Below are 115,343 nucleotides of genomic sequence, written 5' to 3' on the forward strand. Positions count from 1 at the left end.
ACGCCCGGTTACATTCCGAACCCGGAAGCTAAGCCTTACAGCGCCGATGGTACTGCAGGGGGGACCCTGTGGGAGAGTAGGACGCCGCCGAACAAATCTTACGAGGGTTGGTCCCTGAACTTCCGTTCAGGGACCAACCCTTTTTTGTTGTCCGTCACTTGACGTTCACGTTGCCTGCCGAGCATCGTCGGCATGGGAACTGCTGCACTGCTCAGGGCGGCCGGCGTCGGAGTCGGTGACGAGGTCGTCGTACCGGCCTTCGGCAACGTGGAGGTCGCGCAGGCCGTGACGCTCGCGGGAGCGCTGCCGGTGTTCGCCGACATAGATCCGGTGACGTACTGCCTGGACCCGGCTGCGGTCGAGGCGGAGCTGACTTCGCGGACCGCGGCGGTGGTGGTCGTCCACCGTTTCGGACGGTCCGCCGACATGGGGCAGTTGCACGCGCTCGGACAGCGGCGCGGGCTCCTGGTGCTGGAGCACGCGGAGTTGGACGCGTCGTCCCACGACGAGACGGCGCGGCGGCGGGAGCGGGCCGCGTATCTCGATGCGCGGCTGCGGGGGGTGCGGACGCCGGAGGGAGGCGCCGGCCACAGCTATCACCAGTACGTCGTGCGGGTGCCCGGGAACGGCCGGCCCGACCGGGATGCCTTCGCACGTGCCGTACGGGCGAAGGGAGTTGCCTGCCGGATACCCGTGCGGACACCCGTGCACCGGCTTCCCGATTTCCGGTGTTCCGTGTCGCTGCCGGAGACCGAGCGGGCCGCCGACGAGACGCTCGCTCTGCCCGTCGACGCCTCCCTGACCAAGCGGGACATGCACCGGATAGCGTCTGTGTGCAACGCGCTGGGAGGGCTGCTCGCGCCTGCCCTCTGAGCGTGGTTGGGAGCACGGCTCCCTTCGGGGTATGATCTATTCCGTTGCCGCGAGGGAAACCGAAGCGACGACAGGCCCCTATAGCTCAGTCGGTAGAGCGTCTCCATGGTAAGGAGAAGGTCAACGGTTCGATTCCGTTTGGGGGCTCGCGGAAAAGGCCCCGCCCATTGGGCGGGGCCTTTCTCATGCCCGGGGCGCGGTGGGAGTCAGTCCTGCTGGAGGCCCGGCACCCGCATCGCGAGGATCGCCATGTCGTCGGACGGCGCGTCCGAGGCGAAGCGTTCCACCGCGCGCATGATGCGGGCCGCGACCGCACCGGCCGTCAGGCCCGTACACGTGGTCAGCACCTCGGCCAGGCCGTCGTCGCCGAGCATCCTGGAACCCTCGCGGCGCTCGGTGACGCCGTCGGTGACGCACAGCAGGACGTCGCCCGGGTCGAGCGTCACCGTCTCCTCGTACAGCTCCAGGTCCTCCAGGACGCCGAGGAGCGGTTGCGGCTCGGCCGCCGGTTCGACCGTGCCGTCCTGACGGAGGCGGAGCGGCAGGGGGTGGCCGGCGCAGACCACCTTCAGCTCCGCGCTGCCGTCCTCCTGCGGGCGCATCTCGCCGTACAGGAGCGTGAGGAAGCGGCTGCGTTCCCCCTCGTCGAGGATCGCGGAGTTCAGGCGCTCCAGGACCGACGGGCCGCTGAGGCCCTCCCGGGCCAGCAGACGCAGTGCGTGCCGGGCGAGGCCGGTGACGGCCGCCGCGTTCGGGCCCGTGCCGCAGACGTCGCCGATGGCGAAGCCGTAGGCGCCGTCGCTGATCGGGAAGAGGTCGTAGAAGTCGCCGCCGACCTCGTTGCCCTCGCCGGCCGCGCGGTAGATGACCTCGACCTCGACGCCGTCGATCTGCGGCAGTTCCGGAGGCAGGAGGCTGCGCTGGAGCGACTGGCTGATGGCCGTGCGCTCGGAGTAGAGACGGGCGTTGTCCAGGGCCAGGGCGGCCCGGCGGGACAGGTCCTCGGCGAGCTCCAGGATCTCCTGACGGAAGTGCTCGTCGGTGGGCTTGCCGAGCGTCAGCATGCCGATGACGCGGTTGCGGGCCACCAGCGGGAGGACCACCGTCTCGCCGCCGACCGCGGAGGCCGTGGCGAGGGTCGGGCCGATGCCGGTGGTGACGTGCCGGGTCGGGCCGCCGCTCAGGCCGAGGCTGCGCATGGACGTGCGCAGGGCCGCCTGGTGGGCGACCTCCGCGGGCGCGGACCAGACGCGGGCGCCGGGGGTGGGTACCGGGTCCGGCGGGGGGATCTTCGACAGCAGCGACTTGATGCCGTCGATAAGCTCCTCGTCCTCGTGCAGGACGTAGGACAGGTCCGGGTCGGAGGACTGGTCGGCGATCGTGTAGACCGCGCACCAGGTGGCGAGCGTCGGGACCGTCATCTGGGCCATGAGGGCCAGGGTCTGGTCCCGGTCGAGGGTGCCGGCCAGCAGGTCGGAGGCCTCGACGAGGAAACTGAGGGAGCCGCGGCGCAGCCGTTCCAGTTCACCCAGGCGGGCGGACTCCACGGCCAGGGCGATGCGGTCCGCGGCGAACTGCAGGCGCAGCGCCTCCTCGTTGGAGTACCGGCCGGGAGCCTCGGCGGCGACGCCGAGGGAGCCGGTGAGGCGGCCCTCGACCTTGAGGGGCACGGTGACGACCGAGCGCATGCCGGTGCCGTTGAGGAGGGGGACCGCGCCGGGGACGGCCGTGAGGTCCTCGTGGACGGCCGGCATGCGGGCGGAGCCGTAGCGGCCGGAGCCGCCCTCGACGGGGACGCGCGCGAAGCGCTGGCGGGCCGAGGGCAGGCCGGTGGAGGCACGGACCTCCAGTTCCGTCTCGTCGTCGGTGGCGAGCAGCAGGAAGGCGGAGTCGCCGTCGAGCATGTCGCGGGCGCGCTCCACCGTGCGCTGCAGCAGGCTGTCGAGGTCGTCCGGGGCGGGGGAGCCGATGAAGACCTCGAACGGGTCGGTGCTCTGGCCCTCGGAGCCGCCCGAGGTGTCCGTGGCTGGGCCGCGGAGCGGGGTCTGCAGAACCGCCCGTTCGTGGTCGCGCACCAGGAGACAGACGGTTGACGGTTCGCCGTCGGTGTCCCGGACGCGCAGGTGGGAGGCGTACACGGGGATGACGCGGCCGTGGGCGCCCCGGATGCCGTAGCTGCCCTCCCAGCGGGAGAGCTGGAGGGCGTCGGCGATGCCGGTGCCGGTGCCGGGGGTGTGCGGCCAGGCGGCGAGGTCGGTGAGGGGCTTGCCGGTGACCTGCTCCGCGGTGTAGCCGAACAGTTCCTCCGCGTCCTCGTTCCAGGCGGTGATGGAGCCGGCGCGGTCGATCTGGACGACGGCGACGCGGACCCGGGTGTCGGCGAGCGGCAGCAGGTGGGCGGGCAGGGCGGGGCCGGCGGCGCGGGCGCCGACCGGGCGGTCGGGGAGGTCGAGCTGGAACCAGACGGTCTTGTGGGTGGGCGTGTAGTCGACGCCCCAGTGGCCGGCCAGGGCGGCGCAGAGCTGGAGGCCGCGTCCGCCCTCGCGGTCGGGGCTGCCCATGTCGACAGGGGAGCCCTGGAGGGGGATCTCACGCTCGGGATACCGGTCGGCCACCTCGATCCGCACGCTGTCGTCGCTGCGCAGGCAGAGCAGGTCGGCGGAGGTGCCGGCGTGCACCACGGCGTTGGTGACCAGCTCGCTGGTGAGCACCACGGCGTCGTCGACGATGTCGCCGAAGCCCCAGCCCTGGAGGGTGTCACGGACGAAGGAACGGGCGCTCGCGACGGATCGTCCGACGGGCTCGAAGCTGGCGGCCGCGCGCGCGGTGATCACAGAACTCCTCGACCGGTTCTCGACGGGCATGGCTCCCTGGCCGGCCGGCTCCTGCCGCTGGTGCGGCAGGCCGTCCGCCGGCCGTGGGTCCGGGGGCTGTTCCCCAGGGATCAGTCCGGTGGTCATGTTGTGCGGCCGCCCCTCCGATGCCCGCTCGTCTTCGTGCCACCGCCCAGGCCGGACGCGCCGGCGTGGCTGGACAGCCGCATGCAAGGTTACTTACCTTCGCGGTCCGGGCGGAGGCCGGTCTGCGGTGTTTCCGTCCGAGGTGTTCGCCGTCCGGCGGGTGTGCGGACGATGTGCGAAGCTGCCGAACTGTTATGGCCTGGTTCCGCGAGGGTGAAACACTGGGCAGGCTGGTAGCGAAGGTCCGGGGAGGCAGTGTGGCGTCGGGGCCGGGTGGGCAGCAGCCCCCTGGCGGCGCCCCGGAACGTCGGGCACGGCGTCCCGGTCCGACAGGACCAGCGATTCCGACGGGAAAAGCAACAAGGAGCAACGGGAGCACCCTGGACGGTGCGACCGGGCACAGCGGTAATGGTCGACCCCTGCGGGAGGGACACAGTGGAGTCTGGCGCAGCGACGCGGAGCACGAAGACGACGCGCGCGAAAGGCGGACAGTCCCTGAGCAAGGCGGGGAAGGCCCGGGGCGGCACCGTGACGGTGGAGGCGGCGGCCGTGAACCGTCTGCTGGGCGCCCTGGTGGCGATGCGGGACGGAAACTTCCGCAAGCGCCTCACGGTGACCGGCGACGGCGTGATGGCGGAGATCGCGGCGGTCTTCAACGAGGTCGCCGACCGCAATCTGCACCTCACGGGCGAGCTGGCGCGGGTGCGCCGCATGGTGGGGCGTGAGGGCAAGCTCACGGAGCGGCTGGAGACGGGGCCCTCGGAGGGCTCCTGGGCGGCCGCGATCGATCACTCCAACGCCCTGGTGGACGACCTCGTACGGCCGGTCTCCGAGGTGAGCCGGGTGCTGTCGGCGGTGGCGGAGGGTGATCTGTCGCCGCGGATGGAGCTGCGGACGCAGGCGCCGGAGGGGACCGGGCATCCGCTGCGGGGCGAGTTCCTGAAGGTCGCGCGGACCGTGAACAACCTGGTCGACCAGCTGTCGACGTTCACCGACGAGGTCACGCGCGTGGCCAGCGAGGTGGGCACCGAGGGCAAGCTGGGCGGCCAGGCCCAGGTACGGGGCATGTCCGGGTCCTGGAAGGACCTGACGGACTCCGTGAACACGATGGCGGAGCGGCTGACGGCCCAGGTGCGCGACATCGCGCTGGTGACGACGGCCGTGGCGCGCGGCGACCTGTCCCGCAAGGTCACCGTGCACGTCGAGGGGGAGATGCTGGAGCTGAAGAACACCGTCAACACGATGGTGGACCAGCTCTCCGCGTTCTCCTCCGAGGTGACCCGCGTCGCGCGCGAGGTGGGCACCGAGGGCGCCCTGGGCGGCCAGGCGCAGGTGCCGGGCGTGGACGGCGTGTGGAAGGAGCTCACCGACTCCGTCAACACCATGGCCGGCAATCTCACCGCGCAGGTGCGCGGGATCGCCGAGGTGACGACGGCGGTCGCCAACGGCGACCTGTCGCGCAAGGTGACGGTGCCGGCGCGCGGCGAGGTCGCGCAGCTCGCCGAGACGATCAACCAGATGACCGAGACGCTGCGGATCTTCGCGGACGAGGTCACCCGAGTCGCCAACGAGGTCGGCGCCGAGGGGCGCCTGGGCGGCCAGGCCAACGTGCCGGGCGCGGCGGGGACGTGGAAGGACCTGACGGACTCCGTCAACACGGTCTTCCGGAACCTCACCACTCAGGTGAGGGACATCGCGGCGGTCACCACGGCGGTCGCCAACGGCGACCTGTCGCAGAAGGTCACCGTGGACGTGGCCGGCGAGATGCTGGAGCTGAAGAACACCGTCAACACGATGGTCGACCAGCTCTCGGCGTTCGGCGCCGAGGTCACGCGGGTGGCGCGGGAGATCGGCGTCGAGGGCGAGCTGGGCGGTCAGGCGCAGGTGCCGGGCGCGGCGGGGACGTGGAAGGACCTGACGGATTCCGTCAACACGGCGTTCCGCAACCTCACCGGACAGGTGAGGAACATCGCCCAGGTGACGACGGCGGTGGCCAACGGCGACCTGTCGCAGAAGGTCACGGTGGACGTCTCCGGCGAGATGCTCCAGCTGAAGAACACCGTCAACACGATGGTGGACCAGCTGTCGAGCTTCGCCGACCAGGTCACGCGGATGGCCCGGGACGTGGGCACCGAGGGACGGCTGGGCGGTCAGGCGCAGGTGCCCGGGGTGTCCGGCACCTGGAAGGAGCTCACCGACTCCGTCAACTCGATGGCCGGCAACCTCACCTCCCAGGTGCGGAACATCGCCCAGGTCACCACGGCGGTGGCGCGCGGTGACCTGTCGCAGAAGATCGACGTCGACGCGCGCGGCGAGATCCTCGAGCTGAAGAACACCATCAACACGATGGTCGACCAGCTGTCGTCGTTCGCCGACCAGGTGACCCGGGTGGCCCGTGAGGTGGGCACCGAGGGACGGCTGGGCGGTCAGGCGCAGGTGCCCGGCGTCGCCGGCGTGTGGCGGGACCTGACGGACTCCGTGAACGGCATGGCGTCCAACCTGACCGGCCAGGTGCGCAACATCGCGCAGGTGGCGACGGCGGTGGCGCGCGGTGACCTGTCGCAGAAGATCACCGTCGACGCGCGCGGGGAGATCCTCGAGCTCAAGAACACGCTGAACACGATGGTGGACCAGCTGTCGTCGTTCGCGGAGGAGGTCACCCGGGTGGCCCGTGAGGTGGGCACCGAGGGCATCCTGGGCGGCCAGGCCGAGGTCCAGGGCGTCTCCGGCACCTGGAAGGACCTCACGCAGTCCGTGAACGGCATGGCGAACAACCTGACCCTTCAGGTGCGGAACATCGCCGAGGTCACCACGGCGGTCGCCAAGGGCGACCTGTCCAAGAAGATCACCGTCGACGCCAAGGGCGAGATCCTGGCGCTGGTGACCACCGTCAACACGATGGTGGACCAGCTGTCGTCGTTCGCGGAGCAGGTGACCCGGGTGGCCCGTGAGGTGGGCACCGAGGGCATCCTGGGCGGCCAGGCGCACGTGCCGGGTGTCACGGGAATCTGGAAGGACCTGAGCGACAACGTCAACCTGATGGCGAAGAACCTCACCACCCAGGTGCGGAACATCTCCCAGGTGTCCGCGGCCGTCGCCAACGGCGACCTGACGCGGCAGGTCAGCATCGAGGCGCGCGGTGAGGTGGCGCAGCTCGCGGACACCATCAACACGATGGTGAAGACGCTGAGCGCGTTCGCCGAGCAGGTCACCAAGGTGGCCCGCGAGGTGGGCACGGACGGCATCCTCGGCGGTCAGGCGCACGTGCCGGGTGTGGCGGGCACGTGGAAGGACCTCACCGAGTCGGTGAACCAGATGGCGTCGAACCTGACCGGTCAGGTGCGGAACATCGCCATGGTCACCACGGCCATCGCCAAGGGCGACCTCACCAAGAAGATCGACATCGACGCGCGCGGGGAGATCCTCGAGCTGAAGACGACCATCAACACGATGGTGGACCAGCTGTCGTCGTTCGCCGAGGAGGTCACGCGGGTGGCCCGCGAGGTGGGCACCGAGGGCCAGCTGGGCGGCCAGGCGCGGGTGCGGGACGTGGACGGCACCTGGCGGGACCTGACGGAGTCGGTGAACGAGATGGCCGGGAACCTCACCCGGCAGGTGCGCGCCATCGCGCGCGTGGCGACCGCGGTGACCCGCGGCGACCTGAACCTGAAGATCGACGTGGACGCGTCCGGGGAGATCCAGGAGCTCCAGGACTACATCAACAAGATGATCGCCAACCTGCGCGACACCACGATCGCCAACAAGGAGCAGGACTGGCTGAAGGGCAACCTGGCCCGCATCTCCGCGCTGATGCAGGGCCGGCGCGACCTGGAGGACGTCGCCTCGCTGATCATGAGCGAGCTGACGCCGGTGGTGTCCGCGCAGCACGGCGCGTTCTTCCTCGCCATGCCGCTGGTGGACGGCGAGGACCTGGCCGCGGCGGACGACGACCAGTTCGAGCTGCGGATGCTCGGGTCGTACGGCTACTCGATGGGGTCCATGCCGACGTCGTTCCAGCCCGGTGAGGGGCTGATCGGCACGGCCGCGATGGAGAAGCGCACGATCCTGGTGGACAAGGCGCCCAGCGGCTACCTGAAGATCTCCTCGGGGCTCGGGGAGGCGCCGCCGGCCCAGGTGATCGTGCTGCCGGTGGTGTTCGAGGGGAAGGTGCTCGGCGTCGTCGAGCTGGCGTCGTTCACACCGTTCACGGCGATCCAGAAGGACTTCCTCAACCAGATCGCCGAGATGATCGCGACCAGCGTCAACACCATCTCGGTCAACACCAAGACCGAGCGGCTGCTGCGGCAGTCCCAGGAGCTGACCGAGCAACTGCGGGAGCGGTCGGCGGAGTTGGAGCAGCGGCAGAAGGCGCTCCAGGCGTCCAACGCCGAACTGGAGGAGAAGGCCGAGCTGCTGGCCCGGCAGAACCGCGACATCGAGGTGAAGAACACCGAGATCGAGGAGGCGCGGCAGGTCCTGGAGGAGCGCGCCGAGCAGCTCGCGGTGTCCATGCGCTACAAGAGCGAGTTCCTGGCGAACATGTCGCACGAGCTGCGCACGCCGCTCAACTCCCTGCTGATCCTCGCCAAGCTGCTCGCGGACAACGCGGAGGGCAACCTCTCCCCGAAGCAGGTGGAGTTCGCCGAGACCATCCACGGCGCCGGGTCCGACCTGCTGCAGCTCATCAACGACATCCTCGACCTGTCGAAGGTCGAGGCGGGCAAGATGGACGTCTCCCCGACGCGCATCGCGCTGGTGCAGCTCGTGGACTACGTGGAGGCCACGTTCCGGCCGCTGACCGCGGAGAAGGGCCTGGACCTGTCCGTGCGGATCTCGCCGGAGCTGCCGGCCACCCTGCACACCGACGAGCAGCGGCTGCTGCAGGTTCTGCGGAACCTGCTGTCCAACGCGGTGAAGTTCACCGACTCCGGATCGGTCGAGCTGGTCATGCGGCCCGCCCGGGACGACGTCCCGCAGGCCATCAGGGAGCAGCTCCTGGAGGCCGGTTCGCTGACCGACCCGGACGCGGACCTGATCGCGTTCTCGGTGAGCGACACGGGCATCGGCATCGCGGCCAGCAAGATGCGGGTGATCTTCGAGGCGTTCAAGCAGGCCGACGGCACCACCAGCCGCAAGTACGGCGGCACGGGCCTGGGGCTGTCCATCTCGCGGGAGATCGCGCAGCTGCTCGGCGGTGAGATCCACGCGCAGAGCGAGCCGGGCCGCGGTTCGACGTTCACCCTGTACCTGCCGCTGCACCCGAGCGAGCTGCCGCCCAACGGCTACCAGCAGCCGCCCATGCCGGCGCTGGAGGCGGGGGACCTGGTGGCGTCGGCCGAGCTGACCGCGCCGGAGGCCGGGACCCCGGCGGAGGCGACCTCGTACCGGGAGACGCAGGACGGCCCGGCGGCGCTGTTCCGGCGCCGGCGCCGGGTCTCGCTCCAGCAGGACCAGCGGCCCCCCGCGGAGCTGGAGGAGTGGCCGGCCGTGGAACAGGAGCCGCAGGCGGCGCGGACCCCGCGCCGGGGCATCCGCTTCGGCGGGCAGAAGGTGCTGATCGTCGACGACGACATCCGCAACGTCTTCGCGCTGACCAGCGTCCTGGAGCAGCACGGCCTGTCCGTGCTGTACGCGGAGAACGGCCGCGAGGGCATCGAGGTGCTGGAACAGCACGACGACGTGGCGGTCGTGCTGATGGACATCATGATGCCCGAGATGGACGGGTACGCGACGACCACGGCGATCCGGCGGATGCCGCAGTTCGCCGGGCTCCCGATCATCGCGCTCACCGCGAAGGCGATGAAGGGCGACCGGGAGAAGGCCATCGAGTCGGGGGCCTCCGACTACGTGACCAAGCCGGTCGACCCCGATCACCTGCTGACGGTGATGGAGCAGTGGATGAGGGGGGAGTGAGACCGGTGGCCGAGCGGCGTGCGAAGGTGAGGAGAAGCCGCAGGGAACGTGTGGAGCGGTCGACGCGTCGTGCGCGAAGTCGTGTAGAAGTGTGGTTTCGGGGAACCTTCTGGTCTCGCGCGGCGTTTCCGCTACGTGCACAGTGACATCGCGGTGACAGGGTGTGGCGACAGGCGGGGTGCGGCTACGATGACCGGCACGAGGACGGGCGGCGCAAGGGAGTCGTCCCCTGGGACGGCACCCACCGGTGCTGTGTCAGGTCCTGTGGACAGGGAGGGCCCCAAGCCGGGGCGAGGAGGGCGGGCCATGGTGCAGAAGGCCAAGATCCTCCTGGTCGATGACCGGCCGGAGAATCTGCTGGCGCTGGAGGCGATCCTTTCGGCGCTCGATCAGACGCTGGTGCGGGCATCGTCCGGGGAGGAAGCGCTCAAAGCACTGCTCACGGACGATTTCGCGGTCATTCTGCTGGACGTCCAGATGCCGGGCATGGACGGTTTCGAGACCGCCGCCCACATCAAGCGGCGGGAGCGGACCCGGGACATCCCGATCATCTTCCTCACCGCGATCAACCACGGCCCGCACCACACGTTCCGGGGGTACGCGGCGGGCGCGGTGGACTACATCTCCAAGCCGTTCGACCCGTGGGTGCTGCGCGCGAAGGTCTCGGTCTTCGTCGAGCTGTACATGAAGAACTGCCAGCTGCGGGAGCAGGCGTCGCTGCTGCGGCTCCAGCTCGAGGGCAGCGAGAAGGACACGGGGGAGCCGAAGGAGTCCGCCGGACTGCTCGCCGAGCTGTCGGCGCGGCTCGCCGCCGTCGAGGAGCAGGCCGAGGCGCTCACCAAGCAGCTGAACGACGAGTCGACCGACGCGGCCGCGGTCGCCACGGCGGCCCATCTGGAGCGCAAGCTCACGGGATTGCGGCGGGCGCTGGACGCCCTCGACCCCGGGGCCGGGACCGCGTCGTCGATGTCCTCGCAGAACTGACCCCGCCCGCCCGGTCCTTGCCCGCCCCCGAGGGCCGTCCCGGTTCTGAGAGCGTGTCAACTCCGAGTTCCGAGGGCACCACGCGTCAGTTTCACGCCTCGAAGCGGGCGACACGAACGGGTGAAGCATCCGCCACGCGTGTCACGTGCCGTCTCCCCCGGTAACCTCACACCATGGCCTCACGTCCCTCCGCAGCCAAGAAGCCGCCCGCGAAGAAGGCGGCCGCTTCCGCGAAGGCTCCGGCGAAGAAGGCCGCCGTCAAGAAAGCCCCGGCGAAGAAGGCGCCCGCCAGGAAGGCACCCGCCAGGAAGGCGCCGGCGAAGAAGCCCGCTCCCGCCCCGAATCCGACCGGCGCCGTCTACCGGCTCGTCCGCGCCCTGTGGCTGGGTCTCGCGCACGCCGTCGGCGCGGTGTTCCGCGGCGTAGGGCAGGGCGCCAGGAACCTCGACCCGGCCCACCGCAAGGACGGGCTCGCGCTGTTGCTGCTCGGCATCGCGCTGATCGTCGCCGCCGGCACCTGGGCCGACCTCCAGGGGCCCGTCGGCGACCTGGTGGAGATCCTGGTCACCGGCGCGTTCGGACGGCTCGACCTGCTGGTGCCGATCCTCGTCGCCGTCGTCGCCGTACGGTTCATCCGCCACCCGGAGAAGCCCGAGGCCAACGGGCGGATCGTCATCGGCCTGTCCGCGCTCGTCATCGGCGTCCTGGGCCAGATCCACATCGCCTGCGGCTCACCCGCGCGCGCCGACGGCACGCAGGCCATAAGGGACGCCGGCGGCCTCATCGGCTGGGGCGCGGCCGCGCCGCTGTCGTCCACCATGACCGACGTCCTGGCCGTGCCCCTGCTGGTGCTGCTCACGATCTTCGGCCTGCTGGTGGTCACGGCCACCCCGGTGAACGCGATCCCGCAGCGGCTGCGCCAGCTCGGCGTGCGGCTGGGCCTGGTGCACGAGCCGGAGCCGGCGGAGTTCGGTGAGGACGACGAGCGCTACGAGGAGCAGTGGCGCGAGGCGCTGCCGCAGAGCCGCCGCAGGCGCCGCCCGGCGCCCCAGGAGTACGACCCCGAGCACGCGGAGGAGGAGGCGCCGTCCCGGCACCGGCGCCGCCCCCGCCGGTCCGCGGTGCCGCAGCCCGACGCCGGCCGGCCCATGGACGCCGTGGACGTGGCCGCCGCCGCGGCCGCCGCGCTCGACGGCGCCGTGCTGCACGGCATGCCGCCCTCGCCGGTCGTCGCCGACCTCACCCAGGGCGTCAGCACCGGCGACGACTACGAGCCGACCACGCCGACCCCGGTCCCGGCCGCCCGTCCGCAGCAGGACACGCCCAGGAAGGGCACGTCGCGGCGGAACGCGCCCGCCGAGGACGAGGGGGCCCAGCAGCGGGAGCGGCCGCCCGCGGGCGTGCTCGACATGACCAAGGCGCCGCCGCGCGAACCCCGCGACCTGCCGGCGCGCGCCGAGCAGTTGCAGCTCTCCGGCGACATCACCTACTCCCTGCCCTCCCTCGACCTGCTGCACCGGGGCGGTCCGGGCAAGGCGCGCAGCGCCGCCAACGACGCCATAGTGGAGGCGCTGCGGAAGGTGTTCACCGAGTTCAAGGTGGACGCCGACGTCACCGGCTTCACCCGCGGCCCGACGGTCACCCGGTACGTCGTCGAGCTCGGCCCGGCCGTCAAGGTCGAGCGGGTCACCGCCCTCACCAAGAACATCGCGTACGCCGTCGCCAGCCCGGACGTGCGGATCATCAGCCCGATCCCCGGCAAGTCCGCGGTGGGCATCGAGATCCCCAACACCGACCGGGAGATGGTGAACCTCGGCGACGTGCTGCGGCTCGCGGAGTCCGCCGAGGACGACGACCCGATGCTGGTCGCCTTCGGCAAGGACGTCGAGGGCGGGTACGTCATGGACTCGCTGGCGAAGATGCCGCACATGCTGGTCGCCGGCGCCACCGGATCCGGCAAGTCGTCCTGCATCAACTGCCTGATCACCTCGATCATGATGCGGGCGACCCCGGAGGACGTCCGGATGATCCTGGTCGACCCCAAGCGCGTCGAGCTGACCGCGTACGAGGGCATCCCGCACCTGATCACGCCGATCATCACCAACCCCAAGCGGGCGGCCGAGGCGCTGCAGTGGGTCGTGCGCGAGATGGACCTGCGCTACGACGACCTGGCCGCCTACGGCTTCCGGCACATCGACGACTTCAACCGCGCGGTGCGCGAGGGCAAGGTCGAGCCGCCCGAGGGCAGCGAGCGCGAGCTGCAGCCGTACCCGTACCTGCTGGTGATCGTGGACGAGCTGGCCGACCTGATGATGGTCGCCCCGCGCGACGTCGAGGACGCCATCGTGCGCATCACCCAGCTCGCGCGCGCCGCCGGCATCCACCTGGTGCTGGCCACCCAGCGGCCCTCGGTCGACGTCGTCACCGGTCTGATCAAGGCGAACGTGCCCTCCCGGCTGGCGTTCGCCACCTCCTCGCTCGCCGACTCGCGGGTCATCCTCGACCAGGCCGGCGCGGAGAAGCTGATCGGCAAGGGCGACGGGCTGTTCCTGCCCATGGGCGCGAACAAACCCGTCCGCATGCAGGGCGCGTTCGTGACCGAGGAGGAGGTCGCGGCCGTCGTCCGGCACTGCAAGGAGCAGATGGCGCCCGTCTTCCGGGACGACGTCGTCGTCGGCACCAAGCAGAAGAAGGAGATCGACGAGGACATCGGCGACGACCTCGACCTGCTGTGCCAGGCCGCCGAGCTGGTCGTCTCCACCCAGTTCGGGTCGACGTCGATGCTCCAGCGCAAGCTGCGCGTCGGCTTCGCCAAGGCCGGCCGGCTGATGGACCTCATGGAGTCCCGGAACATCGTCGGACCGAGCGAGGGTTCGAAGGCGCGTGACGTTCTTGTGAAACCCGATGAGCTGGACGGCGTGCTCGCGCTGATCCGCGGGGAGTCTGAAGGGTAAGCGGCGGGAACACGGTCGTCATGCCGGGTCATCCGGCCGGGCGATCGTGACCCTTCCGTAAGCGGTCATCGGGCAACCGTTTCCCGTCGGCACACGTCAAGTTGGACGAAGTGTCGGACAGCAGGCCGACCATCGGAATGTCGGGCCATTCCGATGGCGTACATATACGAACGCCCGGTTGCCCCATCCCGCCGTACCCCACCTAGACTGAACCTCCAGCACAGGCGGCTACACGCTCGAAAGGCGCCCCCGTGTCCATCGGCAACTCCCCTGAAGACGAGCGTCCGTTCGAAGACGTTTCCGAGGAAGACCGCCCTTCCGTCTCGGTCGGCCGTGCGCTGCGGCAGGCGCGCATCGCCGCAGGGCTCACCGTCGACGACGTCAGTACCGCCACCCGTGTCCGGATCGCCATCGTCCACGCCATCGAGCGCGACGACTTCGCGCCCTGCGGCGGTGACGTGTACGCACGCGGGCACATCCGCACACTGGCCAAGGCCGTGCGGCTCGACCCCGCCCCGCTGCTCGCCCGGTACGAGGCCGAGCACGGCGGCGGCCGCCCGGCCCCCACCCCGGCCGCGCCCCTCTTCGAGGCGGAACGCATCCGTCCCGAGCGGCGCGGACCCAACTGGACCGCCGCCATGGTCGCCGCGATCGTGGTCGTGATCGGCTTTGTCGGCTTCACGATGGTCACCGGCGACGACGGCGACAAGGCGAACGTCGCCGGCGACACCGAGCCCGCCGCGTCGCCCACGCCCAGCGCCACCACCAGGACCGCGAAGCCCGTCGTGCCCGCGCCGGAGCCGTCGGACAGCGCCATCGCCGCCGCGCCGCAGGACAAGGTGACCGTCAAGGTCGTCGCCGCCGACGGGCCGAGCTGGATCTCCGCCAAGGACCACAACGGCAAGGTGCTCTTCGCGGAACTGCTCAAGGAGGGCGAGGACAAGACCTTCCAGGACAGTTCCCGGATCGACCTGGTCCTCGGCGACGCCGGCGCTCTCGACCTGTTCGTGAACGGCAAGAAGATCGAGGACGACTGGCAGCCGGGCGCGGTGGAGCGCCTCACCTACACCAAGGGCGACCCGCAGGCCGGGTGACCGGCGTCCGGAGACGCGATCACCACGGGGTTGGCCGGTCCGGCCAACCCCGTCGACATGGGGCGTCGCCGGGACGAAGTAGTCTTGAGCCCATGCCTGAACGCCGTACCGTCGCACTGGTCACCCTTGGCTGCGCCCGTAACGAGGTGGACTCGGAGGAGCTCGCAGGCCGTTTGGAGGCGGACGGCTGGCAGCTCGTGGAGGACGCCGAGGACGCGGACGTCGCCGTCGTCAACACCTGTGGCTTCGTCGAGGCCGCCAAGAAGGACTCCGTCGACGCCCTCCTCGAGGCCAACGACCTCAAGGGACACGGGAGAACCCAGGCCGTCGTCGCCGTGGGCTGCATGGCCGAGCGGTACGGCAAGGAGCTCGCCGACGCCCTCCCCGAGGCCGACGGCGTGCTCGGCTTCGACGACTACGCGGACATCTCCGACCGTCTGCAGACCATTCTGAACGGCGGCATCCACGCCTCGCACACCCCGCGCGACCGGCGCAAGCTGCTGCCCATCAGCCCGGCCGAGCGGCAGGAGTCCGCCGCCGCCGTCGCGCTGCCCGGGCACGGCCCGGTCGACCTGCCCGACGGCCTCGCCCCGGCCTCGGGTCCCCGCGCGCCCCTGCGCCGCCGTCTGGACGGCTCCCCGGTCGCGTCGGTGAAGCTGGCCTCCGGCTGCGACCGGCGTTGCTCCTTCTGCGCCATTCCGTCCTTCCGCGGCTCCTTCATCTCCCGCCGCCCCAGCGACGTCCTCAACGAGACGCGGTGGCTGGCCGAGCAGGGCGTGAAGGAGATCATGCTGGTCTCCGAGAACAACACCTCCTACGGCAAGGACCTCGGCGACATCCGCCTGCTGGAGTCCCTGCTGCCCGAACTGGCCGAGGTCGACGGCCTGGAGCGGGTGCGCGTCAGCTACCTCCAGCCGGCCGAGATGCGGCCCGGCCTGATCGACGTGCTGACCTCCACCCCGAAGGTCGCCCCCTACTTCGACCTGTCCTTCCAGCACTCCGCGCCGGACGTGCTGCGCGCCATGCGCCGCTTCGGCGACACCGACCGCTTCCTGGAACTGCTCGACACCATCCGGAGCAAGGCGCCCCAGGCCGGCGTGCGCTCCAACTTCATCGTCGGCTTCCCGGGCGAGTCCGCGTCCGACCTCGCCGAGCTGGAGCGGTTCCTGAACCACGCCCGGCTCGACGCCATCGGTGTGTTCGGCTACTCCGACGAGGAGGGCACCGAGGCGGCCGGCTACGACGGCAAGCTGGACGAGGACGTGGTCGCCGAGCGCCTGGCCCGCGTCTCCGGGCTGGCCGAGGAACTCGTCTCGCAGCGCGCGGAGGAGCGGGTCGGCGAGACCGTGCACGTCCTGGTGGAGTCCGTCGACGAGGAGGAGGGCGTGTACGGCCGTGCCGCGCACCAGGCTCCCGAAACGGACGGCCAGGTGCTGCTCACGAGCGGCGAGGGACTGAGTGTCGGCCGTATGGTCGAGGCGAAGGTGGTCGGCACGGAGGGTGTCGACCTGGTGGCCGAGCCGCTCTTCGAGGGCTCGCCCACGCGCATCGAGGAGGCGGGCAGATGACGGGTGCCCCGGCATCGGCGGCAGGTGGCCCCTCCGGCGCGAGGAGGTCGGAGGGCCCCGCGTCCGGGGGCCCGGCACCGGCGTCCGGCCGCACCCTCGCGCGGGAGGCCAGGGACACGGCTCCGGACGCTTCCGGGAACGGGCCGGCACGGGGAGACGCGTCGACTCCGGCGGATACCCGCGCGCACGCCGAAGCGGCGGCTCCGTCCGCCTCGACGGCCCCCGGGGACGCAGGGAGCGCCGGGACCACCGTGGCGCAGGGCGCCACACGGGCCCCGCGCGGCGGCAAGATCGCCGCGGCGGCCGTCGACCAGGCCAGCGTCTGGAACATCGCCAACCTGCTGACCATGCTCCGGCTGCTGCTGGTGCCGGCGTTCGTCATGCTGATGCTCGCCGACGGCGGCTACGACCCCGCGTGGCGCTCGCTGGCATGGGCGGCCTTCGCCGTCGCCATGATCACCGACCTGTTCGACGGGCATCTGGCGCGCACCTACAACCTGGTCACCGACTTCGGGAAGATCGCCGACCCCATCGCCGACAAGGCCATCATGGGTGCGGCGCTGATCTGTCTGTCCGCGCTGGGCGACCTGCCGTGGTGGGTCACGGGCGTGATCCTCGGCCGGGAACTCGGGATCACCCTGCTGCGTTTCCTGGTCATCCGTTACGGGGTCATCCCGGCCAGCCGGGGCGGCAAGCTCAAGACCCTCACCCAGGGCGTGGCCGTGGGCATGTACGTGCTCGCGCTGACCGGGTGGCTGGCGACGCTGCGCTGGTGGGTGATGGCCGCGGCGGTGGTGCTGACCGTGGTGACCGGACTCGACTATGTGAAACAGGCCATTGTGCTCCGCAGGCAGGGAATCGCCGAGCGCAAGGCGGCGTTGGAGGAGACGGAAGCGTGAGTTCAACGGCCACCGAGGTGGTGCGACTACTCACCGTGAACGGCGGGACGCTCGCGGTCGCCGAGTCGCTGACCGGTGGCCTGGTGGCGGCGGAGATCACCTCCGTCCCCGGGGCGTCCAAGGTCTTCAGAGGTTCGGTGACGGCCTACGCCACCGACCTCAAGCACCGGCTGCTGGGCGTGGACGACACTCTGCTGGCCCAGCGCGGAGCGGTGGATCCGCAGGTGGCGGCCCAGATGGCGGCCGGCGTGCGCACCGCGCTCGGCGCCGACTGGGGCATCGCCACCACCGGGGTGGCCGGCCCCGGCCCCCAGGACGGGCAGGCCGTCGGCACGGTCTACGTGGCCGTCGACGGCCCCTCCGCGGGGAGCGCCGGTTCCGTCGTTGGCGGAAAAGTGCGCCATCTGCGGTTGAACGGCGGCCGCGCGGAAATTCGTATGGAGAGTGTACGGAGCGTACTCGCACTGCTCCTCGCGGAGCTTGCGGACGAACAGACCGGGAATGAGCGGGCACAGGATACGGAACGGAACGGGGGGTTTTGATGTTTGCAGCCCTGAGTGAACACGACATCGCTCCCCGCACGGCCGCGGCGCGAGGCGGTACGGTGGGGCGAGAAGGATGCGGCTACGCGGTCCGAGGAGGGAGCCACCGATGATTCTGCTCCGTCGCCTGCTGGGTGACGTGCTGCGTCGGCAGCGCCAGCGCCAGGGCCGTACTCTGCGCGAAGTCTCCTCGTCCGCCCGAGTTTCGCTCGGCTATCTCTCCGAGGTGGAGCGGGGGCAGAAGGAGGCTTCCTCCGAGCTGCTCTCCGCGATCTGCGACGCGTTGGACGTACGGATGTCCGAGCTCATGCGGGAAGTGAGCGACGAACTCGCTCTCGCCGAGCTGGCCCAGTCTGCTGCAGCGACCCCCAGCGAGCCCGTGCCCACGTCGGTTCGTCCGATGCTGGGTTCCGTGTCGGTGACCGGTGTGCCACCGGAACGGGTGACCATCAAGGCGCCCGCCGAGGCGGTGGACGTCGTCGCCGCCTGAGCCCGGCGCTCTGCGCGGTGTGAAGGTGTGAGATGCCCCGGTGGGGGCTCCCCGGAGGATTCCGGAGGGGCGCCGCCGGGGTTTTCGCATGCCTGAGGGGGCTCACGGGCGTCGCCGTCCTGCGTTTGCCGGTGCGGCGGCGGGCCGTCATCGTGGAGACGGAGGCGGGGACCAGCCACGGAGGTGCGGATGTACGTCGTGAAGAGCCCGTTGTCCGACGAGAACCTGAAGACCGTCTCGGAGGCACTGCAGGGCGCCCTGGTCGATCTGGTCGACCTCTCCCTGGTGGCCAAGCAGATCCACTGGAACGTGGTCGGACCGCGCTTCCGTTCCGTCCACCTCCAGCTCGACGAGGTCGTGGCCACCGCGCGCGGTCACTCCGACACGGTGGCCGAGCGCGCCGCGGCACTGGGCGTCTCGCCCGACGGGCGGGCCGCGACGGTGGCCGTCGGCAGCGGGATCGGCGTCACGCCCGAGGGCTGGGTCGACGACGCGGCGGCGGTGAGCGCGCTGGTGGACGCGCTGGGCGCGGTGATCGCCCGCATGCGGGAGCGGATCGCGGCGACCGAGGAGCCCGACCCGGTGAGCCAGGACATCTTCATCACCATCACCGCGGACCTCGAGAAGCACCACTGGATGTTCCAGGCCGCGAACGGATGACACGGCCGTGGACGCCGGCACAGCCCCTGCGCGGCCGGCCGGGCGAGGGGTGTGCCGGTGTGCCGCCGTGGGCTTCACGGTGCTGTGGTGGTGGGCGGCGGCACGGCTGCTGCTCACGTCCGACGCCGGCGCCCTGGAAGGGGCGGTCGCAGCCGGCGGGTGGGGGCTGAGCGTGCTTCCGGTGCACTGCCTGCCCAAGGCGCGTGCGGAAGGCGCGCTCGCCGCGGGGCGGTGGCGGCGGGCCTGGGGCGCGGGACGCTCCCGGGGCTCGTGACGCGTGTGTGGCTGTGTCGGTCACCCGGCGGGACCCTCGGCGGCCTCGGGTGCGGGGCGGAACCCCGGTCGGCAGGTGGGGCGTTCGCGGGGCTCCCGGTGACGGGGCGACCCCCGCGGAGTCGCGTTGGTCGGCGGGCGGGGCTCCGACGGTCGGTCCGGGGTGCGGGCGCCGCCTGTGGGGTGACCCCGGTCAGCGGGCAGGGCTCCGGCGGGTGCCTGGGGGTGCGGGGGCAGGGGCCGGTCCCGGCTGACAGGTGGGGCACCAGTACGTGGGGCGTTCACGTGAGCCGTCGCCCTGCTCGGCCACGCGGACCGGGGTGCCGCAGCGCAGACAGGGGCGGCGGGCGCGGCCGTACACGTAGAGGTCCTGGCCGCGTCGGCCCGTGGTGTTGCGGACGGGGCGGTCGCGGTTGAACTCCAGCAGCTTCCTGGCCAGTTCCGGGAGGCCCGCCATCCGGTCGGCGGGCAGCTCCCCCACGGGGAGCCAGGGGGTGACGTGGAGCAGGAAGCACAGCTCGCTCTTGAACACGTTGCCGATGCCCGCGAGGTTCCGCTGGTCCAGCAGGGCCTCGCCGAGCTCGCGGCCGGGGTCCTTCCCGAGGTTGGCGAGCGCGAGGTCGGGATCCCAGTCGGGGCCCAGCAGATCGGGGCCGAGGTGGCCGACCGCGCGTTCTTCCTCGTCCTCGGTGCGGATCAGTTCCAGCACCGGGAGCCGGTAGCCGACGGCCGTGCGTCCGGCGTTGGCGAGGACGGCGCGGATCTGGTGCGCCGGGCCGCCGTTCCAGCGCTGCCCGGGTGCGTAGACCCGCCAGGAGCCGTCCATCCGCAGATGCGAGTGCAGGGTCAGACCGCCCTCGATCCGGGTCAGCAGGTGCTTGCCGCGGGCGGTGACCTCCAGCACCGAGCGGCCGGTGAGGTCCGACGTGGCGAACCGGGGCACGCGCAGATCGCTGCGGACCAGGACTCTGCCCGCGAGGGCGTCGTGCAACCGTCGCGCGGCCTGCCAGACCGTGTCTCCTTCAGGCATGCGTCCAAGGGTGTCACGTCCGGGCAGGCCGCGGTCAGGCGCGCAGGCGCAGCCCCCTGGGCGTGGCCACGAAGCCCGCGGTCTCCAGCAGGGCGCCCAGCGGGGAGGTCAGGGCGGGGGCGCCGTTGACGCGCTCCACGGTGACCGTGCCGAGCGAGCCCGCGCGGGCGGCGTTCGCGAGCGCCTCGGCGGCGACCGGCAGCCGCGGGTCGTCGGCCGGGCCGGCGCCGGGACCGGCGGGCCAGGCCAGCAGGGTCTTGCCGCCGCGCTCCATGTAGAGCGTCAGCTCGCCGTCCACCAGCACCACCAGGGAGCCCGCCTTGCGGCCCGGCTTGTGGCTCGCGCCGTCCGGCGGCTCCGGCCAGCCCAGCGCCGCCCCGTAGGCGTTGGCCGGGTCGGCGGCGGCGAGCACGACGGCACGGGAGGCGCGGTCCGGTCCCGTACGGCGGCCGGCGAACGGGACGTACGAGGGGCCGCCGCCGTTCCGCCAGGGCTGGGGGGAGCCCTGTGCGGCGAGGTCGCGCGGCGAGACGTACTCACCGGGCCGCGAGGGCAGGTACGGCCTGTCGTCCCGGCCCGGCGCGATCCCGTAGGGGCCGGCCCCCGTGCCGAACGGAGCGGACGCGTCCAGGGCCGTCCGCCCCTCGTCGCGCTCCCGGGCGTCGGCCGCCGCGCGGAGGCGGTCCACGGCGCCGTCCATCGCGAACTGGGCGGCGCCGAGGCCCTCCACGACGTAGCCGCGCCGGGCCTGCCCCGTCTCCTCGAAGGCGGACAGCACGCGGTACACCGCCGAGAAGCCGCCCTCGACGCCCTCGGCGGCGACGGCGCCACGGGTCACCACGCCGTGCCGGTCCAGCAGCGTGCGCGCCAGCGCGTGGGCGCGGACCGTGGTGTCGCCCTCCCGGCCGGGCAGCAGGGACCAGCGGCCGGCGACGGTGGGCGGGCCCGTGCGGGAGGCGCTGCGGGCGGCCGCCGTGAGGGAGCCGTAACGTCCGCGCGGCACCGCGCGCTTGGCGCGGTGGGCGGTGGACCCCGCGGTGCGGCCGGAGCCGAGCAGGGCGCGCAGGGGATTCAACGTGTCGTTGGTGAGCCGTCCGGACCAGGCGAGGTCCCACAGGGCGTCGGCCAGCTGCACGTCGCTCGCCTCGGGGTGCGTGGTGGCGCGGACCTGGTCGGCGATCTGCCGGAAGAAGAGGCCGTAGCCGCCGGACAGGGCGGCGAGGACGGACTCGTGCAGCGCGGTCGTCTCCAGCGGGTGCGGGGGAGGGAGCAGGAGCGGGGCCGCGTCCGCCAGATACAGGGAGACCCAACCGTCCTTGCCCGGCAGCGAACCGGCGCCGGCCCAGATCACCTCTCCGGCCGCGGTGAGCTCGTCGAGCATGGCCGGGGTGTAGTCCGCCACCCGGGACGGCAGGACCAGCTTCTCCAGGGCGGAGGCGGGCACGGACGCGCCCTGCACCTGTTCGACGGCCCGCAGGAGTCCGTCGATGCCGCGCAGGGAGTGGCCCTTGCCGATGTGCTGCCACTGGGGGAGGAACTGGGCCAGCGCGGCGGGCGGCACCGGCTCCAGCTCGTGCCGCAGCGCGGCCAGGGAGCGGCGGCGCAGCCGGCGCAGCACGGCCGCGTCGCACCACTCCTGTCCGATCCCGGCCGGGTGGAACTCGCCCTGGACGACCCGGCCGGCCGCCGCGAGCCGCTGCAGCGCGCCCTCGGTGACGGCCACGCCCAGTCCGAAGCGGGCCGCCGCCGTGGCCGACGTGAAGGGGCCGTGGGTGCGCGCGTACCGCGCGAGGAGGTCGCCCAGGGGGTCCTTGACGGGTTCGGTGAACGCCTCGGGCACGCCGACCGGCAGCGCCGTGCCCAGCGCGTCGCGCAACCGGCCCGCGTCCTCGACGGCCGCCCAGTGGTCCTCGCCCGCGATGCGCACCCGGATGGCGCGTCTCGCGGAGGCCAGCTCCTGCGCCCACGACGGCTCGGCGCTCCGCTCGGCCAGCTCGGCGTCGGTCAGCGGGCCGAGCAGGCGCAGCAGGTCGGCGACGCTCTCCGCGTCCTTCGCGCGCCGGTCCTCGGTGAGCCACTGCAGCTCGCGCTCCAGCCCGGTGAGCACCTCGGCGTCCAGCAGCTCGCGCAGCTCCGCCCGGCCGAGCAGTTCCGCGAGCAGCCGGGAGTCCAGCGACAGGGCGGCGGCCCGGCGCTCGGCGAGCGGGGAGTCGCCCTCGTAGAGGAACTGGGCGACGTACCCGAACAGCAGGGAGCGGGCGAAGGGGGACGGCTCCGGGGTGGTGACCTCGACCAGCCGCACCTTGCGGGACTCCAGGTCGCCCATCAGCTCGACCAGACCGGGGACGTCGAACACGTCCTGGAGGCATTCCCGGACCGCCTCGAGGACGATCGGGAACGAGCCGAACTCGCCGGCCACCTGGAGCAGCTGGGAGGCGCGCTGGCGCTGCTGCCACAGCGGGGTGCGCCGGCCCGGGCTGCGGCGCGGCAGCAGCAGCGCGCGGGCGGCGCACTCGCGGAACCGGGAGGCGAACAGGGCCGAGCCGCCGACCTGGTCGGTGACGACCTGGTCGACCTCGCCCTTGTCGAAGACGACGTCGGCGGCGCCCACGGGGGCCTGGTCCGCGTCGTACGCGGCGCCGGTCTTCGACGGCTCCTGGTCGAGCAGGTCCAGGCCCATCAGGTCGGCGTCCGGGAGGCGCAGCACGATGCCGTCGTCGGCGTGCATCACCTGGGCGTCCATGCCGTACCGCTCGGAGAGGCGGGCGCCGAGCGCGAGCGCCCACGGGGCGTGCACCTGGGCGCCGAACGGGGAGTGCACGACGACGCGCCAGTCGCCCAGTTCGTCGCGGAAACGCTCGACCACGATGGTGCGGTCGTCCGGGATGTGGCCGCACGCCTCGCGCTGCTCCGCCAGGTACGACAGCACGTTGTCCGCGGCCCAGGCGTCCAGCCCCGCCGCCAGCAGCCGCAGCCGGGCGTCCTCGTCGGACAGCGAGCCCACTTCGCGCAGGAACGCGCCCAGCGCGCGGCCCAGCTCCAGCGGCCGGCCCAGCTGGTCGCCCTTCCAGAACGGCAGCCGGCCCGGCACACCCGGCGCGGGGGAGACCAGGACGCGGTCGCGTGTGATGTCCTCGATGCGCCACGAACTGGTGCCGAGCGTGAAGACGTCGCCCACGCGCGATTCGTAGACCATCTCCTCGTCCAGCTCGCCGACCCGGCCCCCGCCCTTCTTGGGGTCGGCGCCCGCCAGGAACACGCCGAACAGGCCGCGGTCGGGAATCGTGCCGCCCGAGGTGACGGCCAGGCGCTGGGCGCCGGGGCGGCCGGTGATCTCGCCGGTGACCCGGTCCCACACCACGCGCGGGCGCAGCTCCGCGAAGGCGTCCGACGGGTAGCGGCCGGCGAGCATGTCCAGCACGGACGTGAACGCGGACTCCGGCAGCGAGGCGAACGGGGCCGCCCGGCGGACCACCGCCAGCAGGTCGTCGAACTGCCAGGTGTCCATCGCCGTCATCGCCACGAGCTGCTGCGCCAGGACGTCCAGCGGGTTCGACGGGACGCGCAGGGACTCGATCGCCCCCGTGCGCATCCGCTCCGTGACGACGGCGGCCTGCACCAGGTCTCCCCGGTACTTCGGGAACACCACGCCCGTGGACACCGCGCCCACCTGATGGCCCGCGCGGCCCACGCGCTGGAGTCCGGACGCCACCGACGGCGGCGACTCGACCTGCACCACCAGGTCGACGGCGCCCATGTCGATGCCCAGCTCCAGGCTGGACGTGGCGACCACCGCGGGCAGCCGGCCCGCCTTCAGGTCCTCCTCCACCTGGGCGCGCTGCTCCTTGGACACCGAGCCGTGGTGCGCCCGCGCGATGACCGCCGGCGCGCCCTGGGCGGCTCCGGAACCGCCCATCAGCTCGGCGGGGGAGTGGTGCTCGGGCGGAGGCTCGCCGGTGGCCCGCTCGTACGCGATCTCGTTGAGCCGGTTGCACAGGCGCTCGGCGAGCCGGCGGGAGTTCGCGAACACGATGGTCGAGCGGTGCGACTGCACCAGGTCGGTGATCCGCTCCTCGACATGCGGCCAGATCGACGGCCGCTCCGCGCCCTCCGGACTCTCCGGGACCGGGGAGCCGCCCAGCTCGCCCAGGTCCTCGACCGGCACCACCACGGACAGGTCGAACTCCTTGCCCGACTCCGGCTGCACGATCTTCGTCGTGCGGCGCGGGGACAGGAAGCGCGCCACCTCGTCCACCGGGCGCACCGTCGCCGACAGGCCGATGCGGCGGGCCGGCTGCGGCAGCAGCTCGTCCAGCCGCTCCAGGGACAGCGCCAGGTGGGCGCCGCGCTTGGTGCCCGCGACCGCGTGCACCTCGTCGAGGATCACCGTCTCCACGCCCGCGAGCGCGTCGCGCGTGGCGGACGTCAGCATCAGGAACAGCGACTCGGGCGTGGTGATCAGGATGTCCGGCGGCCGCCTGGCGAGGGAACGGCGCTCGGCGGGCGGGGTGTCGCCCGAGCGGATGCCGACCTTCACCTCCGGCTCGGGCATCCCCAGACGCACGGCCTCCTGCCGGATGCCGGTCAGGGGGCTGCGCAGATTGCGCTCGACGTCGACGGCGAGCGCCTTGAGCGGGGAGACGTACAGCACCCGGCAGCGCTTCTTGGGGTCGGCCGGAGGGGGCGTCGAGGCGAGCTGGTCCAGGGCGGCGAGGAACGCGGCCAGCGTCTTGCCGGATCCCGTGGGGGCCACCACCAGCACGTCCGAGCCCGCGCCGATGGCCTGCCAGGCGCCGGCCTGGGCGGCGGTGGGCGCGGAGAAGGCCCCCGTGAACCAGGCACGGGTCGCCGGGGAGAAACCGTCCAGGGCTCGGCGCGGATCGCTGACCATGCGTCCATCGTGCACCCGGCCACTGACAATCGGGCCGGTCCGGGGCACCGGACGGGCCGCGTGACAATGACGGTATGGCGGAATCGCGCGGGGAACGGGCGCGGCACTGGCGGTACGAGGAACTGCCCGGTGTCGACCTGCTGCGTGCCCGCTACATCCGCAAGTCGTTCGTCCGGCACACCCACGAACACTTCGTGATCGCCGCCATCGCCGACGGCGTCGAGGTCTTCCACCACGGCGGCACCGACCAGTACGCGGGCGTCGGCGCCCTCGCCCTGGTCAACCCCGACACGCCTCACACCGGCCGGGCGGGCGTTCCCGAGGGCTGGCAGTACGGGGCCGTCTACCCCTCGCCGGACGTGGTGGCCGCGATCGCCGCCGAGACCACCACCCTGCGCGGCACCCCGGGTTTCGTCACGCCGGTCCTCGAGGACCCCTACACGGTCCGGCTCGTCCACCGCGTGCTCCGGGCCACCGACGAGGGCAACGCGCTCGCCGCCGACACCCTGCTGCGGGTCGTGGTGACCCGGCTGCTGCGGCTGAACGGCGGCGCCCTGCCCCGGCGTGAGGTCCGCACGGCCGGCGCCCGGACCGCGGCACGCGCGCGTGCCGTGCTCGAGGAGCGCATGGCCGCCCCGCCCACCCTGGAGCAGCTCGCCGCCGACCTCGGCACCAGCCCGTTCGCCCTGCTGCGCGCCTTCCGCGACTCCTACGGCATGCCCCCGCACACCTGGCTCACCGACGCGCGCGTACGGAGGGCCCGGCGGCTGCTGGACGCCGGGACGACACCGTCCGAGGCGGCCGTCACCGTGGGCTTCACCGACCAGCCGCACCTCAACCGGCACTTCGGCCGCATCGTCGGCGTCCCGCCGGGCGCCTACCAGCGCGAGCGCAAGAACGTACAAGACGCGCGCGGCGGCCTTTCCGTAGCGTCCGGGGCGTGGCAGCGGAACGGACAGCACAGCACACGGACATACGGTCCGACATCGGAGGGAACGCACCTCCTGAGGCGGGAGGCAACGCACTCCCCGAGGGCGGAGGGAAGCCGGACGGCGCCGTCGTGCGGGACGCCCTCGGTGTCGGGGTCGCCGTCGGACTCTCCGGGTTCGCCTTCGGCGTGACCGCGGCGGGCAACGGGCTCAGCCTGCTCCAGACCTGCGCGCTCAGCCTGCTGGTGTTCACCGGCGCCTCCCAGTTCGCCCTGGTGGGAGCGCTGGCAGCGGGCGGCGGAGCCGTCACGGCCGCCGCGGGCGCGTTCTTCCTGGGCGTGCGCAACGCCTTCTACGGGCTGCGGCTGTCGCAGCTGCTGGCGCTGCCCCGCGCGGTGCGGCCGTTCGCCGCGCAGTGGGTGATCGACGAGACCGCCGCCGTCTCGCTCGCCCAGCCCACCCGGCGCAGCGCCCGCATCGGCTTCCTGGTCACCGGGCTCAGCCTCTACATCCTGTGGAACCTCACGACACTGCTCGGCGCGCTGGGCGCGGACGCCATCGGGGACACCGACGCGTGGGGCCTGGACGCGGCCGGACCCGCCGTTTTCCTGGCGTTGCTCGCGCCCATGCTGCGGACCGGCGCCGGGCGGGCCGCCGCCGCGCTCGCCGTGCTGCTGGGGCTCGGCCTGCTGCCCGTCCTGCCCGCCGGCGTCCCGGTCCTGGTGGCCGCGCTCGCGGCACCGGTCGTCCTGTGGGCGCACGGCCGCAGGAACGCGTCGCGCGACCACATGAGGGAGGAGGAGCGGTGACCATCTGGCTCGCGATCGGCCTGACCGTCGTCGGCTGCTACGCCGTGAAGCTCGCCGGGCTGCTGGTGCCCGCCGGGGCCCTCGAACGGCCCCTCGTGCGCCGGCTCGCCGCGCTGCTGCCCGTCGCCCTGCTCGCCGCCCTCACGGCCCAGCAGGCCTTCGCGGACGGACGTGCCCTGGTGCTGGACGCGCGGGCCGCCGGTCTGGCGGCCGCCGCCGTGGCGCTCCTGCTGCGTGCGCCGTTCCTGCTCGTGGTGGCGGCGGCCGTGCTCGTGACGGCGGGGGTGCGGGCCCTGGGCGGGTGAGGCGAGGCGGCCTCGTCCGGTCCTCTCGCGGGCTGCCGTGCGCCTCAGGCGAGGGGGCGGCCGTACGCGGCCAGGGTGCGCAGTGCCTCGATCGTCGCGATGGGGCGGGACTCCGCGAGGGCGCCCGGGGCGGGTTCGGAAGCGTCCGGGGACCGGCGGACGGGCCAGCCTCCGTCGTCCTGCTGCCCGGCCGCGAGGCAGTCCAGGGAACGATCCATCTCCGCGTCGGTGAACCACGCGCGCGCCAGTGAGTCCGGCGTCCGCGCGTAGTCGTGCGGGAAGCGGCGGTCGCCCGGGGTGCGGCCGGGGGCGCCCCGTTGCGCGCCGGGGCCGTCCGGGTCGAGCTCCACCAGCCGCTCCCGGCGCACCAGGCGGCCCAGCCGCTCGGCGGCGCCCTCCGCGCGGGCGCGGTCCGGGGCGTGGTCGAGGAAGAGCACGGCGGCCTCCACCTCGTCGGAGCGTGCCGTCTCCAGCGACTCCACGGCCTGCCGGCAGAAGTGGGTCGCGCGGAACAGCCACGGGTGCCACACCTCGTTGCGGTGCAGCAGCCCCACCACCGGCGCGGTGGCCGGCAGCGAGCCGGGCGCGTCGGCCGGATCGTCGCCGCTCCCGGCCGGGCGAACGCACGGGAGCGCACCGTCCGCCGTCGAGACGGACGTCAGATAGCGGCACACGTCCTCCGCGCGGCGCGCGTCGCAGCGTCCCACCGCGTCGAGCACGCGCAGCGCGCGTGCGATGTGGGCGGGCAGGCTGGCCGGTCCGCGCAGGGCGGGCTCCAGCGCGTGACCGTAGCCGCCGTCGTCGTTCCGGTACGCCGCCAGCGCCGTCTCCACGGGGCCTGCGGCGCCGTCGCGGAAGTGGTGGGCGAACAGGCGCTGCTCCAGGACGCGCGCGGTGAGCCACACGAAGCGCTCCGCGCGCGCGAGCGCGCCCTGCGACGAGGGTGTCGGGGTGAGCGGTACGGCTGCGGTGTCGGCCATGGCACCGACCGTAGGGGCACCACGGAGTCCCGCAGGGCCCGTGGGCCGGTGGCACCCTCGCAGGCGGGATACTGGGAGGCATGCGGTTGACGGTTTTCTGGGAGCGCATGACGGAGTACTTCGGCGCGGGCTACGCCGACACCTTCGCGCGCGACCATGTCATGTCCGAACTCGGCGGACGGACCGTCCACGAGGCGCTGGCGGCCGGCTGGGACGCCAAGGACGTCTGGCAGGTGGTCTGCTCCGTGATGGGCGTCCCCCGGGAACTGCGCTGATCGTCACATAGATCCCACGGGAGCGGACAGGTGTCGCGGCCGTGGGTGAGACTTGGGCCGTGGCAGCCACCGACGAGACCGGGCCCGCGGGCCAGAACACGACCGTGCCCGGCGCACCCCCGCCCACAGGCCCGCCGGCGGACCCCGCACCCCGGCCGAGCGCCCGCATGCCGCGGTGGCTGCCGCGCGCCATGGTGCTCGCGCTCGCCCTGGTCGCCGTGTTCCAGCTCGGCAGTTGGGCCTTCCACCAGCTCACCGGGCTGCTCATCAACATCCTGATCGCCTTCTTCCTGGCGCTCGCCGTGGAACCCGCGGTGAGCTGGATGGCCGCGCGCGGTGTGCGGCGGGGTCTCGGCACCTTCCTCGTCCTCCTGGGCGTCCTGGTCGTGGGGGCGGGGTTCGTCACGCTGCTCGGCTCGATGCTCGCGGAGCAGATCATCACGATCGTCGAGGACTTCCCGCAGTACCTCGACTCGGTGATCAACTGGGTCAACGCCCACTTCCACACCGAACTGCGGCGCGTCGACATCCAGGAGAACCTGCTGAGGTCCGACTGGCTGCGCAATTACGTGCAGAACAGCGCCACCGGCGTGCTGGACGTGTCCGCCCAGGTGCTCGGCGGGCTCTTCCGGCTGCTGACCATCGGCCTGTTCTCGTTCTACTTCGCCGCCGACGGGCCCCGGCTGCGCCGCACCATCTGCTCCGTCCTGCCGCCGGCCCGGCAGACCGAGGTGCTGCGCGCCTGGGAGATCGCCGTGAACAAGACGGGCGGCTATCTCTACTCGCGCGGTCTGATGGCCCTCGTCTCGGGCCTCGCGCACTACGTCCTGCTCGAGTTCCTCGACGTGCCCTACGCCCCCGTGCTGGCGGTGTGGGTGGGGCTGGTGTCGCAGTTCATCCCCACCATCGGCACATATCTGGCCGGTGCGCTGCCCATGCTGATCGCCTTCGCGGTCGCGCCCTGGTACGCGGTGTGGGTGCTGGTGTTCGTGGTGGTCTACCAGCAGTTCGAGAACTACGTGCTGCAGCCCAAGCTGACCGCCCGGACCGTCGACATCCACCCGGCGGTCGCCTTCGGCTCCGTCATCGCGGGCACCGCCCTGCTCGGCGCCGTGGGCGCCCTGATCGCCATCCCCGCCGTCGCCACGCTCCAGGCGTTCCTCGGCGCGTACGTGAAGCGGTACGACGTCACCGACGACCCGAGGGTCCTCGGCCACCGCGGCTCCGGCGGCCCGGGCGCCCTCGGCCGCCGCGTCCGGGGCCTGTGGGCACAGCGGCGCCCGGAACCGGCCGGTGCCGGGCCGAGCGGTGCCGGGACGGCCGGTGCGGGCGCGCCCGGCTCCGGCACGACCGGCAGGGGGGACGGCGGGACGGCCGGGGCGTGAGGGCCCGGGGCTTCCGGCACCGCGGGGCGGGCCCCGGCGACGAGGGGGTCCGGGGGCTCGGGGGTCCGGTGGTTCGGCTTGACACAAAAATCGAACATCTATTCTTATGAAGGAGCCGGTGAGGCTCAACTCCGGGCGTTCTGTCCCCGTCGGGGCGGATATGGGCCCGGGTTATCCACAGGCCGGACGTGCGTCGGGGCGCGTTGTCAGTGGCAGGCGTTAGCGTCTTTGACGTGAAGCGATCGACTCAAGCAAATCGGGTGGAACCCATGGCAGGAACCGACCGCGAGAAGGCGCTCGACGCCGCGCTCGCACAGATTGAACGGCAATTCGGCAAGGGCGCGGTCATGCGCATGGGCGAGCGGTCGAAGGAGCCCATCGAGGTCATCCCGACCGGATCGACCGCGCTCGACGTGGCCCTCGGCGTCGGCGGTCTGCCGCGCGGCCGCGTGGTGGAGATCTACGGACCGGAGTCCTCCGGCAAGACGACCCTGACCCTGCACGCGGTGGCGAACGCGCAGAAGGCCGGCGGCCAGGTCGCGTTCGTGGACGCGGAGCACGCCCTCGACCCCGAGTACGCGAAGAAGCTCGGCGTCGACATCGACAACCTCATCCTGTCCCAGCCGGACAACGGCGAGCAGGCCCTGGAGATCGTGGACATGCTGGTCCGCTCCGGAGCCCTCGACCTCATCGTCATCGACTCCGTCGCGGCGCTCGTCCCCCGCGCGGAGATCGAGGGCGAGATGGGCGACAGCCACGTGGGTCTGCAGGCCCGTCTGATGAGCCAGGCCCTGCGGAAGATCACCAGCGCGCTCAACCAGTCCAAGACCACCGCGATCTTCATCAACCAGCTCCGCGAGAAGATCGGAGTGATGTTCGGCTCCCCGGAGACCACGACCGGTGGCCGCGCGCTGAAGTTCTACGCCTCCGTGCGTATCGACATCCGCCGCATCGAGACCCTCAAGGACGGCACCGAGGCGGTCGGCAACCGCACCCGCTGCAAGGTCGTCAAGAACAAGGTCGCGCCGCCCTTCAAGCAGGCCGAGTTCGACATCCTCTACGGCCAGGGCATCAGCCGCGAGGGCGGTCTGATCGACATGGGCGTGGAGCACGGCTTCGTCCGCAAGGCCGGCGCCTGGTACACCTACGAGGGCGACCAGCTCGGCCAGGGCAAGGAGAACGCCCGCAACTTCCTGAAGGACAACCCCGACCTCGCCAACGAGATCGAGAAGAAGATCAAGGAGAAGCTGGGCGTGGGCGTCCGGCCCGAGGAGACCCCCGCCGAGGCGGGCGCGGACGCCGCGGGCGCCGCTCCGGCCGAGCCCGCGGCGGTACCGGCCCCGGCGGCCAAGGGCTCCAAGTCCAAGGCCCCGGCGGCCAAGAGCTGACCCGTGACCCGGCGAACCGACTGGGCCGAGTACGAGTACGACGCTCCCGGTGTCCCACGGGGGAGGGACACCGTGGGCGGCGAGGACCCGGCCGTCGGCGGTGACACGGCGTACGGCGACGGCGCGGACCCCGGCCACCCGGACGCGGACGGTGGCGGCGGTCGTACGGCACGGACGGGTGGCTCGCGTGACGGCGGGCCGCACGGTGCACGCGGACGCCGGCGCCGCTCCTTCGGCGAGGCGGCCGCGGCGGACGGAGGCGCCTCCGCATCGGTGAGGGCAGAGCGGGAGGAACCTCCGGGGGACCCGGTGGAGCGGGCGCGGGCGATCTGCCTGCGGCTGCTCACCGGGACCCCGCGCACCCGCAAGCAGCTCGCCGACGCCCTCCGCAAGCGGGAGATCCCCGACGAGGCCGCCGAGGAGGTGCTGTCCCGGTTCGAGGAGGTCGGACTGATCAACGACAGCGCCTTCGCGGACGCCTGGGTGGAGTCCCGGCACCACGGCCGCGGGCTGGCCCGGCGCGCCCTCGCGCGTGAGCTGCGCACCAAGGGCGTGGACCCCGCGCTGGTCGACGAGGCCGTCTCCCGGCTCGACTCCGAGCAGGAGGAGGAGACCGCCCGCGAACTGGTCGCGCGCAAGCTGCGCGCCACCCGCGGACTCGACCGCGACAAGCGGATACGCCGCCTCGCCGGCATGCTCGCCCGCAAGGGCTATCCGGAGGGCCTCGCCCTGCGCGTGGTCCGCCAGGCGCTGGAGGAGGAGGGCGAGGCCACCGAGTTCCTCGGTGACGAGGGGTACTGAGCGGGCAGCCGGAGACGGGTGCTCCGCCTGCGCGGCTGCCGGTGTCACCAGTGGTGCGGACGCCCGCCAGGCCTGGAAGCCGCCGCTCAACGGCACCGTGTTCAGCCGCACCACGCCCAGCGCACCCTCGCTCCAGGCGCCCCCGCCCTCAGCGCACCCCAACGCGCCGGGGCGCTCACGCCCAGACCAAGGCCCGCCCCCAGCAGGCGCCCCACCTCACCGAGACCCCGCCCTCGCGTCCTCCCTGGCCTTCGCCCCCGCATCGCCCGGGTCTCCCGCGTCCCTCGACTCCGCCGAGACCGCCGGTCCGCCGAGGGCCGCCTCCGCCGCCGCGTACATGTCCGCCGGGCGGACCCCGCTCAGCGCCGTGACGAGGTGTCCGTCGGGGCGGACGAGCAGGACCGTGTGGGCCGCCGCGCCCGGATAGCTCTCGGTGACCAGCAGTTCCGCGCGGTGCGGCAGCGCGGAGACGGCGGCCGCCAGCCGCGGCATGATCCCGGCGGACACCCAGTGCCGGCGTTCCCACACCCCGGTGCCCGGCGCGACCAGCACCACCAGCAGGGCACTCCGCCCGAGCCGGTCCCGTAGCCGGACGAAGGTGCCGTCCTCGGCGGTGACGACCACGTCCGTGACCGCCGCCCCCGGCGCCGTGCCGACCGGCGCCTCGCCCTCCAGAGGGCCGGGCGCGAGCGGCGAGTCGGCGTACGTGCCGGGCGCGCCCAGCGCGCCCCGCCCGAGGTGACCGTCCATCAGGAGCGTGTCGAGGCCGCGCGAGGAGCCGGGGACGTAGGCGCGCAGCCCTCCGCCGCCGCGCAGCAGCGGCAGTGCCTGGTCGGCGGCGCGCAGCCGGGAGGCGACGATGGCGCGACGCTCGGTCTGATAGCTGTCGAGCAGCGCGTCGTGCGGGCCGTGGTGCCAGGCCAGGGCCAGTTTCCAGGCGAGGTTGTCGGCGTCGCGCAGCCCTTCGTCCAGCCCGTGCGTGCCCAGCGCGCCGAGCAGGTGCGCCGCGTCCCCGGCGAGGAAGACGCGGTCGGCCCGCCAGCGCCGGGCCAGCCGGTGGTGGACGGTGTGCACCCCGGTGTCGAGCAGTTCGTACGGCGGCACCGAGCCGCCGTTCCAGCCGGCCAGGGTCTCCCGGATGCGGGTGAGCAGCATCTCGGGGGTGACCAGGTCCTTGCCGGGCGGCAGCAGCCAGTCCAGCCGCCACACCCCGTCCGGCAACGGGCGTGCGGTGATCTCGCCGGCGAAGGGGCCGGACGTGCGCCACGGCGGCGAGCGGTGCAGCAGCGCCTCGTCCTGCCAGGGGAGTTCGGTGCGCAGGGCGGCGACGGCGTGACGTTCGACCGCGGTGCGGCCGGGGAAGCGGATGTCCTGGAGTTTGCGCACGGTGGAGCGCGGGCCGTCGCAGCCGACCAGGTAACTGCCGCGCCACCAGGTGCCGGAGGAGCCCCGGGTGCGGGCGGTGACGCCGGAGCGTTCCTGCTCTATGGTGTCCAGCCGGCTGTCGGCGACGATCTCGACGAGCCGTTCGTTCTCCAGCACCGCGCGCAGCGCGCCGGTCAGGACGTGCTGGGCGATGTGCAGGGGAGCGGCCTCAGCGTCCTGGAAGGCGACCTCGCCCGTCACCTGCTTGCGCCGCATCGACCGCCATCCGGCCCAACGGAAGCCCGCGTGGCCGAGGGACAGGCCGGTCAGCCGCTCCATCAGCGCGGCGGTGTCCTCACGCAGCACGACGGTGCGGGCGGGACGGGGTTCGTCCTTGCCCGGCCCCTCGTCGAGGACCACGCACGGCACGTCCTGACGCGCCAGCGCCAGCGCCAGCGTGAGCCCGACGGGCCCCGCTCCGACGACGATCACCGGGTCCACGGCGCGGCGCCCCCTGCTCGGAATGACGTCGGGGAGGACGTGGGGGAACAGGGAGATGGAGCAGGGTGCACGATCACAGAACGTATGCAACCCATTGCCGGTGCTTGCGTCAAGTGACCGAAGGGCAGTGGCGATCATGAGCCGCTGCGGAAGCGGTCCCGGCACATGACAGTTCCTCACGTGGGTCCGGGGCGCACCGCTCACCCGTCACGGTGATGACGGCCGGTCACCGGCACGACTGTGGCCCGCCGTTCCCGGCGGGCCACAGTCGTGTCACGGGCGGACGCGCGTCAGACGCCGTCGGTCTTGTGCGGACCGCCGACCTCGGCCGCGTTGATGTCGTCCACGTCGTCGACGCCGAGCACCGCACCCGTACCGCGCTTGCTGCGTCGCAGCCGTGCCTCGAGCCAGGAGGCGAAGGAGGTCAGGGCGAAGTTGAGCGCGATGAAGAGCACGGCGACCACGGTGAAGCTGGCGATCACGTTGGCGCCGTAGTAGCCGCTCATCGTGTTGGCCGAGGCGAGGAGCTCGGGGAAGGTGAGGACGGCGCCGCCCAGGGCGGTGTCCTTCACGATGACGACGAGCTGGCTGACGATGGCCGGGAGCATCGCGGTGACCGCCTGCGGCAGCAGGACCAGCCGCATGAGCTGGTTCTTGCGCAGGCCGATCGCCATCGCGGCCTCGGACTGGCCCTTGGGCAGGGACAGGATGCCGGCGCGCACGATCTCCGCGAGGACGGAGGCGTTGTAGAGGACCAGACCCGTGACAACCGCGTACAGCGGACGGTCGTCGGAACTGACGTTGGTGTACTCGGCGAACAGCGCCAGGCCGAAGATCATCAGGACCAGCACGGGGATGGCGCGGAAGAACTCCACCACGACACCGGCGGGGATCCGGACCCAGGCGTGGTCGGACAGGCGGGCGATGCCGAGGACCGCGCCGAGCGGCAGTGCGATGACCACCGCGAGGACGGCGGCCTTCAGCGTGTTCTGCAGACCCGGCCAGATGTACGTGGTCCAGGCCTCGGTGCCGGTGAAGAACGGCTTCCACAGGGCCCACTCGAGCTGGCCCTTGTCGTTGAGGGTGCTGAACACCCACCAGAGGAGGGCGGCGAGAGCGACCAGGAACACCGCCGTGAAGATGATGTTCCGCCGCTTGGCGCGGGGGCCCTGGGCGTCGTAGAGAACGGAGCTCATCGCTTCACCGCCACCTTCTTGCCCACCCAGCCGAGGAACAGGCCGGTCGGCAGCGTCAGAACCACGAAACCGAACGCGATGACCGCGGAGATCAGCAGCAGCTGCGCCTCGTTCTCGATCATCTCCTTCATCAGCAGCGCCGCCTCGGCGACGCCGATGGCGGCGGCCACCGTGGTGTTCTTGATGAGCGCGATGAGGACGTTCGCCAGCGGCCCGACGGACGAACGGAACGCCTGGGGCAGCACCACGAGACCCAGCACCTGGTTGAAGCTGAGGCCGAGCGCGCGGGCGGCCTCGGCCTGGCCGACCGGCACGGTGTTGATGCCGGAGCGCAGCGCCTCGCACACGAAGGCCGAGGTGTACAGGATCAGACCGAGGACGGCGAGCCGGAAGTTGATCGTTTCGAAGTCGTCCGCGCCGAGCGTGGCGCCCAGGGTCTGGTTCAGGCCGAGCGACGTGAACAGGATGATGACCGTCAGCGGGATGTTCCGCACGATGTTCACGTACGCGGTCCCGAAGCCGCGCATCAGCGGCACCGGGCCGACGCGCATGGCGGCCAGCAGGGTGCCCCAGATCAGGGAGCCGACGGCGGAGAGCACAGCGAGCTGCACCGTCGTCCAGAAGGCCCCCAGCAGGTCGTAATCTTCAAGAAAGTCGAACACGATCTCCCGCGCTTCCGCGTGTAGGGATGCATGCCCCGGTGCGCCGCCCCGCATCGGGGGCGGCGCACTCCGTCAGGCGCTGCCTCAGCTCTTGATGTCGCCGATCTTCGGCGCGGGCTCGTACTTGTAGTTGGCCGGGCCGAAGTTCTCCTTCACGGCCGTCTCCCAGCTACCGTCGGAGACCATCTCCTCAAGGGCCTTGTTGATCTTGTCCTTGAGGTCGCTGCCCTTCTTGACGCCGATGCCGTAGTTCTCGTTCGTCAGCTTGAAGCCGCCGAGCTTGAACTTGCCCTTGAACTGGTCCTGGGCGGCGTAGCCGGCGAGGATCGAGTCGTCCGTGGTCAGCGCGTCCACGGCGCCGTTCTGCAGACCGGGCAGGCACGCCGAGTAGGTCGGGTACGGCTGGAGCTGGGCCTTGGGCGCCAGCTTCTCCTTGATGTTCTGCGCCGAGGTGGAGCCGGTGACGGAGCAGAGCTTGGCGTTGTTCAGGTCCTCGGGCGACTTGATCTTGTCGTCGTCGGCGCGGAGCAGCACGTCCTGGTGGGCGAGCAGGTACGGACCGGCGAAGTCGACCTTCTCCTGGCGCTCAGGGGTGATCGAGTAGGTGGCGGCGATGAAGTCGACGTCGCCACGCTGCAGCATGGTCTCGCGGTCGGCGCTCTTCGACTCCTTCCACTCGATCTGGTCCTCCTCGTAACCGAGCTTCTCGGCGACGTAGGTGGCGACGTCCACGTCGAAGCCCTCGTAGCCCTGCGGGGTCTTCTGGCCGAGGCCCGGCTGGTCGAACTTGATGCCGATCGTGATCTTGTCCTTGCCGCCGTCCGAGGACGACGACCCGCCGTCCCCGTCGCCGCCGCCGCACGCGGTGGCGGTCAGGGCGAGGGCGAACACGGTGGCCGAGGCGGCGGTGACCTTGCGGAGCTTCATGGTGCACATCCTTTGACTGGTGAAGTGATGCGGCCCGGTCAATGTCCGGTGACGCAGGTCGGCAGGGACGCGGCGGTGTGCCTCAGTGGTGCAGGATCTTCGACAGGAAGTCCTTGGCACGGTCGCTGCGCGGGTTGCTGAAGAACTGGTCCGGCGTCGCCTGCTCGACGATGCGGCCGTCCGCCATGAACACCACACGGTTCGCGGCCGAACGCGCGAAGCCCATCTCGTGGGTGACGACGATCATGGTCATGCCGTCACGGGCGAGCTGCTGCATGACCTCGAGAACCTCGTTGATCATCTCGGGGTCGAGAGCCGACGTCGGCTCGTCGAAGAGCATGACCTTGGGTTCCATCGCCAGGGCCCGCGCGATGGCGACGCGCTGCTGCTGACCACCGGAGAGCTGTGCGGGGTACTTCTCGGCCTGCGCGCCCACGCCGACCCGGTCGAGGAGGGCACGCGCCCGCTCCTCGGCCTCCTTCTTGTCCTTCTTCCGGACCTTGACCTGGCCGAGCGTCACGTTCTCGAGCACGGTCTTGTGCGCGAAGAGATTGAAGGACTGGAAGACCATCCCCACATCGGCACGGAGCCGCGCCAGCGCCTTGCCCTCGTCGGGCAGGGGCTTGCCGTCGATCGTGATCGAGCCGGAGTCGATCGTCTCCAGACGGTTGATGGTGCGGCACAGGGTGGACTTCCCGGACCCGGAGGGTCCGATGACCACGACGACTTCGCCACGGGCGACCGTGAGGTCGATGTCCTGGAGAACGTGCAACGCGCCGAAGTGCTTGTTGACGCTCTTCAGGACGACCAGATCGCCGGTCGCGGCCACATCTTCCTTGGCCACCGATACTTCGGTCATCGCTTTCGGGCTCCGTCCTCCTCGGGTTTCGGAGGACAGTAGTAACCCTTCAGACCTGCGTCATTACATCTGAGGGGAATCTGAGCATCACGATCCGATAGCAATCGGACACCTGTCGTAGCACTTGTGAGCAGGGGCGCGTCCCGGCCGCACAACGGTACCGAAGCGCAACCGGAACCCTCTTGACGTGGTCGTCCCTCATCGGCGTGACTGCAAGGTGCACCCCGCGTGCGCACGTGCAGGGAAACACCCGCGGACGTACGGCCGATGAATTGAAGGAGGCCCTGGTGAGACTGCTGCTCGTCGAGGACGACAACCACGTCGCCGCGGCCCTGTCGGCCGTCCTGGCCCGCCACGGCTTCGACGTCACCCACGCGCGCAGCGGCGAGGAGGCCCTGCAGGCTCTCGTCCCCGAGAGCGACGGCTTCGGCGTCGTCCTGCTCGACCTGGGCCTGCCCGACCAGGACGGATACGAGGTGTGCGGCAAGATACGCAAGCGCACCGGCACCCCCGTGATCATGGTCACCGCGCGCTCCGACGTGCGCTCCCGCATCCACGGCCTCAACCTCGGCGCCGACGACTACGTGGTGAAGCCGTACGACACCGGGGAGCTGCTCGCCCGGATCCACGCCGTCAGCCGCCGCACCGTCCACGAGGAGCCCACCGGCTCGACCGAGACCGAGCTGCTCCTCGGCCCGGTGCGCATCGAGCTGCCCACCCGGCAGGTCAGCGTCAACGGCACGCCCGTCCAGCTCACCCGGAAGGAGTTCGATCTGCTCGCGCTGCTGGCCCAGCGTCCGGGGGTGGTCTTCCGCCGGGAGCAGATCATCAGCGAGGTGTGGCGCACCAGCTGGGAGGGGACCGGCCGCACCCTGGAGGTGCACGTGGCCTCCCTGCGCTCCAAGCTCCGCATGCCCGCCCTGATCGAGACCGTGCGCGGCGTCGGCTACCGGCTCGTCGCGCCCACGGCGTAGCGGGGCCGGGTGCGCACACGTCTGCTGCCGCTGCTCATCGTCCTGATGGCGGCCGTCCTGCTCGCCCTCGGCGTGCCGCTCGCGGTGAGCCTCGCCGGCGCCCAGCAGCAGAAGGTCGTCGTCGACCGGATCGACGACACCGCCCGCTTCGCGGCCCTCGCCCAGTTCGTCACCGAGCCCGCCGACACCTCCGGCGGCGACGTCAACGAGCGCCGCGAGACCCTCAGCAGCGAACTGCGCAGCTACCACAAGGTCTACGGCATCCGCGCCGGCGTCTTCTACCGCAACGACGCCCCCATGGCGCACGCCCCGGAGGACTTCTTCCTGCCCCGCACCGGCGAGGTCCGGGACGCCTTCAAGGAGGCGCTGCTCAGCCGCCGCAGCCACGACCCCGAGCAGGTGTGGCCCTGGCAGCGGCGCAGTCTGGTGGTCGCCTCGCCGGTCATCCGGGACGGCGACGTCGTCGCGGTCGTGGTCACCGACTCGCCCACCGGGCAGATGCGGTCCCGCATCCTCCAGGGCTGGCTGGTCATCGCCGCGGGGGAGGCGGCCGCGATGCTGCTGGCCGTCGGCGCGGCGCTCCGGCTCACCGGCTGGGTGCTGCGGCCGGTGCGCGTCCTCGACGCCACCACCCACGACATCGCCACCGGCCGCCTGAAGTCCCGCGTCGCGGTGGCCGGCGGACCCCCCGAGCTGCGCCGGCTCGCGCGTTCCTTCAACGAGATGGCGGACAACGTCGAGAACGTGCTGGAACAGCAGCGCGCCTTCGTCGCCGACGCCTCCCACCAGTTGCGCAACCCGCTGTCCGCGTTGCTGCTGCGCATCGAACTGCTCGCCCTGGAACTGCCCGAGGACAACGAGGAGATCGCCTCCGTGCAGGCCGAGGGCAGACGGCTGGCGCAGGTCCTGGACGACCTGCTCGACCTGGCCCTCGCCGAGCACAGCGAGCCCGCCCTGCAGATCGTCGACATCGGCGCCGTGGCCGCCGAGCGGGTCGCCGCCTGGTCGCCGTCCGCCGACGCCAAGGACGTGACGCTGACCGGCGTCTGTCCGCCGACCACCGCGTGGGCGGACCCGGTGGCGCTGTCCAGCGCGCTGGACGCGGTCATCGACAACGCCGTGAAGTTCACCCCGGCGGGCGAGACGGTCGAGGTGACCGTCGCCCCCGACGGCGACACGGCGACCATCGTCGTCGCCGACAACGGCCCCGGACTGACCGACGAGGAGCTGACCCGCATCGGCGACCGCTTCTGGCGCAGCGGGCGGCACCAGAACGTCAAGGGCTCGGGCCTCGGCCTGTCCATCTCCCGGGCCCTGCTCGCAGCGGGCGGCGGCTCCCTCTCCTACGAGCCGCACGAGCCGCACGGACTGCGGGTGACCGTGACCGTGCCGCGCAACGCCCCCGCGGGGGAGGCGGCCGGTCAGGGCTTGACGGACCGGTAGTACCGGCGGGCGCCCTCGTGCAGCCGCAGCGGATCGGTGTAGATGGCGGTGCGCACGTCGACGAGCTGCGCGGAGTGCACGTGGGCGCCTATGCCGTCGCGGCTCTTCAGCACGATCCGGGTCAGCCACTCGGTGAGCCGGGGGTCCGCGTCCGCGTGGGTGATCAGCAGGTTGGAGACCGCCATGGTCGGCACGGCCGAGCCGAGCTGACTGCCCGGGTAGGCCGACTCCGGCATGTTGGTCGCGCGGTAGTGGCGGGTGGCGCCGCCCTGGTCGTGCAGCTTCGCGACGAGGGAGGCGTCGATCGGCACGAACCGCAGCGCGGACTCCTCGGCATACGTCTTCAGACCGTCCGTGGGCAGCCCGCCCGACCAGAAGAAGGCGTCCAGGCCGTGCCCCAGGCGCCCGGGGCCGGTGTCGATGCCGTCCGCGGACGGCACGATGTCCCGCTCCGGGTCGATGCCGGCCGTCCGCAGCAGCCGGTTGGCGATGAGCCGCACCCCGGACTTCGGCGGCCCTATGGCGACCCGCTTGCCCCGCAGGTCGGCGAGGGTACGGATGCCCGAGCCGGGCGCGACGGCGAGCTGCACGTAGTCGTCGTACAGGCGCGCCACCCCACGCAGCCGGCCGGCGCCGGTGCGGTCCTCCTGCCGGTACGTCTCCACGGCGTCGGCCGCCGCGAAGGCGAAGTCGGCCTGCCCGGTGGCGACCCGGCGGACGTTCTCCCAGGAGCCGTCGCTGGTCTCCAGCCGCACCGTCAGACCGGGCATGTCCTTGCCGAGCGCGGTGCGCAGCAGCTCGCCGTACTTCTGGTAGACGCCGGCGCGGGTGCCCGTGCTCATCGTGATCGTCCCGCCGGGCGGCTCCTCACGCCAGGGCGCCAGCCACCACAGCAGCAGCCCGAGCACCACCAGGCCGGCGGCCGTGCCCCGCAGGGCCCGCCGCCTGCCGATGGGGGACAGCACGTGGGACATGGCCGCGATCCTGCCAGCCCGGTGGCCCGCTGACCAGGGCGGAACTCACAGGACCGCCCGGTGATGTCCGAGCCGGCCGTTACCGCCCCACCGTGGAGCGAGCCGCTGGCCGTCGTCGCCGTCGCCGCGGCCCACGCCTCCGGACGCCCGGCCTTCGTCCCGGCCGGCATCGCGCTCGTCGTGGGGCTGCACTTCTTCCCGCTCGCCCGGCTGTACGACCAGTGGCAGTACCGGTGGACGGGCGCGCTGACGACGGCGGTGGCGGCCGTCGGCGCCGTGCCGGCCCTGGCCGGCCCGCCGGCCGGGACCGTCCAGCTCGTGGTCGGCCTGGCGTGCGCGGCGGCCCTCTGGGTTTCCACCTGTCACCTGGCCGTACGCGGCTGAGCCGCCTGGCGGTACGCGGCCGAGGGGGAACGCGGGGCGGAGCCGCTCCGGGAAACGCCTACCCTTGTTGCCATGACCAGCAGCAGTGACCGGAGCCCCGCCGTGGACGTTCTCTCGACCAGGACCTACGAGATTCGCACCTACGGGTGTCAGATGAACGTCCACGACTCCGAGCGCCTCGCCGGGCTGCTGGAGGACGCCGGGTACGTCCGCGCCTCCGAGGGCTCCGACGGCGACGCCGACGTCGTCGTGTTCAACACCTGCGCCGTGCGCGAGAACGCCGACAACAAGCTGTACGGCAACCTGGGCCACCTCGCGCCGAAGAAGGCGAGCCGCCCCGGCATGCAGATCGCGGTCGGCGGCTGCCTCGCGCAGAAGGACCGGGACACCATCGTCAAGCGCGCCCCCTGGGTGGACGTCGTCTTCGGCACGCACAACATCGGCAAGCTGCCGGTGCTGCTGGAGCGCGCCCGCGTCCAGGAGGAGGCGCAGGTCGAGATCGCCGAGTCGCTGGAGGCGTTCCCCTCCACGCTGCCCACCCGGCGTGAGAGCGCCTACGCCGCCTGGGTGTCGATCTCCGTCGGCTGCAACAACACCTGCACCTTCTGCATCGTCCCCGCCCTGCGCGGCAAGGAGAAGGACCGCCGCCCCGGCGACATCCTCGCGGAGATCGAGGCCCTGGTCGCCGAGGGCGTCTCGGAGGTCACCCTGCTCGGCCAGAACGTCAACGCCTACGGCTCCGACATCGGCGACCGCGAGGCGTTCAGCAAGCTGCTGCGCGCCTGCGGGAGGATCGACGGCCTGGAGCGGGTCCGCTTCACCTCCCCGCACCCCCGCGACTTCACCGACGACGTCATCGCCGCCATGGCCGAGACGCCCAACGTGATGCCGCAGCTCCACATGCCGCTGCAGTCCGGCTCCGACCCCGTCCTCAAGGCGATGCGCCGCTCCTACCGGCAGGAGCGCTTCCTCGGGATCATCGAGAAGGTCCGCGCCGCCATCCCGCACGCGGCGATCAGCACCGACATCATCGTGGGCTTCCCCGGCGAGACCGAGGAGGACTTCCAGCAGACCCTGCACGTCGTCCGCGAGGCCCGCTTCGCCCAGGCGTTCACCTTCCAGTACTCCAAGCGGCCCGGCACCCCGGCCGCCGAGATGGACGGGCAGATCCCCAAGCAGGTCGTCCAGGAGCGCTACGAGCGTCTCGTCGCCCTCCAGGAGGAGATCTCCTGGGAGGAGAACAAGAAGCAGGTCGGCCGCACCCTGGAGCTGATGGTCGCCGAGGGCGAGGGCCGTAAGGACGACACCACCCACCGCCTCTCCGGCCGCGCCCCCGACAACCGCCTGGTGCACTTCACCAAGCCCGACCAGGAGGTCCGCCCCGGCGACGTGGTCACCGTCGAGGTCACCTACGCGGCACCGCACCACCTCCTCGCCGAGGGTCCCGTCCTCGACGTGCGCCGCACCCGCGCGGGCGACGCCTGGGAGAAGCGCAGGACGGAGAAGGCGGCCAAGCCCGCGGGCGTGCTGCTCGGCCTGCCCAAGGTGGGCGTGCCCGAGCCGCTGCCGGCGGTCAGCGGCGGCTGCGCCGTCGACTGAACCCGTCCGCGCGCCGTGGAGGCCCGCCCTCCGCGGTACCGCCCGGCGGGGCGGGTCCGGACGGCCGCAGTAGGCTGCTGATCATGCTTGTCGCCGCCGCAGTCTGCCCCTGCCCGCCGCTGCTCGTGCCGGAGGTCGCCGCCGGCGCCGCCCAGGAGCTGGACGCCGCGCGCGCCGCCTGCACGGACGCGCTCGGCGTGCTCGCCGCGGCCCGCCCCGACCTCCTCGTGGTCGTGGGCCCGGACGACGGCACCGGGACACGCGCTTATCCGGCGGGCGCCCCCGGCTCCTTCCGCCGCTTCGGTGTCCGTCTGGACGTGCGGCTGGGGGAGGGCGACGGCGCGGCCGGCGGGGAACTGCCGTACGGGCTCGCCGTGGGCGCCTGGCTGCTGGGGCGGACCGGGTGGGCCGGCGCCCCCGTCGAAGGGCGGGGCGTGGGGGAGTCCCTCACGCCCGACGCGTGTGTCGAGGAAGGGCGGCGGCTGGCCGGCCGGGCGGAGCGGGTGGCCATGCTCGTGATGGGCGACGCCAGCGCCTGCCGCACCGTGAAGGCGCCCGGCTACCTGGACGAGCGTGCGGAGCCCTTCGACGCGGAGATCGCCCGCGCGCTCGGCTCGGCCGACGCGGCAGCCCTGCGCGCGCTGGACACCGGGCTGGCGCGCGAGCTGAAGGTGTCCGGCCGTGCGCCCTGGCAGGTGCTGGCCGGGGCGGCCGACGGCACCGCCGGGCTGTCGGGCGCGCTGCTCCACGAGGACGCCCCGTACGGCGTGGGCTACCTGGTCGCCACCTGGTCGTAGACCCGCACGCGGAACGGCGGACGGCCGGGGCGGCTCGCCCCGGCCGTCCGCCGTTCGTGCCGCTCAGGAGGCGGGCGGCGGTCCGGCCGGCGGAGGCGTGCCGCCGCCCGCCTCCGGACCGGGGTCGTTCTTGTGCGTGAAGCGGTCCACGGCCTCCTTGGCCCTGCCCGTGCCCGACTGGATCCGGTCGCTGTACTTGCCCTTGGTCCGCCGGTCGACGGTCTGTGCCGCCTTGTCCAGGCCGTGCTGGATCTTGTCCTCGTGCTGCTGCGCGAGGCCGGAGACCTTGTCCTTGGCGGGACCGATCTTGGCCTTCAGATTGTCCAGGAGACCCATGATGTACCTTCCCTCGCGGCACGCTACGTGCGGGCGCCCTCGCCGGCTTCGCTGTCGGCGGCCTTGCCGGACTGCTGCTTCGGGATCTCGACGCTCTCCGTGACGGCGCCCTCGCCGGACTCCTTCGCCGGGGAGGAGTCCGGGGACGACTCGGGGGAGGACTCCGTCACCGCGGCCCCGGAGGTCTCCGGTGCGCCGTCGGCCGCGGCCTCGGGCTGCGCCGTCGCCGCCGTGTCGTCCGTGCCGGTCCCGGCCTTCTCCCCGTCGGTCCGGGCCTCGGCCGCCGCTGTCTCTCCCGTGGTCTTCGACCTCCGAAAAAGTCGTGCAAAAACGCCCATATCCACTCCATACGTTACTCGTGCGGGCGAAATTCCGCGTAGCCCGGTGTGTCCATCCGTGTGAGCCGGGCGAGCGCCACCGCGGTCCGGCGGCAGGAACCTCGAACGGGCAACGACCCGGCGGACCCCACGTCACGTAACCCGATCGAGAGCGGTCCCGGAGGTTTGGGAGACTGGATCGGTGAGCAGCGCACCCCTTGCCCCCCGCGTCATCGCCGTCGTCGGACCCACGGCGGCCGGAAAGTCCGATCTGGGCGTCTTCCTGGCCCAGCGGCTCGGCGGCGAGGTCGTCAACGCCGACTCCATGCAGCTCTACCGGGGGATGGACATCGGCACCGCCAAGCTGACGCCCGAGGAGCGCGGCGGCGTCCCGCACCACCTCCTCGACGTCTGGGACGTCACCGAGACCGCCTCCGTCGCCGAGTACCAGCGGATGGCCCGGGAGCGGATCGACGCGCTGCTCGCCGCCGGGCGCTGGCCGATCCTGGTCGGCGGCTCCGGCCTGTACGTCCGCGGGGCCGTCGACAACCTGGAGTTCCCCGGCACCGACCCCGGTGTCCGGGCGCGTCTGGAGGAGGAGCTGGCCCTGCGCGGCCCCGGGGCGCTGCACGCCCGGCTCGCTGCGGCCGACCCGGAGGCCGCCCGGGCGATCCTGCCGGGCAACGGCCGCCGCATCGTCCGCGCGCTCGAGGTCATCGAGATCACGGGACGGCCCTTCACCGCCAACCTCCCCGGCCACGACTCGGTCTACGACACGCTCCAGATCGGCGTCGACGTGGCCCGCCCCGAACTCGACGAGCGCATCGCCCGCAGGGTCGACCGGATGTGGGAGGCCGGGCTCGTCGAAGAAGTGCGCGCACTCGAGGCGCAGGGGTTGCGCGAGGGGCGTACGGCGTCACGCGCCCTCGGCTACCAGCAGGTGCTCGCCGCATTTGCCGGCGAGTGCACCCTGGAGGAGGCACGCGCCGAGACCGTCCGTGCCACCAAGCGCTTCGCGCGCCGTCAGGATTCATGGTTCAGGCGCGATCCGCGGGTGCACTGGTTGAGTGGGGCCGCGGCGGACCTCGGGGAACTTCCGCGGCTCGCGATGTCGTTGGTCGAACGACCGGTTACAGCCTGATCACGTCCTGGCATCGGGACGCCCAGGCCGTCATCCGGGCCTGTGACGCCGTGCCATCATCAAGCTTCGATCGACCAGTGAAGTCCTAAGTTGGGAGGGCGCGTGGCGATGGAGGCCGGCCCTCGCGACACCGCACACAGCACCGAGCAGAACCTCACCACCGAGCGGGATGCCACGGAGCCGGAGACCGACCGTCTCAGCCCCGACGGGCCCGAGGAGACGCAGGGCGGTGTGACCGACGACGGTCCCGAGCCGGAGGAGATGTTCACCGGCGGGGACGAGGTCGAGGTCGAGCTGCGCCCGCAGCGCCGGCTGCGCGTCTGGCAGCTCGCCCCGATCGTCGGGCTCGGCGCGCTCGGCTCGCTGATGTTCGCCTTCCCGCTGGCCTTCGACTTCGGCGACAGCGGCGCGGTGATCGCCATGCTGGGCCTGCTGATCTGCTCCTGCGCGGCCGGCTGGGGCATGATGGCCGCCCGCAAGGTCGGCCACACCTGGCCGGGCCTGTCCGCCTGCGGCTCGGACCGCAAGTCCGACTGGCGGGTCGTGGCCGCCTACGCCGTGATGGTCGTGGCGGTGGTCACCCTCGCCGTGTGGCGCGTGGCCCGCCTGCGCTGACCCCCGCGGTCCCGCGGCCCGTCTTCACCGGCCCGTCCGTTCCCGTGGCCCGCTCGTGCCGCCCGTGCCGGCCTCCCCGTGCCTCGTGCCCCGCCCGCTCCCGCCGCCCCGGGCCCGCCTGTGCCGACCGTGCGGTCCCGCGACGCCGTCCCCGTCCCCCGATCCTGTTGTCCACAGGCCGAGGCCCCGCCTCCGCCGCACCCCGTAGGATCGAAGAATGAGCACGCGGATCGCCTTCCTCAAGGGGCACGGCACGGAGAACGACTTCGTGATCGTCCCGGACCCGGAGAACGCCGTCGACCTGTCGCCGGCGGCCGTCGCCGCCCTGTGCGACCGGCGCGCGGGCATCGGAGGCGACGGGCTGCTGCACGTGGTGCGGTCCGCGGCCCACCCCGAGGCGCGGTCCATGGCGGACGAGGCCGAGTGGTTCATGGACTACCGCAACGGCGACGGCTCCGTCGCGGAGATGTGCGGCAACGGCGTCCGCGTCTTCGCCCGCTACCTCCGGCACGCCGGACACGTCGGCGAGGGCGACCTCGCGATCGCCACGCGCGGCGGCGTGAAGACCGTGCACATCGCCAAGGACGGCGACATCACCGTCGGCATGGGCCGCGCGGTCCTCCCCGACGGCGACGTCACCGTGCGCGTCGGCGCGCGCAGCTGGCCCGCGCGCAACGTCAACATGGGCAACCCGCACGCCGTGGCCTTCGCCGCCGACCTGGCCGACGCGGGCGACCTGTTCACCGCGCCCTCCTACGCCCCTGCCGCCGCCTACCCGGACGGCGTGAACGTGGAGTTCGTCGTCGACCGGGGCCCCCGGCACGTCGCGATGCGCGTGCACGAACGCGGGGCCGGCGAGACCCGGTCCTGCGGCACCGGGGCGTGCGCCGTCGCCGTGGCCGCCGCGCGCCGCGACGGTGTGGACCCGCACGACACCGGCCTGCCGGTGACGTACACCGTGGACCTCCCCGGCGGCACCCTCGTGATCACCGAACAGCCCGACGGCCAGATCGAGATGACCGGTCCCGCGGTCATCGTCGCCGAAGGCACGATCGAGGCCGAGTGGCTGGAGAACGCCCTCCACTGAACGATGCGCTGTACGATCTTCCGCCCTCAGGCCCGCCCCGCCGTCGATCCGCAGGACAGAGCGGGTGCGGGACTTCGAGATCACGGCGCTCCGCCCACCCGATGGCGTGAAAACGACCGTGGACGGCCCGTCGCTCTTTGGAGTGATCCGTTTCACGGTCGGCCGGAGGCGGCCGGTCCGACCCCGTGCGGCTGGATAGCATCAAGCACCGGCCCGGACGGGGGATCAACGCCGTCCCCCAGGCCCATGTCCGCCCTGGGGCGCCGTCCGCCGGACCCACGCAGCCGGAGGTGCTCATGAACGCGGAGGCCGCGAAACCTGCGACCCCGGGCCCGCTCGCACCGGGTCACGCCACACCGGCCGGGACGCGCCGCAAGTCCCGCCCCCGGCTCGATCTGCGCCGGCTGGGCCGCGCCGCCCTGATGGGGTCGTCCTCCGCCCGCGACCGGCTGCCCGACGCCATCGGCCACGTCGTCGAGGCCCACCGCGCCCACCACCCCGACGCCGACCTCGAACCGCTGCGCCGCGCCTATCTCCTCGCGGAGTCCTCGCACCGGGGGCAGATGCGCAAGAGCGGCGAGCCGTACATCACCCACCCGCTCGCCGTCACCCTTATCCTCGCCGAACTCGGCGCCGAGACGACGACGTTGACCGCCTCACTGCTGCACGACACCGTCGAGGACACCGACGTCACGCTCGACCAGGTGGGCAAGGAGTTCGGCGAGGAGGTGCGCTATCTCGTCGACGGCGTCACCAAACTGGAGAAGGTCGACTACGGCGCCGCCGCCGAACCCGAGACCTTCCGCAAGATGCTGGTCGCCACCGGCAACGACGTCCGTGTGATGTCGATCAAACTCGCCGACCGGCTGCACAACATGCGCACTCTCGGCGTGATGCGCCCCGCCAAGCAGGAACGCATCGCCAAGGTGACACGTGACGTGCTCATCCCGCTCGCCGAACGGCTCGGCGTCCAGGCGCTCAAGACGGAACTGGAGGACCTCGTCTTCGCCATCCTCCACCCCGAGGAGTACAAGCGGACACGCGAGCTGATCGTCCGCAACGCCACCCGTGAGGACGACCCCCTCGCGGACGTCGCCGCCGACGTCCGCAAGGTGCTCCGGGAGGCCGACATCCCGGCCGAAGTCCTCATCCGCCCACGGCACTTCGTCTCCGTGCACCGCGTGTCCCGCAAGCGCGGCCCGCTGCGCGGCGCCGACTTCGGCCGGCTGCTGGTGCTGGTGAACGAGGACGCCGACTGCTACGCCGTGCTGGGCGAGCTGCACACCTGTATGACGCCGGTGGTCTCGGAGTTCAAGGACTTCATCGCCGTCCCCAAGTTCAACCTCTACCAGTCGCTGCACACCGCGGTGGCCGGCGAGGACGGGCAGGTCGTCGAGGTCCTCATCCGCACCCACCAGATGCACAAGGTCGCCGAGGCGGGCGTCGTCGCGCTCGGCAACCCCTACGCCGCCCCGCCGGAGGAGCAGTCCGCCGGCGACGGTGAACGCGTCGACCCCACCCGCCCCGGCTGGCTCTCCCGGCTGCTCGAATGGCAGCAGGCCGCGTCCGACCCCGACACCTTCTGGTCCACCCTCCGCGAGGACCTCGCCCAGGACCAGGAGATCACCGTCTTCCGCCCCGACGGCGGCACCCTGGGCCTGCCCGAGGGCGCGACCTGCGTGGACGCCGCCTACGCGCAGTACGGCGAGGACGCTCACGCCTGCATCGGCGCCCGGGTCAACGGACGGCTGGCCACGCTGAGCACGGTCCTCAAGGACGGGGACACCGTCCAGCTCCTCATGGACCAGGACGCTGCCTCCGCGCCGTCCCGGGAGTGGCTGGACCACGCGACCACCCCGGCGGCCCGCATCGCCATCCAGCGGTGGCTCGCCGCCCACCCCGCACCGGAGGACGGCACGTCCGCGACGGACGCCCGGACCCCGGCGGACGACATCGAGGCCGCCCGCCCGCCCGAGCCGGACGCCCCGCGGGCCCTCCAGCCGACCGGCGCCGAGGACACGGACTCCGGGCGCCCCGCCGCCGCCCAGGTGCTGGTCGACCGGGACGGCGCGACCGTACGGCTGGCCGGCTGCTGCACGCCCGTGCCGCCCGACGAGGTCACCGGCTTCGCGGTGCGCGGGGGAGCGGTCACCGTGCACCGGACGGAGTGCCCGGCGGTGGCGCGGATGAGAAGCGCGGGCCGCACGGAGGTCGGCGTGCGCTGGGGCGAGGACGCCGAGTGCCGGGTCACGCTGGTGGCGGAGTCGTTCGTCCGGCCGCATCTGCTCGCGGACCTCACCGAGGCGATGGCCACGGAGGGCGCCGAGATCGTCTCCGCGACCGTCGAACCGCCGGACCGGCAGCAGGTGCGCCACACCTACACCGTGCAGCTCCCCGACGCCGCCCGGCTGCCCTCCCTGATGCGCGCCATGCGCAACGTGGCGGGCGTGTACGACGTGAGCCGGGCGCAGCCGCAGGCGCCGGGCGTCTGAGCCGCCCCTGTTCCGCCGCCCCCGGTGACGGCACCCGGCACACGGACCCCTGCGGTGTGATTACCCGATCGGGTGGGTCGGGAGCGCGCCGCCGCAGCCGCGCCCGCGCGCGCTGATAGCCGTGAGGCATGCCCCTCACCTCCCACCACCCCGCCCTGCTCACCTCCCACCACCCCGCCCCGCGCGCCCCCCGGCACCCGGCACCTCGCGCCCACCGCCGCCGGCGCACCGCCCAGGCCCTGCTCGTCTCCGCGATCGGCGTCTGCCTGGTCGCCGCGAGCGCCCCCGCCGAACCGCTCGGCATCGGCGACCCCCTCTTCCCGTACCTCGGCAACCCCGGCTACGACGTCCAGGCGTACGACCTGGACCTCACCTATCCCGGCCGCAACGACCGGCCGCTCGAGGCCGTCACCACCCTTGACGCACGGATCACCGCCGACCTCGACCGGCTCAACCTGGACTTCGCCCACGGCACGGTCCGTTCGGTCGAGGTCGACGGCGAGCCGGCCGCCTTCACCGGCGCGGGCGAGGACCTGGTGATCACCCCCGACGACGACCTCGACCGGGGCGAATCGGTGCGCATCACCGTCCGGCACACCAGCGATCCCGGGCCCGGGGACCGCGAGGGCGGCTGGGTGCGCACCGCCGACGGACTCGCCCTGGCCAACCAGGCCGACGCCGCCCACCTGGTGTTCCCGTGCAACGACCACCCCTCGGACAAGGCGATGTTCACCTTCCGGATCACCGTCCCGGAGGGCCACACCGCCGTCGCCAACGGCCTGCCCACCGCCGTCGACCGCGCCCCCGGCACCACCACCTGGAGCTACCGGACCCGCAGCCCCATGGCCACCGAACTCGCCCAGGTGTCCATCGGCCGCTCCACCGTGCTGCACCGCACCGGGCCGCACGACCTGCCGCTGCGGGACGTCGTCCCCACCGAGCACCGCGCGGCCCTCGAGCCGTGGCTGGCGAGAACGCCGGGACAGATCTCCTGGATGGAGGAGCGGGTCGGCCGCTACCCCTTCGCCACCTACGGCCTGCTGCTCGCCGAGGCCTCCACCGGCTTCGCCCTGGAGACCCAGACGCTCTCCCTCTTCGAGCGCGACCTGTTCACCGACCCCGCCCTGCCCGCCTGGTACGTCGAGTCGATCATGGTGCACGAGCTGGCCCACCAGTGGTTCGGCGACAGCGTCACCCCCCGCACCTGGGCCGACCTGTGGCTCAGCGAGGGGCACGCCACCTGGTACGAGGCGCTGTACGCCGAGGAGCGCGGCGGCAGATCCCTGGAGGCCCGGATGCGGGCCGCGTACGAGTCCTCCGACGCCTGGCGCGCCGCGGGAGGACCGCCCGCCGCGCCGAAACCGCCCGAGCCGGGCCGGAAGACCGGCATCTTCCGTCCGGGCGTCTACGGCGGCGCCGCGCTGGTGCTGTACGCGCTGCGCCAGGAGATCGGCCCGGAGGCGTTCGACAGACTGGAGCGCGCCTGGGTCGTCCGGCACCGCGACGGCAACGCCTCGACCGCCGACTTCGTCCGGCTGGCCTCCGAGACCGCCGACCGCGACCTCACCGGCTTCCTGCACGCCTGGCTTTACGACGGGAAGACCCCGCCGATGCCAGGTCACCCGGACTGGCGGTCCTCCGTCCGGGCCGCGACGGACGCGCCCGGCTCCGGCACGCACGAGCACCTGCCCGGCCCGCACGGGCATCGGCCGGACGCGGGCGGGGAATAACACGGTGACGAGACGGGCCGTGCCGTGCGACGATCGTCGGGTCCGCGCGACAGGGGGAAACGGGAATGTCCCGGGGTACCCGGACGTTGTGGACAGTGACGGAAGGCCGTCCGGCCGGATCCGTCGCCGCAGACGGCAACCCAACGACGTAAGGACCCAATGACCTCCTCTTCTTCCCCTTCCCAGGACACCAAGCGCTTCGCGTACAGCCATCCCGAGGGTCTTCGGGCCGATGCCCTGATGGAAGAGGACGTCGCCTGGAGCATCGAGATCGACGGAGAGCGGGACGGCGACCAGTTCGACCGCTCCGAGCGCGCGGCCCTGCGCCGCGTGGCGGGCCTCTCCACCGAGCTCGAGGACGTCACCGAGGTCGAGTACCGGCAGCTCCGTCTGGAGCGGGTCGTGCTCGTCGGGGTGTGGACCTCGGGCACCGCGCAGGACGCCGAGAACTCCCTCGCGGAGCTCGCCGCCCTCGCAGAGACGGCGGGCGCCCTCGTCCTCGACGGCGTGATCCAGCGCCGGGACAAGCCGGACGCGGCCACCTACATCGGCTCCGGCAAGGCCGAGGAGCTGCGCGACATCGTGCTCGAGTCGGGCGCGGACACCGTCATCTGCGACGGTGAGCTCAGCCCGGGCCAGCTCATCCACCTCGAGGACGTCGTCAAGGTCAAGGTCATCGACCGTACGGCCCTGATCCTCGACATCTTCGCCCAGCACGCCAAGTCCCGAGAGGGCAAGGCGCAAGTCGCGCTCGCGCAGATGCAGTACATGCTGCCGCGGCTGCGCGGCTGGGGCCAGTCGCTGTCCCGGCAGATGGGCGGCGGCAAGGGCGGCGGCCTCGCCACCCGTGGTCCCGGTGAGACCAAGATCGAGACGGACCGGCGCCGGATCCGCGAGAAGATGGCGAAGATGCGCCGGGAGATCGCGGAGATGAAGACCGGCCGCGATCTCAAGCGCCAGGAGCGCAAGCGCCACAAGGTGCCGTCCGTCGCCATCGCGGGCTACACCAACGCGGGCAAGTCCTCGCTGCTCAACCGCCTCACCGGGGCGGGCGTGCTGGTGGAGAACGCCCTGTTCGCCACCCTCGACCCGACCGTGCGCCGGGCCGAGACCCCGAGCGGCCGGCTGTACACGCTGGCCGACACCGTCGGCTTCGTCCGGCACCTGCCGCACCACCTGGTCGAGGCGTTCCGCTCCACCATGGAGGAGGTCGGCGACTCCGACCTGATCCTCCACGTGGTGGACGGCTCGCACCCGAACCCGGAGGAGCAGCTCGCCGCCGTGCGCGAGGTGATCCGGGACGTCGGCGCCACCGGCGTGCCCGAGATCGTCGTGATCAACAAGGCGGACGCGGCGGACCCGCTGACGCTCCAGCGGCTGCTGCGGGTGGAGAAGCGCTCCATCGCCGTATCGGCCCGTACCGGCCGGGGCATCCCGGAGCTGCTCGCCCTGATCGACAGCGAGCTGCCCCGCCCGTCGGTGGAGATCGAGGCCCTCGTGCCGTACACCCAGGGCAAGCTGGTCGCCCGCGCGCACGACGAGGGCGAGGTGATCTCCGAGGAGCACACCCCGGAGGGCACGCTGCTCAAGGTGCGGGTGCACGAGGAACTGGCGGCGGAGTTCGCGCCGTACGTACCCACCCCGGCCGGCTGACCCGGACCGCGGACACGGACGAGGGCCCGCCCCCTGCCACACCGGCAGGGGGCGGGCCCTCGTCCTGCGCGGCTCAGCGGCCGTCGTAGGTCCCGCTCATGTTCCGGTACCGCGCGCCAGGTGTGGTTCAGCGGGCCGATCGAGGTGTCGGACACCAGCACCGTCCTGCCGTCGACCACCCGGAACCAGCCGCCGCCGGACGAGCCGCCGGTCGTCGTGCAGCCGATGCGGTACATGTCCGGCAGGTCCGGGGCGAGCGAGAACCGGCCCGGCGCGTCCAGGCACGTGAACATCCGCAGCCCGTCGTACGGCGGCGCGGCCGGGCAGCCCCAGGCGCCCGTCGTGCCCGCCTCGGCGGCGGTCGGGCCGGAGAAGTCCACGTCGAGCGCGGCGCCGACGGTCTCCTCCAGCGACCGGGAGCCCTGCTCCGGCCGTACGTGCAGCACGGCGTAGTCGTACGCCGCCCCGTCGCCGCCGCTCGCCGGGCCGCCCCGGATCCAGCCGCTGGACGTCGACGCCCGGTCCGCCCACCAGTTGCCGTACGGGGCGACCTCGGAGGCGTCCGCGCCGCTCAGCTCCGCCTCGGAGCGTGCCGCCGTCCGCCCCGCCCCGCGCGGCACCGCCCGGGGCGGGCCGTCCGGTCACCGGCCGGCGAACTTCTCGCTGACCGAGTCGTAGACGCCCTTGGCCTCCTCGCCGAGCCGCGGCCCGGCCAGCCAGCCGGTCGTCACCGGGCCGATGGAGGTGTTGGAGACCAGCGCCGGCTCGCCGTTCTCACCGGCCGCGATCCAGCCTCCGCCGGAGGAGCCGGCGGTCATGCTGCACCCGATGCGGTACATCGTCGGGTCGGACGCGCCGAGCGACAGCCGGCCCGGCTCGTCCACGCACGAGTACATCGTCTGCCCGTCGTACGGCGGCGCGGCCGGGTAGCCGATCGCCGTCATCTCCTCGATCTTCGGCACGGCGGGCGCGTCGAAGTCCACCGGCAGGGCCGAACCGACCGTCTCCTCCAGCGACTTGCCGTCGCCGCCCTTCTCCGGCGTCACATGGATGACCGCGAAGTCGTACGAGGCGCCGTCACCGCCCGTCGCACCGCCCTGCTCGATCCACTGGTCCGAGGTCTGCGCCCAGTCGCCCCACCAGACGCCGTACGGAGCGACCTCCTCCTCGGAGGCGCCCTCGATCTCCTTCGCCGACAGGCCCGAGTCGTTGTACGACGGCACGAAGGCGATGTTGCGGTACCAGCCGCCCTTCTTGCCCGCGTGCACGCAGTGGCCCGCCGTCCACACCATGTTGGACCTGCCGGGGTTGGCCGGGTCCTGCACCACCGTCGCGGAGCAGACCATCGTGCCCTCGGGGGAGTCGAAGAAGACCTTGCCCGCGGTGGGCGCGTTCTCGTGGTACGACGGCGGCACGGCCTTCGCCTGCACCGGCTCCGGCGTCGGGTCGGTCACGCCCTGGTCGCCGGAGACGTCGTTCTCGTCGACCTCGGGCTGGTCGGGCTCGTCGGCGTCCCGCATGCGGTCGGGGTTCCACAGGTCCTCGATGATCGGGTTGACGAAGTCCTGCGCCTCACGCAGCCACTTGTCCTTGTCCCAGTCCTTCCAGGCCCCGTCCCGCCACTTGTCGAGGTCGATCCCGTGCTCCTTGAGCCGGTCCGTGATGTCGTCCGGGATCTTGAACTTGCCGTCGGCGGCGGCCGTCGCGGAGGGGTCCGCGCTCGCGTCGGTGTCGCCCGACTGGCATGCGGTGGCGGTCAGTGCGAGCGCGGAGGCGAGGGCAACCGCCGCCAGCACGGGGGAGGTTCCGCGCGACGGCCTCCTCGCGCGGCGGGCGGTGGACGACGGCCGTATGGATCGCATGATCTGGACTCCCCCTGGAAGGAACGATGGTGGTGCCGCGCCCGTCTTCACATCCGACCCGGACGAGTCGCACTGCTGCTCCGACGGCTTGGGATGACGGCACCACACACTAGGCGTTCGCCGTAGGGGGCGTCCGACGGAACGGCAACGGTTCGGCTACAAGGCGTCTGACCTGGCCGTCGTGAGTGGATCTCGCGGCGTGGGGGCGTGGGGGCGTGGGGGCGTGGGGGCGTGGGGGCGTGGGGGCGTGGGGCCGCGGGGCCGCGGGGCCCGGTGGCGGCCGCGGTCCTTCCGGGTGCCGCGCGCCGGGGCGGTGCTTCGGGCGCCGGGCGGTGCTTCGGATGCGGAGCGGTGCTTCAGGTGCGGGGCGCCGGTCACCTCCGCCGCCTTCGGTGTGCGCGCACCTTTGTCGGTGAGGGGCCGTAGGGTGGTCGGGCTATGACGAAGCCCTCACTCCCCGAACTCCTGCACGCTGCCGTCACCGCCGTCGGCGGCACGGAGCGCCCCGGTCAGGTGGCCATGGCCGAAGCCGTCGCCGAGGCGATCGACGACGGCGCCCATCTGCTGGTCCAGGCCGGCACCGGCACCGGCAAGTCCCTGGGCTACCTGGTGCCCGCGCTCGCGCACGGGGAGCGGGTCGTCGTGGCGACGGCCACCCTGGCGCTCCAGCGGCAGCTGGTGGAGCGGGACCTGCCGCGCACGGTGGAGGCGCTGCATCCGCTGCTGCGCCGCCGCCCGGAGTTCGCCATGCTCAAGGGCCGGTCGAACTACCTGTGCCTGCACCGGCTGCACGAGGGCGTGCCGCAGGACGAGGAGGAGGGTCTCTTCGACCAGTTCGAGGCGGCCGCGCCCACCAGCAAGCTGGGCCAGGACCTGCTGCGGCTGCGGGACTGGTCGGACGAGACGGAAAGCGGCGACCGGGACGACCTCACGCCGGGTGTGTCCGACCGGGCCTGGTCCCAGGTGTCGGTGTCCTCGCGGGAGTGCCTGGGCGCCACGAAGTGCGCGTACGGCGCGGAGTGCTTCGCCGAGGCGGCCCGTGAGCGCGCCAAGCTCGCCGAGGTGATCGTCACCAATCACGCGCTGCTCGCCATCGACGCCATCGAGGGCGCGCCGGTGCTGCCGCAGCACGAGGTGCTGATCGTGGACGAGGCGCACGAGCTGGTCTCCCGGGTGACCGGGGTGGCCACCGGCGAGCTCACCCCGGGCCAGGTGAACCGCGCGGTGCGGCGCGCGGCGAAGCTGGTGAACGAGAAGGCGGCCGACCAGCTGCAGACAGCCGCGGAGGGCTTCGAGCGGCTGATGGAGCTGGCCCTGCCCGGCCGGCTGGAGGAGATCCCGGAGGATCTCGGCTACGCCCTGATGGCGCTGCGCGACGCGTGCCGCACGGTGATCTCCGCGATCGGCTCCACCCGCGACAAGTCCGTCCAGGACGAGGACGCGGTCCGCAAGCAGGCGCTGGCCTCGGTGGAGAGCGTCCACGACGTGGCGGAGCGGATCACCAACGGCTCCGAGTGGGACGTCGTCTGGTACGAGCGGCACGACCGCTTCGGGGCGTCGCTGCGGGTCGCGCCCATGTCGGTCTCCGGGCTGCTGCGCGAGAAGCTGTTCACCGACCGCTCCGTCGTGCTGACGTCCGCGACGCTGAAGCTGGGCGGCGACTTCAACGGAGTGGGGGCGTCGCTGGGACTCGGTCCCGAGGGCGCCGAGGGGGACGACCTCCCGCAGTGGAAGGGCGTGGACGTCGGCTCGCCGTTCGACTACCCCAGGCAGGGCATCCTGTACGTCGCCAAGCACCTGGCCCGCCCGGCCAGGGACGGGGACCGCGCGGACATGCTGGACGAGCTCACGGAGCTGATCCAGGCGGCGGGCGGACGCACGCTGGGGCTGTTCTCCTCGATGCGGGCGGCCCAGCTCGCGGCGGAGGAGCTGCGGTCGCGGATCCCGGAGTTCCCGATCCTCCTCCAGGGCGAGGAGACGCTCGGCGAACTGATCAAGAACTTCGCCGCGGACGCGCGGACGTGCCTCTTCGGCACGCTGTCGCTGTGGCAGGGCGTGGACGTCCCGGGGCCCAGCTGCCAGTTGGTGGTCATGGACAAGATCCCCTTCCCGCGTCCGGACGACCCCCTGATGAGCGCCCGCCAGAAGGCCGTGGAGGAGGCGGGCGGCAACGGCTTCATGGCGGTCGCCGCGACGCACGCGGCGCTGCTGATGGCCCAGGGCGCGGGCCGCCTGGTCCGCGCCTCGGGCGACCGGGGCGTGGTCGCGGTCCTCGACCCACGCCTGGCCACGGCACGCTACGGCAGCTATCTGAAGGCCTCGATGCCGGACTTCTGGTACACGACCGACCGCAACCAGGTCAGGAAGTCGCTCGCGGCGATCGACGCGGCGGCGGGGTAGGGCGGGGCGGAGAGACCCCGCTGCCCCTTTGAGACGGCTCGGACTCACGCCCTCCGGCGGGCGGAAGCACGGCCACGGAGGCCGCTGTGCGCCGTGCCCTCCCGGCAGGGGCGGGGCCCGCAGCCGGACGGGGACGGCCTCCCGAGTTCCGCGAAGGACGCTCGGCTGCGGGGGAGGCCCGTTTCAGCGGGCCGGCGGAGCCGGCCAGATCCTTCGGCGGGCCACAAGGGCCCGGCCGCGGTCCGTCGCTGGGCGACGGGGCCGTGAGCGGGAGCGTCCGCCGTACTCGGGCCCGGGCGTGCTGGGCAGTCGCAGGCCGCCCAGGTGACGGCCGTCGGCGTGAGGCCGCGAACGGGCGTCCCCGTCACCGGACGGACGCCACTGGTGGCCGTGTCCGTCGCGACGGGCGCCGTGCCGTCGCGGGGCGGGGGCCGGCCGACGGTCATCGACGCCGGTGGTGGGGTTGTCCCGCCGCGCGGGTCCCCCTTCGCGCGGGCGCGGCGCACGCATTCCAGCCCGGCGGTCGGGTGTTCGAGCGCCGACCGCAACATCCGGGCTTCGAGACGGCGTCCCAGCCGGCGTGCGACGTCCGGGGCGTGTCGACGGCACGCCGAAAACCCCCGGACGGGCGCGACGCACAGACCCCGGCCCGGTGGCCGGGATGTCCCGGGGGCAGGGAACAGCGTCCCGGCCGGTGCCGTGAGCGGCACCCGGGTACCGCGGCGACGGCGCCGACCGCTTCGAGGCCCAGGGCGCTGCGCACGGCGTCCGTGGGCAACACAGGACCCCGGAACCGGCGCAGGGGTTCCGGGGCCCAGTCAGAGGGGTGGGGCAGGCCGAGGAGCGGCTCGGCGTCCCGCCAGAGGTCAGACGCGGCGGAGGACGGCCACCACCTTGCCGAGGATCGTCGCGTCGTCGCCGGGGATCGGTTCGTAGGCCGCGTTGTGCGGGAGCAGCCACACATGGCCGTCCTCCCGCTTGAACCGCTTCACGGTCGCCTCGCCGTCGAGCATCGCCGCCACGATGTCGCCGTTCTCGGCGACCGGCTGGCGGCGGACCGTGACCCAGTCGCCGTCGCAGATCGCGGCCTCGATCATGGAGTCACCCACGACCTTCAGCACGAACAGCTCACCGTCGCCGACGAGCTGCCGGGGCAGAGGGAAGACGTCCTCGACGGACTCCTCCGCGAGGATCGGGCCACCGGCGGCGATCCGGCCGATCAGCGGCACGTAGGACGCGGCGGGCTTGCCGGCGGTGTCCGTCGGCTGCACGGACGCGGCCTGGTCGGACCCCCGCACCTCGTACGCGCGCGGGCGGTGCGGGTCACGGCGCAGGAAACCCTTGCGCTCCAGCGCCATGAGCTGGTGCGCGACGGAGGAGGTGCTGGACAGCCCGACCGCCTGGCCGATCTCCCGCATCGACGGCGGGTAGCCGCGGCGCTGCACCGAGTCCCTGATGACCTCGATGACCCGGCGCTGGCGGTCGGTGAGTCCGGAGCTGTCCGCCCGGATGCCGGGAGGCCGGCCCGGCAGGGAGCGCTTGTGCGCCTCGGGATTCGTGGCTTCGTTCATCGCGTGCACCGGCTCGATGCGGCCCTGGGAGCGGTCCTGGGCGGTGATGGCGGCACTGTCTGCGGTGGTGGTCACGTCGGCCCCTCTCGATGGTCTCCCTGCAGCACAACGGTAGATGCTTTCGAAAGGTTGCGCCAAACACACGTTCGAGTGAAAAAAAGCGAATTGCGGTACGTGTTCTTTCGCCGAGGTGTATTGGTCGCCACGCTTCCCGCCGGACAAACGGGCCATTTGGTGTACTCTTCTCCGCCGAGGTCTCCGCCGGGGCGGCGGCCTCGCGGCGCGCGGACTCAGTCTGCCACCGTGGGCTCCCGCGCGCGTGAAGCGGCCCCGCCCTCCTCTGGAACGGCACGCCCCCTCCCCGTCTCCGGCACGCCTTCTCCCCGACGGGCGGAGCCCCCGGGGTCCGCGACGGGCGGGCCTCCGGGCTCCGGCAGGCAGACCTCCGGGCCCGTCTTCCCGCTCCGGCGAGCGCGACACGCGCGCGGCCTGAATGTATGAGCCAATCCCCACATCTAGTGGTTGGATTCCGGCAGCAGCCCAGAAGTTGTGGTCCCCCCGGTCTTCGAGGGCTCCGTGATCGCCTATGCTGGTGCTGCTTCGTGAGGCCCCTGAGGCCTGGCGAGGCCATCGAGTCTGCTGTGAGGAGGGTTGGGATCCATGCACTGCCCCTTCTGCAGGCACCCCGACAGCCGTGTCGTCGACAGCCGTACGACCGACGACGGCACGTCGATCCGCAGGCGCCGCCAGTGCCCGGACTGCTCCCGTCGTTTCACGACCGTGGAGACGTGTTCGCTCATGGTGGTCAAGCGGTCGGGAGTCACCGAGCCGTTCAGCCGCACCAAGATCATCAACGGTGTGCGCAAGGCGTGCCAGGGGCGGCCCGTCACCGAGGACGCCCTCGCCCAGCTCGGCCAGCGGGTCGAGGAAGCGGTGCGGGCCACCGGGAGCGCCGAGCTGACCACCCACGACGTGGGACTGGCCATACTCGGCCCGTTGCAGGAACTCGACCTCGTCGCCTACCTGCGGTTCGCGTCCGTGTACCGGGCGTTCGACTCGCTGGAGGACTTCGAGGCCGCGATCGCGGAACTCAGGCGGGCGGAGCGGCCCGGCGCGGACGACGGGGACGGCGACGGGGCCGCCCCGGGGAGCCGGGAAGACGACAGCGGGCAGGAGGGGGCCGCCCAGGTCCCCGCGCCCGCTCCCGCCACCGGCTGAGCAGCGGTCCGGCCCCGGACGCGAGGGTCCGGGGACCGGTTCGGCCGGCGGCGACGAACAGACCTGTTGCGGGCAGGCGAGTGGGTGCCCGCAGCATCAGACAGAACACCGTGCCACGGGAACATCGGGGCACTTCAGGGCGTTTTCGCCCGTATCAGGGAGGCGGCATGACAGAGACGGCGAGCGGTCCGGCACGTAGTTCCCGAGCCAAGGCGAGCAAGGCCGGCAAGGGACTGCGCGTCGAGCGCATTCACACCACCCCGGGGGTCCACCCGTACGACGAGGTGGCCTGGGAGCGCCGTGACGTCGTCATGACCAACTGGCGCGACGGCTCGGTCAACTTCGAGCAGCGCGGCGTGGAGTTCCCCGACTTCTGGTCGGTGAACGCGGTCAACATCGTCACCAGCAAGTACTTCCGCGGTGCCGTCGGCACCCCGCAGCGCGAGACCAGCCTCAAGCAGCTGATCGACCGCATCGTGAAGACGTACCGGAAGGCCGGCGAGGACAACAGGTACTTCGCCTCGCCCGCCGACGCCGAGATCTTCGAGCACGAGCTGGCCTACGCCCTCCTGCACCAGATCTTCAGCTTCAACAGCCCCGTGTGGTTCAACGTGGGCACGCCCCAGCCGCAGCAGGTCAGCGCCTGCTTCATCCTGTCCGTCGACGACTCCATGGAGTCGATCCTCGACTGGTACAAGGAAGAGGGCATGATCTTCAAGGGCGGCTCCGGCGCCGGCCTGAACCTCTCCCGCATCCGCTCCTCCAAGGAGCTGCTCTCCTCCGGCGGCAACGCCTCCGGCCCGGTCTCCTTCATGCGCGGCGCCGACGCCTCCGCCGGCACCATCAAGTCCGGCGGCGCCACCCGCCGCGCCGCGAAGATGGTCGTCCTCGACGTGGACCACCCCGACATCGAGGACTTCATCGAGACCAAGGTCAAGGAGGAGGAGAAGATCCGCGTCCTGCGCGACGCGGGCTTCGACATGGACCTGGGCGGCGACGACATCGCGTCCGTCCAGTACCAGAACGCCAACAACTCCGTGCGCGTCAACGACGAGTTCATGGAGGCCGTCGAGAAGGGCGGCAAGTTCGGCCTGCGTGCCCGCATGACCGGCGAGGTCATCGAGGAGGTCGACGCCAAGGCGCTCTTCCGCAAGATCGCCGAGGCCGCCTGGGCCTGCGCCGACCCGGGCATCCAGTACGACGGCGTCATCAACCACTGGCACACCTGCCCCGAGTCCGGCCGGATCACCGCGTCGAACCCGTGCAGCGAGTACATGCACCTGGACAACACGTCCTGCAACCTGGCCTCGCTGAACCTGATGAAGTTCCTCAAGGACGACGGCAAGGGCGACCAGTCGTTCGAGACCGAGCGCTTCCAGAAGGTCGTCGAGCTGGTCATCACCGCGATGGACATCTCGATCTGCTTCGCGGACTTCCCGACCCAGAAGATCGGTGAGAACACCCGCGCCTTCCGGCAGCTGGGCATCGGCTACGCCAACCTCGGCGCCCTGCTGATGGCCACCGGTCACGCCTACGACTCCGACGGCGGCCGCGCCCTGGCCGGTGCCATCACCTCCCTGATGACCGGCACCGCCTACCGCCGCTCCGCCGAGCTGGCCGCGATCGTCGGCCCGTACGACGGCTACGCCCGCAACGCCGACGCCCACAAGCGCGTCATGAAGCAGCACGCCGACGCCAACGGCACCGCCGTGCGCATGGACGACCTGGACACCCCGGTGTGGGCCGCCGCCACCGAGGCCTGGCAGGACGTGCTGCGCCTCGGCGAGACGAACGGCTTCCGCAACGCCCAGGCGTCCGTGCTCGCCCCGACCGGCACCATCGGCCTGGCGATGTCCTGCGACACCACCGGTGTCGAGCCCGACCTCGCCCTGGTCAAGTTCAAGAAGCTGGTCGGCGGCGGCTCGATGCAGATCGTCAACGGCACCGTCCCGCAGGCCCTGCGCCGCCTGGGCTACCAGGAGGAGCAGATCGAGGCGATCGTCGCCCACATCGCCGAGCACGGCAACGTGATCGACGCCCCCGGCCTCAAGCAGGAGCACTACGAGGTGTTCGACTGCGCCATGGGCGAGCGCGCCATCTCCCCGATGGGCCACGTCCGCATGATGGCCGCGATCCAGCCCTGGATCTCCGGCGCCATCTCCAAGACGGTCAACATGCCGGAGACGGCGACCGTCGAGGAGGTCGAGGAGATCTACTTCGAGGCCTGGAAGCTGGGCGTCAAGGCGCTCGCCATCTACCGCGACAACTGCAAGGTCGGCCAGCCGCTCTCCGCCAAGACCAAGGAGAAGGAGAAGGCCGAGGTCACCGAGAAGGCCGAGGAGACGATCCGCGCCGCGGTCGAGAAGGTCGTCGAGTACCGCCCGGTCCGCAAGCGTCTCCCCAAGGGCCGTCCCGGCATCACCACCTCCTTCACGGTGGGCGGCGCCGAGGGGTACATGACCGCCAACTCCTACCCGGACGACGGTCTCGGCGAGGTCTTCCTGAAGATGTCCAAGCAGGGGTCGACGCTCGCGGGCATGATGGACGCCTTCTCCATCGCCGTCTCGGTGGGCCTCCAGTACGGCGTGCCGCTGGAGACGTACGTCTCCAAGTTCACCAACATGCGCTTCGAGCCGGCCGGCATGACGGACGACCCGGACGTGCGGATGGCACAGTCGATCGTCGACTACATCTTCCGCCGCCTGGCGCTGGACTTCCTGCCGTTCGAGACGCGCTCCGCGCTCGGCATCCACTCCGCCGAGGAGCGGCAGCGTCACCTGGAGACCGGCTCGTACGAGCCGGCCGACGAGGACGTCGACGTCGAGGGCCTGGCGCAGTCGGCTCCGCGCGCCCAGGAGCTGAAGGCGGTCACCACGCCGAAGGCCGGGACCGAGGCGGTCAAGCCCGCTCCGAAGCAGGCCCACACCAGCGCCGAGCTGGTGGAGATGCAGCTGGGCATCCAGGCCGACGCCCCGCTGTGCTTCTCCTGCGGCACGAAGATGCAGCGGGCCGGCTCCTGCTACATCTGCGAGGGCTGCGGCTCGACCAGCGGCTGCAGCTGACGCCGGCCCCTCCGGGCGCTGCCCGGGGGTGAGACGGCGAGGGCGGTGGCACCGGGGTTCCGGTGCCACCGCCCTCGGGCGTTCCCGGCCGTACCGCCGACGGCGCGCCGGCGTCAGGCCCGGCGGGCCGCGCCCATCTCGCGGGGGAAGTCCACCGGGTCGCCGCCGAAGCCGTGCACGCCCGCCCTGAACTCCCAGCGGCCCGTGCCCTCCCGGACGAACTCCGCGACCGTGGCCGCCGCCACCCCGGGCACCCCGCCGAAGTCGTCCTCCGCCAGGACGTCGTAGCCCTCGCGGATGCGCAGCCCCGGGTTGCCCACCTCGGAGAACGTCCGCCGCGCCTGGTGCTGCTGGACGACGACCCCGACCACCACGCGCCCGTACCGCCGGTCCAGGCGGTCCAGCTCCAGCGTCATGACCTCGTCGTACCCGAACCCCTTGCCGTCCTGGCTGTCCCGGCTGAGCGTGATGGTGCCGTCGGGGGAGCGGCTGTCGAAGTGCACCACGTAGGCGGGATCGCCGTGCGGGTCGCCCTCCAGGTAGGGCGCGGCGACGAGATCGAGGTCGGTGGAGGGCTCTCCCGACGGACTCGGATCCCACCGCAGCGCGATCTCGACCTTGCGGATCCCCTTGCTGAGGCCGTTCACCCGTTGTCCCCTTCCTCGTGACCGTCCTGCCGGTGCACCCCAACTGCCGCGTGTCCGCGGCAGATTGTCCATCCTGCCACGCCCGAGCTCCCGGGCGCCGGTACGCAGTCCCCCTGGGGGCGACCGGGCGGCGCTCCCTGGCCTTACGATGGCGCGGTGCTGGTCAAGTGGATTCGCTGCACCGTGGTGGACCGTCGGGGGTTCGAGCGGGGGCAGCGGAAGTGGGCGGGGCTTCTGGGGGAGCCGGGGTTTCGCGCGCAGGGCGGAGGATGGAGCCGGGGACGTCAGGACGTGGCGCACATCTTCTCCTTCTGGGAGAGCCGCGCCTTCTACGACTCCTTCATGGCCCGGTCCCACGACCGGCTCGCCGCGTCCCAGGCGGGCACCTTCAAGGACGCCCAGGTCAGGCTGTTCGACCACCGCTTCGACGTGAAGACCGGGTTCGAGCCGCGCTTCACCGACGCCGACCTGATCAGGGTCGCGCTGTGCCGGGTCCACGAGGAGCGCGCCGAGCACTTCGTCCTCATGCAGGAGAAGGTGTGGAACCCGGCGATGGCCGGCTCGCCCGGCATGGTGCGGGGGCTGTTCGGCGAGGCGCCGGGCAGCGAGTACCTGGTCCTGTCGATGTGGCGGTCCGCCGCCGAGCACGGCAAGTACCGGACCGAGCGCGTGGAGCGGCTGGCGCTGCGGGCCCAGACCGAGGCGGACGTCGCGGCCCTCGCAGGCGACATCGTCGACATGGAGCCCGCCTGGACGGTGTGAGCCGGCGGCGGACGCTCCAGCGACTCGTGCACGGCGAACTTCGTGTGACATATGCCGTACGGAACGCGCACGAGTGTCCGAAGCGCCCTCACCGGATCTAGGGTTTCGGCATGGCACGACCACGGCGCATCGTCCTTGTCCGGCACGGTGAATCAAGGGGCAATGTCGACGACACCGTCTACGAGCGCGAACCCGACCACGCCCTCGGCCTCACCGAACGGGGCAGGAAGCAGGCCGAGGAGACGGGCGAGCGGCTCCGCGACCTCTTCGGGCAGGAACGGGTCAGCGTCTACGTGTCCCCGTACCGACGGACGCTCGAGACCCTGCACTCCTTCCACCTCGACCCGGACCTGATACGCATCCGGGAGGAGCCCCGGCTGCGCGAGCAGGACTGGGGCAACTGGCAGGACCGCGAGGACGTACGCCTGCAGAAGGCCTACCGGGACGCCTACGGGCACTTCTTCTACCGCTTCGCCCAGGGCGAGTCCGGCGCCGACGTCTACGACCGCGTCGGCGGTTTCCTGGAGAGCCTCTTCCGCAGCTTCGAGGCCCCGGACCACCCGCCGAACGTCCTCATCGTCACCCACGGCCTGGCCATGCGGCTGTTCTGCATGCGGTGGTTCCACTGGACCGTGGCGGAGTTCGAGTCGCTGTCCAACCCGGGGAACGCCGAGGTGAGGATGCTCGTCCTGGGCGAGAACGGAAAGTACGCCCTCGACCGGCCCTTCGAGCGCTGGCGGGACCCGGAGCCCTACCCGATCACGGGATGGACGAAATGTGCTGGAGTCGGCGGGAACGGAATGGGAGAGTTGCGAGGCGATGACCACTGATCATTCCCCGAAGACGCGCCTGGAGCGCGCCCTGGCCAGCCTGCGCGGCCTGTCGGTGGGGGATGCGCTCGGCTCGCAGTTCTTCGTGCCGGTGAACCACCCGCTGCTCAAGCGCCGCGAACTGCCCGAGGACCCCTGGCAGTGGACCGACGACACCGAGATGGCGTGCTCCGTCGTCACCGTCCTCGCCACGCACCACCGCATCGACCAGGACGCCCTGGCCCACTCCTTCGCCCACCGCCACGACTTCGACCGGGGGTACGGCCCCGCGGTCAACCGGCTGCTGCGGCTCGTCCGCGAAGGCGGCGACTGGCGAGTGCTGGCCGCCGCGCTCTTCAACGGCCAGGGCTCGTGGGGCAACGGCGCCGCGATGCGGATCGCGCCGCTGGGCGCCTGGTACGCCGACGACCCCGAACAGGCCACGCACCAGGCGGAGATCTCTGCCTACCCCACGCACCAGCACCGCGAGGCCGTGGTCGGCGCCATGGCCGTCGCCGCTGCCGCCGCCCTCGCCGCGGCGCCGGACGGCCCGCCCCGCGCCGAGGACCTCCTCGACGGGGTCATCGCGCTGGTGCCCGCGCGCAGCGCGGTCGGCGCGGGACTGCGCCGGGCGCGCGACATGCTCGACTACGGCGACGCGGCCACCGTCGCGGCCGTCCTCGGCTGCGGACGGCGTACGACCGCGCACGACACGGTGCCTTTCGCGCTCTGGTCCGCCGCCCGCTCCCTGGGCGACTACGAGCACGCCTTCTGGACGACCGCGCAGGTGGGCGGGGATGTCGACACCACCTGCGCCATCGTGGGCGGGGTGCTCGCGGCGGGCTCCGCGGGGGCGCCGCCCGAGGAGTGGGCGGAGCGGGTGGAGCCGTTGCCGGAGTGGGTGGCGCGGGTGGTCGAGGTCTGAGGCCTCGGCCTGCGACGTGGCTCGGCTCGCGGGCCTTCTTGCGCTTGCGCTGGAACGGGGTGCCGGCCGCTCTCGGCCGGTCGAAACTCTCCGTGCCTGACGGGAACTCTGTGTGACCGGCCGCTCGTTGTCGGTGTGTCCGCTGCGGGCGGTGTGAGGTCCTGCGGGTGCTGACACGTGTCGGCGCAGCGCGGGGACGGGGCGTGAGACTCGGGGGAGGTGTGCGGGATGGCCGTGTGGGCGCGTGATCCGGCCGTGTGGGCGGGCGTTCTGCTGGTGCTGTGCACCGCACTGCTCAGGTGCGCGCGCCGGCCCGGCGTCACCCGGCCGACCCCCGTGAAGTCGGCCGGTGCGTCGCCGGGCCGGACGCGTGCGGTGTTCCCCTCAGCCGATGCCCGGTCCCGCCGAACCGGACAGCGCCTCCAGGTCGCTCCTGCGGACCCGGATGACGAGCCAGGCGACGGCCAGGGCCAGCACGGCCATCGCGGCGGCCGGGATGAACGCCGAGGAGATGCCCTGCGCGAGCACCTCGTGCCCCCAGGGCGCCGGAAGCTGCTGGGTCCGGGCGAACTCCGCCTGCTGCTCCGCCGTCCCCTCGGCGAGGAAGGCCGGCACCTGCTGCTCCGCCTCGTCCCGGCTGGCCGTGCCGAACACCGTGGTCAGCAGTGCCAGGCCCACCGATCCGCCCACCTGCTGCGTCGCGTTGAGCAGACCGGAGGCGGCGCCGGCCTCGTGCTGGGCCACTCCGGAGACCGCGGTGAGCGTCAGCGTCACGAAGTTCAGGCCCATGCCGAAGCCGAAGACCAGCATCGGCCCGAGAATGCCGCTGACGTAGGAACTGTCGGAGTCGATCAGCGTCTGCCAGGCCAGGCCGAGGGCGGCCAGCGCCGAACCGATGATCATGAACGGCTTGGGTCCGAACACCGGCAGGAACCGCTGCGACACCCCCGCCCCGGCGGCGATCACGACCGTCACGGGCAGGAAGGCGAGACCGGCCTCGATCGGGGTGTAGCCGAGGACGTTCTGCACGAACAGAACGATGTAGAAGAACATGCCGAACATCGCCGCGGCGAGGCTGAGCATGATCACGTACGTGCCCGAGCGGTTGCGGTCGGCGAACATCCGCAGCGGGGTGATCGGTTCCTTGGCCCGGGACTCGATCAGGGCGAAGCCCGCCAGCAGGAGCACCGAGGCGACGAAGGAGCCGATGGTGAGACTGTCCCGCCACCCCTCCTCGGCCGCGCGGATGAAGCCGTAGACGAGCGTGGCCATACCGGCCGTCGAGGTCACCGCCCCCACAATGTCGAAGCGGCCGGTGTGCCGTTCGGACTCGTTGATGTACACCGGCGTGAGGACGGCGATCAGCAGGCCGATGGGGACGTTGACGAAGAGCACCCACCGCCAGTCGAGCCATTCGGTGAGCATGCCGCCCGCGAGCAGCCCGATGGCGCCGCCGCCCGCCGAGACCGCGGCGAAGACGCCGAAGGCGCGGTTGCGTTCGGGGCCCTCCGGGAACGTGGTGGTGATGAGTGCCAGCGAGGTCGGCGAGGCGATCGCTCCGCCCACGCCCTGCAGGACGCGCGCGGCGAGCAGTTGCCAGGGCTCCTGGGCCAGCCCGCCGAGCAGGGAGGCCGCGGTGAACAGCAGGATGCCGCTCATGAAGACGCGGCGGCGGCCGAGGATGTCGCCCGCCCGGCCGCCGAGGAGCAGCAGTCCGCCGAAGGTCAGGGTGTAGGCGCTGACCACCCACGTCAGATCGGTGGTGCTGAACTGCAGGGCATTCTGGATGTGCGGGAGCGCGATGTTCACAATCGTCGCGTCGAGTACGACCATGAGTTGACAGGCCGCGATGACGGCGAGCGCGACGCCGGGACGCCCTTGTCGGAGGGCCGCACCCGGCCGTGGATCCTGGAGCAAAGGAGAGGTGGTCACTATGGGTCCCCCACGAATGAGTTAGTGAACGAGCGCGTTCACTGTTGCGTCAACGGTAGGAGCCCTCGACAGTGAACGCAAGCGTTCACTGAATGGCCGTCGTTCCGGCGTGTCCCCCTTCGGCGCCGCGCGGCGGGTGCTTCATCCCCCCATGCCCGCTTCCTCTGCTCGTTGGAGAGAGTCAGATGGTTACTTCGAGCTGGGCGGCCGCCCAGGCTCAGACGGTCGCCTCGCGCCGCCGCGGCGCCGTACTGGAACAGGCGATCCTCGAGGCCGCGCTGGAGCAGCTCAGCACGGTCGGCTGGAACGGCCTGACGATGGAAGGCGTCGCCGCCGGCGCCCAGACCGGGAAGGCCGCCGTCTACCGGCGCTGGCCCTCCAAGGAGGACCTCGTCGCGGACGCCCTGCGCGCCGCGCTGCCCGAGTTCGACGAGGCGCCGGACCTGGGGAGCGTGCGCGAGGACCTGCTGGAGCTGTGCCGCAGGGCCCGGGACGCGATGTTCTCCAGGCCCGGCTGCGCCCTGCGCGCGGTCATTCACGAGTGCGATAGCGCGGAGGCCGAGCACTTCCACGCGGTGATCGTCAACGGCGTCATCGAACCGACCCTTGCGAAGCTCCGCGAGGTGGTCGAGCGCGGGATCGAGCGGGGAGAGGTGCGCCCCGACGCGGCCAACGGCTACGTCTTCGACATCATTCCGGCGATGATGATGTACCGCTCGAAGATGTGCGGCAGCGAATGGTCGGACGTCGATCTGGAGCAGATGATCGACCAGTTGATGGTTCCGCTGCTGCGGTCGCACGCCTCCTGATCACAGGGTGATGACGGCGGCGACCGCAGTCGGGGAGCCGGGGTGTCGCACGCCGGACCGGGCGGCGTACGCTAAGGGCGCCATGCCGTACGAACCGCCCACTCACACCGTCGAGCGCTCACTCCGCGCCACGACCGGAGCGAAGATCGTTGCAGGTGTCGACGAGGTGGGGCGTGGCGCGTGGGCCGGCCCGGTCACCGTCTGCGCGGCGATCACCGGACTGCGCCGGCCCCCCGAGGGACTCACCGACTCCAAACTCCTCGCCGTCAAGCGCCGCACGGAACTCGCCGAGACGCTGCGGAGCTGGGTCACGTCGTACGCCCTGGGGCACGCGTCGCCCGAGGAGATCGACGCCATGGGGATGACCGCCGCGCTCCGGCTGGCGGCCGTCCGCGCCCTGGAAGGCCTGCCCGTCCGGCCCGACGCGGTCATCCTCGACGGCAAGCACGACTACCTGGGCTCGCCCTGGCGGGTCCGGACGGTCGTCAAGGGCGACCAGTCCTGCGTGGCCGTGGCGGCGGCGTCGGTCATCGCCAAGGTCCAGCGCGACAAAATGATGGCCGAACTGGGTGCCGACCATGCAGACTTCGGTTTCGCGGACAACGCCGGGTATCCGTCCCCCGTGCACCGGGCCGCGCTGGAGGTCCGGGGACCCACCCCGTACCACCGCCTGTCGTGGGCGTATCTTGATGCGCTGCCCCAGTGGCGGCACCTCAAGAAGGTCCGCACCTGGACGGAGGCGCGCGTCCCGGAGATCGAGGGCCAACTCGGCTTCGACTTCTGACGGGCCGCTCGCACTGATGTGCCACCCGGCGACGCCGGCCGTGCCAACGTTTGATAAAAATCAGCTCATGCCTCTCCTTCCCGAGGAGCCTCAGATTCACGAGAGTGCCCAGGGTCCCCGCGCCACGCCGGCCAGTGGCCGTACCGCGCCGACCCCCCGCCCCGTACCCGGTCCCCGCGCCGCGGCTCCGTCGCGTCCCGGTCGTCCCGGCCCGCCGCGGCCGGCTCCTCCGGCCCAGCGCACGCCGCGTGACGCGGCCCCCGCCGCCACACCCGGCCCTCCGGGTCCGTCCGCCGCCGCCAACGGCCCGCAGATCCAGCTGATCCCGGCTTCCGTCGAAGGGGCGCTCGACGCCGCCGAGGAAGCCGTCGACCTGCTTCTGGACTCGGGCCGCGCCCCCGGCGACGTGCTGGTGATCACCACCGGTGACCAGCATCCGTGGGCCACCCACGAACTGTCCTTCGGTGAAGCCGCCTACTGGGCCCAGCACGACTCCGGTGACGACGTCTTCTACACGGACGTCCAGGTGGCGGACCGTGCCAAGGCGCGTCCCGTCGTGGTGGTCGCCGTCAACGGCGGTCCCGAGTCCCTGACCGCCTCCGCACTGAAGACGGCCCACGCCCGGGCCGGCGCGCTGCTGATCGTCTGCGGGGACCCGCAGCGCATCAACTCCGTGCTGGGCGCCGGGGTCTGAGCCGACGCCACGGCGTCGACCGGCACGGCGGGCGAGGCCGTCGCACGCACGCGTGAACACCGGCGGTCGCAGTGCCCGCACCGCTGGCCCCTCGGTGTGCCCGGCGACGGATGAGGGCGCACGGCGCGGGGACGTGGCTCGGGGGTCCTCGGTGTCGTCTGCCGGACGGCCCGCGAGGCACGCGTGGTCCACGGTCGCTCCGTGGCGCCGCACGCCGGGGCCCGCCGGTGCCACGGGCGTGCACGCCGGACGTGCGGGGGCCGGACGTCGGCAGTGCATCCGGGTGGCGTCAGCGGGCCGCCGCGCGCCGCAGTACATCCGACGCCGCCCCGCCCGTGCGGGGAATCCGCGGCGGCGCCTCGGACATGGCGACCGGCTCCGGCTCCGAATGGGCGCTGGGATGGCGGCCGCCGCGCCCTTCCCCCAGCACCTGCCAGCCGTCACGGGTCAGCGTGATGTACGCGCCGCAGCGCAGCCCGTGCAGGGTGCAGGCGTCCCGCAGCCCCCACATCCAGGCCCCGTCCTCCTCCGTCCAGCGGGCGTCGCCCTCACGGCAGTAGAGCAGGACGGCGGTGCGCACCGGGGTGCGGCGCCGCAGGTCGTGCGGGATGACCCGGCGCAGCTGGGCCAGCAGCACGTTGCGGTACATCCAGCCGTCGGCGGCGGCGGAGCGCCGGGTGAACGACGCGCTCGCCCGGAGGCGTTCGTCGGGATCGAGCACGGCGACGACCGCGGTCGCCGGGCCGGGACGGTGCCGGGCGTGCAGTCCGCTGACGACCTCGCGCGGATTGCGCAGCAGCGGGATTCCCGCGGCCGCCCACTCCGCAGGCTCGAGCACACGGCGGGCGGATGCGGCGGACGTCGACAGCGATGCCGCCGAGGACGGAGCGAATCCGAAGGTCACGGTCCTCCCTTCGGCTACGCCCACACTGCGGGCGGGTCGGATTCGGGGAGCGCGCACGCAACAGAGCCTTACCTGGTCGGCGGGCGAGCCGTGCGGGTGCGTCCTTCAATTCTTCCTGTCGAACGTGGATGCGGCAACGAGCAATTGGGGCAGGGGACCGTTATCGGTGGATTCGCGGCTAATATCCCCACCCGTCGGACGGAACCCTCCGGTCAGCCCTGTACGGCCAGTACCAGCGGCAGCACTCCTTGCGCGCCCGCCCGCCGCAGCAGCCGTGCCGCGACAGCGAGCGTCCACCCTGTCTCGGTGTAGTCGTCCACCAGCAGCACCGGGCCGCCGGCCCGCGCGAGTGCCTCCGCGAGCTCCGGCGGCACGGTCAGCGCGCCGGCGAGGGCCTTGAGCCGCTGGGCGCTGTTGCTGCGGGGGAGTCGGTGCTGCTCACCCGTGCTCCGCACCGTCCCGAACAGCGGCAGCCGGCCGGTCTCCGCGATGTGCGTCCCGAGCGACTGGACGAGCTGCGGCCGGGTGCGCGAGGCGACGGTGACCACCCCGACCGGCCGGGGCTGGGCGTCGTCCACCCCCGGCGCCCAGCCGCCGGGTCCCTTGGCCCAGTCGGCGAGCACGCCCACCGCGGCACGCGCGACGTCGTCGGGCACGGGCCCGTCCGGAGCATGCGGCGCGAGCAGCGGACGCAGCCGGTTGCCCCAGCCGATGTCCGACAGCCGGCCCAGCGCCCGGCCCCGCGCCGCCTGCTCCCCGGCCGGGATGCGGCCCTTCAGATCCACGCCGATCGCGGGGAGTCCGGTGGGCCACATGCGCCGGGGCTCCACCTCGACGCCCGCCCGGCCGAGGTCGGCGCGGGCCGCGTCGAGGGCCACGGCGGAAGCCTCGGCCGTGTAGCGGGCGCCCGCGCAGTTGTCGCAGCGGCCGCAGGGCTTGGCGCCCTCGTCGTCCAACTGCCGCTGCAGGAACTCCATCCGGCAGCCCGTCGTCGACACGTAGTCACGCATCGCCTGCTGCTCGGCCGCGCGTTGACGCGCCACCCACGCGTACCGCTCGGCGTCGTACGTCCAGGGCTGTCCGGTCGCGGTCCAGCCGCCCTTGACCCGCTTCACCGCCCCGTCCACGTCGAGCACCTTCAGCATGGTCTCGAGGCGGGAGCGGCGCAGTTCCACGAGCGGTTCGAGCGCGGGGAGGGACAGCGGCCGTTCGGCGCGCGCCAGCACGTCGAGCGTGCGCCGCACCGTCTCCTCCGGAGGGAAGGCGAGGGACGCGAAGTACTCCCAGATCGCCTCGTCCTCCTTGCCCGGCAGGAGCAGCACTTCCGCGTGCCGGACACCGCGGCCCGCGCGGCCGACCTGCTGGTAGTAGGAGATGGGCGACGACGGCGACCCCAGGTGCACCACGAAGCCCAGGTCGGGCTTGTCGAACCCCATGCCGAGGGCGGAGGTGGCGACGAGGGCCTTCACCTTGTTGGCGAGCAGGTCCTCCTCGGCCTGCTGCCGGTCGGCGTTCTCCGTCCGGCCGGTGTACGAGGCGACCGCATGACCGTGCCGGCGCAGGAACGCGGTGACCTCCTCGGCCACGGCCACGGTGAGCGTGTAGACGATCCCCGACCCGGGGAGCTGGTCCAGGTGGTCGGCGAGCCAGGCCATGCGGTGCGCCGCGTCCGGCAGGCGCAGCACGCTCAGGCTGAGGCTCTCCCGGTCCAGCGGCCCCCGCAGCACGAGCGCGTCCGAGGAACCGCCCGTGCCGAGCTGGTCGGCGACGTCGGCGGTCACCCGGGCGTTGGCCGTGGCGGTGGTGGCGAGGACCGGCACCCCCTCCGGGAGGTCGTTCAGCATCGTGCGCAGCCGGCGGTAGTCCGGGCGGAAGTCATGGCCCCAGTCGGAGATGCAGTGCGCCTCGTCGACCACGAGAAGTCCGGTCGCGGCCGCGAGGCGGGGCAGCACCTGGTCGCGGAAGTCGGGGTTGTTCAGCCGCTCGGGGCTGACGAGCAGCACGTCCACGTCACCGGCGTCGATCTCCGCCCGGATGGCGTCCCACTCCTCGCTGTTGGAGGAGTTGATGGTCCGGGCACGGACCCCGGCCCGGGCCGCGGCCTCGACCTGGTTGCGCATGAGCGCCAGGAGTGGGGAGACGATCACGGTCGGTCCGCTGCCCTGGGCCCGCAGCAGCGCGGTGGCCACGAAGTACACCGCGGACTTGCCCCAGCCCGTGCGCTGGACGACCAGGGCCCGGCGCTTGTCGGCGACCAGCGCCTCGATCGCCCGCCACTGGTCGTCACGCAGCCGGGCGGTGCCCGTGTCGTCGCCGACGAGACGGGCGAGCACCGCGTCGGCGGCCGTCCGGAGATCCGTGTTGCTCGTGTGCTCCATGGGTCCCATACAACAGGACCGCGCCGACATCGAGCGTGGGCTGGGGGCGAAGGACGACCGGCGACGACGGTTGTGGCATGGACCTGACCCGACTTATCCACAGGGAAACCGGAATGTCGCAATCTGCGAGAGGGTCCCGGCATGACGAACCACAGCGGGACGACCGGTCCCTCCGAGAACAGTGACATCCCGATCCTGCGCGGACACGACGAAGCGGAGCCACGGCGGGACGCGGCCGCGTCCCGCACCGGGACACCCGTGCCGGAGAGCGGGACGGACCGCCCTCCGCTCCCGGCGGACCTGTCCTGCACCGCGTACGAGAGCCACGGCGATCCGCGGCAGGTGACCCTGCGCACCCCGGCCGAGCTCGCCGACGCCGTGCCCTATCTGCTCGGGTACCGCCCGGAGGACAGCGTCGTGCTCGTGTCCCTGCACGACACGGGCGGGCGCGGCAGGTTCGGCGGCCGGGCCCGGCTCGGCATCCCCGCCGACGCGGGCGACTGGCCCTCCGCCGCCCGGCAGCTCGCCCAGGGCCTGGTGACCGGCTGCGAGCGCCGAGGCGCCCGGCCCGAGCAGATGGTCGTGTTCCTGTGCCAGGAACCGGGACAGGGCGAGACCGGCCGACAGGTCAAGGAGCGCCTCGGACCGCTGGCCCACGCCCTGCGGCTGGAGTGCGGAGCCCTCGACGTCCCGGTGGTCGAAGCCCTCTGCGTCTCCGACGGCCGCTTCTGGTCGTACTGCTGCGACGACCGGACCTGCTGCCCTGCCGAGGGAACACCGATGGGCCTGCCCGGCACGTCCGTGCTGGCCGCCGCAGCCGCCTACGCCGGGCTCCAGGTCCGCGGCTCCCTCCGTGAACTGCATGCCCGCCTCCAGCCCTGGCAGACCTCCGCCGCCCACGACCAGCGCCGCGCACTGGACGACGCCGGGCTGAAGCTGCTGCCCCGGATCGTCGACGAACAGGCGCGGAGGAAGGTCGCCGACGAGACGATGGAGCTGGCCGGGCGTCTCGTGCGCCGCCTCGCCGACGCCCCGTCCGTCTCCGGCGCGCTCCCGGCGGACCTGCGGGACGACGAGCTGATCGGGTTCGACGAGGCGGCCACGGTGCTCCTCGGCCTCCAGGACCGCACGACCCGCGACCGCGCCGCCGCGTGGATGGAGGGCGACGAGGCGGACCCCGCCCTGCGCCTGTGGCGGACCCTGGCACGCCGCTGCGTCGGCCCGTACGGCGAGTACGCCGCCGCGCCCCTCACCCTCGCCGGGTGGGTCGCCTGGTCCACCGGTGACGAACTGGAAGCCCGGGAGGCGCTCGCCATGGCCCTCGGGGCCGACCCGGACTATCTCTTCGCCCGTCTGCTGCACCAGGCGTGCAACGAGGGACTCGACCCGGAGTCGATCCGTCGCTGTCTGCGGGGCGAGGGCGAAGGAAGGGGTGTGGCGCGGCCCGCGGACGAGGGGGCGGATCCCCGCCCGGCGGAGGCAGGCGAGGCCTCCGTTCAGGACGCGGAGCCCGCCTCCCGAAGGCGCCATGTGCGGGCCGCCGGCCGCACGGGTCGGCCGACGCGCCGTGGGACCACCGCGGCCGGACGGCTGCCGCGCCCGCGGACGGCACCCGGCGGGACCCGCCCCGAAGGTGCCGCGCACCCCGGCGGCCCGGATCCGCGAGGGGGCCGCCCCGGCGGCAGTCGCCCCGGCGGCACGAGCCGACGCGGACACCGCCAGGACGGCGCGCACTCCGCGTCACACGGAGGGGACACGGAGGAGTGAAGGGATCCACGTAGAGGTGGTGTCCGGCCGACGGTCAGCCCGGCGAGGGGAGTGTTTATCGTCAGGGAGACGACTATGATCGCCGCATGTCCTACGACCCGTCAGCCTTCCCGCCTTTCGCCGTCACCGTGGACCTGGTCGTGCTCACCGTGCGACGTCACGCTCTGTGTGCGCTGGCGGTGCGCAGGGGTGAGCCCCCGTTCCAGGGGCGCTGGGCACTCCCCGGCGGCTTCGTCCGGGCCGACGAGGATCTGGCGCAGGCGGCGGCGCGGGAGCTGGCCGAGGAGACGGGACTGCGGGTGCACGATCCGTCCGTCCCCGCCCAGGACCACGGCGCCCACCTCGAGCAGCTGGCCACGTACGGCGACCCCGAACGTGACCCCCGCATGCGGGTCGTGAGCGTCGCCCACCTCGCGCTCGCTCCCGACCTGCCGGCGCCACGGGCGGGCGGCGACGCCAGCAACGCGCGCTGGGCCCCGGTGGACGAGCTGCTGCGACAGGGCGGTTACGGCAGGGAAGGCGAGCCGGTGGCGCCGCTCGCGTTCGACCATGCCCAGATCCTCTGGGACGGGGTGGAACGCGCCCGCTCCAAGATCGAGTACTCGTCGCTCGCGACGGCGTTCTGCCCGCCGGAGTTCACCGTCGGAGAGCTGCGCCGGGTCTACGAGGCGGTCTGGGGCGTGGCGCTCGACCCGCGCAACTTCCACCGCAAGGTGACGGGCACCCCGGGCTTCCTGGTCCCCACCGGCGGCACCACCACCCGGCAGGGCGGCCGCCCCGCCCAGCTCTTCCGGGCCGGCGGCGCCACCCTGCTCAACCCGCCCATGCTGCGCCCCGAGGTCTGACGGGGAAGGCCGGTCACGGGACGCGTGTCCCCGGACCGTCTCCCTCGGTGCAACGGGCCCTGTGGTGCCCGAAAAACCCGATATGGCGCGCTATCTTGCATCGGGTGATCCAGGCCATCGGACTGACCAGCACCCCTCGCAAAGAGCACCCGCCCGCCGTCGACGACGTCTCCTTCGAGGCGCACGCGGGCCGCGTCACCGCGTTGCTCGGAGCGCCGGGCGCGGGCAAGACGACGGTGTTGAGGCTCATGCTCGAGATCCAACGCGGGCGCGGGATCACCTACTTCAGAGGCCGCCCCCTGCACCGCATCCCGCACCCCGCCCACGAGGTCGGGGTCCTGCTGGGGGACGTGCCGGGGCACCCCGCCCGCTCGGTCCGCGGACACCTCCGCATGCTCTGCGCGGCCTCGGGCGTCCCGGTCCGGCGCGCCGACGAAGTGCTCGAAGCGGTGGGCCTGGTGAGCCTGCGCGACGAACGGCTCGGCACCCTGTCACGCGGCATGGACCGTCGCCTGGGCCTGGCCTGCGCCCTCCTGCCGGACCCGCACACGCTCGTGCTCGACGACCCCGCGCGAGGGCTCGCGGCCGGAGAGAGACGCTGGCTGTACGACATGTTGCGGGAACACGCGGCACAGGGCGGGACGGTGCTGTGCAGCACGGCCGACCCCAAGGAGGCGGCGCGGTTCGCCGACCACGTGGTCACGTTGGACGGCGGACGGCTCGTCGCCGACCAGCGGGCCGCCGACTTCGCCCGTACCCGTCTGCGCCCCCGCGTCGCCGTCCGCAGCCCGCACGCGGCCCGCCTGTCCGCGCTGCTCGCACAGCAGGCCCGCTCGACCCGGAAGTCCGTCGAGGTCGTACGGGAGGGCGGCAACCGCCTGTGCGTCTACGGAAGCACCTGCGCCGAGGTGGGGGAGACGGCGTTCCGGCACGGCATCGTCGTGCACCAATTGGCCGACGAGATCGGCGACATGGGTCCGGGCGCCGGTACGGACACACAACCCCCGCAGACAGCCGCGTCCGGGACCCCGGCAGCGACCGGCTCCGAGCCCGAACCCGCGGCTCCCGCGCACGAGACCGCTCCCGACCCGTCAACCCCGCCCGAGCCGCCCCGGGACGCACCCGACGATGACGCCCCCACGGCAGCACCCCCGTCACGCCCCGGCACCCCGCGCCCCACCTCGGCCACCCTCCCACCCCCCGTCCTCGTCCGGCCCGCCCCCACTCCCCTGCGGCCCGTCCGCTACGAGATCCGGCGGGCCACCGGTGTGGCCACGGGCTACGTCGTAGCGGCCTGCGTGCTCGCCGTCTCGGCGCTCACCGCCGTGCTGCTGGCCCGTATCGGTCACACCCCGCAGCCACGGCTGCTGGCCGCCTGGCCCGTGGAGTTGCCGCTGCCGCCCGCCGCGCTCGGGGCGGGGCTGCTCGGTGCGCTGGCGTTCGGCGACGAGTTCCGCCACCCCGCGCTCGCGGCGGACCGCGGCACGGTCCCCCGGAGGCTCGGTCTGCTGACCGCCAAGCTCCTCGTCGCCTCGCTCACCGCGCTGGCGCTGGCCGTGCTGACCGTGGGATGCAACGCCGAACTGCTCCATCTCGTCTACGGGAGCGAACTCGTCGCGGTGCCGGCGGACTGGCCCGCTCTCACCGCCGGGTGGCTCGCCCTGGTCACGGGCTGTGCCTGGGCCGGGGTGCTGGCCGCGGGCGTCTTCCGGTCCGCCACCGCCGGGCTCGCCGCGGTCGTCGCCGTGCCCCTCCTCGTCGTACCCGCCGTGCACACGATCACGGACGGCCCGTCGGTGCGCGGTCCGGAGCCGTTCGCCGGGCGGGTGCGCGACGGACTGCCGCTGCGGTGGCCCTTCGGGGGCGAGCAGCACCTGGAGGCGGTGCTGCGGCTGGTCGTCCAACCGGTGGGCGGGGCCATGGCGTTGTCGGTGCTGGCACTCCTGTGCGCGTACGCGTTCACCGGCCTGCGCAGCCGAGTCCGATGACGACTGAGTGTGCACATCTCAGTCTCTTTTTGATCACAACTCTCCCTGAAAAGCTCGTCTCTTTCCGATAAGGCGTCAATTGCGACGAGGTGGGCGATCACCCTTTCGTGTGCTTTTCACCAAAGACCTCAAGGGAGTTGGAGCCGACGCCGACAAAGGATGCGTGAGTACCCTTGCGCACACCATGATGACCACCGCCCGCTCCGCCGACTCCGGCCTCGCGACCCCGGGCGAACTCGACCGCTACCCCTACGCGGAGGCGCCCGGCTCCGAGCGGGGCCCTGTGTGGGAAGGCGCGGATCCGGAGCTGGGCCGTACGGTCCGGCGGACCGCGGGCAGCCGCGGACGCGGGCTGCACGGACAGCTCGTCCAGCAGCTGGGACAGATGATCGTTTCCGGTGACCTGGGTGCCGACCGCCCGCTGGTGCCCGAGGAGATCGGTCAGCGTTTCGAGGTGTCCCGCACCGTCGTCCGCGAGTCGCTCCGCGTCCTGGAGGCCAAGGGCCTGGTCAGCGCCCGGCCGAACGTGGGCACGCGGGTGCGCCCGGTCAGCGACTGGAATCTCCTGGATCCGGACATCATCGAGTGGCGGGCCTACGGACCGCAGCGTGACGACCAGCGCCGGGAGCTGAGCGAGCTGCGCTGGACGATCGAGCCGCTCGCCGCGCGCCTGGCGGCCGGGCACGGCCGGGAGGACGTCCAGCAGCGCCTGACCGACATGGTGGAGATCATGGGGCACGCCCTCGGGCAGGGCGACGCGCTGACCTTCGCCCGGGCCGACGCCGAGTTCCACTCGCTGCTCATCCAGGTCGCCGGCAACCGCATGCTGGAGCACCTGTCCGGGATCGTGGGCGCCGCGCTCCAGGTGTCGGGCGGCCCGGTCACCGGCTGTGAGCGGCCGACCGAGACCTCGCTGGCCCACCACGCCCGGATCGTCGACGCCCTCGCCGGCGGCGACGGCCCCGCGGCCGAGGCGGCCATGCGGCAGCTTCTCACGGTCCACCCCGAGGTGGAGCGCGTGGTGCCCGCGCCGCGCGAGCACTGACCGCGTCACCCCGACGGCGCGGTCCGGCCTGCCATCCCTCTCCTGTGGCAGCGCCGCATCCGTGAGCCGTCACCCGTCGGACCCTGCGGAACCGTCGACGGTTCCGCAGGGTCCGACGGTACGAAAGACTCACCAAAGCCCTCCGGGGAGACGACCTCCTTACCCCCGGTGCACGCTTCTGTCCTCATCTGCCAGGTTTTGACCGGTTACGGGGTGTGACTCGGGCCACGCGGGATGGGCGTAACGCTCCTGGGAAGAACGCGATGACCTAAGAGGTGACAGCCGCGGAGGGAATACGGACGCCGTTCACGGCGCTGTGAACCTTCCCGGCCCCCGCCCGCGCCGTCGGCCCATCCCCAAGCCGGCGGTCGGCCCCTGTCCCCTGTGGACGGGGCCGGAAGCCGTTTTCCAACGTTCCGAGAGGTTGTTCGTGTCGGCCAGCACATCCCGTACGCTCCCGCCGGAGATCGCCGAGTCCGTCTCTGTCATGGCGCTCATCGAGCGGGGAAAGGCTGAGGGGCAGATCGCCGGCGATGACGTGCGTCGGGCCTTCGAAGCTGACCAGATTCCGGCCACTCAGTGGAAGAACGTACTGCGCAGCCTCAACCAGATCCTCGAGGAAGAGGGTGTGACGCTGATGGTCAGTGCCGCAGAGCCCAAGCGCACCCGCAAGAGCGTCGCAGCGAAGAGTCCCGCCAAGCGCACCGCCACCAAGGCCGTAGCGGCCAAGACGGCGACCCCGCGGAAGGCCGCCGCCGCGCCCGCGGCCCCGGCCGCCGACGCAGCCGCCGAGGAGGAGGCGGCGCCCGCCAAGAAGGCAGCCGCCAAGAAGACCACCGTCAAGAAGACGGCGGCGAAGAAGACCACGGCCAAGAAGACCGCCGCCAAGAAGACCACGGCCAAGAAGGACGACGCCGAACTGGTCGACGAGGAGGTCCTCGAGGAGACCAAGGCCGCGGCGGACGAGCCCGAGGGCGCCGAGAACGCCGGCTTCGTGCTCTCCGACGAGGACGAGGACGACGCGCCGGCCCAGCAGGTCGCCGCCGCCGGCGCCACCGCCGACCCGGTCAAGGACTACCTCAAGCAGATCGGCAAGGTCCCCCTGCTCAACGCCGAGCAGGAGGTCGAGCTGGCCAAGCGCATCGAGGCGGGCCTGTTCGCCGAGGACAAGCTGGCGAACTCCGACAAGCTGGCGCCCAAGCTCAAGCGCGAGCTGGAGATCATCGCGGAGGACGGCCGCCGGGCCAAGAACCACCTGCTGGAGGCCAACCTCCGGCTGGTCGTCTCCCTGGCCAAGCGCTACACCGGCCGCGGCATGCTCTTCCTGGACCTCATCCAGGAGGGCAACCTCGGTCTGATCCGCGCGGTCGAGAAGTTCGACTACACCAAGGGCTACAAGTTCTCCACGTACGCCACCTGGTGGATCCGTCAGGCGATCACCCGCGCCATGGCCGACCAGGCCCGCACCATCCGCATCCCGGTGCACATGGTCGAGGTCATCAACAAGCTCGCGCGCGTGCAGCGCCAGATGCTCCAGGACCTGGGCCGCGAGCCCACCCCGGAGGAGCTGGCCAAGGAGCTCGACATGACCCCGGAGAAGGTCATCGAGGTCCAGAAGTACGGCCGCGAGCCCATCTCCCTGCACACCCCGCTGGGCGAGGACGGCGACAGCGAGTTCGGTGACCTCATCGAGGACTCCGAGGCCGTCGTCCCGGCCGACGCCGTCAGCTTCACGCTGCTGCAGGAGCAGCTGCACTCCGTGCTCGACACCTTGTCGGAGCGCGAGGCGGGCGTCGTCTCGATGCGGTTCGGTCTCACCGACGGTCAGCCGAAGACCCTCGACGAGATCGGCAAGGTGTACGGCGTCACGCGTGAGCGCATCCGCCAGATCGAGTCCAAGACCATGTCGAAGCTGCGCCACCCGTCGCGTTCGCAGGTGCTGCGCGACTACCTCGACTAGACCGGTCGCCCCGGCACGGCGACCCGTCGTGCGCCGCCGTCCGTGAAAGCCCGGCCCCCGCTCCAGGGGGCCGGGCTTTCACGTTGCCGCGCCTGCCGCGCGGGTGCGGGCGCGGAGCGCTTCCCTCACTGTGGGTTGCCGAGGAACACCCCAGTGTGAGGAGTGTGCATGCGACGTCGACTTGCCAGGGCCCTGGCCCGGCCACTGGCCCTCGCGGCCGCCGGAACCGTCATACCGCTGGCCTCGGCCGCTCCGGTGGCCGCCGACAGCGTCGTCGTCGGTGGCTTCCCCGTCGATGTGTCACAGAGCCCGTACACCGTGGCCCTCTCCAGCCGTGACCGGTTCGGCGGTACGCGAGCGGGGCAGTTCTGCGGGGGTGTGGCGGTCGGGCGGACCACCGTGCTCACCGCCGCCCACTGCATGGACCCGGAGGTGCTCGGCGCCACACCGGAGCGGGTGCCCGACCTCAGGGTGATAGCGGGGCGCACCGAGCTGCTCTCGGAGAGCGGTCAGGAGGTCGCCGTACGGAGGGTCTGGGTGAACCCGCGCTACGACGGCGTCACCAACTCCGGCGACTTCGCCGTGCTCAGCCTGGCCGAGCCGCTCCCCGCGGCCTCGGTCATAGGCATGGCCGGGGCGGGCGACCCGGCCTACCGCGCGGGCACGACCGCCACGGTCTACGGCTGGGGGGACACCACGGGCTCCGGCGGCTACGCCGGCAGCCTCCACGCGGCGCGGGTACGGGTGCAGCCCGACGCGCTGTGCGAGAAGGCCTACCCGGGGGGCTCCCACGGCGCCTACCGCGCCGAGACGATGCTGTGCGCGGGTGAGATCGCCGGGGGCCGGGACGCCTGTCAGGGAGACAGCGGGGGGCCGCTGGTCGCCCAGGGACGGCTCATAGGCCTGGTCTCCTGGGGCGCGGGCTGCGGCTGGGCGGGCAGCCCAGGGGTGTACACCCGCATCTCGGACGTCCTCCGCACACTGGGGTGGCCTGCGGCCTCGCACGGCTGAGACCCCACAGGGCCGAGCAGGGCGGCTGTGGCGGCTTGAAAGGGCCGGGCCCGCCAGCCCCCAGTGGAACCGGTGCGGGGAGCGTGAGCAGCGATCACGGGGCCCTGAGCCTCATCGCGCCGGTACGGGTCCGACGCACCGGGCGCCTGGAGTCGGAGCCCGAGGGACACGCGCCCGAGAGGGGCGCGGCAGTTCCCGGCGTCTTCTGCGGCGCGAGCTGCCGGCCAGGCTCCGAGGGGGCGCAGCGCGTCCCGGCGCCTCGCTGCGGCGCGACCTGCCGGTCGGGCCCAGCACGGCTGCTCCGGCGCCCCGCCCTGCCGGTCAGGTCACCTGGGGGCTTCAGACGGTGCCCCACCGCATCACGGGCGCGTCCGCCCATCCGAGCCGCCGCACACGCGCCCGCGTCGGGCACCCGTGCCGCGCCCGCCCAGTGGCCGCGCGCCCGTGTACGCGCAGACGGGCGGCGTCCTCCGCGAGGGAGGACGCCGCCCGTTCGCCGGCCTGTGCCGGGCTGGCTGCTCGTCGTCGGACGCGAAGTGTCAGCGCTCCTCGTCAGGAGTGGCCTTCGGAGCGGTCAGCCGCTCCGTCTCGTCCTGTATCTCAGCGGCGATCTTCTTGAGTTCCGGCTCGAACTTGCGACCGTGGTGGGCGCAGAAGAGCAGTTCTCCACCGCTCAGCAGGACGACGCGCAGGTAAGCCTGGGCGCCGCAGCGGTCGCAGCGATCGGCGGCCGTCAGCGGGCTCGCGGGGGTCAGAACAGTAGTCACGTCGCCTCTTCTCTAGCTCGACGAGCTGTCGTACCAGGGTCAACATCCAACCAGCCCCAAAACGTTCCCGCTCGAGGCTTTTCCTCAAAAAAATCTTCGAGGCGGCCGGCTGTTGCCGGTTGGCGGCGAATGTGCCGTAGTGCGTGTCTCTGTGTCGTACGGATTCGCGTTGTATCGGTGGTCGGCCCTCCCGGCTGGGTTGCCGGTTGTTCATGAGGACGTGCCCGGAGCCTAAATGGTTCATGCCTCGATGGGAACGTGATGTGTGCTTCACTCCATCGAGGGATCGAACGCTTATGCGACTCTCGACTAGGGTGGACCGGGACGAGGGTGGCGTGACAACGGCTCTACCAGGCCTCGGTACCCTCTCACCGGTGACCCAAGCCGCGCCCTTACCCACGAGGGCCCCATCTGAAATTCAGCGAGGAGCGAACCGCGTGACCGCCGAGACGTCCGTGCCGTCGTCCACAGCGCTGCTGGCAGGAGCAGACCGGGACGGTTCCAACTACACCGCGCGGCACCTGCTCGTCCTCGAGGGGCTCGAGGCCGTGCGCAAGCGCCCCGGCATGTACATCGGGTCCACGGACAGCCGTGGCCTGATGCACTGCCTCTGGGAGATCATCGACAACGCCGTGGACGAGTCCCTCGGCGGCTACTGCGACCACATCGAGGTCGTGCTCCATGACGACGGCTCGGTGGAGGTCAAGGACAACGGCCGCGGCATCCCGGTCGACGTCGAGCCCAAGACCGGCCTCTCCGGTGTCGAGGTCGTCATGACCAAGCTGCACGCCGGCGGAAAGTTCGGCGGCGGCTCCTACGCGGCCTCCGGCGGTCTGCACGGCGTCGGCGCCTCCGTGGTCAACGCGCTCTCCGCGCGGCTCGACGTGGAGGTGGACCGCGGGGGCCACACCCACGCGATCAGCTTCCGGCGCGGCGTCCCCGGCGTCTTCTCCGCCCTGGGCCCGGACGCGAAGTTCGAGCCCAGGAGCGGGCTGCGCAAGACCAAAAAGATCCCCAAGACCCGCAGCGGCACCCGGGTGCGCTACTGGGCCGACCGCCAGATCTTCCTCAAGGACGCCAAGCTCGCCCTGGACACCCTGCACCAGCGCGCCCGGCAGACCGCGTTCCTGGTGCCCGGCCTGACCATCGTCGTCCGCGACGAGTACGGGCTCGGCGAGGGCGGCAGCAAGGGCGAGGAGTCCTTCCGCTTCGACGGCGGGATCAGCGAGTTCTGCGAGTTCCTGGCCTCCGACAGGCCCGTGTGCGACACCCTCCGCCTCAGTGGCCAGGGCACCTTCAAGGAGACCGTCCCCGTCCTGGACGACCGCGGTCAGATGACGCCCACCGAGGTCACCCGCGAGCTCGGCGTGGACATCGCGCTGCGCTGGGGGACCGGCTACGACACGACGGTGCGGTCGTTCGTCAACATCATCGCCACCCCCAAGGGCGGCACCCACGTCGCGGGCTTCGAGCAGGCCGTCGCCAAGACGATGAACGAGGTCCTGCGGGCCAAGAAGATGCTGCGCGTCGCCGAGGACGACATCGTCAAGGACGACGCCCTCGAGGGCCTGACCGCGGTGGTCACGGTCCGCCTTGCGGAGCCCCAGTTCGAAGGGCAGACCAAGGAGGTGCTCGGCACCTCCGCGGCCCGCCGCATCGTGAACAACGTGGTGGCCAAGGAGCTCAAGGCGTTCCTGACCTCCACCAAGCGGGACGCCGCCCAGCAGGCACGCGTGGTGATGGAGAAGGCGGTGGCCGCGGCCCGGACCCGTATCGCCGCCCGCCAGCACAAGGACGCGCAGCGCCGCAAGACGGCCCTGGAGTCCTCCTCGCTGCCCGCCAAGCTCGCCGACTGCCGCAGCGACGACGTCGACCGCAGCGAGCTGTTCATCGTCGAGGGCGACTCGGCGCTCGGCACGGCGAAGCTCGCCCGGAACTCCGAGTTCCAGGCGCTGCTGCCGATCCGCGGCAAGATCCTCAACGTGCAGAAGTCGTCCGTCACGGACATGCTCAAGAACGCCGAGTGCGGCGCGATCATCCAGGTCATAGGAGCCGGGTCCGGCCGGACCTTCGACATCGACGCGGCGCGCTACGGCAAGATCATCATGATGACCGACGCCGATGTGGACGGCTCCCACATCCGCACGCTGCTCCTGACCCTGTTCCACCGCTACATGCGGCCCATGGTCGAGGCCGGCCGGGTCTTCGCCGCGGTGCCGCCGCTGCACCGGATCGAGATCGTCCAGCCCAGGAAGGGCCAGGACAAGTACGTGTACACGTACTCGGACCGGGAGCTGCGGGACAAGCTCATGGAGCTGCAGAGCAAGGGCGTCCGGTACAAGGACTCGATCCAGCGCTACAAGGGCCTCGGCGAGATGGACGCCGACCAGCTGGCCGAGACCACGATGGACCCGCGCCACCGCACCCTGCGCCGGATCAACCTCACCGACCTCGAGGCCGCCGAGCAGGTCTTCGACCTCCTCATGGGCAACGACGTCGCCCCGCGCAAGGAGTTCATCTCCAGCTCCGCGGCCACGCTGGACCGCTCCCGCATCGACGCCTAGGAGTACGTGCGCGGAGGGGCGCCGACCGCCGGGAACCGCCGGCGGGACGGCGCCCCCAGCCGTCCTCACGGGTGCCTGCACGCTCCAGTCACCTGATGGGGTGAAGCGGGACAGGAAGAAGGCCAGGGAACTTCCCGGTCTGTCCATCCTGGGGCATGCAGCGAAGCAATGCGGGGGACGTGACCTACGACGATCCCTGGTACGACGCCCTGGCCTCGGGCTGGGGCGAAGCGGCCGCGGCGACGGCACTCCCGCCGGCCCGGCCCGAGCCGGACGCCGTGCCCGCGGCGGCCGACATCTACCTCGAGGTGCAGCGCAGCGCGGCCTTCCAGGAAGTGCGCCGTCGCCACCGGCGCTTCGTGATCCCCGGGGCCGCCGCCTTCCTCGTCTGGTACGTCGCGTACGTCGTCACCGCCACCACCGTCCCCGGGCTGATGGCGCGCCCCGTCGCGGGCGCGGTGAACGTCGGGATGCTCGCGGGGCTCGGCCAGTTCCTCACCACCTTCCTGCTCACCTGGGCCTACGTCCGCCACGCGCGGCTGCGGCGCGACCGCGCGGCGCTGGAACTGCGCTGGGACACCCAGGAGATGGCGCGGGGCAGAGGCGGGGCGTCATGACGACCGACCACCGGACCACCGCCCTGCTGCTGTTCAGCGCGTTCGTCGCCGTCACGCTGATCATCACCACCTGGGTGAGCCGCCGCCGCCAGGGCTCCGCCGAGGAGTTCTACGCGGGCAACCGCCTCTTCTCACCGATGGAAAATGGTTTTGCCATCGCGGGCGACTACTTGTCGGCCGCCTCCTTCCTCGGCGTCTCCGGGCTCATCGCCCTCGTCGGCTACGACGGGATGCTCTACTCGGTGGGCTTCCTCGTGGCCTGGCTGGTCGTGCTGTTCCTGGTCGCCGAACTGGTGCGCAACTGCGGGCGGTTCACGCTCGCCGACGTGGTCGCCGCCCGTATGCGGGAGCGGCCGGTGCGCATCGCGGCCGGCGCCTCGTCCGTCGCCGTCTCCGTGCTGTACCTGGTGGCGCAGATGGTCGGCGCGGGCAGCCTCGTCGCGCTGCTGCTCGGCGGCACCGGCGAGGCCGTGCAGGCGTGGACGGTGGTCGGCGTCGGCGCGCTCATGGTGATCTACGTGTCGCTCGGCGGCATGCGCGCCACCACGTGGATCCAGATCGTGAAGGCGGTCCTGCTGCTCGGCGGCACCGTCACCCTGACCGTCCTCGTCCTGCTGCGCTTCCACGGGGACGTCGGCCGCCTGCTGCACACCGCCGCCGAACGCAGCGGCCACGGCGACGCGTTCCTCGCCCCCGGCCTCGCCTACGGCGGCGACTGGACCGCCCGCTTCGACTTCATCAGCCTCGGACTCGCCCTGGTCCTGGGCACGGCGGGCCTGCCGCACATCCTGTCCCGTTTCTACACCGTCCCCACCGCACGGGCCGCCCGGCGGTCCGTGGTCTGGGCGATCGGACTCATCGGCGGCTTCTACCTGATGATCATCGTGCTCGGCTTCGGCGCCGCCGCGCTCATCGGACCGGACGCGGTGCGCGCCTCGCACGCGTCGGGCAACACGGCGGTCCCGCTGCTCGCGCTCGACCTCGGCGGCGGCGCCGGCACCACGGGCGGCACGGTCCTCTTCGCGGTCGTCGCCGCGGTCGCCTTCGCCACGATCCTCGCCGTGGTCGCCGGGATCACGCTCGCCTCCTCGGCCTCCGTCGCCCACGACCTGTACGCCTCCCTGCGCCGCCCGGGCGGCAAGCAGCGCAGCGAGGTCGCCGTCGCGCGCGTCGCCGCGGCCGGCATCGGCGTCGTCGCGATCGCCCTGGGCCTGCTGGCCCGCGACCTCAACGTCGCGTTCCTGGTGGGCCTCGCCTTCGCCGTCGCCGCGTCCGCGAACCTGCCCGTGCTGCTCTACTCGCTGTTCTGGCGCGGCTTCACCACCCGCGGCGCCGTGTGGTCCGTCTACGGCGGCCTGATCCCGGCGGTGGTGCTGGTGCTGCTGTCCCCGGTGGTGTCCGGCAGCCCCGACTCCCTCTTCCCCGGCGCCGACTTCCAGCTCTTCCCGCTGCAGAACCCGGGACTGGTCTCCATCCCGCTGGGCTTCCTCGCCGGCTGGCTCGGCACGGTCGCCTCCGCCGAAACCCCTGACGAAGCCCGCCACGCCGAGGCCGAGGTGCGCTCGCTGACAGGCGCGGGCGCGGCCTGAGTGAGGGACGTCCGGCCGCCCAGAGACGTACGGTGCCGGCATCCGTACGAGGAGGGGACACGGTTCCCTCCCCCGCGGGCCGTGCCTCAGGCGCGGGCCGCCCACACGTGACGGTGTTCCGGGCGGCCCGCGCCCCCGTGCCGCAGGGCCGGCGTGGCCCGTCCCTGTGCTCCAGGAGCCTCAGACAGCGCTGTGCGGGTCTGCCGGCTCACCCTCCCGTCCGCCCGGCGACCTCCTGCGCCGACAGCGGTCCCTCGGCAGTCGTCGGCGCCCGCCGTACGAGGTCCGCCGTGGTGGGGGAGTGCCCCTTGGAGCTGTGGACCGGCCGATTCCGACAGCGCGCCGAAGTCGCGGTCCACCTCCGCCTGCTCCGCCTCGCCGTCGCCGTCCAGGGTGCGGCGCAGCCGCGCGGCCCGGCGAAGGCGAACGGCCTGACCAGGAACCGCCGCGCGTCGAGCCGCATCGCCGCCTGGGCCGTCGTCACGTCCCGGGCCGCCGTCACCATGATCACATCCGCTCGGCGGCCGCGCCGCCGCATCTCCCGGAGGAGGTCCAGCCCCGTCTCGTCGGGCAGATGGCGGTCCATGAGGACGAGATCCACCCGGGAAGCGTCCGCACGCGCCCCAGCGCCTCGGCAGCGCTGTGCGCCGGAGACACGGCACGGAAGCCGGGCACCCTGTCGACGCAGGCCGCGTCGACCCGCCCCACGCGGACGTCGTCGTCCACGACCAGCACCACGATCACCGCGCTCCCTCGGGACCCGTGGGCAGTGCCGGGGCACCCGCGGGGGCGGCCGGCGGCTCCGGCTCGGCCAGCGCCTCCGGCAGGACGACGGTGAACTCGGCGCCCCCGCCCGGCGCCTCGCCCACGCGCGCGTCGCCTCCCTGCCGGTGCGCGAGCCGGCGTACCAGCGACAGCCCGATGCCGCGCTCGCGATGGCCGGGCGGCTCCTTGGTGGACCAGCCCTCGGCGAAGACCAGCTCCCGCTGTCCGGGCGGCACGCCGGGGCCGGTGTCCCGCACCACGAGCACCGCCGTACGGCCCTCGGCGCGCAACTCGACCTCCACGCGCGCGTCGGACGTGCCCGCGACGGCGTCCAGGGCGTTGTCCACCAGGTTCCCCACGACGGTCACCAGCCCGCGAGGGTCGACCAGCCGGTCCGGCAGCCGGGACCGGTCCGACAGCCGCAGCGCCGCCCCGCGCTCGGCCGCCACCGTCGCCTTGCCCACCAGCAGCGCCGCCAGCAACGGGTCCCGGATCCTCTCCGTGACCTGCTCCGACGTGGCCCGGTGGTCGCCCACCACGTCGCCGACGAACTCCACCGCGTCCTCGTACATCTCCAGCTCCAGCAGACCCAGCAGGGTGTGCATGCGGTTCGCGTGCTCGTGGTCCTGGGCGCGCAGCGCGTCGATCAGCCCGCGCGTGGAGTCGAGCTCCCGGCCCAGCCGGTCCAGCTCGGTCCGGTCGCGCAGGGTGGCCACGGCGCCGCCGTCGTCGGTCGGCATACGGTTCGCGACCAGCACCCGCCGCCCGCGGACGGTGAGCAGATCGGCGCCGCTCACCCGCCCCGCCAGCACGTCGGCGGTCCGGCCCGGGCCCAGCGACGCGTCGGGCGAGCGGCCGACGGCCTCCTCGCCGATGCCCAGCAGCCGCTGCGCCTCGTCGTTCAGCAGCCGGATGCGCCCGTCGCGGTCCAGGGCCACGACGCCCTCCCGGATGCCGTGCAGCATCGCCTCGCGCTCCGCGAGCAGCGCGGCGATGTCGGAGAAGGCCAGGTCACGCGTCTGCCGCTGCACCCGCCGGGAGATCAGCCAGGCCGCCAGCGCGCCCACCGCGAGGGCGCCGCCCGCGTACGCGAGGAGCCCCGGAACGGCGTGGACCAGCCGCGCGCGGACGCTGTCGTAGGCGATGCCGACCGAGACCGCGCCGACGACCTGCCCGTCCGCGTCCCGCAACGGGACCTTGCCCCGAGCGGTACGCCCCAGGGTGCCCTCGTCGATCTCCATGACCTCGCGGCCGGCCAGCGCCGCACCGGGGTCGGTCGACACCACTCCGCCGATCCGCTCCGGATCGGTGTGCGACCAGCGCACGCCCCGCCGGTCCAGCACCACCACGTACTCCGCGCCGGTGGCCCGCCGGATCCGCTCCGCCCCCCGCTGCACCGGCCCGTCGGGCGTGGGCTCCGTGGCGCGCAGGTCCTCGGCCGTCTGCGGCTGCTGCGCCGTGGTCTGCGCGATCGCGAGGGCGCGGCGCATCGCCTGGTCGTCCAGCTGCTCACCGAGCGGTGCGAGGAACAGGCCGGTCGCCAGCACCGCGACGCCGGCGGCGATCGCCACCTGCATCAACAGGACCTGGGAGAACACCCGCCGCGGCAGGCCGAGGCGCAGACGGCGAGCGGAAGCTGTGGGGGGCATGCCCCGACGGTACGCGGGGGAGACGGGGGCGCCGTAGGGGTGTGACGGGCTTCCCCGGCAGTCAGCCGGCCATGGCCGCGGGGGTGAGCGCACGGACGTCGACGACGTCCATCCGCGCGGGTGAGCCGAGCACCGAGCCGCAGCTCTCCGGGCGGGGCGGCAGGGAGGCCCCCTGGACGACCTCCACCCGCCAGCGCCGCCCGTCCGCGTGGGCGACGGTCACCTCCCAGCGCGGCGCCGTGCCCTCCGTGCGGACGACGCTCAGCACCTGCGCGGCGTCCTCCCGCACGGCACGCCGTACGGCCAGCTCGGCCGCCTGACCGGGCCGCTCCCACGCGGAGCCGCCCCGGCATCCCTCGGTCACGATCCGTCCCTCCCGCGCGCCGTGCAGCACCTCCTTGACGGCGTGCGCCTCCGCCCGCCCGTAGGCGTAGCCGTACGGCAGCACGAGCACGGTGGGGGAGAAGCGGTGACCGCCCAGGTGGGTGACCTCCCAGACGCCCTCGACCCCGGAGGAGGCCAGTTCGGCCGCGAGGGGCCTGCCGAGCAGGGCGCAGCAGCGGTCGCGCTTGCCGTTGGTGCAGACGAGGGCGAGGGGGTCGCCGTCGTGCGGGACGCCGCCCAGCACCGTGCCGAAACCGGCGGCGTCGCCGCGGCCGAGGGCCGGGAAGTCGAGGTCGAGGAGGCGGGCGGGGTCGTTGGTGGTGGCGGTGTGCAGCCAGACGTCACCCGGCACGGTGTGGGCCAGGTAGACGCGGCGCGTGGCGGGCATGCGGCTGTCCGCGTGGCGACCGGGACGCCTGATGAGGGCGATGCGTACGCCCGTGCCCTTCGCGGCGGCCTCCAGGGCGCGGCCCAGGGCGGGGTCGAGGTGGCTCGACGTGAGCGCCTTGGCGCCCCACGGGCCGGGCTGCTCCAGCAGCAGCCAGGTCCTCGCGGTCGCCGCGGTTCCCGCGACGGGCTCGTCGAGCTCGCGGGAGACGGTAGAGCACGTGCTACTCACACAGGTGAGCCTAACCTGACTTCGACGTCGGCGCCTTGTCGGCCCACCGGCCGCCGGCGCGCCGCGTCCCGGGCACTTGTGGCCTCCCGGGGCGCCGAGCCGGCTCTGCTCGGCGGGAAGGCGGAGAGGAGGCGCACGAAGGGAAGCGAGGGCCGCCCAGCCCGGTGCCCTGCCCGACGTCCGCCCCGCGCACGCCGCTGACGATCGTTCGCTCCGGGGCGGTCGCGGGTACTCGTATCCTGGACCGTCAGTCGTTCGTCCGTGCGCACGCCGCCAGCGAGCCGGTGTGCGCACAGGTGTGAGAGGGGTCGTGTGTCGGAGCGGAGCAGCGGGCGGCAGATTCCGGTGGTCGTGCTGGCCGGATTCCTCGGCTCGGGCAAGACCACCCTGCTCAACCACCTCCTCCACCGCAGCGGCGGCAGCCGCATCGGCGCGGTCGTGAACGACTTCGGTGCCGTCGAGATCGACGCGATGGCCGTCGCGGGCGCCCTCGGCGACTCCACCGTGTCCCTCGGCAACGGGTGCCTCTGCTGTGCCGTCGACGCCAGTGAACTCGACGAGTACCTCGAGCGGCTCGCCCGCCCCTCCACCGGGATCGACGTCATCGTCATCGAGGCGAGCGGCCTGGCCGAACCCCGGGAACTCGTCCGCATGGTGCTCGCCAGCGAACTGCCGGACATCGTCTACGGCGGACTCGTCGAGGTCGTCGACGCCGCCGAGTTCGACGAGACCCGGGCCGCGCACCCCGGCATCGACCGGCACCTGGCGCTCGCCGACCTCGTGGTCGTGAACAAGACCGACCGGGTGGACGACCCGGAGCCCGTGCTGAAGACGGTCAGGTCCCTCGTCGACCGGGCGGCCGTGGTGCCCGCCACGCACGGCCGGGTCGACCCCGAGTTCCTCTTCGACTGCCGGCCCGGCCGGGAACGCGTCGGGCAACTGTCCTTCGACGACCTCCACCGCGACGGCCCCGGGCACGAGGACGAGCACGGCACGCATCTGCACGCCGGGTACGACAGCCTGTCGTTCGTGTCCGAGACCCCGCTCGACCCGCGGCGGCTCATCGCGTTCCTCGACAGCAGGCCGGCCGGGCTGTACCGCATCAAGGGGTACGTCGACTTCGGCCCGTACGACACGCGCAACCGGTACGCCGTGCACGCCGTCGGCCGGTTCCTGCGCTTCTACCCCGAGCCGTGGCCGGCCGACGGCGCCGAGCGGGCGACGCAGCTCGTGCTGATCGGGACCGGCCTCGACACCGGCGCCCTCCGCGCCGAGCTGGAGGGGTGTGTGAGCGACGGCGCCCCGCACACCGACGACGAGGCCGGCATGTGGGGCGTCCTGCGCTACGTCCAGGAGGGCGAGGACCCGGCGGCCTAGACCGGGCCCGCCACCACGGCCACCGTCTTGGCCAGGGACACGCCCGAGCCGTCCCGGCGCGGGTCGATCTGCGGGAGGCTCACCGCCGCGCCGTTCTTCTGCGCCGCGCGTGCCGGGGCCGGGCCCGCCCAGGCCAGGGACAGGCAGTCCTCGCCCTTCAGGAACCGCTGGCAGCGCACGCCGCCGGTGGCCCGGCCCTTGCGCGGGTACTGGTCGAACGGGGTCAGCTTGGCCGTCGTCTGGACCGAGTCGTCCAGCGTGCCGCGCGAGCCCGCGACCGTGAACACCACCGCGTCCGCCGCCGGGTCGACCGCCGTGAAGCTGATGACCTTCGCGCCCTCGCCGAGCTTGATGCCCGTCATGCCGCCCGCCGGGCGTCCCTGCGGGCGCACCTGGGCCGCCGGGTAGCGCAGCAGCTGTGCGTCGTCGGTGATGAAGACCAGGTCCTCCTCGCCCGTGCGCAGCTCGGCCGCGCCGACGATCCGGTCGCCCTCCTTGAGGGTGATGACCTCGAGCTCCTCCTTGTTGGAGGGGTAGTCGGGCACCACGCGCTTGACCACGCCCTGCTGGGTGCCGAGCGCCAGGCCCGGCGAGGACTCGTCGAGCGTCGTCAGGCACACCACCTGCTCGTCGTCCTCCAGGGACACGAACTCCGCCAGCGGCGCACCGCCCGACAGGTTCGGCGACGGCATCGCCTCGGGCAGCTGGGGCAGGTCGATCACGTTCACCCGGAGCAGCCGGCCGGCCGACGTGACCACGCCGATCTCGCCGCGCGCGGTCGCCGGGACCGCCGAGACGATCAGGTCGTGCTTGACCCGCTTGGCCCCGGAGGTGTCGCCGAACGGCCGGTCGTCGGCGGTGCGCGCCAGCAGCCCCGTGGACGACAGCAGCACCCGGCACGGGGTGTCCGCCACCTGCAGCGGCACCGCGGCCGGGGCGCCGGCCGACTCCAGCAGCAGCGTGCGCCGGTCGTTGCCGAACTTCTTCGCCACCGCGGCCAGTTCTGCCGAGACCAGCTTGCGCAGCTCCGCGTCCGAGTCCAGGATCCGGGTCAGCTCCTCGATCTCCGCGTTCAGCCGGTCCTTCTCGGCCTCCAGCTCGATCCGGTCGTACTTGGTGAGACGGCGCAGCGGGGTGTCCAGGATGTACTGGGTCTGCACGTCGCTCAGCGAGAAGCGCTCGATCAGCCGCTCCTTGGCCTGCGCGGAGTTCTCGCTGGAGCGGATGAGGCGGATGACCTCGTCGATGTCGACCAGGGCCGTGAGCAGGCCCTCGACCAGGTGCAGCCGGTCGCGCTTCTTGCCGCGGCGGAACTCCGAGCGGCGGCGCACCACGTTGAAGCGGTGGTCGAGGTAGACCTCGAGCAGCTCCTTGAGGCCGAGGGTGAGGGGCTGGCCGTCCACCAGCGCCACGTTGTTGATGCCGAAGGACTCCTCCATCGGCGTCAGCTTGTAGAGCTGCTCCAGCACCGCCTCCGGCACGAAGCCGTTCTTGATCTCGATGACCAGGCGCAGGCCGTGCTCGCGGTCGGTGAGGTCCTTGACGTCGGCGATGCCCTGGAGCTTCTTCGAGCCCACCAGGTCCTTGATCTTGGCGATCACCTTCTCCGGGCCGACCGTGAACGGCAGCTCGGTGACGACCAGGCCCTTGCGGCGCGCCGTCACGTCCTCCACGGTCACCGTCGCGCGGATCTTGAACGTGCCGCGCCCGGTCTCGTACGCGTCCCGGACGCCGGAGAGGCCGACGATCCGGCCGCCCGTGGGCAGATCGGGGCCCGGGACGTGCTTCATCAGGGCGTCGAGGTCGGCGTTCGGGTAGCGGATCAGGTGCCGGGCGGCGGCGATCACCTCGCGCAGGTTGTGCGGCGGCATGTTGGTGGCCATGCCGACGGCGATGCCCGAGGCGCCGTTCACCAGGAGGTTCGGGAACGCGGCCGGCAGGGCGACCGGTTCCTGCTCCTGGCCGTCGTAGTTGGGCGCGAAGTCGACCGTGTCCTCGTCGATGGACTCGGTCATCAGACCGGTGGCCTCCGCCATCCGGCACTCGGTGTACCGCATCGCGGCGGGCGGGTCGTCGTTGCCCAGCGAGCCGAAGTTGCCGTGGCCGTCCACCAGGGGCAGGCGCATGGAGAACGGCTGCGCCATGCGGACCAGGGCGTCGTAGATCGACGCGTCGCCGTGCGGGTGCAGCTTGCCCATCACCTCGCCGACCACGCGCGCGCACTTCACGTAACCGCGCTCGGGGCGCAGCCCCATCTCGTTCATCTGGTAGACGATGCGGCGGTGCACCGGCTTGAGACCGTCACGCGCGTCGGGCAGGGCGCGGGAGTAGATGACCGAGTACGCGTACTCGAGGAAGGAGCCCTGCATCTCGTCGACGACGTCGATGTCGAGGATCTTCTCCTCGTACGGGTCGTCGGGCGGCGGGGTCTTCGTGCTGCGGCGGGCCATCGCTGCCGGCTCCTTGCTGAAGCGTGGGACGGGATCTGACGCGGACCATTGTGGACCTTCGCACTGACAGAGAGGGACCAGGACCAGGGTCCTGCCGCCCGGTTCGGCGCGGTACGGCGGCGCGAGCAGGCTACGCGGCGCCGCCGCCGCGCGCTCCGCGGGGTGGCCCCGCGGCCCGCCGTCCGCGTCGTCGAGGGCGGTCGGCGCGCCTGCGACCGCGGGCCTCGGTGGTCCGGGGCGTGCCTCCCGGCGCCCGGACGGGGGCGGTCCCGCCCGGGCGTCCTGTACGGCCGAGGACCCCCTCCCGGGCACGGGGAGGGGACCCGCCCGGGGGCTCCGCACACCCGGAGCCGCCCTCCGCGCGGCCCCCCACGGCCGGTACGGGGCCCCGACACGCACCCGGCGTGCGCCCTCCGTCCACCGCGTCCCCGCAGCGCGCAACCGCGCACGGCAGCGCGCCCGAGAGGGCGACCCCGCGCGCACCCCGCGTCACGCGCCGTGGGCTTCACCCACTCCCGCACCACCCGCCCCACCAGGTTCTCGCTCTCGGCGTAGCCGCCCGGCCCGGGAACTCCGCCGACCCCTCACACGCTTGCATACAGTGGCAGGACCGGCAGAAACGGCGGTGTCGACGACGACCGCCTCCGCGATCGAAGGGACGTACATGCCCATGGGTCACACGGCCACAGCCCAGGCAGGCTCCGGGGGCCTGACAGCGACCGAACACCGCCTGGCCAACGGCCTGCGCGTGGTGCTCTCCGAGGACCACCTGACCCCGGTCGCCGCGGTGTGCCTCTGGTACGACGTCGGCTCACGCCACGAGGTCAAGGGCCGCACCGGCCTGGCTCACCTTTTCGAGCACCTGATGTTCCAGGGGTCCGCCCAGGTGAAGGGCAACGGCCACTTCGAACTGGTGCAGGGCGCCGGCGGCTCGCTCAACGGCACGACGAGCTTCGAGCGCACCAACTACTTCGAGACCATGCCCGCCCACCAGCTGGAGCTCGCCCTCTGGCTGGAGGCCGACCGCATGGGCTCCCTGCTGACCGCCCTGGACGAGGAGTCCATGGAGAACCAGCGGGACGTGGTGAAGAACGAGCGCCGCCAGCGGTACGACAACGTCCCCTACGGCACCGCCTTCGAGAAGCTCACCGCCCTCTCCTACCCGGAGGGCCACCCCTACCACCACACCCCGATCGGGTCGATGGCGGACCTGGACGCGGCGACCCTGGAGGACGCCCGCCAGTTCTTCCGCACGTACTACGCGCCGAACAACGCCGTGCTCTCCGTGGTCGGCGACATCGACCCGGAGCAGACGCTCGCCTGGATCGAGAAGTACTTCGGCTCCATCCCGTCGCACGACGGCAAGCCCGCCCCGCGCGACGGCGCGCTGCCCGACGTCATCGGCGAGGAGCTGCGCGAGGTCGTCGAGGAGGAGGTCCCCGCGCGGGCGCTGATGGCCGCCTACCGGCTCCCGGAGGACGGCACGCGCGCGTGCGACGCGGCCGACCTGGCGCTCACCGTCCTCGGCGGCGGCGAGTCCTCGCGGCTCTACAACCGCCTGGTGCGGCGCGACCGTACGGCCGTGACCGCCGGGTTCGGCCTGCTGCGGCTGGCCGGGGCGCCGTCCCTGGGCTGGCTGGACGTCAAGACGTCCGGCGACGTCGAGGTGCCCGTCATCGAGGCCGCCATCGACGAGGAGCTCGTCCGCTTCGCCGAGGAGGGCCCCACCGCCGAGGAGATGGAGCGCGCCCAGGCCCAGCTGGAGCGCGAGTGGCTCGACCGGCTCGGCACGGTGGCCGGCCGCGCCGACGAACTCTGCCGCTACGCCGTGCTGTTCGGCGACCCGCAGCTCGCCCTGACCGCCGTGAGCCGCGTCCTGGAGGTGACCGCCGAGGAGGTGCAGGAGGTCGCCAAGGCCCGCCTGCGGCCCGACAACCGCGCGGTGCTCGTCTACGAGCCCGTCGCCCCGGCGGCCGAGGACGCCACCGACGAGACCGAGGAAGCCGCAGCCGCAGCCGGCGCCGACGACAACGAGGAGACGGCGAAGTGACCGAGCTCGCCACGATGGAGTTCCACCCCCGGCCGCAGGCGGGCGAGGCCAAGCCCTGGGCCTTCCCGGCCCCCGAGCGCGGTGGCCTCGACAACGGCCTGACCGTGCTGCGCTGCCACCGCCCCGGCCAGCAGGTCGTCGCCGTCGAGGTGGTCCTCGACGCCCCCCTGGACGCGGAGCCGGAGGACCTCGACGGCGTCGCCACGATCATGGCGCGCGCCTTCTCCGAGGGCACCGACAAGCACACCGCCGAGGAGTTCGCCGCCGAGCTGGAGCGCTGCGGCGCCACCCTGGACGCGCACGCCGACCACCCCGGCGTCCGCCTCAGCCTCGAGGTGCCGGCCTCGCGGCTGGCCAAGGGGCTCGGTCTGGTCGCCGACGCCCTGCGCGCGCCCGCCTTCGCCGACAGCGAGATCGAGCGGCTGGTCCGCAACCGCCTCGACGAGATCCCGCACGAGCTGGCGAGCCCGTCCCGCCGCGCCGGGAAGGAGCTCTCCAAGGAGCTGTTCCCGGCGAGTTCGCGCATGTCGCGCCCGCGCCAGGGCACCGAGGAGACCGTCGCGCGCATCGACTCCGCGGCCGTGCGCGGCTTCTACGAGAAGCACGTCCGCCCGGCCACGGCGACCGCCGTGGTGGTCGGCGACCTCACCGGCGTCGACCTGGACGCGCTGCTCGCCGACACCCTGGGCGCCTGGACGGGCTCGCAGGCCCAGCCGCGGCCGGTGCCGCCGGTGGTCGCGGACGACACCGGCCGCGTGGTCATCGTGGACCGGGCCGGCGCCGTCCAGACGCAGCTGCTGATCGGCCGTGTCGGCCCGGACCGGCACGACCGGGTGTGGCCCGCGCAGGTGCTCGGCACGTACTGCCTCGGCGGCACCCTCACCTCGCGCCTGGACCGCGTCCTGCGCGAGGAGAAGGGATACACCTACGGCGTCCGGGCGTTCGGCCAGGTGCTGCGGTCCGCCCCGGACGGCACGGGCGCGTCGATGCTGGCCATCAGCGGCTCCGTCGACACCCCCAACACCGGTCCGGCACTGGACGACCTGTGGACCGTGCTGCGCACGCTGGCCGCCGAGGGCCTCACCGACGAGGAGCGCGACGTCGCCGTGCAGAACCTGGTGGGCGTGGCGCCGCTCAAGTACGAGACCGCCGCGGCCGTCGCGAGCACGCTGGCCGACCAGGTCGAGCAGCACCTGCCGGACCACTACCAGGCCGACCTGTACCGGCAGTTGGCCGCGACCGGCACCGTGGAGGCCACGGCAGCCGTCGTGAACGCCTTCCCGGTGGACCGTCTCGTCACCGTGCTCGTCGGTGACGCGGCGCAGATCAAGGCGCCCGTGGAGGCGCTCGGGATCGGCGAAGTCACCGTCGTGACGGCCGAGTAGGGCAGCCGCCGCACACGCGCGCGTGAAAGGCCCCGGTGACGGCGACGCCACCGGGGCTCCCTTATGCCCGAATTGGGGCGGAGGTTGCCTGTCTGCCCTGTGGTATGCGCTACAAAACCCGGGAATCGTTTGGGGATCGCGCGACGTCCCGCTTAGCTTCGTGCGGGCTGTTCGTCGGGCAGTGCGCCGCACCCGCGGCACCGGACAGCCATCGCCGAGTCCCCGTACGGCGCGAGCCAGGGGAGCCGGGGACCCACATGAGATCCCTGGGGTGAATCGGACGCCCGCGCGTGTCGCGAGGGGGTCCGTAGGAGACCTTCCTGCTCCGAACCCGTCAGCTAACCCGGTAGGCGAGAGGGAAGGAAAGGACCAGCCTGTACATGGCGTTCACCCGCGCCACCGGGAAGCACCGTCGTCCCAGCCGCGTCCAGCGCGGTTCCGCCCGCGCCGCGGGCGTCGCGGCCCTCGCGGGCACCGGCGTCGTCGGCTCCCTCGCGGCCCCCGCGCTCGCCGCCGAACCGGCCGCGGCACGGACCGGCCTCACCCCCGTCGTCACCCTGGGTGACGTGATCGCCGACCGCATCGACGCCCAGGCCGCCGCCCAGCACGAGGCCGCCCGCGTGGCGGCCGAGGCGGCCGCGCGCAAGGCCGCCGAGGAGGCGGCGCGCGAGCGGGCGGCCGAGGAGGCGGAGAAGGCCCGCGCCGCGAAGGAGCGCGCCGCCCGCGAGGCCGAGCGCAAGCGGCTCAACACCTTCGTCTCCCCGATCCCCGGCTCGTACGTCTCGACCGCCTACCGGAGCGGCGGCGCCATCTGGTCGTCCGGCAGCCACACCGGGATCGACTTCCACGCCGCGAGCGGCACGCCCGTCCAGTCCGTGGGCGTCGGCACCGTCGTCGAGGCCGGCTGGGGCGGCGCGTACGGCAACCAGGTCGTCATCAAGATGCACGACGGCACGTACACCCAGTACGCGCACCTGTCGTCGATCGCCGTGTCGGTGGGGCAGGAGGTCGCCGCCGGCCAGCAGATCGGTCTCTCCGGCGCCACGGGCAACGTCACCGGCGCCCACCTCCACTTCGAGGCCCGCACGTCCGCCGAGTACGGCTCCGACCTCGACCCGGCCGCCTACCTCCGGTCGCACGGCGTGAACATCTGAGGCGCGCCCGTCACGCCCTCGGGCCCCGGCTCCCCGCGAGCCGGGGCTTTCGCCGTTCCGGGGCACATCCGTCCCGGCGCCCTCCGTCCGAAAATCATGGAGGAATTCCGGTCCGCCGTCGGAAATCGCCGCCGATTGCAATAGAGTCACGAACGGACGTCAATCGTCGACGTTCCACGGGAATTGATCCGGAGGTCGGTCATGCGTATTCCCGCGCACTCGGTGTGCACGGCGATCCGGGACGACATCGTCGCCGGTGTCCACGGGCGCGGGAGCCGGCTCACCGAGGAACTGCTCGCCCGCCGCTACGGGGTCTCCCGCGTCCCCGTCCGCGAGGCCCTGCGCACGCTGGAGGCCGAGGGCTTCGTGGTGACCCGGCGGCACGCGGGCGCGTGCGTGGCGGAGCCCACCGAGCAGGAGGCCGCCGACCTGCTGGAGATGCGCCGGCTCCTGGAGCCCCTCGGCGCCTTGCGGGCGGCCCAGCGGCGCACCGACGCGCATCTGAAGGTGCTGCGGGGCCTGGTCAGGCTGGGGCAGGAACGCGTACGTCAGGGCAGCAGCGACGATCTGCGCTCACTGGGCGGCTGGTTCCACGAGACGCTCGCCCAGGCTTCCGGCAGCCCGGCGCTGACGTCGATGCTGACCCAGCTCAGGCACAAGATCGCCTGGATGTACGCGGTCGACGGGCCGGCCGACCCGGTGGCGTACTGGGCGGAGCACGGCGCGATCGTGGACGCCGTGGCCCGCGGCGACGGCGAGCGGGCGCGGACCCTCGCGGGGGTGCACGCCGAGCAGGCGAACGCCGGCCACCGGCTCCGGTTCGGCTCCGGCGCCGAGCGGTCCGTCCGCACGGACCGTGTGAGGAACGCGCAACATCCCGTACACATGCCGAGCCTGCGCCCTTAACACGGGCCCCGTACAAAAAGAGGGTGCGAAGGGCGGGGGATTTTTCGGCTGCCCGGAAATGGAAAGAGGAAAAGGAAAGGCCCGTCCGGGGTCCGGACGGGCCTTTCCGGGTCGCACGGCCGTCGCGTGCGGAAATACGGATTCAGACGGTCTCGGGGAGTTCCTCGAGGCCCTCGGCGACCAGCTTCGCCAGACGGTCCAGGGCGGCGTCCGCACCCTCGGCGTCGGAGGCGAGGACGATCTCCTCACCGCCCTGGGCGCCCAGGCCCAGGACAGCCAGCATCGAGGCCGCGTTGACAGGGGTGCCCCCGGCCTTGGCGATCGTCACCGGGACGCCTGCGGCCGTGGCGGCCCGGACGAAGATGGAGGCGGGGCGGGCGTGGAGACCCTCGGCCCAGCCGACGTTGACGCGGCGCTCAGCCATGTGTTGCTGCCCTTCGCTGTTCAGGGTTGTCTAGACCATTCTTCCATACCGTGGACGCGAGCCCGGAGCGGCGTCCGGGACGGCTCCGGCGGCCGCCGGGCCGCGGCCTCGGCCCGGCAGCCGTCCACCACAGACTGCCTCGCGCCGCTACCGGACGCGAGCCGTACTCTGGGGCCCATGCAGACCTCGTCGGACCGCCACGAGTACCCCGCCCACTGGGAGGCCGACGTGGTGCTGCGCGACGGCGGCACCGCACGCATCCGCCCCATCACCGCCGACGACGCCGAGCGCCTGGTCAGCTTCTACGAGCAGGTCTCCGACGAGTCGAAGTACTACCGCTTCTTCGCGCCCTACCCGCGGCTGTCCGCCAAGGACGTCCACCGCTTCACCCACCACGACTTCGTGGACCGGGTCGGGCTCGCGGCGGCCATCGGCGACGAGTTCATCGGCACCGTGCGCTACGACCGCATCGGCGCCGGCGGGCGGCCCGCGACCGGCGCGGCCGACGAGGCCGAGGTCGCCTTCCTGGTGCAGGACGCCCACCAGGGCCGGGGCGTCGCCTCCGCCCTGCTGGAGCACATCGCCGCCGTCGCCCGCGAGCGCGGCATCCGCCGGTTCGCCGCCGAGGTGCTGCCCGCCAACACCAAGATGATCAAGGTGTTCACCGACGCCGGGTACACCCAGAAGCGCAGCTTCGAGGACGGCGTGGTGCGCCTGGAGTTCGGCCTCGAACCCACCGACCGCTCCCTGGCCGTGCAGCACGCGCGCGAGCAGCGCGCGGAGGCACGTTCGGTGCAGCGGCTGCTCGCCCCCGGCGCGGTCGCCGTCATCGGCACCGGCCGCGCACCCGGCGGCGTCGGACGCAGCATCCTCGGCAACATCCGCGACGGCGGCTTCACCGGCCGCCTGTACGCCGTGAACGGGGCGCTGCCGGAGGGGCGGAAGGAACTCGACGGCGTGCCCGCCTTCCGCTCGGTGCGCGACATCGACGGGCCCGTGGACCTCGCGGTCGTCGCGGTGCCCGCCGAGCGGGTCCCCGAGGTGGTCGCCGAGTGCGGCGAGCACGACGTCCAGGGCCTCGTCGTGGTCTCCGCCGGCTACGCCGAGTCCGGCCCCGAGGGCAGGGAGCGCCAGCGCGCCCTGGTCCGGCAGGCCCGCAGCCACGGCATGCGGATCATCGGACCGAACTCCTTCGGCGTCATCAACACCTCGCCCGAGGTGCGGCTGAACGCCTCGCTCGCCCCCGACATGCCCCGCGCGGGCCGCATCGGCCTGTTCGCCCAGTCCGGCGCCATCGGCGTCGCGCTCCTGTCCCGGCTGCACCGGCGCGGCGGCGGCGTCACCGGCGTCACCGGCCTGTCCACGTTCGTCTCCTCCGGCAACCGGGCGGACGTCTCCGGCAACGACGTCCTGCAGTACTGGTACGAGGACGCCGACACCGACGTCGCCCTGATGTACCTGGAGTCGATCGGCAACCCCCGCAAGTTCACCCGCCTCGCCCGCCGCACCGCCGCGGCGAAACCGCTGGTCGTGGTGCAGGGCGCGCGCCACGGGGCGGGACCGCGCGGACACGCCGTCCGCGCGACCCGGCTGCCGCACGCCACCGTCTCCGCCCTGCTGCGCCAGGCCGGGGTGATCCGCGTGGACACCATCACCGACCTGGTCGACGCCGGCCTGCTCCTCGCCCGCCAGCCCCTCCCGGCCGGCCCCCGGGTGGCGATCCTCGGCAACTCCGAGTCCCTGGGCCTGCTCACCTACGACGCCTGCCTCGCCGAGGGCCTGCGCCCGCACCCGCCGCAGGACCTCACCACGGCCGCCTCCGCGGCGGACTTCCACGCGGCGCTCTCCCGCGCGCTGGCCGACGACTCCTCCGACGCCGTCGTCGTGACCGCCATCCCGTCGGTGGGCGAGGGCTCGGTCGGCGACGCGGCCCTGGCCGAGGCGCTGCGCTCGGCCGCCGCCGAGCAGCCGACCAAGCCGGTCCTCGTGGTCCACGTCGAGCTGGGCGGCCTCGCGGAGGCCCTGTCGGCCGCGACGAGCACGGCGCCCCAGCCGTCCGCCGCCTCCGGCCCGGACCCGGCGGCCGGCGGCACGCACGCGGGGGAGCGCGCGGAGCCCCGGACGGGGACGGGGACGGAAGAGGGCGCCGAGGCGGACGACCCGGGCGCGCCCACCCCCGTACCACCCCCCGAAGACGCCCACCTCATCCCCGCCTACCCCGCCGCCGAGCGTGCCGTGCGGGCGCTCGCGCAGGCCGTGGCGTACGGGCAGTGGCGGCGCGACGCCGCCGACCCCGGCAAGGTGCCCGCGTACGAGGACATCGACGAGCGGGGCGCCGCCGCCCTCATCGAGGGGCTGCTCGCCCGCGGGCAGGGCCTCAACCTCACCACCGAGGCCACCTGTGAACTGCTCGCCGCCTACGGCATCCACGTGCACCGCGCCCTGCCCGCGCCCGCTCCGGACGCCGCCGCCGAGGCCGCCCGCGCCCTCGGCTACCCGGTCGCCCTCAAGGCGACCGCCCCGCACCTCAGGCACCGCGCCGACCTGGGCGGCGTCCGCCTCGACCTGGCCGACGAGGAGCAGTTGCGCCGGGCGTACGCCGAGCTGACCGAGCTGTTCGGCAGCCCGGGGGAGCTGCGCCCGGTGGTGCAGCGCATGGCCCCGCGCGGGGTGGACACGGTGGTCCGCGCGGTGATCGACCCGGCGGCCGGCGCCGTGCTGTCCTTCGGGCTCGCCGGGGCCGCGTCCCAGCTGCTGGGCGACATGGCGCACCGCCTGATCCCGGTGACCGACCGGGACGCCACCTCGCTGGTCCGGTCGATCCGCACCGCCCCGCTGCTGTTCGGCTGGCGCGGGTCGGCGCCCGTCGACACCCCCGCGCTGGAGGAGCTGATGCTGCGGGTGTCGCGGCTGGTCCACGACCATCCCGAGGTGGTCGCGGTCACCCTGGAGCCGGTCGTGGTCGCCCCGCACGGCGTGAGCGTCCTGAGCGCCTCCGTGCGCCTCGCGCCGCCGCCCGCCCGCGACGACCACGGGCCCCGGACCCTCCCCGCGTACTGACCGGGGCGAGCGGTGCCTCGCAGTCGGTGGTCACCCGTAGGATGGGCGACATGGCCAAGACCAGTACGACGACCCAGGGGCTGCGGGCGGCGATCGAGCGCAGCGGTTACTACCCGGCTCTCGTGGCCGAGGCGGTGGAGGCCGCCGTGGGCGGCGAGCCCGTCCGGTCGTACCTGGTCCACCAGGAGACGACGTTCGACCAGAACGAGGTGCGGCGGCACGTCACCGTGCTCGTCCTCACCGCCAACCGCTTCATCGTCAGCCACACCGACGAGCAGGCCGCGGACAGCACCTCCCCGACCCCGTACGCCACCACGTCCACCGAGTCGGTCAAGCTCGGCCGGATCTCGTCGATCGTGGTCAGCCGCGTGGTCGCCAACCCGGAGTCGTACACGCCGGGCACCCTGCCGCGCGAGATCGTGCTCACCATCGGCTGGGGCGCCGTCTCCCGCATCGACCTGGAGCCGGCCGCCTGCGGCGACCCCGACTGCGAGGCCGACCACGGCTACACGGGCAGCTCGACGGCCGACGACCTGAGCCTGCGCGTCAGCGAGGCGGGCGACGGCCCGGAGACGGTGCGCCAGGCGCTCGCCTTCGCCCAGGCCCTGTCCGAGGCGACGGCGGACCTGCGCTGATGGCTCACCCCCCGCCCGCGGCCCACGACCGGGGGCGCCCGGCGCCCGGCGTCCCGGACTTCCACCCGGAGCCGCTCCCCGTCGGCTCCGCACCCGTCCCGGCCTACGGCACCGGCTCGCTGGCCGACCTGCTGCCCACCCTCGCCGCCGGACTCGGCGTCCCCGGCATGACCGCGGGCATCGGCGAACTGACCCCCGCCGACCGCAACTGCGTCTTCCTGATCGACGGCCTCGGCTGGGAGCAGCTCAAGGCCCACCCGGAGGAAGCGCCGTTCATGACGTCCCTGCTGGCCGCGTCGCGCGGCGGCACCGGGCGTCCGATCACCGCCGGGTACCCGGCGACCACCGCGACCTCCCTCGCCTCTGTCGGCACCGGTCTGCCCCCGGGCGCCCACGGCCTGCCCGGCTACACCGTGCGCGACCCGGACACCGGCGAGCTGATGAACCAGCTCCGCTGGCAGCCGTGGACCCCGCCGGGCGCCTGGCAGCCGTACCCGACGGTCTTCGAACTGGCGCACCGCGCGGGCGTGCACGCCGCCCAGGTGTCCTCCCCGACCTTCGCCGACACCCCGCTGACGAAGGTCGCGCTCAGCGGCGGCACCTTCCAGGGACGGCTGTCCGGCGAGGACCGCATGGACACCGCCGCCGAGCAACTGGCCGCCGGCGACCGCTCGCTGGTCTACACGTACTACGCCGAGGTCGACGGCGCCGGCCACCGCTTCGGCATCGACTCCGACACCTGGCGCGGCCAGCTCATGTACGTCGACCGCCTGGTGCAGCGCCTCGCCGAGCAACTGCCGCCCCGCAGCGCCCTGTACGTCACCGCCGACCACGGCATGGTCGACATCCCCTTCGACGAGACGCACCGCATCGACTTCGACGAGGACTGGGAACTGAAGGCGGGCGTCGCCCTCCTCGGCGGCGAGGGCCGCGCGCGCCACGTGTACGCGGTGCCCGGCGCCGCCGGTGACGTGCTGGCGTGCTGGCGCGAGGTGCTCGGCGAGCAGTTCTGGGTGGCGTCCCGCGACGAGGCGATCGCCGCGGGCTGGTTCGGGCCGGAGGTGGACGAGCGCGTGTACCACCGGATCGGCGACGTGATCGCCGCGGCGCGGGACGACGTCCTGCTCGTCGCCTCCGAACGGGAGCCCAGGGAGTCGGCGATGGTCGGCAACCACGGCTCCATGACCCCTGCCGAGCAGCTGGTCCCCCTGCTCGAAGTACGCTCCTGACGCGCTCCGTCCCTGATCCTCGCCGAAAGGTACCCGACCCTCCATGTCCGAACTGGTGTTCTTCTGCGGAACGATGGACTGCGGGAAGTCGACGCTGGCTCTGCAGATCGAACACAACCGGTCGGCACGCGGCCTGGTGGGCATGATCTTCACCCGCAACGACCGGGCCGGCGAGGGCAAGCTGTCCTCCCGCCTGGGCCTGGTCACCGACGCGGTGGAGGTCGGCGACGGCGCCGACCTGTACGCCCACCTCGTCGACCACCTCTCGCAGGGCCGCCGCGCGGACTACGTGATCGCCGACGAGGCGCAGTTCCTCGCGCCCGAGCAGATCGACCAGCTCGCGCACGTGGTCGACGACCTGGACCTCGACGTCTACGCCTTCGGCATCACCACCGACTTCCGCTCCAAGCTGTTCCCCGGCTCCCAGCGTCTGATCGAACTCGCCGACCGCGTCGAGGTGCTCCAGGTGGAGGCCCTGTGCTGGTGCGGCGCCCGCGCCACGCACAACGCCCGCACGGTCGGCGGCGTGATGGTCGTCGAGGGCGCCCAGGTCGTCGTCGGCGACGTCACGGGGTCCGCGGACGAGATCGGCTACGAGGTGCTGTGCCGCCGCCACCACCGCCGCCGGATGACGGCCGCGACGGCGAGGGCGGCGGCGCTGGCGCCGGATGTGCTGCCCGTGTCGCCGAGCTGACGGCCTCGTCCGCCCCGGACGGCTGCCCGTGGGCCGGCGAACCTTTCCGAACGAACGATCCTCATCGTGGCCCTGATCGGCCACGACGCCCCCGAGCCGCCGCACTGGGTGGAGACGGTGCGGGTCCGGCCGCCACCGAGGGGTGAGGGACCGGCCCGCCCCTCGATCAGCAGCTCGCCGAGTTCCTCCGGCATCGTGATCGTGCGGTCGTGCCCGGTGGGCGGTTCCCGGTGCCCCGTTCGCAAAACGGCCGCCGTCCAGCGGCAAGCCCACCGCTCCCTGAGACCCGCATCAGGCCTGGCCTATTCAGCGTCGGTCATGGTGTCGTCTCCGTCGGTCGTCAGCTCGGCCGGCAGCGGCAGTCCGTACTTGTCGCACAGGAACCGGGTTCTGGCAGCACCGCTGGGCCTCGGAAGCCACCCTGCCGACCTTGTCGCCGGCAACGGAGGCGTCCGTGGCGAGGACGACCGGCGTACAGGAGACGGCCTTGACCATGCCGTCGAAGTGCACTTGCGGACGGCCCTCGGAAGTGGGGCGGGGCGCGTGGGCGAGCGGGGAACGGCGGCCCATCGACGGACCCTCCTGTTTACGTCGGGCGGGTGGCGGAAAGGGGAAGAAAGGGCGGGCGGTCCGTCCTCGGCGGGCCGCCCGCCCCGTGTCCGCCGCGTCCCCCCACGAGCGCGGCGGCGTGTGCGGTGGCCGGTCAGCCGACCTTGGTCCACTCCTGGCAGCCGTTGGTCTCGAAGTACTCGCCCTTGTCGACCGTCACCCGGCCCTGCCCCTGGAGGTTGTCGTTGGCGATGATCGCCCCGAACTCCCCGGAGGCGTCCTTGGTGCGCGCCCAGTAGCAGTTCTCGATGATGCCGCCCTTCTCGGGCCCGGCGGTCTTGTAGGTGCCGGCCTGCATGTCCTCGCCGACGAGGTACTGGCCGTCGCCCTCGACCATGGTGGCCGCTCCGGGCTTCTTGGCGGGCTTCGGAGTGACCGTGACCTCCTCGGTGACCGTGGCGGCCGGCTCCGGTGCACCGTCCTCAGCGGGCGCGGTCTCGGTGACGGTGACCGCGGGGGCCGGGGCGGCGGAGTCGTCCTCGCCGCCGGACTCCCCGTCGCCGCCGATGCCCGCGCCGATCACGAGGGCGACGAGCGCGGTCGCGCCGTGGGTGAGCCAGGCCTTGCGGCGCGATGCCTTCGGCCTCGCCGGCACGCCCGCCGGAGGCTGCCCGGGGCCCGTCGACGGGGCCGGCCCCGGCGGTACGGCGCCCCAGCTCGGCGCGTTCCCGGACCCGGAGGGCTGCGGGGTGCTGGGCGGTGTCGAGGGCGGGTGGTTCATTGCGGTGGTCCTCCGGTTCGGCGTCGTGGCGCTTGCTGGTCACAAGGTGCCCGCCGGTCCGAAGGATCGGTGCTGAGATCACTGATAACCCGTATTATCAGCCGAGTTTCCCCTGAGGATCAGGCCTCGCTGTAGATTGCTGACGTCCACCCCGCTGAAGAGGGGAGGACCACGAGGCGAGGAAGCCGGCCTCAGTGACCCGGGGGAGAGGGGGGGACCGTCCATGACGACGCACACGACCGCACGGACGTCCGCCGCCATCCTGCCCGAAACCCCGGCCTGGCGGATCACCTATGCCGAGATCGCCGCCCTCGCCCAGGTCAAGCGCCCGGTCCCGACCACGTGGGCCCGCCGCCACCCCGACTTCCCCGCACCCGTCGCCCATGAGGACGGGCGTCCCCTGTTCGACGCCCGCGCGGTCGTCGACTGGCTGGCCTCCACCGGCCGCGGCAACACCGACGCCCGCCGGCTCCGCGCCGAGCTCGCCCTGCACACCCTGGCCGCCTGGCGCACCCCGCTCCTGCCCGCGTCCGTCCTGCTCGGCGCGCTGACCTCCCTGGTCTGCCTGCACCAGCAGCTCGACGCTCCCGTCGCCGACGGCCGCCCCTGGCACACGCTCCTGGAACGGGCCGCCGACCTCGACCCCGAGGACCTCTTCCTCCTCTCCGAACTGCGCTCCCTGCCCGACCCCGACCGCACCGGCCCGGCCCTCGCCCACCTCGCCGACGAACTGATCGACGCCGCGTACAACCCCGCCGAGGCCTTCGACTGGATCCTCCAGGCCCGCCACCGCCTCGGCTCCCCCGACCCGGCCGCCGACGGGCCCGCCCCGGCCGTGGTCCGCGCCCTCGCCGCGCTCTCCGGGATCGACACCCTCGACGAGGGAGCGGTGATCGCCGTCCCGCACGCCTGCTGCGGCGACCTTCCGGCGGCCCTCCACGACCGAGCCGCCGAGGACGCCGGTCACGTCTACCTCGCCGCCGACCCCGACCCGGCCCGCGTGCGTCTGGTCCGCCGGCGGATGCTGGTGCGCGGGGTGTACGAGTTCCGGCTCGACGTCGTCGAGGGCGAGGAGCTGACCGCCGACGAGTGGGGCTACCCGCACCTCCTCGTCTGCGCCCTGCCCTACGAGGCCGCCGAGACCCGCGACGCCAAGGCGGTCCTCGAGCAGGTCGCCGCCCTCACCGACTACCTCGACACCGGAGCCACCGCCGTCGTCCTCGGCCCCGCCGACGCCCTCACCGGCCCCCTCACCCGGCACGGCGACGCCGACCGCCTGCGCCGCTCGTTCCTGGAACCCGGTTTACTCAAGGCGGCGATCAGCCTCCCCGACGGCGCCTACGCCTACCGTCCCGGCTACCGCACGGCGGTCTGGGTCCTCGCCCGCGTCCCCGAGGAGCAGCGCACCGGCCGCGTCCTCCTCGCCGACTACTCCGCCCGGCCGCTCACCGAGCCCGTCCTCGACGCGCTCGCCGAGGACATCGCCATCTGGCGTGCCTCCGGCTGGACCCCCGACCCCCGCCACGAACCGCGCCACGCCGCCATCGTCCACGGCACCGACCTGGACGGCAGTCCCGGCGCCCCGTTCACCCCGCAGCACCGCACGCCCGCGTCCCGGCACCTGCGGACGGTGGTGGAACGCCCGGCACTCATCGCGGACCTGGAGCGTCGCCTGGGCGAGCTCCACGAACGGTCGCGCGCCGGCGAACTCCGGCTGCGCGCCCGGGCGGAACTGCGCCCGGAGAACCAGCCGGTACGCCGTACGTCCGTCGGCCGCCTCCTGCGCGCCCGCCGCCTGCGCCGCCGCCCCGGCCACCGCTTCGCCCCCGAACACCTCACCTCCGAGGGCCACTACACGGTCCTCACCCCCGAGGAGATCCTCGGCACCGCCCGCATCGGCGGCCGTCGCATCGACCGGGGCATCCTGCTCACGGCCTACGAGCACGCCCAGTTCACCGAACCCGGGGACCTCGTCGTCACCGCCCACCCGCACTTCGGCGTGTACGTCGACACGGAGGGGCTCTCGCTGGTCGCGGCTCCGGCCCGCATCCTGCGGGTGCATCCCGACGCGGACCCGCCGGTACGACCCCGGGTGCTGGCCGCGCTGCTGCGGGCGGCGGCGGGGGAGCACGCCCGCACCAGCGGAGCCGTGCGCGCCTCCCGCCGCATCGAGGACCTGGTGATTCCCGACCTGAGCGGCGCCGAGGCCGACCTGTACGAGGCCGTCCTCGCCGAGATCGAGAGCCGGACGGCGTTACTGCGCGAGCAGACGGCCGCGCTCGACGACCTGACCCGCGTGATGGCGGCCGGCATGGCCGACGGCACGCTCACCATCCAGCCACTTCCGCACACCGACGTCCACTGAAGGAGACGGCCCACCCGATGGCTGCAAGTAAAGGCAAGCCCGCCGACCAGGCGGAGCTGTTCAGCGCCTCCACCGCCAAGGAGATCCAGGACATCCTCTGGAAGGCGGCCGACAAGCTCCGCGGGTCGATCGACGCCGCCCAGTACAAGGAGTTCGTCCTCGGCCTGATCTTCCTGAAGTACGTCTCGGACGCCTTCGAGGAACGCCGCACCGAACTGGCCAAGGAACTCGCCGACGACGGTATCTCCGAGGACCAGATCGGCGACTTCCTGGAGGACCGCGACGAGTACACCGGCGCCCACGTCTTCTGGGTCCCGGAGACCGCCCGCTGGTCCTGGATCGCCGCGAACGCCAAGGCACAGGGGGTGGGCAAGCTCCTGGACGAGGCGATGGACGCGATCATGCGGGAGAACGCCTCCCTGACGGGTGTCCTCCCCAAGATCTTCAACCAGGACCGCGTCGACCAGAAGCGGCTTGCCGAACTCGTCGACCTGATCAGCGACGCGCGGTTCGGCGGCAGCGAGGACCGGCCGGCGCAGGACCTGCTGGGCGAGGTGTACGAGTACTTCCTGGGCAACTTCGCGCGCGCGGAAGGCAAGAGGGGCGGCGAGTTCTACACGCCGAGCTCTGTCGTCCGGCTGATCGTCGAGATCCTGGAGCCGTACGAGGGGCGGGTGTACGACCCGGCGTGCGGCTCGGGCGGCATGTTCGTGCAGGCGAGCAAGTTCATCGAGGCGCACCGGGGGAAGGGCCACAAGGCCGACATCGCGGTGTACGGCCAGGAGCTGAACGAGCGCACCTGGCGCCTGGCCAAGATGAACCTGGCCATCCACGGCATCGACGGCAACCTCGCCGCCCGCTGGGGCGACACCTTCGCCGACGACAAGCACCCGGACCTCAAGGCCGACTTCGTGATGGCCAACCCGCCCTTCAACATCAAGGACTGGGCGCGGGACGAGAGCGACCCGAGGTGGAAGTACGGGGTCCCGCCGAAGAACAACGCCAACTACGCCTGGCTCCAGCACATGATCTCCAAGCTGGGGGAGAGGGGCACGGCGGGCATCGTCCTGGCCAACGGCTCGATGAGCTCGCAGTCCAGCGGAGAGGGGGAGATCCGGCAGGCGCTGGTGGAAGCGGACCTGGTGGCGTGCATGGTGGCGTTGCCGTCGCAGCTTTTCCGTACGACGCAGATTCCAGCGTGTCTGTGGTTCCTGTCGAAGGACAAGTCCCCGCAGGGTGCGCGGCGGCTCAACGACCGGCGGGGCGAGATTCTCTTCATTGACGCCCGCGCGATGGGCGAAATGGTCGACAGGACGGAGCGCGTTTTCTCGGAGGCTGACCTGCGGAAGATTGCCGACATGTACCACGCGTGGCGCGGCACGGCGTCGGCGCGCGAGGAAGGGCTGGTCTACGAAGATGTACCGGGCTTCTGCTACTCGGCCGACCTGGAGAAGGTGCGGGAGCACGGGTACGTCCTGACGCCGGGGCGGTACGTGGGTGCTGTCGAGGCGGAGGAAGAGGCTGCGGAGGTCGTGGCCGCGCGGATCAGCAAGTTGACGGCGGAGCTGTTCGAGCTGTTCGATAAGTCGGCGGAATTGGAGAAGACGGTGCGTGTTCAGCTGGGAGATATCAGTGGCTGACCTTCTCTTCGTAGACGCACCCGTTGAGTGGCGACGCACCAACCTTGCAGTCGCATGCTCTGATGGTGGTGGTATCCAGACCGGACCCTTCGGAAGTCAATTGCATGCTTCCGACTATGTGGCAGATGGCATCCCGAGTGTCATGCCGCAAGATATTGGCGAAAACGTGATCCGTGATGGGGAGATTGCGCGCATCACAATTGAGGACGCTCGACGACTCTCGAAGTACCGGCTCCGTAAGGGCGATATCGTTTACTCGCGGCGAGGCGACGTCACTCGACGTGCTTTGGTTCGCGATGCGCAGGAAGGGTGGCTTTGCGGAACGGGGTGTCTGCGGGTGCGCCCCGGGGCCGGGGTGGACTCTCTCTTCCTGTCTTACTTTCTAGGGCACCCCGAAGTGCGTACCTGGATCATCCGGCATGCGGTCGGTGCAACCATGCCGAACCTCAACACCCAGATTCTCGGCGCTGTTCCGGTCTTGCTGCCGGAATTGGACGAGCAACGACGGGTAGCCGCGGTGCTCGGGGCGCTGGACGACAGGATCGCCGTCAACGAGCGCATCGCGACCACCTCGCGTGAACTCGGCCTTGCGATCTTCGCTCAAGCGGTTGCGGAGGACGGGGGTATGGAGGTCGATATCGACTCCGTGTCGTGCGTTCTCACTCGAGGCATTGCACCGAAGTATTCCGAATCACCGGACGACTTGGTGGTGCTGAACCAGAAATGCATCCGAGGCGGACGGGTGAGTCTCACCCCCGCACGTCGTACGCTTCGAGATAAGGTGAAGGAACCGAAGCTGCTCGTGAGAAACGACGTTCTGGTGAATTCGACTGGTGTCGGCACGCTCGGCCGAGTTGCGTGTTGGAATTCCGACGAGGCCGCGACGGTCGATTCGCACATCACCATCGTGAGGTTTGATGAGACCCAGCTGGACCCCGTTTGTGCAGGATTCGCCATGCTTCGCGCGCAACCTGAGATCGAGGCGATGGGCGAGGGCAGCACTGGCCAGACGGAGCTTCGGCGTACTCAACTGGGTGAGCTGGAAATCTCTCTCCCCAGCAAAGAGAAGCAGCACGAGCTTCGCCCCAAGCTCGACTCCCTCGAAGCACGAGCTGATCAGGCCCTGAGTGAGTCGCAGACCCTCGCCACCCTCCGCGACACCCTCCTCCCCCAACTCATGTCCGGCCGCCTCCGCGTCAAGGACGCCGAGAAGATCGTCGAGGACGCCACATGACGACACCCCACGACGGAAACGAACCCGACGACAGAACCCACCGCCGCCCCACCGAGGCCGACTGGGAGCTGCTCGCCCTCGACGAGCTGGCCGAGTTGGCCTGGCAGCCGGCCCCCGGTAACGCGTTCGCGCCGGGTTCCGACCACCGCAAGTCCTGGGACGACCTGATCCTCTACCCGGACCTCCAGGAGGCGATCGCGCGCCTGAACCCGGACCTCCCCCCGGACGCCGTCCGCGAGGCCGTGGCGACCGCCGCCACCCCCGGCTCCCAGGACACCTACGAGGAGAACCGGGCCGCCCACCGCCACCTCACCACCGGCATACGCTCCGTCACCTACACCGACTCCCACGGCGCCGAGCACAACCCCACGATCCGCCTCCTCGACCTGGACGACCCGGACGCGAACACCTACCGCGCCCTCAACCAGGTCACCGTGATCGACGGCGACAGGAACCGCCGCTTCGACGTCATCCTGTACGTCAACGGCCTGCCCCTCGCCGCCATCGAGCTGAAGCGGGCCGGCGACGAGGACGCGACGCTCCAGACCGCCCACGCCCAGGTGGCCCGGTACGTGCAGGAGTTCCCGACGGCCTTCCGCTACAACGCGGTCGTCCTGCTCTCCGACGGCATCACGGCGAAGTACGGCACGCCGTTCACGCCGTACGAGCACTTCGCCCCGTGGAACACGGACGAGTTCGGCGCCCGCGTGGACCCGCTGACCGCCGACGGCTTCTCCGAGTCGGGGCAGAACCTGGCGCTGCACGGCCTGTTCGCCCAGTCCCGCTTCCTCGAACTGATCCAGTCCTTCATCAACTTCGTCCCGTCGAAGCGGATGAAGCGGATCGCCAAGCCGCACCAGTACCACGCGGTCACCCGCGCCGCCGAAGCCGTTCGCACGGCCTCGGCGAGCGACGGCAAGGCCGGCGTCGTCTGGCACACCCAGGGTTCCGGCAAGTCGGAGGAGATGGTCCTCACCACGACCATGGTGATGCGGGACCCGGCCCTGCTGAACCCCACCGTCGTGGTCGTCACCGACCGTACGGACCTCGACGACCAGCTCTACTCGACGTTCCAGGAGAGCGAGATCCTCCCGGAGACGCCGCAGCAGGTCGTCACCCGTGCCGAACTGCGAGAGGAGCTCGCGGCGAAGAGGACGGGAGGGATCCTCTTCACCACGCTCCAGAAGTTCGGCAAGACGAAGGAGGAGCGGGAGTCGGGCACCGACCACCCGATGCTCTCCGACCGCCGGAACATCGTCGTCATCGTCGACGAGGCCCACCGCAGCCACTACGACGACCTCAACGGCCTCGCCCGCCACCTGCGCGACGCGCTCCCGCACGCCACGCTGCTCGCCTTCACCGGCACCCCGATCTCGGAGGCCGACCGCAACACCCGCGAGGTGTTCGGCGACTACATCGACGTCTACGACCTCAAGCGGGCCGCCGACGACGGTGCGACCGTGAAGGTCTACCACGAGAGCCGCGTGATCCAGCTCGTCCTGGACCACGACGTCGATCCGACCACCATCGACGAGGAGGCCGACCGGATCACCGAGGGCCTCGACGACACCGAGCGCCGCCGCGTCGAACAGGCCGTGGCGACGATGAACGCCATGTACGGCGCGCCGGCCCGCATACGGGACCTCGCGGCCGACCTGGTGGAGCACTGGGAGGCGCGCCGGGAGCGGATGAAGCCGTTCGTCGGCGCCTCCGAGTCGGGCGGGGCGCCCGGCAAGGCGATGGTGGTGTGCGCGACCCGCGAGATCTGCGTCCGCGTCTACGACGCACTGCGCGAGCTGCGCCCCGAGTGGCACAGCGACGAGTTCGAGAAGGGCACGATGAAGATCGTCTTCTCCTCGAACTCCCGCAAGGACTCGGACGAGCTGCTCGCCCACGCGCTGACCGACAGCCGCCGCAAGGCCGTCATCAACCGGGCCAAGGACCCCGACGACGAGCTGGAACTGCTCATCGTCAACAACATGCTGCTGACCGGCTTCGACGCCCCGCCGATCCACACCATGTACCTGG

General features: G+C 72.4%; 84 protein-coding genes, 1 tRNA gene, 1 rRNA gene, 2 pseudogenes and 1 riboswitch (1 of these 89 running past the window's edge). Of the genes and pseudogenes, 62 read left to right on the forward strand and 26 right to left on the reverse strand.

The genetic code is table 11. The features are described 5' to 3' along the window. The 3 genes from rrf to ACIQ8B_RS25925 form a co-directional block, all read left to right on the forward strand. A 5S ribosomal RNA gene (gene rrf, locus ACIQ8B_RS25915) occupies window positions 1-93 on the forward strand; the annotation flags it as partial. Between the two features lie 99 nt (window positions 94-192). Continuing rightward, window positions 193-873: a DegT/DnrJ/EryC1/StrS family aminotransferase gene (locus ACIQ8B_RS25920; protein ID WP_106412154.1), complete on the forward strand. Its 681-nt coding sequence runs from the start codon at window positions 193-195 to the stop codon at window positions 871-873. Between the two features lie 74 nt (window positions 874-947). Further along, window positions 948-1,020, forward strand: a tRNA-Thr gene (locus tag ACIQ8B_RS25925). A 59-nt stretch (window positions 1,021-1,079) separates the two neighbouring features. On the opposite strand, the gene ACIQ8B_RS25930 is transcribed toward ACIQ8B_RS25925, so the two are convergent. Beyond that, complete coding sequence (locus ACIQ8B_RS25930; protein WP_403550033.1) at window positions 1,080-3,833, reverse strand: SpoIIE family protein phosphatase; 2,754 nt, start codon at window positions 3,831-3,833, stop codon at window positions 1,080-1,082. Window positions 3,834-4,268: 435 nt separating this feature from the next. Here ACIQ8B_RS25930 and ACIQ8B_RS25935 point away from each other — a divergent pair, with 435 nt between their 5' ends. The 10 genes from ACIQ8B_RS25935 (at window position 4,269) to ACIQ8B_RS25980 (ending at window position 19,211) form a co-directional block, all read left to right on the forward strand. Continuing rightward, window positions 4,269-9,746, forward strand: coding sequence for a HAMP domain-containing protein (locus tag ACIQ8B_RS25935; protein WP_403550035.1), 5,478 nt, complete (start codon window positions 4,269-4,271; stop codon window positions 9,744-9,746). A gap of 306 nt (window positions 9,747-10,052) precedes the next feature. Then, complete coding sequence (locus ACIQ8B_RS25940) at window positions 10,053-10,730, forward strand: two-component system response regulator (RefSeq protein ID WP_106412151.1); 678 nt, start codon at window positions 10,053-10,055, stop codon at window positions 10,728-10,730. Between the two features lie 173 nt (window positions 10,731-10,903). After that, a complete protein-coding gene (locus ACIQ8B_RS25945; protein WP_403550037.1) occupies window positions 10,904-13,684 on the forward strand; it encodes a DNA translocase FtsK in 2,781 nt (926 codons plus the stop codon). Window positions 13,685-13,935: 251 nt separating this feature from the next. Continuing rightward, window positions 13,936-14,778, forward strand: a complete 843-nt coding sequence (locus ACIQ8B_RS25950) for a helix-turn-helix domain-containing protein (protein WP_290011315.1) — start codon at window positions 13,936-13,938, stop codon at window positions 14,776-14,778. Between the two features lie 92 nt (window positions 14,779-14,870). After that, entirely contained in the window at window positions 14,871-16,346 is a 1,476-nt protein-coding gene (rimO, locus tag ACIQ8B_RS25955; protein WP_290011314.1) for a 30S ribosomal protein S12 methylthiotransferase RimO, read from the forward strand. Further along, window positions 16,343-17,245 carry a CDP-diacylglycerol--glycerol-3-phosphate 3-phosphatidyltransferase gene (gene pgsA / locus ACIQ8B_RS25960; RefSeq protein WP_403550040.1) on the forward strand — a complete coding sequence of 301 codons (903 nt, stop codon included), beginning with the start codon at window positions 16,343-16,345 and terminating at the stop codon, window positions 17,243-17,245. Before rimO ends, pgsA begins: the two co-directional genes overlap by 4 nt. Beyond that, the gene (locus ACIQ8B_RS25965; RefSeq protein WP_290011312.1) at window positions 17,242-17,787 is read left to right on the forward strand and encodes a CinA family protein; all 546 of its coding nucleotides are present in this window, start codon (window positions 17,242-17,244) and stop codon (window positions 17,785-17,787) included. Before pgsA ends, ACIQ8B_RS25965 begins: the two co-directional genes overlap by 4 nt. Before the next feature lie 109 nt (window positions 17,788-17,896). Continuing rightward, window positions 17,897-18,277, forward strand: a complete 381-nt coding sequence (locus tag ACIQ8B_RS25970) for a helix-turn-helix domain-containing protein (protein ID WP_015657463.1) — start codon at window positions 17,897-17,899, stop codon at window positions 18,275-18,277. Between the two features lie 189 nt (window positions 18,278-18,466). Then, on the forward strand, window positions 18,467-18,937 hold the full coding sequence (locus ACIQ8B_RS25975; RefSeq protein WP_106412145.1) for a Dps family protein: 471 nt from the start codon (window positions 18,467-18,469) through the stop codon (window positions 18,935-18,937). Between the two features lie 67 nt (window positions 18,938-19,004). Then, on the forward strand, window positions 19,005-19,211 hold the full coding sequence (locus ACIQ8B_RS25980) for a hypothetical protein (RefSeq protein ID WP_354671052.1): 207 nt from the start codon (window positions 19,005-19,007) through the stop codon (window positions 19,209-19,211). A 192-nt stretch (window positions 19,212-19,403) separates the two neighbouring features. Here ACIQ8B_RS25980 and ACIQ8B_RS25985 read toward each other — a convergent pair whose 3' ends face one another. Both ACIQ8B_RS25985 and ACIQ8B_RS25990 read right to left on the reverse strand, forming a co-directional pair. After that, window positions 19,404-20,240 carry an Fpg/Nei family DNA glycosylase gene (locus tag ACIQ8B_RS25985; RefSeq protein WP_290011310.1) on the reverse strand — a complete coding sequence of 279 codons (837 nt, stop codon included), beginning with the start codon at window positions 20,238-20,240 and terminating at the stop codon, window positions 19,404-19,406. Between the two features lie 34 nt (window positions 20,241-20,274). After that, a complete protein-coding gene (locus ACIQ8B_RS25990; RefSeq protein WP_403550043.1) occupies window positions 20,275-25,131 on the reverse strand; it encodes an ATP-dependent helicase in 4,857 nt (1,618 codons plus the stop codon). Window positions 25,132-25,205: 74 nt separating this feature from the next. Here ACIQ8B_RS25990 and ACIQ8B_RS25995 point away from each other — a divergent pair, with 74 nt between their 5' ends. Genes ACIQ8B_RS25995 through ACIQ8B_RS26005 form a run of 3 tightly spaced genes read left to right on the forward strand, consistent with a single transcriptional unit; the run spans window position 25,206 to window position 27,174 of the window. Continuing rightward, window positions 25,206-26,252 carry an AraC family transcriptional regulator gene (locus tag ACIQ8B_RS25995; RefSeq protein ID WP_290011308.1) on the forward strand — a complete coding sequence of 349 codons (1,047 nt, stop codon included), beginning with the start codon at window positions 25,206-25,208 and terminating at the stop codon, window positions 26,250-26,252. After that, a complete protein-coding gene (locus tag ACIQ8B_RS26000; RefSeq protein ID WP_403550046.1) occupies window positions 26,192-26,869 on the forward strand; it encodes an AzlC family ABC transporter permease in 678 nt (225 codons plus the stop codon). Before ACIQ8B_RS25995 ends, ACIQ8B_RS26000 begins: the two co-directional genes overlap by 61 nt. Then, complete coding sequence (locus ACIQ8B_RS26005; protein WP_403550048.1) at window positions 26,866-27,174, forward strand: AzlD domain-containing protein; 309 nt, start codon at window positions 26,866-26,868, stop codon at window positions 27,172-27,174. The genes ACIQ8B_RS26000 and ACIQ8B_RS26005 overlap by 4 nt, the downstream gene beginning before the upstream one ends. A 44-nt stretch (window positions 27,175-27,218) precedes the next feature. Here ACIQ8B_RS26005 and ACIQ8B_RS26010 read toward each other — a convergent pair whose 3' ends face one another. Then, window positions 27,219-28,154, reverse strand: a complete 936-nt coding sequence (locus tag ACIQ8B_RS26010) for a hypothetical protein (RefSeq protein ID WP_403550050.1) — start codon at window positions 28,152-28,154, stop codon at window positions 27,219-27,221. Between the two features lie 80 nt (window positions 28,155-28,234). On the opposite strand from ACIQ8B_RS26010, the gene ACIQ8B_RS26015 reads away from it, so the two are divergent. The 4 genes from ACIQ8B_RS26015 to recX all read left to right on the forward strand — a co-directional run bounded on the left by ACIQ8B_RS26015 (window position 28,235) and on the right by recX (window position 32,003). Beyond that, the gene (locus ACIQ8B_RS26015) at window positions 28,235-28,429 is read left to right on the forward strand and encodes a DUF3046 domain-containing protein (protein ID WP_093765185.1); all 195 of its coding nucleotides are present in this window, start codon (window positions 28,235-28,237) and stop codon (window positions 28,427-28,429) included. 59 nt (window positions 28,430-28,488) lie between these two features. After that, entirely contained in the window at window positions 28,489-29,814 is a 1,326-nt protein-coding gene (locus ACIQ8B_RS26020) for an AI-2E family transporter (RefSeq protein ID WP_403550052.1), read from the forward strand. 269 nt (window positions 29,815-30,083) lie between these two features. Beyond that, entirely contained in the window at window positions 30,084-31,202 is a 1,119-nt protein-coding gene (gene recA / locus ACIQ8B_RS26025; RefSeq protein WP_290011303.1) for a recombinase RecA, read from the forward strand. A 3-nt stretch (window positions 31,203-31,205) separates the two neighbouring features. Further along, on the forward strand, window positions 31,206-32,003 hold the full coding sequence (recX, locus tag ACIQ8B_RS26030; protein ID WP_403550054.1) for a recombination regulator RecX: 798 nt from the start codon (window positions 31,206-31,208) through the stop codon (window positions 32,001-32,003). A 216-nt stretch (window positions 32,004-32,219) separates the two neighbouring features. Here recX and ACIQ8B_RS26035 read toward each other — a convergent pair whose 3' ends face one another. The 5 genes from ACIQ8B_RS26035 to ACIQ8B_RS26055 form a co-directional block, all read right to left on the reverse strand. Continuing rightward, entirely contained in the window at window positions 32,220-33,869 is a 1,650-nt protein-coding gene (locus tag ACIQ8B_RS26035) for an FAD-dependent monooxygenase (RefSeq protein ID WP_403550056.1), read from the reverse strand. Window positions 33,870-34,159: 290 nt separating this feature from the next. After that, on the reverse strand, window positions 34,160-35,065 hold the full coding sequence (locus ACIQ8B_RS26040) for an amino acid ABC transporter permease (protein ID WP_290011300.1): 906 nt from the start codon (window positions 35,063-35,065) through the stop codon (window positions 34,160-34,162). Further along, window positions 35,062-35,727: an amino acid ABC transporter permease gene (locus ACIQ8B_RS26045; RefSeq protein ID WP_106412132.1), complete on the reverse strand. Its 666-nt coding sequence runs from the start codon at window positions 35,725-35,727 to the stop codon at window positions 35,062-35,064. The genes ACIQ8B_RS26040 and ACIQ8B_RS26045 overlap by 4 nt, the downstream gene beginning before the upstream one ends. An 84-nt stretch (window positions 35,728-35,811) precedes the next feature. Then, complete coding sequence (locus tag ACIQ8B_RS26050) at window positions 35,812-36,654, reverse strand: glutamate ABC transporter substrate-binding protein (protein WP_290011299.1); 843 nt, start codon at window positions 36,652-36,654, stop codon at window positions 35,812-35,814. An 82-nt stretch (window positions 36,655-36,736) separates the two neighbouring features. Then, complete coding sequence (locus tag ACIQ8B_RS26055; RefSeq protein WP_290011298.1) at window positions 36,737-37,513, reverse strand: amino acid ABC transporter ATP-binding protein; 777 nt, start codon at window positions 37,511-37,513, stop codon at window positions 36,737-36,739. Window positions 37,514-37,800: 287 nt separating this feature from the next. On the opposite strand from ACIQ8B_RS26055, the gene ACIQ8B_RS26060 reads away from it, so the two are divergent. Together ACIQ8B_RS26060 and ACIQ8B_RS26065 are read left to right on the forward strand one after the other, a co-directional pair. After that, complete coding sequence (locus ACIQ8B_RS26060; protein WP_106416222.1) at window positions 37,801-38,487, forward strand: response regulator transcription factor; 687 nt, start codon at window positions 37,801-37,803, stop codon at window positions 38,485-38,487. 9 nt (window positions 38,488-38,496) lie between these two features. Beyond that, window positions 38,497-39,930, forward strand: a complete 1,434-nt coding sequence (locus ACIQ8B_RS26065; RefSeq protein WP_403550060.1) for a sensor histidine kinase — start codon at window positions 38,497-38,499, stop codon at window positions 39,928-39,930. On the opposite strand, the gene ACIQ8B_RS26070 is transcribed toward ACIQ8B_RS26065, so the two are convergent. After that, a complete protein-coding gene (locus ACIQ8B_RS26070; RefSeq protein ID WP_290011765.1) occupies window positions 39,909-40,904 on the reverse strand; it encodes a TAXI family TRAP transporter solute-binding subunit in 996 nt (331 codons plus the stop codon). The two genes, ACIQ8B_RS26065 and ACIQ8B_RS26070, sit on opposite strands and share 22 nt — an antisense overlap. A 63-nt stretch (window positions 40,905-40,967) precedes the next feature. On the opposite strand from ACIQ8B_RS26070, the gene ACIQ8B_RS26075 reads away from it, so the two are divergent. The 3 genes from ACIQ8B_RS26075 to ACIQ8B_RS26085 all read left to right on the forward strand — a co-directional run bounded on the left by ACIQ8B_RS26075 (window position 40,968) and on the right by ACIQ8B_RS26085 (window position 43,684). Next, entirely contained in the window at window positions 40,968-41,288 is a 321-nt protein-coding gene (locus ACIQ8B_RS26075; protein WP_403550063.1) for a hypothetical protein, read from the forward strand. 72 nt (window positions 41,289-41,360) lie between these two features. Beyond that, window positions 41,361-42,887: a tRNA (N6-isopentenyl adenosine(37)-C2)-methylthiotransferase MiaB gene (gene miaB, locus ACIQ8B_RS26080; protein WP_403550065.1), complete on the forward strand. Its 1,527-nt coding sequence runs from the start codon at window positions 41,361-41,363 to the stop codon at window positions 42,885-42,887. An 83-nt stretch (window positions 42,888-42,970) separates the two neighbouring features. Further along, the gene (locus ACIQ8B_RS26085; RefSeq protein WP_106412124.1) at window positions 42,971-43,684 is read left to right on the forward strand and encodes a class III extradiol dioxygenase subunit B-like domain-containing protein; all 714 of its coding nucleotides are present in this window, start codon (window positions 42,971-42,973) and stop codon (window positions 43,682-43,684) included. Window positions 43,685-43,747: 63 nt separating this feature from the next. On the opposite strand, the gene ACIQ8B_RS26090 is transcribed toward ACIQ8B_RS26085, so the two are convergent. Beyond that, window positions 43,748-44,020, reverse strand: a complete 273-nt coding sequence (locus tag ACIQ8B_RS26090) for an antitoxin (protein ID WP_106412123.1) — start codon at window positions 44,018-44,020, stop codon at window positions 43,748-43,750. A 23-nt stretch (window positions 44,021-44,043) separates the two neighbouring features. Beyond that, on the reverse strand, window positions 44,044-44,358 hold the full coding sequence (locus ACIQ8B_RS26095; RefSeq protein WP_403550067.1) for a hypothetical protein: 315 nt from the start codon (window positions 44,356-44,358) through the stop codon (window positions 44,044-44,046). Between the two features lie 181 nt (window positions 44,359-44,539). On the opposite strand from ACIQ8B_RS26095, the gene miaA reads away from it, so the two are divergent. The 6 genes from miaA to hflX all read left to right on the forward strand — a co-directional run bounded on the left by miaA (window position 44,540) and on the right by hflX (window position 53,055). Beyond that, entirely contained in the window at window positions 44,540-45,478 is a 939-nt protein-coding gene (gene miaA / locus ACIQ8B_RS26100; RefSeq protein ID WP_403550069.1) for a tRNA (adenosine(37)-N6)-dimethylallyltransferase MiaA, read from the forward strand. A 108-nt stretch (window positions 45,479-45,586) separates the two neighbouring features. Next, window positions 45,587-46,093: a hypothetical protein gene (locus ACIQ8B_RS26105; protein ID WP_403550145.1), complete on the forward strand. Its 507-nt coding sequence runs from the start codon at window positions 45,587-45,589 to the stop codon at window positions 46,091-46,093. 217 nt (window positions 46,094-46,310) lie between these two features. After that, on the forward strand, window positions 46,311-47,180 hold the full coding sequence (dapF, locus tag ACIQ8B_RS26110; protein WP_403550071.1) for a diaminopimelate epimerase: 870 nt from the start codon (window positions 46,311-46,313) through the stop codon (window positions 47,178-47,180). A gap of 296 nt (window positions 47,181-47,476) precedes the next feature. After that, window positions 47,477-49,672 (forward strand): RelA/SpoT family protein, encoded by a 2,196-nt coding sequence (locus ACIQ8B_RS26115; protein ID WP_403550073.1) that lies wholly within the window; start codon window positions 47,477-47,479, stop codon window positions 49,670-49,672. A 128-nt stretch (window positions 49,673-49,800) separates the two neighbouring features. Next, the gene (locus tag ACIQ8B_RS26120; protein ID WP_403550075.1) at window positions 49,801-51,402 is read left to right on the forward strand and encodes a M1 family metallopeptidase; all 1,602 of its coding nucleotides are present in this window, start codon (window positions 49,801-49,803) and stop codon (window positions 51,400-51,402) included. Window positions 51,403-51,561: 159 nt separating this feature from the next. Beyond that, complete coding sequence (gene hflX / locus ACIQ8B_RS26125; protein ID WP_403550077.1) at window positions 51,562-53,055, forward strand: GTPase HflX; 1,494 nt, start codon at window positions 51,562-51,564, stop codon at window positions 53,053-53,055. 101 nt (window positions 53,056-53,156) lie between these two features. Here the strand turns inward: hflX and ACIQ8B_RS26130 are convergent. Further along, window positions 53,157-53,645, reverse strand: a pseudogene (locus ACIQ8B_RS26130) (hypothetical protein); the annotation flags it as partial. A gap of 51 nt (window positions 53,646-53,696) precedes the next feature. Further along, window positions 53,697-54,917: a trypsin-like serine peptidase gene (locus ACIQ8B_RS26135; RefSeq protein ID WP_403550079.1), complete on the reverse strand. Its 1,221-nt coding sequence runs from the start codon at window positions 54,915-54,917 to the stop codon at window positions 53,697-53,699. A gap of 438 nt (window positions 54,918-55,355) precedes the next feature. Here ACIQ8B_RS26135 and ACIQ8B_RS26140 point away from each other — a divergent pair, with 438 nt between their 5' ends. Continuing rightward, a complete protein-coding gene (locus ACIQ8B_RS26140) occupies window positions 55,356-57,317 on the forward strand; it encodes an ATP-dependent DNA helicase (protein WP_290004219.1) in 1,962 nt (653 codons plus the stop codon). An 866-nt stretch (window positions 57,318-58,183) separates the two neighbouring features. Here the strand turns inward: ACIQ8B_RS26140 and lexA are convergent. Further along, complete coding sequence (gene lexA / locus ACIQ8B_RS26145) at window positions 58,184-58,963, reverse strand: transcriptional repressor LexA (RefSeq protein WP_106412112.1); 780 nt, start codon at window positions 58,961-58,963, stop codon at window positions 58,184-58,186. A gap of 585 nt (window positions 58,964-59,548) precedes the next feature. On the opposite strand from lexA, the gene nrdR reads away from it, so the two are divergent. Further along, window positions 59,549-60,106, forward strand: coding sequence for a transcriptional regulator NrdR (nrdR, locus tag ACIQ8B_RS26150; RefSeq protein WP_106412111.1), 558 nt, complete (start codon window positions 59,549-59,551; stop codon window positions 60,104-60,106). A gap of 167 nt (window positions 60,107-60,273) precedes the next feature. Next, window positions 60,274-63,168 (forward strand): vitamin B12-dependent ribonucleotide reductase, encoded by a 2,895-nt coding sequence (locus ACIQ8B_RS26155; RefSeq protein ID WP_290004218.1) that lies wholly within the window; start codon window positions 60,274-60,276, stop codon window positions 63,166-63,168. Window positions 63,169-63,281: 113 nt separating this feature from the next. Here ACIQ8B_RS26155 and ACIQ8B_RS26160 read toward each other — a convergent pair whose 3' ends face one another. Further along, window positions 63,282-63,815, reverse strand: a complete 534-nt coding sequence (locus ACIQ8B_RS26160; RefSeq protein ID WP_403550082.1) for a TerD family protein — start codon at window positions 63,813-63,815, stop codon at window positions 63,282-63,284. Between the two features lie 156 nt (window positions 63,816-63,971). Between ACIQ8B_RS26160 and ACIQ8B_RS26165 the strand changes: the two genes are divergently transcribed. The 3 genes from ACIQ8B_RS26165 to ACIQ8B_RS26175 all read left to right on the forward strand — a co-directional run bounded on the left by ACIQ8B_RS26165 (window position 63,972) and on the right by ACIQ8B_RS26175 (window position 66,311). Further along, a complete protein-coding gene (locus ACIQ8B_RS26165) occupies window positions 63,972-64,577 on the forward strand; it encodes a YdbC family protein (protein WP_106412108.1) in 606 nt (201 codons plus the stop codon). 110 nt (window positions 64,578-64,687) lie between these two features. Next, on the forward strand, window positions 64,688-65,407 hold the full coding sequence (locus tag ACIQ8B_RS26170) for a histidine phosphatase family protein (RefSeq protein WP_403550084.1): 720 nt from the start codon (window positions 64,688-64,690) through the stop codon (window positions 65,405-65,407). Next, a complete protein-coding gene (locus ACIQ8B_RS26175; RefSeq protein WP_403550086.1) occupies window positions 65,397-66,311 on the forward strand; it encodes an ADP-ribosylglycohydrolase family protein in 915 nt (304 codons plus the stop codon). Before ACIQ8B_RS26170 ends, ACIQ8B_RS26175 begins: the two co-directional genes overlap by 11 nt. Window positions 66,312-66,695: 384 nt before the next feature. Here the strand turns inward: ACIQ8B_RS26175 and ACIQ8B_RS26180 are convergent, their stop codons facing one another. Further along, window positions 66,696-68,243, reverse strand: coding sequence for an MFS transporter (locus ACIQ8B_RS26180; RefSeq protein WP_403550088.1), 1,548 nt, complete (start codon window positions 68,241-68,243; stop codon window positions 66,696-66,698). 185 nt (window positions 68,244-68,428) lie between these two features. Between ACIQ8B_RS26180 and ACIQ8B_RS26185 the strand changes: the two genes are divergently transcribed. The 3 genes from ACIQ8B_RS26185 to ACIQ8B_RS26195 all read left to right on the forward strand — a co-directional run bounded on the left by ACIQ8B_RS26185 (window position 68,429) and on the right by ACIQ8B_RS26195 (window position 70,530). Beyond that, on the forward strand, window positions 68,429-69,052 hold the full coding sequence (locus ACIQ8B_RS26185; RefSeq protein ID WP_403550090.1) for a TetR/AcrR family transcriptional regulator: 624 nt from the start codon (window positions 68,429-68,431) through the stop codon (window positions 69,050-69,052). Between the two features lie 82 nt (window positions 69,053-69,134). Next, a complete protein-coding gene (locus tag ACIQ8B_RS26190; RefSeq protein ID WP_290004208.1) occupies window positions 69,135-69,836 on the forward strand; it encodes a ribonuclease HII in 702 nt (233 codons plus the stop codon). 67 nt (window positions 69,837-69,903) lie between these two features. Continuing rightward, window positions 69,904-70,530, forward strand: coding sequence for a hypothetical protein (locus ACIQ8B_RS26195; protein WP_403550092.1), 627 nt, complete (start codon window positions 69,904-69,906; stop codon window positions 70,528-70,530). 289 nt (window positions 70,531-70,819) lie between these two features. On the opposite strand, the gene ACIQ8B_RS26200 is transcribed toward ACIQ8B_RS26195, so the two are convergent. After that, window positions 70,820-71,434 (reverse strand): hypothetical protein, encoded by a 615-nt coding sequence (locus ACIQ8B_RS26200; protein WP_290004204.1) that lies wholly within the window; start codon window positions 71,432-71,434, stop codon window positions 70,820-70,822. A gap of 212 nt (window positions 71,435-71,646) precedes the next feature. After that, a complete protein-coding gene (locus ACIQ8B_RS26205; protein ID WP_403550094.1) occupies window positions 71,647-73,812 on the reverse strand; it encodes a RecQ family ATP-dependent DNA helicase in 2,166 nt (721 codons plus the stop codon). 141 nt (window positions 73,813-73,953) lie between these two features. Between ACIQ8B_RS26205 and ACIQ8B_RS26210 the strand changes: the two genes are divergently transcribed. The 6 genes from ACIQ8B_RS26210 (at window position 73,954) to ACIQ8B_RS26235 (ending at window position 82,428) form a co-directional block, all read left to right on the forward strand. Beyond that, window positions 73,954-75,579, forward strand: a complete 1,626-nt coding sequence (locus tag ACIQ8B_RS26210; protein ID WP_403550096.1) for a DUF4192 domain-containing protein — start codon at window positions 73,954-73,956, stop codon at window positions 75,577-75,579. A gap of 86 nt (window positions 75,580-75,665) precedes the next feature. Then, entirely contained in the window at window positions 75,666-76,424 is a 759-nt protein-coding gene (locus ACIQ8B_RS26215; protein WP_106412098.1) for an NUDIX domain-containing protein, read from the forward strand. Window positions 76,425-76,528: 104 nt separating this feature from the next. After that, entirely contained in the window at window positions 76,529-78,412 is a 1,884-nt protein-coding gene (locus ACIQ8B_RS26220) for an ATP-binding cassette domain-containing protein (RefSeq protein WP_403550098.1), read from the forward strand. A gap of 163 nt (window positions 78,413-78,575) precedes the next feature. Next, window positions 78,576-79,457: a FadR/GntR family transcriptional regulator gene (locus tag ACIQ8B_RS26225; protein WP_403550100.1), complete on the forward strand. Its 882-nt coding sequence runs from the start codon at window positions 78,576-78,578 to the stop codon at window positions 79,455-79,457. Window positions 79,458-79,887: 430 nt separating this feature from the next. Further along, window positions 79,888-81,417 carry an RNA polymerase sigma factor gene (locus ACIQ8B_RS26230; RefSeq protein WP_403550102.1) on the forward strand — a complete coding sequence of 510 codons (1,530 nt, stop codon included), beginning with the start codon at window positions 79,888-79,890 and terminating at the stop codon, window positions 81,415-81,417. Window positions 81,418-81,585: 168 nt separating this feature from the next. Further along, window positions 81,586-82,428 (forward strand): S1 family peptidase, encoded by an 843-nt coding sequence (locus ACIQ8B_RS26235; protein WP_403550104.1) that lies wholly within the window; start codon window positions 81,586-81,588, stop codon window positions 82,426-82,428. Window positions 82,429-82,967: 539 nt separating this feature from the next. On the opposite strand, the gene ACIQ8B_RS26240 is transcribed toward ACIQ8B_RS26235, so the two are convergent. After that, window positions 82,968-83,195: a hypothetical protein gene (locus ACIQ8B_RS26240; protein ID WP_048456232.1), complete on the reverse strand. Its 228-nt coding sequence runs from the start codon at window positions 83,193-83,195 to the stop codon at window positions 82,968-82,970. Between the two features lie 437 nt (window positions 83,196-83,632). Here ACIQ8B_RS26240 and ACIQ8B_RS26245 point away from each other — a divergent pair, with 437 nt between their 5' ends. From ACIQ8B_RS26245 to ACIQ8B_RS26255, 3 genes are all read left to right on the forward strand, one after another. After that, entirely contained in the window at window positions 83,633-85,759 is a 2,127-nt protein-coding gene (locus tag ACIQ8B_RS26245) for a type IIA DNA topoisomerase subunit B (protein ID WP_403550106.1), read from the forward strand. Window positions 85,760-85,914: 155 nt separating this feature from the next. After that, entirely contained in the window at window positions 85,915-86,376 is a 462-nt protein-coding gene (locus ACIQ8B_RS26250; RefSeq protein WP_365419638.1) for a DUF485 domain-containing protein, read from the forward strand. After that, a complete protein-coding gene (locus ACIQ8B_RS26255) occupies window positions 86,373-87,965 on the forward strand; it encodes a cation acetate symporter (protein ID WP_403550108.1) in 1,593 nt (530 codons plus the stop codon). The genes ACIQ8B_RS26250 and ACIQ8B_RS26255 overlap by 4 nt, the downstream gene beginning before the upstream one ends. Before the next feature lie 86 nt (window positions 87,966-88,051). On the opposite strand, the pseudogene ACIQ8B_RS26260 reads toward ACIQ8B_RS26255, so the two are convergent. The 3 genes and pseudogenes from ACIQ8B_RS26260 to ACIQ8B_RS26270 form a co-directional block, all read right to left on the reverse strand. Next, a pseudogene (locus tag ACIQ8B_RS26260) lies at window positions 88,052-88,709 on the reverse strand (response regulator). Next, the gene (locus tag ACIQ8B_RS26265) at window positions 88,706-90,379 is read right to left on the reverse strand and encodes an ATP-binding protein (RefSeq protein WP_403550110.1); all 1,674 of its coding nucleotides are present in this window, start codon (window positions 90,377-90,379) and stop codon (window positions 88,706-88,708) included. The pseudogene ACIQ8B_RS26260 and the gene ACIQ8B_RS26265 overlap by 4 nt, the downstream one beginning before the upstream one ends. A 61-nt stretch (window positions 90,380-90,440) precedes the next feature. Then, window positions 90,441-91,382 carry a sucrase ferredoxin gene (locus ACIQ8B_RS26270; RefSeq protein WP_290004175.1) on the reverse strand — a complete coding sequence of 314 codons (942 nt, stop codon included), beginning with the start codon at window positions 91,380-91,382 and terminating at the stop codon, window positions 90,441-90,443. Between the two features lie 312 nt (window positions 91,383-91,694). Between ACIQ8B_RS26270 and ACIQ8B_RS26275 the strand changes: the two genes are divergently transcribed. Continuing rightward, window positions 91,695-92,759, forward strand: a complete 1,065-nt coding sequence (locus ACIQ8B_RS26275) for a GTP-binding protein (RefSeq protein ID WP_290004174.1) — start codon at window positions 91,695-91,697, stop codon at window positions 92,757-92,759. Here ACIQ8B_RS26275 and ACIQ8B_RS26280 read toward each other — a convergent pair. Next, a complete protein-coding gene (locus tag ACIQ8B_RS26280; protein WP_106412087.1) occupies window positions 92,756-95,209 on the reverse strand; it encodes a DNA topoisomerase (ATP-hydrolyzing) subunit A in 2,454 nt (817 codons plus the stop codon). The genes ACIQ8B_RS26275 and ACIQ8B_RS26280 overlap by 4 nt on opposite strands. 664 nt (window positions 95,210-95,873) lie before the next feature. On the opposite strand from ACIQ8B_RS26280, the gene ACIQ8B_RS26285 reads away from it, so the two are divergent. The 4 genes from ACIQ8B_RS26285 to ACIQ8B_RS26300 all read left to right on the forward strand — a co-directional run bounded on the left by ACIQ8B_RS26285 (window position 95,874) and on the right by ACIQ8B_RS26300 (window position 100,704). After that, window positions 95,874-97,259: a M16 family metallopeptidase gene (locus tag ACIQ8B_RS26285; protein ID WP_403550147.1), complete on the forward strand. Its 1,386-nt coding sequence runs from the start codon at window positions 95,874-95,876 to the stop codon at window positions 97,257-97,259. Continuing rightward, window positions 97,256-98,644 (forward strand): M16 family metallopeptidase, encoded by a 1,389-nt coding sequence (locus ACIQ8B_RS26290; protein ID WP_403550113.1) that lies wholly within the window; start codon window positions 97,256-97,258, stop codon window positions 98,642-98,644. The genes ACIQ8B_RS26285 and ACIQ8B_RS26290 overlap by 4 nt, the downstream gene beginning before the upstream one ends. Before the next feature lie 202 nt (window positions 98,645-98,846). After that, window positions 98,847-99,012, forward strand: a riboswitch (cyclic di-AMP (ydaO/yuaA leader). Between the two features lie 12 nt (window positions 99,013-99,024). Continuing rightward, entirely contained in the window at window positions 99,025-99,798 is a 774-nt protein-coding gene (locus ACIQ8B_RS26295; protein WP_403550115.1) for a M23 family metallopeptidase, read from the forward strand. Between the two features lie 201 nt (window positions 99,799-99,999). After that, complete coding sequence (locus tag ACIQ8B_RS26300; RefSeq protein WP_403550117.1) at window positions 100,000-100,704, forward strand: GntR family transcriptional regulator; 705 nt, start codon at window positions 100,000-100,002, stop codon at window positions 100,702-100,704. Between the two features lie 142 nt (window positions 100,705-100,846). On the opposite strand, the gene ACIQ8B_RS26305 is transcribed toward ACIQ8B_RS26300, so the two are convergent. Next, window positions 100,847-101,128, reverse strand: a complete 282-nt coding sequence (locus ACIQ8B_RS26305; RefSeq protein WP_006136411.1) for an HPr family phosphocarrier protein — start codon at window positions 101,126-101,128, stop codon at window positions 100,847-100,849. Window positions 101,129-101,305: 177 nt separating this feature from the next. On the opposite strand from ACIQ8B_RS26305, the gene ACIQ8B_RS26310 reads away from it, so the two are divergent. Genes ACIQ8B_RS26310 through ACIQ8B_RS26325 form a run of 4 tightly spaced genes read left to right on the forward strand, consistent with a single transcriptional unit; the run spans window position 101,306 to window position 106,746 of the window. Then, entirely contained in the window at window positions 101,306-104,188 is a 2,883-nt protein-coding gene (locus tag ACIQ8B_RS26310) for a GNAT family N-acetyltransferase (RefSeq protein ID WP_403550119.1), read from the forward strand. A gap of 50 nt (window positions 104,189-104,238) precedes the next feature. Then, the gene (locus ACIQ8B_RS26315; protein WP_290004165.1) at window positions 104,239-104,823 is read left to right on the forward strand and encodes a DUF5998 family protein; all 585 of its coding nucleotides are present in this window, start codon (window positions 104,239-104,241) and stop codon (window positions 104,821-104,823) included. Next, a complete protein-coding gene (locus ACIQ8B_RS26320) occupies window positions 104,823-106,052 on the forward strand; it encodes an alkaline phosphatase family protein (protein WP_106412081.1) in 1,230 nt (409 codons plus the stop codon). The genes ACIQ8B_RS26315 and ACIQ8B_RS26320 overlap by 1 nt, the downstream gene beginning before the upstream one ends. Before the next feature lie 43 nt (window positions 106,053-106,095). After that, window positions 106,096-106,746 (forward strand): thymidine kinase, encoded by a 651-nt coding sequence (locus ACIQ8B_RS26325; protein WP_106412080.1) that lies wholly within the window; start codon window positions 106,096-106,098, stop codon window positions 106,744-106,746. Window positions 106,747-107,449: 703 nt separating this feature from the next. On the opposite strand, the gene ACIQ8B_RS26330 is transcribed toward ACIQ8B_RS26325, so the two are convergent. Then, window positions 107,450-107,950 carry a hypothetical protein gene (locus tag ACIQ8B_RS26330; protein ID WP_403550122.1) on the reverse strand — a complete coding sequence of 167 codons (501 nt, stop codon included), beginning with the start codon at window positions 107,948-107,950 and terminating at the stop codon, window positions 107,450-107,452. A gap of 349 nt (window positions 107,951-108,299) precedes the next feature. Between ACIQ8B_RS26330 and ACIQ8B_RS26335 the strand changes: the two genes are divergently transcribed. The 4 genes in view from ACIQ8B_RS26335 to ACIQ8B_RS26350 are tightly spaced (at most 17 nt apart) and all read left to right on the forward strand, a layout consistent with a single transcriptional unit that may run on beyond the window. Next, window positions 108,300-110,441 (forward strand): hypothetical protein, encoded by a 2,142-nt coding sequence (locus ACIQ8B_RS26335; protein ID WP_403550124.1) that lies wholly within the window; start codon window positions 108,300-108,302, stop codon window positions 110,439-110,441. Window positions 110,442-110,458: 17 nt separating this feature from the next. Beyond that, on the forward strand, window positions 110,459-112,081 hold the full coding sequence (locus tag ACIQ8B_RS26340; RefSeq protein ID WP_403550126.1) for a type I restriction-modification system subunit M: 1,623 nt from the start codon (window positions 110,459-110,461) through the stop codon (window positions 112,079-112,081). Next, complete coding sequence (locus ACIQ8B_RS26345) at window positions 112,074-113,315, forward strand: restriction endonuclease subunit S (RefSeq protein ID WP_403550128.1); 1,242 nt, start codon at window positions 112,074-112,076, stop codon at window positions 113,313-113,315. Before ACIQ8B_RS26340 ends, ACIQ8B_RS26345 begins: the two co-directional genes overlap by 8 nt. Continuing rightward, window positions 113,312-115,343, forward strand: the 5' portion of a protein-coding gene (locus ACIQ8B_RS26350; RefSeq protein WP_403550131.1) for a type I restriction endonuclease subunit R. 1,244 nt of this gene lie beyond the right edge of the window; only the first 2,032 of its 3,276 coding nucleotides appear in the window; its start codon is at window positions 113,312-113,314; its stop codon lies off the right edge, out of view. The genes ACIQ8B_RS26345 and ACIQ8B_RS26350 overlap by 4 nt, the downstream gene beginning before the upstream one ends.

This window comes from Streptomyces sp. NPDC096105, from assembly GCF_044763335.1.
Taxonomy (GTDB): Bacteria; Actinomycetota; Actinomycetes; order Streptomycetales; family Streptomycetaceae; genus Streptomyces.

What these genes read in the sequence shown, in the direction of transcription:
- ACIQ8B_RS25920 (WP_106412154.1), top strand. Translation starts at nt 193, where the DNA reads ATGGGAACTGCTGCACTGCTCAGGGCGGCCGGCGTCGGAGTCGGTGAC.
- ACIQ8B_RS25930 (WP_403550033.1), bottom strand. Translation starts at nt 3,833, where the DNA reads ATGACCACCGGACTGATCCCTGGGGAACAGCCCCCGGACCCACGGCCG.
- ACIQ8B_RS25940 (WP_106412151.1), top strand. Translation starts at nt 10,053, where the DNA reads ATGGTGCAGAAGGCCAAGATCCTCCTGGTCGATGACCGGCCGGAGAAT.
- ACIQ8B_RS25945 (WP_403550037.1), top strand. Translation starts at nt 10,904, where the DNA reads ATGGCCTCACGTCCCTCCGCAGCCAAGAAGCCGCCCGCGAAGAAGGCG.
- rimO (WP_290011314.1), top strand. Translation starts at nt 14,871, where the DNA reads ATGCCTGAACGCCGTACCGTCGCACTGGTCACCCTTGGCTGCGCCCGT.
- pgsA (WP_403550040.1), top strand. Translation starts at nt 16,343, where the DNA reads ATGACGGGTGCCCCGGCATCGGCGGCAGGTGGCCCCTCCGGCGCGAGG.
- ACIQ8B_RS25970 (WP_015657463.1), top strand. Translation starts at nt 17,897, where the DNA reads ATGATTCTGCTCCGTCGCCTGCTGGGTGACGTGCTGCGTCGGCAGCGC.
- ACIQ8B_RS25975 (WP_106412145.1), top strand. Translation starts at nt 18,467, where the DNA reads ATGTACGTCGTGAAGAGCCCGTTGTCCGACGAGAACCTGAAGACCGTC.
- ACIQ8B_RS25985 (WP_290011310.1), bottom strand. Translation starts at nt 20,240, where the DNA reads ATGCCTGAAGGAGACACGGTCTGGCAGGCCGCGCGACGGTTGCACGAC.
- ACIQ8B_RS25990 (WP_403550043.1), bottom strand. Translation starts at nt 25,131, where the DNA reads ATGGTCAGCGATCCGCGCCGAGCCCTGGACGGTTTCTCCCCGGCGACC.
- ACIQ8B_RS25995 (WP_290011308.1), top strand. Translation starts at nt 25,206, where the DNA reads ATGGCGGAATCGCGCGGGGAACGGGCGCGGCACTGGCGGTACGAGGAA.
- ACIQ8B_RS26010 (WP_403550050.1), bottom strand. Translation starts at nt 28,154, where the DNA reads ATGGCCGACACCGCAGCCGTACCGCTCACCCCGACACCCTCGTCGCAG.
- ACIQ8B_RS26015 (WP_093765185.1), top strand. Translation starts at nt 28,235, where the DNA reads ATGCGGTTGACGGTTTTCTGGGAGCGCATGACGGAGTACTTCGGCGCG.
- recA (WP_290011303.1), top strand. Translation starts at nt 30,084, where the DNA reads ATGGCAGGAACCGACCGCGAGAAGGCGCTCGACGCCGCGCTCGCACAG.
- ACIQ8B_RS26040 (WP_290011300.1), bottom strand. Translation starts at nt 35,065, where the DNA reads ATGAGCTCCGTTCTCTACGACGCCCAGGGCCCCCGCGCCAAGCGGCGG.
- ACIQ8B_RS26050 (WP_290011299.1), bottom strand. Translation starts at nt 36,654, where the DNA reads ATGAAGCTCCGCAAGGTCACCGCCGCCTCGGCCACCGTGTTCGCCCTC.
- ACIQ8B_RS26055 (WP_290011298.1), bottom strand. Translation starts at nt 37,513, where the DNA reads ATGACCGAAGTATCGGTGGCCAAGGAAGATGTGGCCGCGACCGGCGAT.
- ACIQ8B_RS26070 (WP_290011765.1), bottom strand. Translation starts at nt 40,904, where the DNA reads ATGTCCCACGTGCTGTCCCCCATCGGCAGGCGGCGGGCCCTGCGGGGC.
- ACIQ8B_RS26075 (WP_403550063.1), top strand. Translation starts at nt 40,968, where the DNA reads ATGTCCGAGCCGGCCGTTACCGCCCCACCGTGGAGCGAGCCGCTGGCC.
- miaB (WP_403550065.1), top strand. Translation starts at nt 41,361, where the DNA reads ATGACCAGCAGCAGTGACCGGAGCCCCGCCGTGGACGTTCTCTCGACC.
- ACIQ8B_RS26085 (WP_106412124.1), top strand. Translation starts at nt 42,971, where the DNA reads ATGCTTGTCGCCGCCGCAGTCTGCCCCTGCCCGCCGCTGCTCGTGCCG.
- ACIQ8B_RS26090 (WP_106412123.1), bottom strand. Translation starts at nt 44,020, where the DNA reads ATGGGTCTCCTGGACAATCTGAAGGCCAAGATCGGTCCCGCCAAGGAC.
- ACIQ8B_RS26095 (WP_403550067.1), bottom strand. Translation starts at nt 44,358, where the DNA reads ATGGGCGTTTTTGCACGACTTTTTCGGAGGTCGAAGACCACGGGAGAG.
- ACIQ8B_RS26105 (WP_403550145.1), top strand. Translation starts at nt 45,587, where the DNA reads ATGGAGGCCGGCCCTCGCGACACCGCACACAGCACCGAGCAGAACCTC.
- dapF (WP_403550071.1), top strand. Translation starts at nt 46,311, where the DNA reads ATGAGCACGCGGATCGCCTTCCTCAAGGGGCACGGCACGGAGAACGAC.
- ACIQ8B_RS26115 (WP_403550073.1), top strand. Translation starts at nt 47,477, where the DNA reads ATGAACGCGGAGGCCGCGAAACCTGCGACCCCGGGCCCGCTCGCACCG.
- ACIQ8B_RS26120 (WP_403550075.1), top strand. Translation starts at nt 49,801, where the DNA reads ATGCCCCTCACCTCCCACCACCCCGCCCTGCTCACCTCCCACCACCCC.
- hflX (WP_403550077.1), top strand. Translation starts at nt 51,562, where the DNA reads ATGACCTCCTCTTCTTCCCCTTCCCAGGACACCAAGCGCTTCGCGTAC.
- ACIQ8B_RS26135 (WP_403550079.1), bottom strand. Translation starts at nt 54,917, where the DNA reads ATGCGATCCATACGGCCGTCGTCCACCGCCCGCCGCGCGAGGAGGCCG.
- ACIQ8B_RS26140 (WP_290004219.1), top strand. Translation starts at nt 55,356, where the DNA reads ATGACGAAGCCCTCACTCCCCGAACTCCTGCACGCTGCCGTCACCGCC.
- nrdR (WP_106412111.1), top strand. Translation starts at nt 59,549, where the DNA reads ATGCACTGCCCCTTCTGCAGGCACCCCGACAGCCGTGTCGTCGACAGC.
- ACIQ8B_RS26155 (WP_290004218.1), top strand. Translation starts at nt 60,274, where the DNA reads ATGACAGAGACGGCGAGCGGTCCGGCACGTAGTTCCCGAGCCAAGGCG.
- ACIQ8B_RS26170 (WP_403550084.1), top strand. Translation starts at nt 64,688, where the DNA reads ATGGCACGACCACGGCGCATCGTCCTTGTCCGGCACGGTGAATCAAGG.
- ACIQ8B_RS26175 (WP_403550086.1), top strand. Translation starts at nt 65,397, where the DNA reads ATGACCACTGATCATTCCCCGAAGACGCGCCTGGAGCGCGCCCTGGCC.
- ACIQ8B_RS26185 (WP_403550090.1), top strand. Translation starts at nt 68,429, where the DNA reads ATGGTTACTTCGAGCTGGGCGGCCGCCCAGGCTCAGACGGTCGCCTCG.
- ACIQ8B_RS26190 (WP_290004208.1), top strand. Translation starts at nt 69,135, where the DNA reads ATGCCGTACGAACCGCCCACTCACACCGTCGAGCGCTCACTCCGCGCC.
- ACIQ8B_RS26195 (WP_403550092.1), top strand. Translation starts at nt 69,904, where the DNA reads ATGCCTCTCCTTCCCGAGGAGCCTCAGATTCACGAGAGTGCCCAGGGT.
- ACIQ8B_RS26205 (WP_403550094.1), bottom strand. Translation starts at nt 73,812, where the DNA reads ATGGAGCACACGAGCAACACGGATCTCCGGACGGCCGCCGACGCGGTG.
- ACIQ8B_RS26210 (WP_403550096.1), top strand. Translation starts at nt 73,954, where the DNA reads ATGACGAACCACAGCGGGACGACCGGTCCCTCCGAGAACAGTGACATC.
- ACIQ8B_RS26215 (WP_106412098.1), top strand. Translation starts at nt 75,666, where the DNA reads ATGTCCTACGACCCGTCAGCCTTCCCGCCTTTCGCCGTCACCGTGGAC.
- ACIQ8B_RS26235 (WP_403550104.1), top strand. Translation starts at nt 81,586, where the DNA reads ATGCGACGTCGACTTGCCAGGGCCCTGGCCCGGCCACTGGCCCTCGCG.
- ACIQ8B_RS26250 (WP_365419638.1), top strand. Translation starts at nt 85,915, where the DNA reads ATGCAGCGAAGCAATGCGGGGGACGTGACCTACGACGATCCCTGGTAC.
- ACIQ8B_RS26255 (WP_403550108.1), top strand. Translation starts at nt 86,373, where the DNA reads ATGACGACCGACCACCGGACCACCGCCCTGCTGCTGTTCAGCGCGTTC.
- ACIQ8B_RS26265 (WP_403550110.1), bottom strand. Translation starts at nt 90,379, where the DNA reads ATGCCCCCCACAGCTTCCGCTCGCCGTCTGCGCCTCGGCCTGCCGCGG.
- ACIQ8B_RS26280 (WP_106412087.1), bottom strand. Translation starts at nt 95,209, where the DNA reads ATGGCCCGCCGCAGCACGAAGACCCCGCCGCCCGACGACCCGTACGAG.
- ACIQ8B_RS26285 (WP_403550147.1), top strand. Translation starts at nt 95,874, where the DNA reads ATGCCCATGGGTCACACGGCCACAGCCCAGGCAGGCTCCGGGGGCCTG.
- ACIQ8B_RS26295 (WP_403550115.1), top strand. Translation starts at nt 99,025, where the DNA reads ATGGCGTTCACCCGCGCCACCGGGAAGCACCGTCGTCCCAGCCGCGTC.
- ACIQ8B_RS26300 (WP_403550117.1), top strand. Translation starts at nt 100,000, where the DNA reads ATGCGTATTCCCGCGCACTCGGTGTGCACGGCGATCCGGGACGACATC.
- ACIQ8B_RS26305 (WP_006136411.1), bottom strand. Translation starts at nt 101,128, where the DNA reads ATGGCTGAGCGCCGCGTCAACGTCGGCTGGGCCGAGGGTCTCCACGCC.
- ACIQ8B_RS26310 (WP_403550119.1), top strand. Translation starts at nt 101,306, where the DNA reads ATGCAGACCTCGTCGGACCGCCACGAGTACCCCGCCCACTGGGAGGCC.
- ACIQ8B_RS26315 (WP_290004165.1), top strand. Translation starts at nt 104,239, where the DNA reads ATGGCCAAGACCAGTACGACGACCCAGGGGCTGCGGGCGGCGATCGAG.
- ACIQ8B_RS26320 (WP_106412081.1), top strand. Translation starts at nt 104,823, where the DNA reads ATGGCTCACCCCCCGCCCGCGGCCCACGACCGGGGGCGCCCGGCGCCC.
- ACIQ8B_RS26325 (WP_106412080.1), top strand. Translation starts at nt 106,096, where the DNA reads ATGTCCGAACTGGTGTTCTTCTGCGGAACGATGGACTGCGGGAAGTCG.
- ACIQ8B_RS26335 (WP_403550124.1), top strand. Translation starts at nt 108,300, where the DNA reads ATGACGACGCACACGACCGCACGGACGTCCGCCGCCATCCTGCCCGAA.
- ACIQ8B_RS26340 (WP_403550126.1), top strand. Translation starts at nt 110,459, where the DNA reads ATGGCTGCAAGTAAAGGCAAGCCCGCCGACCAGGCGGAGCTGTTCAGC.